The following is a 115,343-nucleotide window of genomic DNA, read 5'->3' as shown; positions in this document are numbered from 1 at the left end:
ATGCTAATAAAATTCTTATCATTTTTCATTTCTCCTTTCTCTTTCGACACCTATACTATAATCAAGATTCAAGTTTTCTTCTAACACACTTTTTTCCGACATGCCGGCAATATAGATGACTTGCCACCTAAGAGGAAAAATTATAATTTTTCTTTATATCACATTTGATATAAGATATATATATCCTACCATAGTAAGGTATAAAATAAATAGGATTCATAAAATACATATGATATAATCAAACAAGGGATAACAGGAGATATTAACATCATGAAAAAGGATAAAATGATTGAATTGATCAATGTTTTAAAAAGTTCATCTGCATGGCTTTCATCTGCCTCTTTATCAAAAATGATAGGTGTTAGTGAAAGGACAATTCGCAATTATATTAATGAAATAAATGAAGAACAGTGCCAGCTGATTGAATCTTCAAAATATGGCTATCGTATCCGTACCGATTTACCAGATACAATCGAAGATAAAACAGAAGAAATTATAGATGCACGTTCCCATCTGGTTTTATCAAAGCTACTATCATCTAAAGAAGGTATTTCTGTATTTGATATCGCAGAAGAACTGCATGTGAGTGAAAGCACCATTATGAATAATGTCTTGCCAAAGATTAAAAAGTTAGTGAAAAATTTCAATATAAAAATTCAAACGCACGATTACCAATTTTATTTAAGCGGCAATGAACAGGATAAAAGAAAACTGGTAGGTCATATTGCGACTAATAATGTATATGGCTATTTTACATCTACAGAAACCTTAAAAAAGCTGTTTCCTTCCTTTGATATCGATCAGGTTTTACATGAACTGTACAACATCTGTCAGGATTGTGAATTGTTGTTGAATAATTATGCTTTAAACAATCTTCTGGTACATATATTGATTATCATTATTCGCTTAGAATCAAAAAATACGTTAAATACATCGGATAACTTAATTGATGCCAATAAATTGATTGAACATTTTGACCAGAAGAATGAAATAATCGAGCTTGCGAACAGAATTGCACAATTCTTTGAAAATACATATAACAGTACCATTCCTGAAAAAGATTTCCAACAGATTCTTATATTAATTGCTTTATCAATAGAACACTATTCATTTGATGATTTAGATTTTAATAAACTTTCTAATTTTATTGATCAACGGTTTTTAGATAATATCATGTTGATTGCGCAGGAAATGATTACCCGTTATGATATTCCAAAGATTGATGATGATTTTCTTCTTCAATTTACTTTGCATATGTATAATGTTTATCAACGTGCTACTTATCATGTAAGTTATCCAAATCCAATTGGTTCTCAAATAAAGAAGGATTATGCGCCAATTTATGATATGGCTGTATTCTTTGCACATAAATTTGCGGTACTTTATCATATAGAAATTAATGAAGATGAGATTGCCTTTATCGCATTCCATATTGGTGCTTATTTAGAACGAAATAAGAGTAGAAAAGATATTGTTTCCTGCATTGTGATTGTGGAAGATTATCATGACTTTGCTAGAAAACTTGTGAATGATTTAGAAGCTAATTTCCATGATGAAATGGTTATTTTAGATGTAATGTCCTATAATCGTTTTGTATTACTTAAACCTAAAAGTGATCTATTATTAACCACTATACAATCAACAATCCAACATCCGCATAAAATTACAATTAATCCCATTCTGACAAAACAGAATATATTTAAAATATGGAATGAAATTGAAGAAATTCAAGAAGTAAAGAAACGTATTTACGCAAAAGTCTTTCTAGAACAGATGCTATATCCAGAGCTGTTTGTGAGAAATGTATATTTGAATAATGTTCAAGAATATATTGAATATTTAGGACAGCTTTGTATTGATCAAAAATTTATACAGCCAAATTTCATTAAAGATGTATTATTGAGAGAATCCGTTTCTAGTACGGCTTTTACAGATTGTCTGGCAATTCCACATGCGATCAATCAATATGCAGAGCACTCTTTCATTTGTGTATTACATAATGATACGCCAATTCCATGGGGCAGGCATCAGGTAAAATTTGTGTTGATGATTGGTATTGCTCAACAGGATATGAAATATTTTAAAGATGCTTTTGACCTGATTATTGATTTGTATTCTTCTGTTGATAAAACCGTACAAATATTAAATACAGACACCTTTGAAGAATTTAAAGAAGTATTTATATCATCTAAAGCATAACAAAAATTGGAAGAATTACTCCTCCAATTTTTTTACATTTTCACAAGTATAGCGTGGCAATCCTTTACTATGTTTCCCATATTCTATTGCCTCTTTAGGGCAACGAGAAATACATGCCATACAGTGGGTACATTGATTTCCCCATACCGGTTTGCCATTTGAAAGCTGAATATTATGGAGAGGACAAACATTTGCACACTTGCCACAAGAAATACAATCATCAAGAACATAGAACTTTTTCGCATGGACAAACAATGGATAAAAGAGCTTATTTATAACACTACTGCTGATTTTGTCATTAAAAGATACATTAGGATGCTTAAAGCTTTGTCCATTTTTGATACAAACCGCAGCCAGATCGATAACCTTTTCTGCACGACCAATTATTTTAGAAGCTTCTTCCTTTGTTGGAGTAGAAAACATCGCTATATAATTCTCTGGCATGATAATTTCCATACAGCCACGATTGTTCATCTTTATATCCTGACAAAGTTTTTCAATATATTTACCAGCATTACCAATACTACCACCACAAGTCATCACAAAATAGATATCCTGATTACCTTGAAGTGGTGTATTCTTTAACCAGTGTTCTACAATACGTGGAATTCTCCATGCATAAGTAGGCACAACGATTACCCATGGCCGTTTGGATTGTAATGGTGAAAAATCGTTATCTTTGATTTTTTCAAATAGATGCAATACTTCATCATTAATCATTTTACCTATTCTTTTCGCAATATATGCACTGTTTCCTGTGCCTGAAAAATATAATATCATAAACACTGCCCTCCTATTTATAATATATGATAATAGATAAGTTATCTTCTTTTAATTCTGCCTCAACCCGCCAATGCATAGCTTCTGCCATATCTTTTACATTCGCAAGTCCTAATCCACTGGATGTATGATGACGTGATGGATCGCCTTTGTAGAAACGATCAAACAGCTTATCTACTTCAAGATTTTCTTCATTTACCTGATTACTAAAACGCATGAAATTCTGTTTTTGAATAATAGAAAAAGAAGTGTTTCCGTATTTTAATACATTATGAATTAGATTCTGAAAGATTCTTGTCACAAATTCTTTATTTGCATGAACCATAAGCTGTTCATTTTCAAATGCAATATATGGCTCTATTTGTTTCTTTTCAAAATCATAATAATAGGACGCAAATACTTTACACAATATTGGATATATTTGTATTTCAGAAGTTTCAATGGTAAATTCATCATCATTTAATTTAGAATGCATAAATAAATCTTCTAACATATTTTTTAAGGATATCAATCGTGCCCGGATAACATCAATATATTTATTTCTTTCTGTTTCCTGTTTACTTTCCTGTAACAGATCTAAATATCCCTGCATGCTGGTTAATGGTGTTCGCATATCATGTGACATACCCGCAATCAAAGTCTGCATTTCTCGTTCCTTTTTCAATGCAATTTCTTCATGCTTAGAGATCTCTTCATATAAGCCATTAATATCTTTACAAAGCTCTTTTATTTCTTGAAAGCTTGTGGATGATGCGATTTCAAAATGACTCATACACTCATTTTTATATGTAATTTGACGATGAATGGTCTGTATATCTTTTTTCAGCAACAAAAAAGAGGTTAAGCTTATGATAAAACAAATGCCTAATATCAGACAAAGTATCCACATATGCTTACCCTCCCATCTTATATATCTGTTTTCTGAAGTACAATTGCACTGCCTATATTATATACTAAAATAAAAGCTATGGACATCATAAATGCATGTGAAACTACAGGCCCAGATACTGGTAATATGGTTGAAAAGAAATAGCTTAATGTATATTCGCTCGCAAATGATATATGTAAAAGATTAAAGATAGAATCTAAGAATGGTTGTAACATACCAGATGCGATAAGAAATAATAACACGATACCAAACGTTTTATTATGAAATATCGTGGATAAGAAAATAATCAATGAAAACAGTGCGCACATAAGTAATAACATCATAGAAAAATCTATAAAAATCTCCTGTGCAGGATTTATCATAAAGTTATCAATAAAACATATGCCAAGTATCCAGCCAATGAGGTAGTTCAATGCCAGAATGATAAATGAAATTACCAATGCTACCATTATTTTTGAAAGAATGACTGCTTTTCTACCACCTTCTAAAACAGCTGTATTTTTAATATAGCCACTGGTGTATTCACTACATACAAATGAAGTAAAATAGATACCTAATACAAGACTTCCAAAGCCAAAACCGAAAGTTTGTACCAACTGATTCAAAGATTTGATGGATGCATCTACCGATATATAAAAACCTGGTTCTTTTGATATACCTTCATCCACAAAGCTTGTGGACTGTTCTGCGGACAACTGCATATAAAAACATGTGATAAACACTAAGATATATATCAATACAGATATCCAAAAGCCTTTACTTTTGATCAATCGTTTAGTTTCTGCTTTTATCATATTCAACATGATCATTCCCTCCGATTCTTTCTAAAAAATAAGATTCTAAGTCCTGTTTCTGATAAAACATGGAAGAAATCGCAATATCATTTTGCGCAAGGATAAGATTCACCTGTGCACTATCAATATCATCAAATATCCATAGTTCATTTTGTTCATGTACCTGATAATGCTGCATACCTAATTTCGTTTCTAATAGTGTCACAGCTTTTTGTATATTATCCACTTTCACAGATAAATAATCCATGCATTTTAGGGCGAGTTCTTCCTTACTGATTTCTTCAATCAGCTTGCCATCACGAATCATGCCATAACGAGTCGCAATTTTACTTAACTCTCCTAAGATATGACTACTGATAATAATCGTCATTTTCTTTGTTTCATTCAGATATTGAATCATCTCTCTGATCTCACGGATTCCTTCTGGATCAAGGCCGTTGATTGGTTCATCTAAAATTAATAAATCAGGATTTCCTAGCAAAGCCATTGCGATTCCTAATCGTTGTTTCATCCCAAGTGAGAATTTTTTTACAGGCTTTTTACTTTTTGAATCGAGTTTCACCAACTTCAACAGTTCATGAATCTTTTGTGTATCATGTAATCCCATGGCAGTTGCTTTGATATCCATATTATCGTAAGCACTCATTCCAGGATATAAACCAGCATTTTCTATCAAAGAACCTATACGTCTTGCGCTCATGCGGTTTCTTTCTTCTCCAAACAGTTTAATTTGACCACTATCAGGTGAAACAAGACCACAGATCATCTTTAACGTTGTGGATTTACCAGCACCGTTTCTTCCAATAAATCCATAAATATCTCCTTTTTTTATTTTCATATTTATATGATCCACTGCGTAAATATGTTTATACGCTTTTGATATATTGGTTAGTTCTACAACATCACTACTCATATCGTTTCCTCCTTCAATTTACATAAGCATTATAAAAAATAAAGTATTAGAAATTATCAAGCAAATATAAAGAAAGTATAAAGAAATAACTGAATATCATCATTCAGCCATTTTAAATCCGATTCCCCATACTGTTTTTATATACTCCTCAGCTACTTGTGTTCTTATTTTTTTACGTATATTACTCATATGTGTATTGATGGTTTTATCATCCCCATAATAGGTATCATTCCAAGCGTATTCATATATTTCTTCCTTTGTGAAAACCCGCTTGGGATTTCTGATCAATAGCTCTAATATTAAATACTCATGCTTTGTCAGATTTAGATATGTATCGTTTATTTTCGCATCATATTGTTCACTATCTAATAGTAACTGTTTATATTGTAAAGCTGTATTTATACTTGTTTTATTGCTTTTTCTAAGCTGTACCTGAATTCTAGCCAATAATTCTTCTAGTTCAAATGGTTTACATAGATAATCATCTGCGCCTGCACCTAATACATTTACCTTACTGTCTAAGCTATCCTTTGCGCTTAATACAATCACTGGTACATTTGAATGCTTACGGATATCCTCTAAAAGTTCTTCACCAGATAATCCTGGCAACATCAGATCTAAGATAATTAAATCATAATCATTTATGGAATAATATAATCTGCCTTCTGTACCTGAATAAGCCTGATCACATTGAAAACCTTGCTTCTGTAGATAATCCTGAATCATTGCGTTGATATCATTATGATCCTCAATAATTAATAAATGCATGTTATCACAATCCTTTACATCACATTATTATACATTCATTCGATATTGATTGCCACCTGATTTTTTCGCCTCATACATTAAAGCGTCTGCCTTTTGAAAGATATCCTGGTAGTTACATGCTTGTGTAATCATTTGAACGCCAATACTTGTCGTAATTGTGATATCATAATTTTCTAATTCGATTGCCTTTACTTTTTTCAGGATGCTCTCTGCTGTTTCTTTTACATATTCTAATGTAAAGATATTCTTCATAAATATACAGAATTCATCACCGCCGATTCTTCCAATATCATCAATTTCTCTAGTTTCTTCTTTTAAAATTTCCACGACTTTCAATAAAAGCTTATCACCGGATAAATGTCCATAATGATCATTTATGTTTTTGAATTTATCTATATCGATCACAAATAACGCCATATATTGATCACTTTGATAATTTTCTACTGCCTGCGTTACATGTTTTTGGAAGGCTGTTTTGTTTAAGAGCTTAGTGAAATCCTCAATTTCTGAATTACGTTGAAGTTCTTCATTCTCTTTTAAGATTGTCTTTTGTTCATTTAAAAGTTCTTCCAATTCTACTTTATTTAATAAACTCTTTTTCAGGTCATTTTGCCATTGTTCATCTTCTTTACACTTGTCCAGATAATATTTATAAAGAGAATCTGGCAGCTTTTCATCCTCATGAAACATAATATTCATTTTGATACGGCAGTCATCTAAACGTGACTGATTTTTATAATCTGGATAATTTTCTAATATACTTTCCATGAATTTAAAAACTTTTTCACACATCTCTTTTTCCTGTAATTCAATTAGAAAAGAAAAAGCATCAAAAAGGTTTTTTAAAATATGTAAATGGTCTAAACTTTCTTGATAAGTAAGATACATTTCATCTACACACTCTTTGATTTTGTCATGATCTTTCTTTTTACATGCGAGAATCAGTTTGTAAAGCATAAAATCATCTTCCACTGTTTTTAAGTGATAATGCTTCAGATAGTAATCTAAATAAGGATACCATTGATCATAGATGTCTTTATTATTAGTTTTAATACTACAGCCAATCATATTCACAATGTTAATCCCATCACTTTCTTTGATGGATGCGATATCTGTCAGATTTCTGGTAGCGGCACTTTTCAATAAAAATTCATATGCTTTTTCATACATTTGCATATTAAAAAACAAAACCCCAATATTATTTTCTATAAAGTAGGTAAAGTTTAATTCTGGATGCTCTAATGCTATATAATAAGCTTTCAACATATATTCTATTGATGATATTTGATCCCCCAGTGCACCATAAAGAATGCCCGCAAGATTATTTAAAATCATTTCATAAAACACATTTTCAGTTTTCTTACAAAGCTGCAGGCCATGTAAAGATTGTGCTAAGGATTTTGTATATTCTCCTATGACATAATAATATTTGGATATATGATAAACGCCAATTACTTCATGATAAACACTTTTCTGTTTTTTTGCTTCTACTTCAAGTTCTAAAGCTACATGATATATACTTTCTTCATCACTTTTTGCTCTAAATGCTTGTATTTTTGAAACATATTCATCAAGTAACACGAACATCACATCTCCTTTACAAGTTTATTTCTAGTATAACACAATTTCTTTGAAACATAGAAAAAAAAGGAGAAACATTTTCGTTTCTCCGAGTGTTTTTAAGCTTTTTCAGGACTGTAACAGATTTTTAATCTTCTTTGGTTTCCTTCGCCTTCGCTAACTGTGGAAATATTTTTCATATTGGATAAGCAGTTATGTATTGCTTTTCTTTCATCAGCTGGCATTGGATCTAATACAGCATCTGTTTTTGTTCTCTGCACTGTTTTTGCGACACGGATAGCTAAAGAAGTAACCTTCTGATATTTTTCTTCTTTATAGCCATTGATATCAATCAATACCCCTACACGGCGTTTAAATTCACTTGATGCCGCAGATTTTAAAACGTTGTTCATAGACTGTAAAGTCTGTCCGTTTTTACCAATTAAAATGGCATTGTTTTCTGCGTCAATGTTCACATGGAAGAATCCATTTTCTTCACTTACCTCTACTGTAGCAGGCATGTTGATACCATTGAAATAATTCATCATGTATTCTTTCATGAATTCTTTGATATCATTGTCACAATATACGCTTGCAGTTACCTTGCTGCCTAAGCCAAGGAAACCACTTGTTTCTTCCAAAATCGTATATGTCAGATCTTCTACATTTACACCTTTATCAGCAGCGGCTTCTTTTAAAAGTTCTTCCAGATTTTTACTGGTATATGTTTTCATAAGAAACCCTCCTAGTCTTTAATGAAGAATTTATGAATAATAATATTCTGGATAACTCTCGCAATAGAGTTTACTAACCAATAGAATGACATACCAAGAGGCCAGTTAATCGCTAGGATTGCGATCATACCAGTACTCATATACATCATCATATTCATAGAACCCATCATACCCTTAGGTGCATTTTTAGGTTCTGCATATTTTTTTTCTTTTACATGGTTCTTTTTCTTTCTGTGTTCCTGCAGCCATTGAGGAAGTTTGAAAGAAATCAACTGGAATAATACCATCAATACAAAGATTACCATTGCGGCATAGTGTCCAGCATTGAATCCCTGAATTGGTGTATTTACCAATGAGATACCAGCAAATTTACCAGTAACAACGCTATAAGCACGCATGGTTGCCTGATACATACCAAGGATAACAGGGAACTGAATGAATGTAATAACGATTGTTCCAAATGGATTAATCTTATATTTACTATAAAGTGCCTGTGTTTCCTGCGCCATCATCAGCTTACTGCGTTCATCATTTTTACCAGCATATTTTGCCTGAATACGATTCAACTCTGGCTGAAGTGTCTGCATACGCTGACTTGCGACCTGAGATTTGATTGAGAATAAGAAGATTAATAACTGAATCAATAATGTAGCGGCGATAATACCAATACCACCATCTGTAAATCCAGCTACTAAGTTAATCAACTGTGCAATTGGGAATACGATCAATCCTTCAAACCAGCCTTCATCCATCATGTCACCAAAAGATGTTGGTTTCAATGTGATTAAATCCGTATCCTTTAAATCTTTATACTCTTTTTTTACTTCTTCATTGTAATCTGTAGATACGATTTTCTTTTCTACGGTTTCTTCTTTTAAAGTAATAATGCTTTTTACATATGTCTTACCAGAACGATCACGTGGAACTGTACATCCAGTTAATGTAATCATCATCAGCATTACTACCAGGAGAAGTTTCTTTTTACTTTTTAAAATACTTTTCATCACTTAGTCTCCTCACTATTTTGTCTACCTTTATATTTTAACTTTTTTAACCAATCTTTCCAAGAGTTTTTTGTTGTTTTGATAACTTTCTTCATGATATTTTGGACGAACAAGTATAATTGTGTCAAAATTCTCATCAAATGTATAGATATCGTGTACCATTTCACGCACTTGACGCTTTATTTTATTTCTAATAACAGCGTTTCCCATTCTTTTACCAACAGAAATACCTACACGTGCATGATCCTCTTTTCTTGGTTTTACATAAATGGAGAATGAAGGGCATGCATAAAACTTTTTATAATTCATAATTTCTGAAAATTCCTGTGTTTTCTTTACACGAAATTCTTTCTTCATGTTTCATCTCTCCTTTCAAAACTTAGAAATCAAAAAAATCGCCTTTAAGGCGACTTTTTATGCTGATAACACTTTTCTACCTTTGCTACGACGACGTGCTAATACTTTACGTCCTCCAACAGTAGCCATTCTGGCTCTGAATCCATGTGTTTTCTGGTGTTTTCTTTTGCTCGGTTGATATGTTCTTTTCATAAGAGCCACCTCCACTTCTTTTCACTTTTTATACAAATTGAGCATTGCTGTTAAATTATACATAAAATCAATAGTAAAGTCAATAAAACATGAAAAGAAAATGAAAATAACCATGTGACATCTATCAGAAATTTATGGAAATCAAATCATCATCATGATAAATGAGAATAAATTATTTCCTGCATGAATCCCTACAGATACAATAATCGTATCACTTCGCTCGTAGGCGTATCCTAAGATCAATCCAATTCCTGCATATAATATAAGGTATACAAAATCATTGATATTACCATTAAAAAGGGAACTAGATACATGAATCAATCCGAAAAATACACTACTGATGACAAGAGCTGCAGACACCCCCATTTTTTCCTTGACAAAAGTATATATACCACCTCTAAAAATGGTTTCTTCTAATACAGGTGCGATCAAACAAGTATAAAAGAACGTATAAAAAGGGGAAATTAAAGAATTTGTTTCAATGATCTGCTGGTTTTGGCTGGTATCTGTCTGCGTCACAAAGCTAATGATGATACTTAAACCAAAGTTTACCACCAGAATAAGTACAATCGCATAAACAATTATCCTTATATACTTCTTAGGCTCTGAGCGAAACTTTTCCACAGAAGGTTTCCAAACAGTTCTTGCGATATAAATACTTGCGGCTGTAACCATCAGATATAAAACCACAAGTACAGGTATACTCATGATTGTTGCATATGGATTTAACATGAGTGTAATCTTTTTAGCGATTTCCGGCACAAATTTAAGAAAAATTACGAAATATATAATCAAAAGCAATAAAACACGCTTGCTATTCATTGTGGGTTTCTTATTATCTTCAAACATTTTAACACCTCCAATGTTCGTATTATAGCATATGTTGTGGAATTCTATCTATCCTATGCGCTGAAATGGTGGAAAAGAACTGGTTTTATACACCAAAATGTTTCCAATTTCGCAAGTTTTCCACCAAAACAGGGTAAATCATGGCGAAAATCCCACTATTTTTTACTTTTCCCCATGTTTTTCTGCTTATCCACATGCTTTCCACATGTGTTTTTTGCCCACTTTTCCACATAATGTGGAAACTGTGGATTGTGCAAATAAGCCTTATTTTATCGGTTATTTTGATGTGGATTATCTTTCCACAATGCTGTGGAAACCAACTTTTTTTCCACTTTTCCACTTTCTACACTTATCCACTGTGGATTTTCCACCAGTTTTCCATGTGGATAAATGTGTAAAAATAAAATACACCCTTAAAATTGCATGTTTTCAACCTATTTTCCTGTGGAAAACTATTTTTTACTTATCTGTCATAGAATTTTTCCACACATTATAGTAAAATAGAACACAAAGGGGTTGTGTGAAATGGCAAATATGGTAAATGAACAGTTAGAAGAAATATGGCAAAGCACCTTGGCACTCATCAAAAGCAGTAATCACTTTGATGATGCGAACTTTAATACCTGGTTCAAAGAGAGTGCCCAATTGTATGATATCGTCGATGATATGGCCACCATTGTCGTTCCTTATAAGATACATAAGCAGGTATTGATGGAGAATATTGATTTTCTTCAGGAAAAACTTTCACAGGTTGTGGAAAAACCAGTATCCATTCAGATATTATTGAAAAATGAAGTCGCACAGATGACACCACAATCCGTTGTAAAGCGAAGAAATGATATCTTATTTGAAGATAAGATCAAAAAGGATTATACATTTGACAGCTTCGTAGTAGGGAAAAACAATCGTGAAGCCCATGCCGCTGCCTTATCTGTATGTTACTATCCTGGAAAATTCAACAATCCACTCTTTATCTTCGGTAATTCCGGATTGGGGAAAACCCATTTACTACATGCGATTGGCAATTATGTAAAAGAAAACAAGCCGGATGAAAAACTATTGTATATTTATAGTGAAGACTTTGTGACATTGTTGATTGAAGCGATGAAAAACAAAAATGTAGAGGAAATAAAAGAAAAGATATGTGAAGTTGATTATCTGTTGATTGATGATATCCAGCGTTTAAAACAGAGTACCTCACAAGAGATCTTCTTTAACCTTTACAATAAGCTGGTAAATGATAATAAACAGATCGTTATCACCAGCGATATTCATCCAACAGAGTTAAAAGGTATTGAAAATCGTTTGATTTCACGTTTCAGCAGTGGCTTATCCGTATCTGTGGGAAGTCCTGAATTTGAAACAGCAAAAGCCATCTTAAAGAAAAAGATGGAGGGCAGGAAAGATGAAATACTGATTGAAGATGAAGTATTAGACTATTTGGCAACAAAATTTAGCAGTGATGTAAGAAAACTGGAAGGAAGCTTAAATGAGTTATTCTTTAAAGCAATATTATATAACCCGGAAACTATAGATTTAAAATTCGCAAAAGAAATCTTTAAAGAGAACCCAAGTATTCCACAAGATGATGCACTAGACGCAAAACGTATCAAAACAGCCGTCTGTGAGTATTATGGCTTAACCAGAACACAGATTGAGTCAAAATCAAGAACGAAAAATATCGCCAACGCAAGACATATCGCTGTATATTTATGTAGAACATTATTAAATATGCCGTTTGTAAAGATTGGATTTGAATTTGGGAACCGTGATCACTCAACAATCATGGCTTCTTATGAGAAAATGGTAAAACTTTTAAAAGATAAAGAAAGCTTTCAAACAGCTGTATTTCAGATTAAAAATAAGCTTGGTGTAAAAGATTAAGAGTTTTCAACACAATTCCACATTTACTACACAGTCAAAATTTGTTAGAATATACGTATGTTATGCGGTATTTTGGAGTTTTCCACATTTTCCACATACTTATTATTATAGTATTATAAAAGAAAAAGAAAGAAGGGAGTCTACCCATGTATTTTAAAGTAGCGAAAAAGAATTTCTATAACGCATTGTCAGTAGCAGCAAGAGCAATTTCAACATTCTCACCATTACCTGCATTCTCTGGTATTAAGATTGACGCAAAAGAAGACTGTCTGGTGTTGACGGGAAGTGATTCTGATGTATCTATTCAAACCAAACTGGTAAAGAGTGAAGATTGTAATTTAGAAATCCGTGATATGGGATCAATCGTTATTGAAGCAAAATATATATTGGAAATCGTTCGTAAGATCAATGCGGATGAAATTGAATTTGAAGTGATTGATGGATGTTCTACCAAGATCAGTGGTAACACTGCAGAATTTAGAATTAACGGTATGCGTGCAAACGAATATCCTGCCATTGATTTCTCTAAACCAAAAGAATGCTTTACAATGGAAGAAGATATTCTTCGACGTATCATTTTACAAACAAGCTTTGCGACAAGTGATAAAGAAACACGCCCTGTATTAACAGGTGTAAACTTTGCATGTGATGGCACAACATTAAACTGTGTTGCGACAGACTCTTATCGTTTAGCGAAGAAAACAATCGAAATTAAAGAGAGCTTAAATTTTAATATTACAGTACCTGCCAAATCTTTACAGGAGGTTGTAAAGACATTGGAAGATGAAGGTGAAGTTGAAATCGCAGTAAATGATAAGAAAGCACAGTTTATTATCAATGATACGATTGTACAGACACGTTTGATTGATGGTGTATATCCAGAAACAAACCGTTTGATTCCATTGACATTTGATTATGAACTAACAATTGATGCGAAAGATTTATTAGATGCTATTGATCGTGCTAGCTTTATCAAAAATGATGGTGTTTCAGTCATTAAATTCTCATTAAGTGAAGATGAATGTGTCTTATCAAGTAAATCTGTAGAGGTTGGATCTTCTACTGAAGTCTTGAATAGCGCAAGCTTTGTGGGAAACAGATTAGAAATCAGCTGTAATGGACGCTATGTATTTGATGCAATCAAAGCATTGAGCGGTTCTTTAGTAAAATTCAGTCTGTGTGGAGAAATGAAACCATTCATTATCCAGTCTGTGGATGATGCTTCTGTATTACAGCTTGTATTGCCTGTACGTACATACGCTTAATATTTATGATGGACTCTCTTATGAGAGTCTTTTTGTTTTTAAGGGCATGATAGATAATGAATATTGCAAAGGAGAAAAATATGTATATACCAGATTATGAAAAGGGGATTTTATCCACAATGAGTGCAATCAGGGCTTATGTTGGATTAGATACCTATCAAAAAATAGATGATGAATTATACGCATGGTTACAAGATCATTGCTTTCAACAAGTTGTGGTGATGTTGATTGATGGTATGGGTGCTTATCAGATTGATCGATATTGTGAAGAAAAGGGCTTTTTAAAGACGTATCAAAAGAAAATTGTTGATACAGTATATCCACCAACCACAGTAGCCGCTACAACCGCCATATTAAACGGAAAACAGCCATGTGTGAATGCATGGTTAGGCTGGCAACAATACTTTTTAGAATGTGATGAAAATATTGTGATGTTTTTTGATGAAGATTTTTATACAGAACAAAAGAAAGAAAAAGGTTATGTTCAAAAACAGCTTCCTGTCACCAATATGATAGAAGAATGTATACAAAAGGGAATTCAGGCGAGTTCTATATATCCAGCATGGAGAGAAAATGGCGCAAAAAATTTTCAAGAACTTTGTGATAAGGTAATTGAAAAAAGTCATGGAAATGATCGATTGGTTTATGCCTATTGGGATCAATATGACAGTACCATGCATACGTATGGCGCTACGCATAAGAAAAGTGTAGAAATGTTACGTAGTTTTGATGACATTCTACAACACACGATGAAAGAATTACCTGAAACAACAGGCCTTATGATCATCGCAGATCATGGGCATATTGATGTTAGAAATGACTTTTTAAATCGTTATCCTGATCTTGTGGAATGTTTTGAGCATCTGCCTGCACTTGAACCTAGAACCATAGCTTTTTATATCAAAAAGGATAAATAAGAAATATTTAAAAAATTATTTTTATCTTATTTTAGTAATGATTTTAAATTATTTACAAAACAGGAAATCATCGATATGAAACTGTTTGGGAAAGAAGTATCACATCCAAGATTTCAAGACTTTTTAGGGGATTTTATCGCATGCGCCATATCTGATTTAAATTTAGATTACGATGATCATGATATCATTTTAGGCTCTCATGCGGGTGCGACGAAGGAAGAAATTCAGATACCGGTTATTTTATATGAAGGTAAGAAAAAAGTGAGAAATTTTTCCAATTAGATGTTTCTTAACTTTTATATAAAAAAATGGAGAATTTTGATTTCTCCATCTTTTTATAAACTATTGAACGCATTAAATATTCAATTTTTTTATTTGCATACTCACTTGGAATTGTTCAGTTTTGGATAATTCATCTTCGTTGCTTATTTTATGAACACTATCTTTTACTATATAATAACCTACCATTTTGTCTTTCTTCTTAAAGACATACAATAATGGAAAGCCTTTAGCAGAAAAGCTGTTACAAAATTTATAGTATTTTTCTAGCATAGCATTTGGATTATCGAATCGAATATTTATTTTCTCAATCATTATTTCTTTATCATAAATTTCTTCTTGATAATTAGGTATATATATGTGTGAGAAAACATAGGTTAATGCTTTTTCTTGTTCATTTTTATTTAATTCAAATAAACTTATAACATCTATCTTAGTTAATACACTTTCGTTTTGTTTCTTTAATTTTTCGTAACCCTTTATCATGCTTTTTTCATTCTCCTTTAATTTCTCACTTTTCTTTTCCAAAGACACGTTTATGTTCACGTTTCCAATAAAGATCATCTAAATATTTATAAAAATCTTCACGAGAATCATCTAGATGTTCAATGATGTGATAAGGATCAATGACTTTATCCGCATGTTCCTTTAAAATTTCTACCGTTAATTTTACTTTTTCATCACTGACACCAAACATACCTGTATTGATACGTAGTAGTTCATCATCTTTGGTATATAGAAATAAGTCTATTTGATAAGCATTGCCACCATTGATTGGTGCTTTTGCGACCATATGAAACCATATTTTTAAAATACGGATATCATCATAGGCTACATATTGGTAACAGCTTTCTACATCGTTTTTCCATGCTGCTTTCAATAGTTGAATATATTTTCGTTTAGTTTCATCAAAATAATAAATCCCTTTTTCATGAAATTCATATAAATCATATGGAAACTTATCTACGACAATAAAATCAGACCAGCTGACGATAAGCGCAAAAATAAATGATAGTAATAAAGTAAACCAGTGATATTGTATATCCATCGTATGCGTTTGTAAGATGTGTGGGATATTTGCGATGAATAATACAATCCATGAGCTAAAAAACCAGATGATAGGAAATGTAATACATTCTATCAAAATAATTTTTTTGCGACTGTGTTTTTGATGATTCCAGGAAGATATCAAAGAACCAGCTTCTTCGTATGGCGTTTTTTCCTTTTTGTGTTGTAAGATTTCTTCATACTTTTCTACTGTATAGGCAATCAAGGGGGCATTGCTGTCTTTGATATCCGCACATAATTTCTCTTTAAGTTCCATGTCATTATGCTGTGCTTTTAATTCAATTAGTTGATGATCCATCAAATCTTGTAAAGATATTTCATTCGCATAATAACGCTTGATTTCCTCTATGGTGATTCCCAGTTCTCGAAACAGTTTAATCTCTTTTAGCTTTTTTACATCATGTTCCGTAAAGTCACGATATTTACTATCTTCTTTTCGCTGTATTTTTATTAAGCCCATTTCTTCGTAAAAACGAATAGAATGAACAGAAATACCAACTTCTTGTTCCACTTGTTTGATTTTCATAGTGTAACACCTCATCTTTCACCTTCAGTTAACACCTTAGAGGTACTCTAGAGTCAACCTTTTTTGTATAAATACTTTATTTTACCTATATAATGGGTGGTTTTATGTATTTTGTCAATCATTGAAATAAATTATATATCGTTTGGTCATGATAAATGTTAAATTACAGGAATAATGGTCATGAAAAATGTTAAAAATATAAAAAGATAGTCATGAAAATTGTTGAAGTGCATAAAAGAATGGGATATACTAAGAAATATCAAGGAGGTACTTATATGGAACGTTTCATTATGGATGAATTGGTGAAATGGAAAACGAAAAAGAAGCGTAAACCATTAATTATTCATGGGGCTAGACAAACAGGGAAAACCTGGATTATGCAAGAATTTGGTAAAAGATATTTTGATACATGTATTTATATAAATTTTGAAAATAATGAACGAATGAAAAATACATTTGAACAAGATTATGATATTAAACGAATATTAACAGCATTGAAAATTGAAGCAAACCAAAGCTTTCAAGCAGAGAACACGTTGCTGATTTTCGATGAGATCCAAGAAGTACCAAAAGCCATGACAGCTTTAAAATATTTTTATGAAAATGCTCCAGAATACAATATCGTAGCTGCTGGTTCTTTGCTAGGAATGTCTTTACATGCAGGCACTTCATTTCCTGTAGGAAAGGTAGAATTCCTACATCTTTATCCTTTGAATTTTAGAGAGTTTTTAACAGCATTAAATGAAGATGCTTTAGCTGATCTTCTGATTCAAAATGATTTTGCATTATTAAACACATTTCGTACAAAGTATATAGAATTATTGAAAAAATATTATTATATCGGTGGAATGCCAGAAGCTATCATGACATTCATAGAAACAGATGATATGAGAGAAGTACGCAAAGTTCAAAATGAATTATTGTTGTATTATGAAAGTGATTTTTCCAAACATGCGTCAGTAGAACAGTATCCCAGAATTCAAATGGTATGGAATAGTATTCCTGCACAATTGGCAAAAGAAAATCGTAAGTTCATCTATGGAATTATTAGAGAAGGGGCAAGAGCAAAAGATTATGAGATAGCAATACAATGGTTGATGGATTATGGATTAGTTCATAAAAGTTATCGTATAAACAAGCCAGGATTACCTTTGATATCCTATATGGATCAATCATCTTTTAAAATGTTTATGTTAGATATCGGGTTGTTGGCGGCAAAAGGTGAATTATCTGCCAAAACATTGTTGGAAGGAAATCGAATATTTGAAGAGTTTAAGGGTGCATTGACGGAGCAGTTTGTCGCACAGGAATTCGTTTCTAATCAACAGAAACTTTATTATTATGCTTCTAACAATTCATCTGGAGAAATTGATTTTATGATTCAAAAAGAAGAACATGTGATACCGATTGAAGTGAAAGCAGAAGAAAATTTAAGAGCACAATCACTAAAAGCTTATTGTAAAAAATATGAACCGGAAATAGCGATACGTGCCTCGATGTCTGCATATCGTAAAGAAGATTGGATGTGCAATGTTCCATTGTTTGATGTGGCTTATTATATAAATTCAATAGATTAATATATTTTACATTTTTTGAGGTATTTTTATAAAAGCAATCAGTGATGGTACTGACTGCTTTTTTTGATAATCATATAAAAAAACATGATTTTCTAAAAATTCATCAACTATGTCTGATATGGATGACACAGGAATGGAACAAGTTGGAAAAAACATGAAAAAAAGGTTGAAAACATAGGATAAAATCAACAAAAACAGCTTGAAATATGATATAATATAGAAGTATGTGAAAGAGGTTTTGTGATGAAAATAAAGATAAACAGTGAGTACATTACATTAGGTCAATTATTGAAGATGACAGACTTTATCCAAAGCGGTGGAGAAGCAAAATTTGCGGTAAAAGAATTACATATTACGGTAAATGGAGAAATGGAAGATCGTCGAGGAAGAAAGCTGAGAAGTGGTGATGTCATCATCATAGAAGACCAAGAATTTACACTTGTATGATGTTGTCACAGTTGAACCTGTATCATTATCGAAATTATGATCAGGTTGATATTTCTTTTTCCAAAGGTATTCAATTACTGACTGGTAAAAATGCTCAGGGAAAAACAAATATACTGGAGGCAATTCTTTATTTGTCTACGACAAGATCTCATCGGACAAAAGATGATCAGGATTTGATTAGAAAAGGCAGTGATGCTTTTTTTATGAAGGGAATGATTTTAAAAGAGAATCGTAAAGAAGATATCCGTATCACGGTCAATGAAAAAGGGAAGAATCTGTTTATTTATGGAAATCCTATCAATAAAGTAAGTGACTTTATCGGAGAATTTAATGCGGTGATGTTTTGTCCGGATGACATGATGCTGTTTAATGCCTCTCCAAGGGTTAGAAGACGCTTTGTGGATATGGAATTGAGTAAGGTAAGTAAAAAGTATACGATTACACTTACAAAGGCTCAAAAGCTCTTAAAAGAGCGAAATTCATATTTAAAACAGGATAGTGTGGATGATACATTCTTGGAAGTAGTGACAGATCAATTGATTGATGCATCTGTCATTGTAATGAAACAGCGGTTTTTTTTCTTGAAAAAACTGCTTGCGAAGTGCCAGACTTTTTATGAAAAGCTGACACAGGATGATACTATGCTGGATATTGAATATATCAGTTGTGTTGAATTTGATGAAAATGAAGAAGAATTAAAGAAACGTTTGAAGCTTCGATATCAAAAATCACTTCAAAGAGATAAATTCATGAAACAGACGACGCATGGGATACATAAAGAAGATTTTATTTTTAAGCTGAATGATCAAGATCTCAATAGTTATGCTTCACAGGGACAAAAACGCAGTGTGCTGCTTGCAATGAAAATTGGTATGGTATACATGATTGAAGAAATCATCCATGAATATCCGGTATTGCTGCTGGACGATGTGTTTTCAGAACTTGATGAAACAAGAAAAATGAAATTACTAACCTTTCTGCCGGAAAGCGTGCAGATATTTATAACAACGACAGATCAGCTGGAATTAAAGGATATTGAATGTAAAAGAGATGTCTGTGTCTATCATGTTGATCATGGTACGATTCAAAGATGTGAAGGAGGAAATGCGCATGGATGAGAATCAGTTGAAAGAGATAGAAGAAATGGAAAATATCAAGGTTGACCATTCCTATACCGCGGATGATATACAGGTATTGGAAGGATTGGAAGCAGTCCGTAAAAGACCTGGTATGTATATTGGTTCTACCAGTGAACGAGGACTTCACCATCTTGTATGGGAAATCGTCGATAACTCTATTGATGAGGCGTTGGCAGGGTTTGCGACAGATATTGAAATCACAATTGAAAAAGATAACATCATTCGTGTTGTCGATAATGGACGTGGTATGCCAACCGGTATCGTTGAAAAAACTGGTATTTCTGGTGTAGAAACCATCTTTACCGTACTACATGCTGGAGGTAAATTCGGTGGTGGTGCCTATAAGGTATCTGGTGGTCTGCATGGTGTAGGTGCCAGTGTCGTGAACGCATTGAGTGAATGGCTGGAAGTTACTGTTTATCAAAATGGAAAGACGCATTTCTTACGTTTTGAGGATGGAGGAAAACCAGCAGCACCATTAAAAATCATTGGTGATAGTGAACGTCATGGTTCTATGGTACGTTTTAAAGCGGATCCTACGATTTTCCAGGAAACACAGGTATATGATTTTGAAACACTAAACGTCAGAATCCGTCAGCTGGCATTCTTAAACAAAGGAATCAAACTGGTATTAACGGATGAAAGAGAAGAAGAACCTAAGCGCATTGAATATAAATACGATGGTGGTATTCAGGAATATGTCGCTTATCTGAATAAAAATAAAGCACCACTACATGAACAAATCGTTTATGTGGAAGGTGTAGAAAATGGAATCTTAGCAGAAATCGCAATGCAGTATAACGATGGCTATATTCCAAATATCTATTCTTTCTGTAATAACATCAATACTGCAGAAGGTGGAACCCATGAAGATGGTTTCCGTCTGGCATTGTCACGTACGGTGAACGCTTATGCCAGAGAAGCAGGTATGATCAAGAAAGATGAAACACTTGCAGGAGAAGATTGTCGTGAAGGATTGACTGCAATCATTTCTGTGAAGCATCCTGATCCTCAGTATGAAGGACAGACCAAAACAAAATTAGGAAACAGTGAAGTCAGAAAAATCGTTTCCAGTATCCTGGGAGAACAATTAGAACGTTTCTTCTTGGAGAATCCGGAAACAGCAAAGATTATCATTGATAAATGTATTCTTGCCAGCAAGGCACGTATGGCTGCGAAAAAAGCCCGTGAATTAACACGTCGTAAGAGTGCGCTTGAAATCAGCAGCCTGCCAGGTAAACTTGCGGACTGTAGTAGTAAAGATGCATCTGAATGTGAAATCTATATTGTCGAAGGGGATTCTGCCGGCGGTAGTGCCAAACAAGGCAGAAACTCCAAATTCCAGGCAATCCTGCCACTTCGTGGTAAGATTCTAAACGTAGAAAAAGCTAGATTACAACGTATCTTTGAAAACAATGAAATTCGTTCCATGGTCACAGCCTTTGGTTGTGGTATTGGTGAAGAAATGGATATCAGTAAGCTTCGTTATCACAAAATCATTATTATGACCGATGCCGATGTCGATGGTGCACATATTTGTACATTGATGTTAACGTTCTTCTATCGTTTCTTACGCCCAATCATTGAGGGTGGATATGTATATATCGCAATGCCTCCATTGTTTAAATTACAAAAGGGCACGAAGGTCGAATATGTATATACAGAATCTGAACGTGATGAAAAACTTGCGGCAATGGGTGATAATGTTGGTATCCAGCGATATAAAGGTTTAGGAGAAATGAATCCTGAGCAGTTATGGGAAACAACTATGGACCCAGCGTTCCGTACATTGAAACAGGTAAATATTGAAGATGCAATTAAAGCAGATGAAGTATTTGAAATGTTGATGGGCGAAGACGTAGAACCTAGACGTCAGTTTATTCAGGAAAATGCAGAATATGCAAATCTGGATATTTAAGGAGGGAATGATTAGATGGATATAAACAAGGATAGATTATTACAGGTTGATATATATGAAACGATGCGTTCCTCCTTTCTGGACTATTCTATGTCCGTTATTGTCGATCGTGCGTTGCCAGATGTACGTGATGGATTAAAACCAGTACATCGTCGTATCTTATATGCGATGAATGATATGGGAATTGTGGCAAGTAAGCCATTTAAGAAATCAGCACGTATTGTCGGTGAAGTTATTGGTAAATATCACCCTCATGGTGATACTGCTGTATATGATGCAATGGTTCGTATGGCACAGGATTTCAGTTATCGTTATATGTTGGTGCAAGGTCATGGTAACTTTGGATCTATGGATGGCGATGGCGCTGCGGCTATGCGTTATACGGAAGCACGTATGAGTAAAATCGCAATGGAAATGATGAAGGATATCAATAAAAATACAGTTGATTTTCGACCTAACTATGATCAGGAAGAAATGGAACCTGTTGTTTTACCTTCACGTTTTCCAAACTTATTAGTAAATGGTGCAGTTGGTATTGCGGTAGGTATGGCAACCAATATTCCACCACATAACCTAAATGAAACCATTGATGCGGCACTTGCGATTATGGATAATCCAGAAATTACAGTGATGGATTTAATGGAAAATTATATTCAGGGACCAGACTTTCCAACAGGTGGTATCATCCTAGGAAGAGCTGGCATTAAACAGGCTTATGAAACAGGTAGAGGAACCGTTGTTGTACGTGCGAAAACGCATGTGGAGGAAATGGATAACGGTAAACACCGTATTGTCGTTACTGAAGTTCCTTATCAGGTAAATAAAGCAAATTTAATTGAAAAAATCGCCAATTTGGTAAGAGATAAACAAATTGAAGGTATCACCTATCTGAACGATGAATCTAACCGTGAAGGTGTGCGTATCGTCATTGAATTAAGAAAAGATGTACAAAGCGATGTTGTATTAAATCAGCTGTTCCGTTTGACTTCTTTACAGACATCTTTTGGATGTAATATGTTGTCACTGGTGCCAAAAGGCAATCAGAGTGCTCCTAAGCAAATGGGCTTAAAAGAGATGTTGCAGCATTATATTGACCATCAGATTGACGTCACCATACGTCGTACGCAGTTTGAATTGAAAAAAGCAGAAGATCGCGCACACATCTTAGAAGGTTTACGTATTGCGTTAGATCATATTGATGAAATTATACATATTATCCGTTCTTCAGCAAATGAAGCTACCGCTCGTACAGAGTTGATGGAACGCTTTGATTTAAGTGAAATTCAGGCCAATGCAATCCTTGAAATGAGGCTTCGCCGATTGACAGGTTTGGAACGTGATAAGATTGAAAATGAATATCAGGAATTATTGATTCAGATTGCGGATTTAAAAGATATCCTGGCAAATCATTCCAGAGTTGTTCAGATTATCCGTGATGAATTAACAGAAGTAAAAAATCGTTTTGGTGATGAACGTCGTACAGAAATCAGTGAAGCTGACTTTGATATGCAGGATGAAGATTTAATTCCTGTTGAAGATGTTGTTATCACGATGACGACAAATGGATACATCAAACGTATGCCAACGGATACTTATCGTACACAAAATCGTGGTGGTCGTGGTGTCAAAGGTATGGCAGTCAATGAAGATGATGTTGTGGATATGTTGATTACAATGTCTACACATGATTATCTATTGATGTTCACAAATATTGGTAAAGTATATCGTATTAAGGGATATCAGATTCCAAATGCTTCAAGAACCGCAAAAGGTTTGCCAGTCGTGAATCTCTTGAACCTAGATAAAGAAGAAAAAGTTTGTACATTAGTACCTGTGAAACGTGAATCAGAATCAGCCTATTTATTCTTTGTCACAAAGAATGGTTTAATCAAACGTACGCCAATGGAAGAATTTGATTCTATACGTCAAAATGGTAAAATTGCTATTTCTTTACGTGATGGTGATGAACTTGTGGGCGTAAAAGAAACAACAGGGGATGATGAAATCATCATTGCTGGTTCTAATGGCAAGGCAGTGCGTTTCAATGAAAATGATACACGTCCTATGGGAAGAACCGCAAGTGGTGTCAAAGGCTTCAATACAGATGGAAGCATCGTTGTTGGTGTAGCAACCAATCGTGATGGTACACATCTATTGGCAGTAAGTGAAAACGGTTATGGTAAACGTACACCAATTAGTGAATATCGTTTGACAACACGTGGCGCAAAAGGTGTTAAGACAATCAATGTCACTGAGAAAACAGGAAATCTGGTTTCTGTACGTGCAGTAAATGGCGATGAAGATGTCATGATTATCACAAATGCTGGTATTATTATCCGTATTTCTGTCGATAATATTGGTGTTTACAGTCGTAATACACAAGGTGTTCTATTGATTCATGTCGGTGATGATGAATCTGTTTCTAAAGTCGCAATCGTTGAGGCAGAAGCAGAGGAAGAAGCAGAAACAACAGAAAATGTTGTAGAAAACAACGAAACTGCTGTGAGCGAACAAGAAGTCATTGACAATGAAAACAAAGAATGATATAAAATAAACAAACGTTGATAAGGATAAGTAATAAATACATTCAGGCATAGAGAGATAACGGTTGGTGTAAGTTATCGCTGAAGATTTATGAAATCAACCTTGGAGTGAACAGGTGAATAAAGTAATCTGTTTCGGTAGCACCGTTATCGCTTTGAGATATTTGATTCTTTGAATCAAATAAAAAAGGGTGGCAACACGAGGTATCGTCCCTTTAGGACAATACCTCTTTTTTATTTATATGGAGGTATAGAATATGTTAGATATGAAGTTTCTACGCGAAAATCCTGAACTTGTGAAAGAAAACATTCGTAAAAAGTTTCAGGACCACAAGATTGAACTGGTTGATAAAGTCATCGAATTAGATAAGGAAAATCGTGCCTTAAAACAAAAAGGTGATGATTTAAGAAACCAGCGTAACAAATTAAGTAAACAAATCGGCGCATTGATGGGTCAGGGTAAAAAAGAAGAAGCTGAACAGGTAAAAGCTCAGGTTCAGGCAATGGCTGATGAAATGAAAACTACAGAAGAAAAGGAAACTGAATTAAGTACTGAAATCAAACAGATCATGATGCAGATTCCTAATATGATTGATCCTAGTGTTCCTATTGGAAAAGATGATAGTGAAAATGTTGAACTTGAAAAATTCGGTGAACCTGTTGTTCCTAATTTTGAAATTCCTTATCACACAGAAATTATGGAAGCCTTCGAAGGCATTGACTTAGACAGTGCTAGAAAAGTTGCTGGTAATGGTTTCTATTATTTAATGGGAGATATCGCAAGACTTCATTCTGCTGTTATCTCTTACGCAAGAGATTTTATGATCAATAGAGGATTTACTTATGTTGTTCCTCCATTTATGATTAGAAGTGATGTTGTAACTGGTGTTATGAGCTTTGCGGAAATGGAAGGTATGATGTATAAAATTGAAGGTGAAGATTTATACTTGATTGGTACTTCTGAACACTCTATGATCGGTAAATTTATTGATACGATCTTAGATGAAAAGAAGCTGCCTTATACGTATACAAGTTATTCTCCATGTTTCCGTAAAGAAAAAGGTGCACACGGTATTGAAGAACGTGGTGTTTACCGTATTCACCAGTTTGAAAAACAGGAAATGATTGTTGTATGTAAACCAGAAGAAAGTGCAGAATGGTTTGTAAAACTGTATATGAATACAGTAGATTTATTCAGAAGCTTAGATATCCCTGTTAGAGCGTTAGAATGCTGTTCAGGTGACCTAGCAGACCTGAAATGTAAATCTGTGGATGTAGAGGCTTGGAGTCCACGTCAGAAAAAATACTTTGAAGTTGGTAGCTGTTCTAATCTAACTGATGCGCAGGCAAGAAGACTTGGTATTCGTGTAAAAGGTGAGAATGGAAAATATTTCGCTCATACATTAAATAATACAGTTGTTGCTCCACCTAGAATGTTAATTGCTTTCTTGGAAAATAACTTAAACGCTGATGGCTCAGTGAATATTCCAGAAGTATTAAGACCATACATGGGTGGCACTGAAAAATTAGTCCCTAAGAAATAAATTATTTAAAGAATCCTAAAGTTTGGATACTCAAACAAAAAGGATTCTTTTTTAGTTTCACGTGAAACATAATTAATATAATCATTTAATGATTAAAAAAACTATTTTATATATCTTAAAAAATGATAAGTGTTTTGATTGAGTTAAATAGCTGATATTTTTCTGAAATTCTTTGGTGCTTTGATTTTATGACAAAATAACGGCTTGAAATAATGCGTATATTAATTTATAAAATACACTATTATTATAATATAAATTAAAATTTAATAATATATAAATGGCATTTGTGATATGCAATGAAATTTACTTTTATGAGTATTTATCTTATTTAATTTAATAGATTCTAGTAAGTAAATGTTTCACGTGAAACAAATTTATTGGGATTAATAAAAAATCATGAAATAGTATTAGCGATTAATTAAGTGTATTATGATTTTGATGAATGAACATACTGTGGATATTCTATTATAAGTAAAATTCTATAAATAACATTATTGATTTTTTAACATGAAGAAAAAGTACAAAAATTTTTTTGATATTAGTCGATAAATTATACTTTTCATAACCATAGAATACAATCATCTTTATAGAATTTTCATATTCTAGTTTATGATAGAAAAAACATTTATCTTTCTATCATATTTCAATTTGAATAAAAAAAGATAATCTAATAATCAAAAGTATACTTATAGAAAAATATGGTATCATTTGAAATGTTATAATTATATAGATCTTTTTATATGAGTAATTTAATTATAAATCAAAATTTTATTATGTTGGAAAATCATCAATTTAATTTTTAAAATTATTGTTAAATATAGAGTTGATCTAAAAAACTTTTATTGATTTAATGAATTGTTCAACTTAATGGAAAAGTTGAACATTTGTGATTTTGAAAACAATAAAAACATCAAAAAAGCATAAAAAAATAAAAAAAACAAGGCTGAAATATTTAATATATTATAATATAAATTTACTGATAAATATTGGATATTTATATAATTAATAATATATTTTGTGTTCTTTTGATTTGCATTGAAATATAAAAAGTAAGACAACTACACATCTCGTTGCAACAAAAAAAACGAAAAATTGTTTCACGTGAAACAATAAAATAGCCAGAATGTATTATCTGTAAAAAGTGGTTGAATTTTACTTAATCTGTGTTATAATATAAAAGCTACTACAATGATACACACTGAATTAGGTCAGGTCGGGAACGAAGCAGCCTTAAGGTGGCTCTGTCATGTGTGGTAGCACTTTTTTATTTTTGAGGTAAAAACTATGAATGAAAAGTATATGAGAGAAGCAATCAAACTTGCAAAAAAAGCTGAAGAAAAAGATGAAGTACCTATTGGCTGTGTCATTGTGAAAAATGATAAAATTATTGCAAGAGGATATAACTTAAGAGAGAGTAAACAACAATCTATTGCTCATGCAGAAATTATGGCAATTCAAAAAGCTTGTAAAAAAGTTGGCAGTTGGCGATTAGAAGATTGTGAATTATATGTTACATTAGAACCATGTTCCATGTGTACTGGCGCTATTTTACAGTCAAGAATAAACAAAGTCATATATGGTGCGAAAGATCCTAAAGGTGGATGCATTGAGAGCTGTATTAAACTATATGAATATAAAGGATTTAACCATTATCCAGAAACAACTGGTGGTATATTAGAAGAAGAATGTGCACAGTTGCTAAAAGATTTTTTCAAAAAGAAACGAGAAAAGAAGAAAAAGCAAATAACCAAGGATTAATAAATATCCTACTATTTGCTTTTTTTTATCATTTTTTCCTCAATAGAATGATATATTTATATTTTAGAAATTTGTTGTTCAATGGAAAATATAATAAGAATACCGCAGATATAAAACTTCTATTATTTTATGAAGAAAGATAATTTCTTCGTATAAGAACATTTTCAATTTAGCTTAAATATTGCTGTATTCCATGGTATAATAATCACTAGAGAAAGCAGGTGAAGTATGGCATATAAAGCACTATATCGTACCTATCGTCCTAATAGTTTTGAAGAAGTTGCAGGACAGGAACATGTTGTAAAAACACTACAACATGCTGTAGAACAAAATAAGATTGCACATGCATATTTATTCTGTGGACCTAGAGGTACTGGAAAAACTTCAATTGCAAAAATTTTTGCTAAAATGGTGAATTGCGAGAGCAAAGATCATAGACCATGTGGGGAATGTGAAAACTGCAAGGCTGTAGTAAATGGTACGCATCCAGATATTATTGAAATAGATGCGGCAAGTAATAACGGTGTTGAAGAAGTAAGAAATCTGATTGAAAAAGTAAAATATGCGCCATTAAAAGGGCGTTATAAAGTATATATTATTGATGAGGTTCATATGATGTCAGCTGGAGCATTTAATGCTTTGCTGAAAACGATAGAAGAACCACCTGCACATGTTATCTTTATACTGGCCACTACGGAGCCACATAAAGTATTACCTACAATCATTTCTAGGTGTCAGCGATTTGATTTTACTAAAGTACCTGATAGTGATATCATAAATCGATTGCATACAATCTTAGAAGCAGAGCATATTACATGTGAGGATGAGGTAATCCGCATTATAGCACAGCTTGCTGATGGGGGATTAAGAGATGCTTTATCAATTCTTGATCAGTGTATTGCATACGCACAGGATAATATTGAAGTACATCATATCAATGAGATATATGGTATTACTACAGTACCTGAAAAACTAGAATTATTAGATCAAATATTCGATAAAAAAGCATTAGAGTTAATGGATAAAATTGATTATCTGATTAATAAAGGAATTGATATCAAAAGATTAACAAACGATTTGATAGAAATATTAAAAGAAACAATTATTTTTGAATACACGAAAGAAGCAAAGCTACTTCATGTATTGAATTCTGATGAAGCTTTAGGTATTATTCAAAAAGTTTCTATAAAGAAACGGTTTGATATGATTAGCTTATTGATGGAAACATATGATAAGTATAGAACTGCTGCAAATGCTAGCTCTTATTTTGAGGTTTGTTTATTGAAAATGCTTGATCTAGCTGCTTCAACTGAACAGGTGGTACAAGTACAGCAGATTCAACAACAGCCTGTAATACAAAAACAACCAGAAAAGGCTGTGGAACAACAAACAAATGTTTCACGTGAAACATTTGTGCCAAAACAGGAAGCACCAAAGCCACAGCTGTTTGTACCAGAAGATGATCCATATGAGGAAGAAGTACAACCAACATTCTTTGAAGAAGAACCTATGCCAATAAAAGCACCAGTACATCACGAGAATAAGAAAGCACAGCCAATAGATGATGAGTATATCTTAGGTTTATTAGCTGGTGCAAATAAACCAGAGAAGGCAAGTGATTTGGAGAACTTTAAACACATTGAAGAATATACAATTAATTTAAAATGGGCAAAGTTTGCAAATTTGATAAAACATGGTAAAATCGTTGGTGCTGGCAGCAACTATATCGTACTTGCTGTTGATAACCAGGCAGAGGCAAATCAAATAAATGAATTAGATAGCAATAATGAGTTATGTGCATTCTTACAGGAGTTATTGAAAAAATCGAAAAAGATTTTCGCAATTTCTGCTGAACAGAATAAGAGGGTTATAGGCGCATTTAAAGAGCGAATGGTAAATGGCACATTACCAGATCCTATTCGTGTTGAAAGTGTCATCGTCAATAACGAAGAAACAAGAGAAAAAACACAAGAAGAAATTGTGTTAGATTTATTTGGAAAAGACAATATAACAGTGATGGAGGAATAAGATTATGAATATGCAAGCATTATTGAAACAGGCACAGAAGATGCAGAAAGATTTAGCAAAAGTAGAAAGTGAATTAAATGAAAAAGAATATGAAGTTACGATGGGTGGTGGAGTTGTAAAAGTTGCAGTTAAAGGTATGCAGGTTGAGTCAATTCAAATAGATGAAACTTTATTAGATAAAGATGGAAAAGAAGATTTAGAAGAAATGTTAAAGGCAGCATTAAATGATGCTTTCAATCAAGCTGTAGAAGATAAAGAAAAGACAATGAATGCAATTACTGGTGGAGTGAAAATGCCAGGAGGCTTCTAATGTATCCTAAACAATTTGAGAAGCTTGTAGAATGTTTAAGAAACCTTCCAGGTGTAGGTTTGAAAACAGCAGAACGATACGCATTCCAAATATTGGAATGGGATGAAGATAAAATAAATGAGTTCATCGATTGCTTAACACACATCAAAGAGGGAAGTTTAAAACATTGTCAGATATGTGGCAATCTTGCGGAAGATGAAAAATGTGAGATATGTAAAGATCATACAAGAGATGATTCTATTATCTGCGTGGTACAGAGTCCTAAAGATGTTATCGCCATGGAAAAGACAAGAGAGTATACAGGTGTTTATCATGTACTTAACGGAGTCATATCTACATCAAAAGGTATATTACCTGATGATATTAATATTGCTTCCTTATTAGATAGAATCAATGAAGATACAAAGGAAATCATCCTTGCGACAAATCCTACAGTGGAAGGAGAAACGACTGCATTATATATATCTAAATTATTAGAAAAATATCCAGTAACAGTTACAAGAATCGCTCATGGTTTGCCAATGGGTGGTCATTTAGATTATGCAGATGAGTTAACATTGATTAAAGCAATTGAAGGTCGTAAAAAAATGTAAGAAATCGTGGAATACACGATTTTTTCTTTGCCAATTCATGATAAAATATAGATAAAGAAAAGGTGGGATACTATGTCATCTATCGCTTATATTACAGATCATCAGATGATTGAATATCATCGGCTTAATGGTAATCGAATCATTAATTTCTGGAAACCCAGCACTATGAAAAAAATCAGTGATTTTAATCCAGGCGATTACTTGTTTTTTCTTGCAAAAGGCACAGAAAAAGGTGAAAAACGAGAAAAAGGTATCTTAGGTTATGGAAAATTAGAAAAGACATATACCTTGACTTTTTCTCAGATGTGGGCTAGGTTTGGCACAAAGAATGGATATCCCACCAAAGAAGCATTAGAAGAAGCAATTATAAAAATCACAAAGACGCATGAACTACCTGAATATCTAAGTTGTTTTCAATTGGAAGAAGTAACATTCTTTCAAGCACCTGTTTATTTAAGTGAAATAGGTATGGAAATTTCCAACAAAATAGAAAGTTATATTTATATTGATAAAACAGATGTTCAAAATACTAGTAAAATCCTTCAGTTAGCAAATGATGTAGGTATAGATATGTGGTCAGCTTTATTTCATAAAGAAACTGAATCGGTATTTATTAAAGACGCACAAATTAATTTTATTCAAAACATATGTCAAAAAGTAAAAACAAATATGTATAGTCGTTATGAAGAAACAAGAATACAAAAATACTGTAAAACGATAATGACGGATCATCAAAAAATGATAAGTAAAACAGAATTTATCGATGTACAAAAAGATATGATATCCATATATATCCCATGTTTAATCAATGTGAGTGATTTTAATATGAAGCTACAATATTGTATCGGACATTATATGTTATATGAAAGTTATATCAAAATGAGCGAATTTGCGGAGGAAATGGAAGTGTTTATAGTATTCAATCGAGAAATTGATGAAAGTACAAGAAAATTATTAAAAATAGGAAATGTTAAATATAAAGAAAAGCTGGCTATTGTATAACCAGCCAATATAGAGAAAGTTGAAGAATTGCAGAAAATACTGCCATAATCTGAAACTTTCTTTTCTTTGTCTTATGATGGAAACATAACATACCCAGGATAGCACCTAAAGTTCCAAAGAAAAACATATAACTTAGTAATGTGAATTCTGAAATACGATATTGGTGATGTTTCGCTTTATATTTATCCCATCCATATATAAAAAATACAAAACAATTCCACACACTATAAATAATTAATAATTCATTCATAGCGCAAATAAAGCTCGTTTGCTTTTTGAAACACAGTTATGATCATACTGAACATTGATGATATCCAAAATATCTTGAAACATCTTTTTGCCATCATGATCTTTTTTATATTCATATTCAATCTCATAATCTTCTTTACCATTATAGTAATTATGATCTAAACAAATTTCCGCAAAACCATTGAAAATCACAGCACGATCAGTTGTCAAAGAAGTCAACTTTACAATCGGCTCATCAATTTTCATATCCTGAAACAATTGTTTGATTTCAGAATCATCAAAGGCAGAGATATCATTGGATGGCACAAGTTTTTCAAACTCTAATAAACCATCTTCTGTATGTTTCTTCAAAGTAAAAATAAACTGACCTTCTTTTTCACGGATACGTATAGAACCATAGTTCTTTCTAATCTGAAGATCCTTTGTATCATAATACGTATTGACTTGACGTATAAACTTGACATCATCATATTGACTTACAAGTTTTTCAAACTGCTCTTTTGTTAATAAAACCTTATATTCTATTTCTAAATTTTCATTCATCTTTTCATCACCCTAGGTTATATGGTACAATATTATCAATGTAAAAGGAAGTGATTTGTGATGAAATATGCAATCGTTTCAAAAGTAGATGAAAAATCTCATATCGTATCTGATAAAATCAGAAAGACATTACAAGGGGCTGGATGGATAGAAGATGAAAAAACTGCAGAATTAATTATCTGTGTTGGAGGCGATGGAACATTATTATATGGTGTTCATCAATTTCTTGATCGAATCAATGATTTAAAATTTATTGGGATCCATACAGGCACTTTAGGGTTCTTCACAGATTATACAGAAAGCGAATTAGATGAGTGCCTTCATGATATGCTTCAAAAAGAACCACATATTTATGAATCAGGTTTATTACGCATGGACTTGGATGATCATGATGAACCGATTTATGCGTTAAATGAGATGCGTATTGAAAACGTCATAAAATCACAATCTGTAGATGTTTATATTGATGATGAGTTTTTTGAAACATGTCGTGGATCAGGAATATGTTTATCAACGCAGGCAGGCTCTACTGCATACAATCGGGGACTTGGTGGGGCAGTGATTGATTGTGGTCTGTCTGTTATGCAGCTGGCAGAAATCACAGCGATACAACATTCAAAACACCGTTCTTTGGGTAGTCCATATATCATGATGGAAAATAGAATTGTAACACTTCGTGCAGATACATTTGATACGGCGATTTTGTGTTATGACCACTTGAATACACCATTAAAAAATACTAAAACCATTGTTTGTCAAATGACAGATAAGAAGGTAAAGTTCGCAAGATATCGTCATTATAGTTATCTAAAACGTTTAAAAAATCTATATTAAAAAAGTCAGATCCATTCGATCTGACTTATTCATATACGTAGTCTGATAATTTCTTTGCTTTACGGCTGGTATTCATAATAATACCGAATACAATCATGTAAGATAACATACTGGAACCACCATAAGATAAGAGTGGTAATGTGATACCGGTAATTGGAAGAAGTCCAATCAGCATGCCAATATTTTGAAATTGCTGATACAACAACAATCCTAGAAATCCGGTAATCATATATTTTTCTATCATGTTCTTCGACAAGGAAGCGATATGACAGATATGTAAATCCAGGAATAAACATAAACCAACGACAAATACAGTTCCTATGAATCCCCAGGTCTGACCAATCACAGCAAATATCAAATCGGTTTGTGCTTCAGGTAAAGTAACATACGCCTGTCCCATGCCATGACCCATTAAACCTGCAGAGCCAATCACCATCTGTGAAAGATATAGCTGATGGCCTTTCCCGTTGATATCCGATTCAGGATTTAGCCAACTGGTTATACGCCCTAATTTATAACCACCTTCACCACCAATCAATTTATTTAAAAGGTCAAAGTGGAAGAAATACATATAGAAGAATAAGGCAAGTACAAATGCAATACATCCAAATATAATCATAATCCATTCACGCTTAATACCAGAACACATGACCATAGCGCCGATGGCAATTACAATAATCAATACAACACCGGTATCTGGCTGTAATAGAATTAAAATCATAGGTGGAAGTGCCCATTTCGCAATTTCAATTATCATATTGAAATCCTGTTCATACGATTCCGTGATTTTTTGTTTGTTATGTTCATCTATAATATTTGCGACGATAATAATTAATACGATTTTTATAAACTCACTTGGCTGAAAGGTCCCAACTCCAGGAAAGATATACCAGGATGTCGCACCATTCGCTGTATGAAAAAAAGGAATATCTCTTAAAGTAAAGTGATAAAATACTTTATCTACCAGCAATAATGCCAGCAACGCTAATAATATCCAGTATCCAATCTTCGCAAAGGAATACAGGGAATCATTTCCTAAATACATCATCGCACCAATTACGATATAACCAAATACATACCACATAATTTGTTTCATTAAGTAACTCATTCCAGCATCAGTACCTAACATACCAAATGCAGAATAAATAGCCGTAAGACTTGTAAACATCATCACAATGATAATGCCCATCAATGTATAATCAAACTTATCGGTGCTCTTTGCACGCGATAATCCCAGCTTCATTGGCATCAACTCCATTTTCTCAAGCGTATTTATTATAACACGTTTTAAAACTGTTATGTGATGGTTACGTGTAAAACTTCTTAAGATTTAGACTGATTTTTCAAAAGGAAAGAAAAGCCTTTGAAAAAGGGAGAAAAAAGATATTTTGATCATGTAAAATAAACAAGCGAAAACCTCACAAAAACAAGTGAAAATTTGATATAATATATAATCGAAGTGGAGTTGATACTATGAGTAAAAAACCTAGCTATACACCGATGATGAAACATTATCTGGAAGTGAAGGAACAACATAAAGACGCAATTATATTTTATCGATTAGGAGATTTTTATGAAATGTTTTTTGATGATGCGAAAACCGCTAGTCAGGAGCTTGATTTGGTTTTAACAGGTAGAAATGCTGGTGTGGAGGAACGTGTGCCAATGTGTGGTATTCCTTATCATGCCGCAAAAGGATACATAGAGCGTTTGATACAAAAGGGATATAAAGTCGCAATTGTAGAACAGCTGGAAGATCCTGCACTTGCCAAGGGACTGGTAAAGCGTGATGTTATCAAAATTGTAACTCCTGGAACCATCATGGATGAAGTAAGTGATGAAAAGAATACAGTATACATTGCTTCACTTCATGATTACCAATTTGGTTTGGCAGTAATTTTATGTGAAATGACAACTGGTGAAATGCGTGCACAGTTAATTGATAAGCAGGTTATGGCAATTCAAAAGGTATTGCTGGGCAATAATGTAAAAGAAGTTGTTGTGGAGGAAAAATTTGATAAAAAGATTATTAAAATGATTGAAGATATCCAGTCAATTACGATATCTTATGAAAATAATATTGAGATCAAAGAAGAATACCAGCACTTATTAAGCAGGGTAGAAGATGCTCGTATCCATCATACATTCGGTATTTTAATGAATTATCTGGAAGAAACACAGAAACGTAATATGGCGCATCTGCAACAGGTGGAAATAGTATATGAAAATGAATTCCTGCAGATGGATTTCTCCACGAAACAAAACCTAGAATTAACCCAGAGTATCCGTAATAACTCCAAATCTTTGACGTTATGGAGCTTCTTAGATAAATGTCGCAGCTCTATGGGTTCTCGTTTATTAAAAAAATGGATAGAATATCCTTTGGTTGATCCAATCGCTATTAATAAACGTCTGGATGCTATTGAATATTTAAACGATAATTTTATCACAAAAGATGAATTGAAAGAACATTTAGGTTATGTATATGATATGGAGCGTTTAAGTGCCCGTGTGGCTTATGGAAACGCCAATGCAAGAGATATTTTGCGTTTAGTGAAAACACTGGAACATGCACCAATGATATTTGATGTATTTAAAGATTGCGCAAGCTATAGTGAATTTAAAGATATTGATCCATGTAGTGAATTATATGATATGATCAATGGCGCTATCGTAGATAATCCACCATTAACATTAAAAGATGGTGGTGTCTTTGTGGATGGATATAATGAAGAACTGGACCGTGTTCGTGAAATTGGAAAACATGGCAAGGACTGGATTCTGGAGCTTGAAAATAAAGAACGTGAACGTACAGGCGTGAAGTCTTTGAAAATAGGATATAATCGTGTATTTGGTTATTATATCGAAGTCACAAAAGCTAATCTTTCTTCTATTAAAGAAGAATTCGGCTATGTTAGAAAACAGACCTTAAGCAATGCAGAACGTTTTGTTACACAGGAATTAAAGGAAAAAGAAGATGCCATCGTTCATGCACAAGAACGAAGTATCCGCTTAGAAACAGAGCTGTTTAATGATCTATTGAATCGAATAAAAGTATATTTACCAAAACTGCATGATTTATCTGCGGCATTGTCTACGATTGATGCCTTATTCTCACTATCTGAAATCAGCAGTGAAAATGGTTATACCAGACCAAAATTCCATCCGGAACATAAAATATATTTAGAAGAAGCACGTCATCCAATTCTTGATAAAATGATGAAAACAACACGCTATGTTTCTAATAATCTGGATATGGATGAGAATCATGATATTTTAATTATCACAGGACCAAACATGGGTGGTAAATCTACATTTATGCGTCAGACTGCATTGCTTGTAATTATGGCACAGATTGGTTGTTTTGTGCCCGCAAGAAAAGCAGATATGCCAATCTTTGATCAAATCTTTACCAGAATTGGCGCAAGTGATGATATCATGAGTGGGCAATCAACATTCATGGTAGAAATGATTGAAGCAAATAATGCCTTGAAAAATGCAACAGAAAATTCATTGATTTTATTTGATGAAATAGGGCGAGGTACTTCTACTTATGATGGTATGGCACTGGCACAGGCAATGATTGAATACATTGAACGCAATATTAAAGCAAAAACGTTATTTTCAACTCATTATCATGAATTGACGGATATGGAAGATAAGAATCCTTCTATCCATAATGTACATGTGGATGTACATGAAGAAGATGAACATGTTACATTCTTATATCGTGTTGTGGATGGAAAAGCCGATAAATCTTATGGTATCAATGTCGCAAGATTAGCGCATTTGCCTTCCTCTGTTTTAGATCGCGCAAAACAAATTCTGGATAATCTGGAAACACAGCCTAACACATTAAAAGATTTAAAAGAACCGGTTGTGATTGAAAAAGAAAATCCAAAACATGTCGAAACAATCGCTAAAATTTCGTCAGTCGATGTTAATAAAATGACACCAATGGAAGCAATGCAATTTTTATATGAATTAAAAAATCAATTAAATTAATATAAGGAGGTGGCCGCATGGGAAAAATCAATCGTCTGGATGAACATTTATCCAATATGATTGCTGCCGGTGAGGTAGTAGAAAGACCAATGGGTATCGTAAAGGAATTAGTAGAAAACTGTATCGATGCACATGCAAAGAATGTTGAAATTCAAATACTGCAGGGTGGTATTGATACCATAACCATTATTGACGATGGGGATGGTATGGATGCCCAGGACGCTACACTGGCTTTTGAGCGACATGCGACCAGCAAGCTGAAAGAAGTCAATGATTTATGGAATATTCATACCATGGGATTTCGTGGAGAAGCACTTCCATCTATCGCTTCTGTTTCACATGTATTACTGCGTACCAATAATGGCATAGACTCTACTGAAGTAGAAATCAATTATGGTAAATTGATGAGCGCAAAGCCATGTGGAACACCACGTGGCACAATGATTGAAGTCAAGAATCTTTTTCAAAAGACGCCTGCTCGTTTCAAACACTTGAAAAGTCCGCAATATGAATTTTCACTGATCAGTGATGTTGTTCAGAAATTCGCATTATCCCATCCGGAAATTGGTTTTAATTTATCCCATGATGGCAGAACGATATTTAAAACACGTGGTAATGGCTCTTTATTAGAAGTGCTTATGCAAATCTATGGTAGGGATACTGCCAAAACAGCTATCCAATTAGATGGCAGTGACAATGATTATAAAATCAGTGGTTATGCTATGCAGCCACAATTTAATCGTGCCACAAAGTATTATATGTTGATGTATATCAATGGTCGTATGATACGTAATTATCACTTACAAAAGGCAATTATGGATGCTTATAGCCATTATCTGCCTAAGGAAAGATATCCAATCGTTGTGATGAATATGGAAATGGATGCCCAGTTAGTGGATGTCAATGTCCATCCCAGCAAATGGGAAATTCGTTTATCTAAGGAAAAGCAACTAGAAAAGCTAGTATATGAAACCATCAGTGAAGCATTGAAAAATCAGTTACAGGTACCTGAAGTCAAGAAGAGTGAATTAAAGAAAGAAAAAGTAGAAATACAAGAATTTGATTTCACATATGAGCGAGAAGAACCAGTGAAGAAGCTTCATGATGATATCAATGATTCTTTTGTTCACCCACAAAATAACCCAGAACCGATCATTGAGGATATCCCACTTCCAGCACCAAAGGAAATAAAAAAGGAAAAACCCGTGATTACATATCCACAAAAATCATATCCGACTGGAGTACGTGAAACATTTGTGAAAGAAAAGGATATCAAATATCAAACATCCAAAAAAGTAGAACCTGTTAAAGAAGAAAAGAAAACTGAACCAATTCAAAAAGAACCAGTTACACCAAAGCCAGAGAAAAAAATAGAAGAAGTCAAAGAGCCGGAAGTAATCGTGGAACCACCAAAGCAGGAAGAAGTAAAGCCTGTATTGGAACCTGTACTTGCGAAAAATCCAAGTCTGCCACAGCTACAGGTCATTGGGCAATTTCACAACTGTTATATTATTGCACAGGGTGAAAAAGGCTTATATATCATTGATCAGCACGCTGCACAGGAACGTTATCATTATGAAATTATACGTAAACAGATTTTGGAGGGTGTGAAGGATACCCAGCCATTATTGTTGCCAATTACCATTGAAAGTTCTATTTCTGCAGTATCCCAAGTTGATACCATCAATGCAATGCTTGAACAGCTTGGTATTCATTTAGATGTATTTGGAAACAATACCTTTATCGTTCGTGAGCTTCCTGTATGGATGAAAGATACAGAAGAAGAAGCATTTATTCGTGATATGATTGATTATTTTGAACAAGATAATGAAACGGGTATTGATAAATTAAGAAAACACGCCATCGCAACCATGGCATGTCACAGCTCTATTCGTTTCCATCGCACACTTACCATGGAGGAAATGAAACAGGTCATCGCAGATTTAGGCAAATGTGAACAGCCATTCCACTGTCCACATGGCAGACCAACTTTGATTTGTTTAAGCGATAATGATTTAATCAAAGAATTTGAAAGAGGGTAGTCAAATGGAAAAGGTTTTAGTAATCGTTGGACCTACTGGCGTAGGCAAAACAGCATTAAGTGTGAAACTTGCACAGTCATTTCAAGGTGAAATCATCAGTGGTGATTCCATGCAGGTATATAAAGAAATGAACATTGGGACTGCCAAGGTAAAACCAGAAGAAACACAAGGCATTCCACATTACTTGATAGATGACTATGCTCTTACACAGGAATATAATGTGAAAGTATTCCAACAAAAAGCCAGAGGATATATGCATCAAATATCAGAAAAAGGAAAGCTGCCCATCATTTGTGGTGGAACGGGATTATATATTAAATCAACATTATATGATTATGAATTTGTAGATCAAGAAGAAAACGATGAATTTATGGATTTCTTACATACCCTTGGAAAAGATCAGTTATGGAGTCTGTTAAAGGTGATTGATCCTAAGGCATGTGAAAACCTTCATCCTAATAATCGCCAGCGTTTATGTCGTGCATTATATATGGCACATACTGGTCAAAAGAAAAGTGAAATCGTAGAATCACAAACACATCAGCCAATCTATGATGCCTATATTATTGGTTTAACAATGGAGCGTGAACAGCTTTATGAAAGAATCAATCGTCGTGTAGATATCATGATGGAGGAAGGTTTATTAGAAGAAATTGAAGGAATTGTGGAACAATATCCGGATTGTTGGAATTTTAATAGCTTTAAAGGCATTGGATATAAAGAATGGAAAGGGTATTTTGATGGAGCTTCCACAAAGGAAGAGTGTATAGAATTAATCAAAAAGAACTCCAGAAACTTTGCGAAACGTCAGTATACCTGGTTTAAAAACCAGATGCAGGTACACTGGTATGATATACAAGATCAAGAATATCCAGAAAATGTCATGCATGATATAGATGAATGGATGCATCATAAATAAAAAAGGAGACAACTATGGAAGAAACGCCGTTACAGCGCATGGAGCTGTTAATACAAAAAGAAGGTATTGAACGATTGAAACAGGCATGTGTCATGGTTGTTGGTGTTGGCGGTGTTGGATCTTATGCTACCGAAGCACTCGCACGTTGTGGGATTGGCACTTTGATTCTGGTTGATGGCGATACTGTCGCAATTAGTAATTTAAATCGTCAAATTCATGCGACCTATGAAACACTACATCAGTCCAAAACAAAGGTCATGAAAGAGCGCATTGAAACATATCGAAAAGATTGTCATATCATCTGTCACGATATCTTCTACAATGCAGATCAAAACGAGCTGTTATTCCAACAGCCAGTAGACTTTGTGGTGGATGCGATTGATACCATGTCCTCTAAATTGGAATTGATAAGATATTGCGTCGAACATAAGATTCCGTTTATCTCAAGTATGGGGATGGCGAATCGTATGGATCCTACGAAAATAGAAATCACGGATTTAATGAAAACCAACTATGATCCTGTCGCAAAAATTATGCGTAATCTGGTTCGTAAAAATAAAATCAAAGGGAAAATACCTGTTTTATTTTCTACCGAACAGCCAATGACACAGGCGGTCATTGTCAATGAAAATGGCGCAACCAGAAAACAAAAAATGCCCCCAGCAAGCTCACCATTTGTGCCAAGTGCAGCGGGACTTGCTGCCGCAAGTTATGCAGTCAGAGTGATTTTAAATCAAAAATAGATAACATATACGGTATCATTTCATTAGAAAATGAGCCGTATTTTTATGTTTTGCCAAAAATAATTTGCTTAACAAGTCTTAAGATACATTGAAATGATGTTTTTACTGTGATATAACCTACATAGAGCAGCCATTATAAATGGTATGAGTACACGTAAGGAGTGGATTTCATGGATATTTTAACATTTATGGGAGAAGTATTTCTGGATACATTAATTGATCATTTCTCAAATAAAAAGGTTTCTAAGAAAACAAGAATTATTTGTGTTCTTATCTTTACGCTTATTTCATTAGCTTATATTGCTTTGTTTACATTAATGACTTATATTGGTATCACCACATGGCATAGTGATAGTGCAACTGTATTAAAAATGTTAGCGTGTAGTTTATTGTTACTATTAGCATTTTTTGCATATGCTTATCAAATCAAAGAAAAAAGAAACGATTTTAAAACGAATATAAAAAAATAAATCATGTGTATTAATCATATAAATTTAAAAAAAGATATAATCGTTTTAAGGGTTTTATAATGCATAAAGGTTTGTGTGTTTTAGTTATGAAAACTAAGCCACAAATCTTTTCTTTTTTGATAGCTGTATGATTTCCATTAAATGTTAAAGATATATCCATTGACAAGCGATACACATTGCGTTATTGTATATATATCAAAAATATTTGATGTGAGGAGGGTGCTTTATGAAGGATTATTCAAAAGACGCAAAGATTTTTAAAGCACTTTGTGATGAAAAAAGATTATATATCTTGGAACTGTTAAAAGGTGGGGAGAAATGTGCTTGTGCATTGATTGAAGATATGAAAATAGGACAGTCCGCATTATCTTATCACATGAAAATATTGTGTGAGTCAGGTATTGTTGTAAGCAGACAAGATGGTAAATGGACACATTATCGCCTTAGCGAAGCTGGTATAAAAGAGGCACAAAATCGATTAACACAATTGACCAAATAAAGATTAAGAAGTCATCTTCTGATGGCTTTTAAAAAGCTAAAACACATCAAAAAAATTTGATATATAAAAAGGAGTGATTGTTTGGAAATCTTAGAAACGATATTGATTTTTATTCAAAATCAAATATTAGGAATGAAATGGTTAAATGAATTCTTAGGCAACATATTGTCAGGATTAGGAATTGATTTGAATACAAGATTAGGTGGAAGTATACAGTTTTTTATTTATGATGTTATAAAAATCACGATTCTATTGTGTGTTCTGATTTTCATCATATCTTATATACAAAGCTATTTTCCACCTGAAAGAAGTAAGAAAATATTAGGGAAATTCCATGGGATATGGGCAAATATCATTTCTGCATTGTTAGGTACCGTTACACCCTTTTGTTCATGTTCATCAATACCATTATTTATTGGTTTTAGTAGTGCAGGCTTGCCTTTAGGTGTAACATTTTCCTTTCTAATATCTTCCCCTATGGTTGATATTGGTAGCCTGTTGTTACTGATGAGTATATTTGGCGCTAAAATTGCATTTGCTTATGTGATAATAGGATTAGTCATTGCGGTAATCGGAGGAACATTGATTGAGAAACTGCATATGGAGAAATATGTAGAAGATTTTATACAAAATGCGAGCCATGTGGATATTGACTCTCCTACACTTACACGAAAAGATCGAATACAATACGCAAAAGATCAAGTGATGGAAACATTTAAGAAAGTATTTCCTTACATCATCATTGGCGTTGGTATTGGTGCACTCATTCATAATTGGATACCGGAAAGCTGGGTAGAAGGCATCTTAGGAAGTAAAAATCCATTTGGCGTTATCCTTGCGACATTGATTGGCGTTCCTATGTATGCGGATATATTTGGGACAATACCAGTTGCGGAGGCATTGCTTGCGAAAGGTGCACAATTAGGCACAATCTTAGCATTTATGATGGCTGCCACAACATTAAGTCTGCCATCTATGATTATGTTAAAAAAGGCAATTAAGCCTAAATTATTGACATTATTTGTAGCTATTTGTGTCATTGGCATCATCATAGTCGGTTATTTATTTAATGTATTTCATGCATTCTTAATTTAAAAACGGAGGTAAAATAGAATGAAATTATTTGGAAAAAAAGAAGAAAAGAAATCTTGCTGCTGTGGAGGTGATTGTACACCTGAAACAATAAAAAAGGCAGAAGAAACAAAATGTGAAAAAGGAATCAAAATCTTAGGTTCTGGATGTGCAAAATGTAATGCGTTAGAAAATGCGACGCGTACAGCGTTATCTGAATTACATATGGATATGGAGATTGATCACATCACAGATTTTGTACAAATTGCCAGTTATGGAGTTATGTCCACACCTGCACTTGTCTTTGATCACAAAGTGGTATCTTATGGAAAGGTGTTAACCGTGGAAGAAGTAAAAAAATTATTAATCAATTCCTATGGGAATAAACAAGTATAAGAAAGCGTATTTTATGATATGAAAACAAAACCAAAAGTCGCTTTTATTTGTGTACATAATTCTTGTAGAAGTCAGATTGCGGAAGCATTAGGAAAGTTTATCGCTTCTGACGTATTTGAAAGTTACTCAGCTGGTACGGAAACAAAGCCACAAATCAATCAAGATGCTGTGCGGTTGATGAAGAAAATGTATGGTATAGATATGGAAAAAAGCCAGTATTCAAAACTGATATCCACATTACCTGATATAGATATTATTATCACAATGGGATGTAATGTACAATGTCCTCACATGCTTTGTCAATACCATGAAGATTGGGGATTAGAAGATCCAACTGGAAAAGATGATGCATGTTTTGAAGATGTGATATCCACTATACATCAGAAAATAGAAGCATTATCAAACAAAATTACGAATGGTCAAATAATCAATAAGAAATAGGTGATAAGAAACGGTTAGTCATTCAGATTAACTGTTTTCTTTTTTTGTGCACCTTTGTTTAAATGTCAAATATTCTAAAAAAAATGTTATAAATCTAAAAAATATATTAAAATGTAAGCGTATAAAACCTATAATTTAGGTGTCGATGATGAGGAATACGTATTCAAAGAAAAGGAGAACTTTATGGAAAAGTTAGAACAGTTTTTACAGAAATTTATCGGACCTATCGCAAAAGCTATGAGTGAAAATGATACGATTCAGTCAGTAGCAGAAGGATTTATGAGAACTGGACCTGTAACATTTGGTGTCTGCATCTTTGTGATTCTAGGAAATCTGCCATTTGATGGCTATTCAGACTGGTTAATAAGTATTGGATTAAAAGAGCATTTTGAAGCTATTTCAAATGCCAGCTTAAACATTCTTGGTTTATATATTTCATTCTGTGTGGCGCACTCTTTTGCGAAAAGAAAAGGAGATAACGCTTTATCTTGTGGAATCCTTTCACTGTTAAGTTATTTGATTATTATCCCTCAAAGTGTTGCTGGGGCAGAAGGGGCAATTGCGGCATTTGATCTGAAATATTTAAGTGGCACAGGTATTCTGGTTGCGTTGATTTTCGCTGTGATTGTAGGACATTTATTCCACTATTTATCAAATAAAGGTATGAAATTCAAAATGCCAGATGGTGTTCCACCTATGGTTAGTGAATCATTTGAACCAATCTTCATCTCTATGATTATTGTTGGATTTGCATTCTTCGTACGTGTTGGCTTTGGATATACACCTTATGGAAACTTTGTAAATTTCTTTGATCAGACCATTGGCGCATTCATTATTAAAATTGGATTATCTTTACCAACGATCTTCCTATTATACTTTGCGGCTAATTTATTATGGTTCTTTGGTATCCATCCAAACACTGTATACAGTGCATTCGTACCTTTACAAATGACATTGATTATGACAAATATTGCTGATTTCCAGGCAGGTAGACCACTAACTTATTTAACGATCACACTGGTATCTATGTTTGCGTCTTTCGGTGGTAATGGTAATACAATCGGACTTTGTTTATCTATGTTCACTGCGAAGAGCGAACGTTATAAAAAGATGTTGAAATTGGCATTCATACCTAACTTATTTAATATCAATGAACCATTAATTTTCGGTATGCCAGTTATGTTGAATCCAGTGTTCTTTATCCCTATGGTATTCTGTAATGTTGTGATGGGACTAATTGGATTATTCGCGACTAAAATCTTTACATTTACCTTTAATCCAGCGATGTCTTTACTTCCTTGGACAACACCATTCTTTGTAAAAGCATTACTTGCTGGTGGCGTTTCTCTATTGGTTATGGTATTGATTCTGCTTGCGGTAAATACAATAATGTACTATCCATTCTTCAAAATTGCGGATAAGAAAGCATGTGAAGAAGAAGCAGCCGCAAGACTTGAAAAAGAAGGTGAATTGGTTGAGTAAATTAAGTAAAGATTTTCTATGGGGAGGTGCCATTGCCGCTAATCAGGCGGAAGGTGCCTACCTTGAAGATGGAAAAGGCTTATCCTTGATGGATATCGCAACTGCTGGAAAAAAAGGAGTATCCCGACACTTCACCAAAGGTGTACAAGAGGATGTATATTATCCAAACCATGAAGGTATTGATTTTTATCACCATTATAAAGAAGATCTTTCTCTGTTTCAGGAAATGGGATTTCGCTGTTTCCGTACTTCTATCGCTTGGACAAGAATTTTTCCAAACGGAGATGAGGAAACACCCAATGAAGCTGGTTTAGCATACTATGATGATTTATTTCAAGATATGCTTGATAAAGGCATGGAGCCAGTGGTTACCATTTCCCACTATGAGATGCCACTTCATCTTGTACAAAAATATGAAGGATGGGCAAATCGTAAATTAATAGATTTCTACTTACGCTTTTGTGAAGTAATCTTCAAACGATACAAAGGCAAAGTAAAATACTGGATGACATTTAATGAAATTAATTCCGTGATTCTTATGCCTGAAATTGCGGGTGTCTTAGATCGTACGAAAGATGACTTCCAGACAAGAAGCTATCAGGCAGCACATCACCAGTTTGTCGCAAGTGCAAAAGCAGTCGCTATGGGACATCAGATTGATCCTGAAAATAAAATTGGATGTATGGTGTTAACACTGGTAAAATATCCATTAACCGCAAAACCAGAGGATGTGATGTTAGCGGAACAAAATATGCGAAAAGGAACCTTTGCGTTCACAGATATTCAAGTGCGTGGGCACTATCCGGCATATGTAAAAAAACATGTAGAACGATTAGGTATCCATGTACAAATAGAGCCAGGTGATTTAGAAGCCATGCAACAAGGATGCGTAGATTATATCGGCTTTTCTTACTATTCATCCTCAGCCGCAACGACCGATCCAAATGTAGAAAAAACAGGTGGCAACATGGTATCCGGTGTGAAAAATCCATATATTCCAACAAGTGAATGGGGATGGCAGATTGATGCATTGGGATTACGTTACATCTTAAATCGTTTCTATGAACGATATGAAATACCTTTATTTATCGTAGAGAATGGTCTGGGAGCCTATGATCAGATAAATGAAGATGGATATATTGAAGATGATTATAGAATTGCTTACTTAAGAGAACATATCAAAGAAATGAAGAACGCAATATTAGAAGATGGTGTGGATATCATTGGTTATACACCATGGGGCTGCATTGATTTGGTATCCGCTGGTACGGGTGAAATGAGTAAGCGTTATGGATTTATTTATGTAGATCGAGATGATGAAGGAAAAGGTACATTAGAGCGAAAGAAAAAGAAATCTTTTGACTGGTATCGGCAGGTAATCGCAAGTGATGGTGAAATTTTATGAGAATCGCAGTATTTGATGTTGGTGGCACATTTATCAAATCATGTTTTATGGTCGATGAAGAAATTACCATGGCTAAAAAAACACCAACACCTTATGACAGCCAGGAAGCTTTCTTAAATATCATAGAAGACAGATTAAAGGAGATGGATGATGTGGAAGGTATCGCTTTCTCCATGCCTGGGGTCATTGATGTAAATCGCAAATATATTTTTGCGGGAGGAAGTTTAACCTACAACAACCATACAGATATTAAAGAATGGGAAAAACGTTTCCAACTTCCGATTGAGATTGAAAATGATGCTCGTTGTGCCGCAATCGCAGAACTTGAGGCTGGCGAAATGTTAGGTATTACACAAGGACTTGTATTAACCTTTGGCACAGGTGTTGGCGGTGGCATCATTGTTAACGGTGACATCTATAAAGGTGGTCACTTAATCGCAGGGGAAGTCAGTGTCATCTATTCAAAAGATAAAGATGCCTATGGCTCTAAGGGATTATTTGGTGCTATTGGCAGTGTAAAAAATCTTGTGAAAGAAATCGCAGATGCGAAAGGAATCGACACACAAAATGGCGAAGAAGTATTTGAATGGATCAAGCATAAAGATGAAATCAGTACACGTATCTTTGAACGATATTGTGATGAAGTCATACAGGAGCTGCATAATATCCAATGTTTATTAGATCCACAACGTATCTGTATTGGTGGGGGTGCTAGTGAAAATCCAGTCTTTATCGAAGGGTTAAAAAAGGCATCAGAAAAATTCTACAGTACCTTCCCATTTAAATTTCCACATGCGGATATTGTCAAATGCAAGTACTGTAATAACGCAAATATATTAGGTGCTTATTTCCATTATAAAAGAAGCCATGCATCATAAGCTGTTCTTATATTGAATCGGGCTGCTTTGTGTGATTTCTTTAAACACTTTATTAAAATGACTTTGATTAGAAAATTGCAGGATCTCAGAAATTTCTGCTAAAGAGTAGGTAGAATTTTTTATCAAAAACTGAGCCTCTGCAATTTTCTTTTCATTAATATAACGTTTCAAAGATTTCCCGGTTACCTTCTTAAATTGAGAAGAAAGATAGCTGGGATTCATGCCAATCTCATCCGCAATATCATCTAATGCCAAAGGTTTATGTAGATTTTCAGATATGTAGTTTTTACATTTTCTTACCCAGTATGGATTTTGAATATGCTGATAACGTTTCACTAGATTAGTGAAATCCGTTATAGAATCTGCGATGATTTTAAATAACTCAGAAGGTGCCATACATTGATCTACTTTCGTGATATACACATCACTCAAGGTATAGGCGTTGGCAATTGGAACACCGACATCAATGACAGCTCTTGTGAATAAGGTAATAGCCGCAACGATTTTATATTTCATAGACTGTACATGATTTTGAGATAGATAACGGTTATCTTTGATCTGCGCAAGTTCATTCATAAAAATACGTGCCTGGGTACTTTTACCTTCCTGGATATATTTTATGATTTTCTTTTCATAGGAGTAGCTGAATTCATGCATAGAAGTTTCACGAATCACGAACAGTTCACTTTGTAGTAAATTTTCCTGTTTTAAAGGATTTACACCAGCCTGTTTAAAATTGTTTTTTAAAACATTTGGATCTAGGGCTTCACCAGTAATGATTTGATAAATGAATAAAAAATATTCACTGGTCTTATTATAAAGATATGGTAGCTTTATAAAATCTTCAATCGTATAAGAGGATTGCACATGACTCATAAACGGATAGTCTGATGGTCGATCCTGTGTGGTAATCTTTTTATGAAAGATGGGACCTATACAAATATAAGCAACATCTTCTACAGCATAATGAAAAAACAGATATACTTCCTGATGATAAAAATGGATAAAAGTTTTGTATGGATTGATCTGGGAGGTTTTTATGATCTGTGCAAAATAGTTCTGTTCCAGACGCAGAAAATTATCTGGAGATGCTAAAATCTGTAGATCTTTTGACAATAAGAAAACGGGCATGTTGATGTTTGCATAAATTGCACGGAGCAAATCCTTTAATTCCTGTTTCGTTTGTATCATCGATATCACCCTTTCATTATCATTTTACAATGCCATAATAAAAAAAGAAATATATTATAAGAAAAGAGGAATGAATAATGTTTAAAAAAGACTTTTTATGGGGTGGCGCAACAGCTGCGAATCAATTTGAAGGTGGCTATCAAGAAGGGGGCAGAGGTCTTGCGACATCAGACACAAAAACCAATGGCTCACTAACAAGAAAAAGAAAACACAGCTTTTTAGATGAACATAATCAAATTGTTTACCTTCATGGCTCTGATTACATTCCAAAAGGCTACAAAGCAGTTTTAGATGATGCGATGTATTATCCAAGTCATCGTGCGGTAGATTTTTATCACCATTATAAAGAAGATATTCAATTGCTTGCGGAAATGGGGTTTAAATGTTTCCGCATGTCTATCAGTTGGACAAGAATATATCCAAAAGGTATTGAGGAACAGCCAAATGAAGAAGGATTAGCATTTTATGATCAGGTATTTGATGAGTGTTTAAAATATGGAATTGAGCCAGTTGTCACCATCAACCATTTTGATATGCCACTATACCTTTCTGAGCAGTATGATGGATGGCTGAGCCGTTCCACAATTGACTGTTTCTTAAATTATTGTCGTACAATATTTGAGCGATACAAAGGAAAAGTTAAATACTGGATGACCTTTAATGAAATCAATTTATTAAGAGGTTATGATACCTTAGGTGTTCATGAAATGGATCAACAGAAATACTATCAGGCAATTCATCATATCTTTATCGCTAGCGCAAAAGCTGTAAAACTGGGACATGAAATTGATGAAAACAACCAAATTGGTATGATGTTAGCACATATTTTAACATATCCTGAAACATGTAATCCATGTGATGTGGAACAGGAAATCTTAGTATCAAGAAACCTGAAATATTTCTTTGCGGATGTACAATGCCGTGGTTATTATCCATCATATATCTTGAAGAAGTTAGAAAATCAATCAATTCATATAAAGAAAGAAGAAGGCGATGATGAAATTCTGAAACAAGGTTGTGTTGATTACATTGGATTCAGCTACTATAATTCTGGTGTCATTACAACACGTTCTGATGCGAAAGAAACATTAGGCAATGGTATCAAGCTTGCGCAAAATCCTTATCTACAAGAAAGTGAGTGGAAATGGCCAATCGATCCAAAAGGCTTACGAATCTCTTTGAATATCTTGTGGGATCGTTATCAAAAACCATTGTTTATCGTAGAGAATGGCTTAGGCGCAGAAGATCATATAGAAGCTGATGGCAGTATCCATGATGATTATCGTATATCTTATCTAAGAGATCATATCATAGAGATGAAAAAAGCAGTGGAAATCGATGGTGTAGATTTGATGGGTTATACACCATGGGGATGCATTGACTTAGTTTCCGCAGGAACAGGGGAAATGAAAAAACGTTATGGCTTTGTATATGTTGATATGGATGATGAAGGAAACGGTTCCTTAACACGAAGTCGTAAAGATTCCTTTGATTGGTATAAAAAAGTAATCGAAAGTAATGGAGAAATTCTGTAATTATAAATATGGTGCGTAAGAAATTAAATACGCATCATATTTTTTATAGATGATGAAAAGTAAGGAAGGCTTGTTCTATTTCTTTGTGGTGGAAGTGATGTATAATAGTGATAGGAAAAGGGAGGCAGTATGATATGAAAGTTATAAAAATCATCATAGCATGTTTACTTACATTATCACTAAGTTCATGTGCTGAAAAACATAAAGAATACGCATTTTATCCAGATATTAAAGAATTAAAAATGCCAAGTGGCATTTACTACAAGGATCATATCTATTGGGAAATGAAGGATAAAACAAATCATGTGGAAGGAGAAAAAGTAGGCACACTAAAATCTGTCGCAAAAGAGAATTATTTTCCTGAGAAGGAATACAGTGGCACATCAGATTTAAAAAGCTATCTGGGAAGTGATTTATATGAAAATCATCAAACGTTATATCTAAAGACAAAAGATACAATTCATGTGTTTAAATACCTGACAGAAATGGAATTATCTGAAGAAGTAAAAGAGCTTGATCAGGAAGAAAATGAAGGAATGCCTGCGCCACATTTTGTATATCAGAATATGATGTATTTTAATGATTATGGGCCCGTGGAAGTTTTAGATTATTTTAAGGAAGTAGGAGAAATCAAAGAAGTATTCCTTGTCGCAAAACAGAATTTCACAGGCAATGGTGCTGTGGGAGATAAGTTATATGCAACAGATTTCCAGAATCGTTTTATGTTATTGAAAAGTGTGAATAGTAATAATTATTATGTGTACGAGAATGGAGCATATCAAGAATAATAACAGTAATATGATAAGAATGCCGCTATATAAATTTACTATATAGCGGTTTTTATTGCTAATATAGGGTAACTAGATTATAATAGGACCAAGAAAGCGGAGGGATTACATGATTTTAGAAGCGAATGGGTTGAAAAAAAGCTTTGATGGCAACGAAGTGCTTCATGGTGTTTCCTTCTCTATTTCTTCTGGAAAAGCCTTAGGGTTATTAGGAAGAAATGGAGCTGGAAAAACAACTACTATACGAATATTGATGGATGTATTCAAAGCAAATGAAGGAAGCATTACAATAGATGGCAAACCATTTAAAGCAAGTGATTATAAAATAGGATATTTACCAGAAGAACGAGGCTTGTATCCCAAGAAACGTGTTGATGAACAATTATTATATTTAGCAGCTTTGCGTGGCTTATCTAAAAATGAGGCAAAAGCAAATTTAAAGAAATGGCTGAAACGTTTAAATATTGAAGAATACGAAAAACGTAAATTAGATACATTATCAAAAGGCAATCAACAAAAAGTACAACTGGCACAGACGTTAATGTGTGATCCAGATATTGTGATATTAGATGAGCCTTTTAGTGGTCTGGACCCTGTAAATTCACAGGTATTAAAAGAAGTCGTTATGGAACTAATACAAAATGGCAAGTTGGTGATTTTCTCATCTCATCAAATGAATTATGTAGAAGAGTTCTGCGAAAGTATCGTAATTTTACATCATGGTGATGTAGTCTTAAGTGGGGAATTAAAACAAATCAAAAAAGAGTTTGGTAAAAATCGTTTGGTTATTTCAACGCTTAATCAAAAGGCTGAAGAGCTTAAAGTACTATGTGATACAAATTTAAGCAATGCTGTAAAATGCAGTGAAATAAAAAATGATGAAGTTATTGTAGAGCTGCATGAAGGTGTTCATAAACAGGATATGTTGCGTATGTTACTAGATCATGATATGGATATTGAAAAGTTTATGATATATGAGCCTTCCTTAACGGATATCTTTGTCGCAAAGGCAGGTGATGAAGCATGAAACAGTTCTTTGAAGTATTTAAGTTTGAATTTGCAGGATTTTTAAAAGGAAAATGGTTTCGGGTTTCTACGATACTAATTTGTGTACTTGTCACAGTTGTCATGTTTGTGCCAAGATTTATCGATATCAATAACAAATCAGATGGAGTATCCACAACTTCAGAAACAATTGGTATTTATGATCCCAATCATGTATTTGAAGAGGATAATCTATTAAAACAAGCATTTCCAGAAGCTAAATTTGTGAAGCAGACAAGTGATGAAGATATGAAAGCAGCCGTAAAAAAAGGTGAGCTTGATTCAGGTATATCTGTTAAAGATGATAAAACATTCGATTATCAGGTATTAGATACCAGTATGAATGATATGACAATGAATATTTTTACTTCCGTTATGGAAGTGCAATACAAAATAAAAATGCTTTCTTCTATGGGACTAAGTGAGGAGCAAATAGCAAATGTTGTCGCAACACCAATAAAGGGAGATACCGTTATTTTAGGAAAAGATGGTCGTAGTAATTATTTCTATACCTATATCATGATTTTTGCGATGTATTTTGTCATCATATTTTATGGGCAAATGACCGCTACCAATGTTGCCAGTGAAAAAGGTAATCGTTCTATGGAAATCTTAATTACTAGCACAAGTACCAATGCACTTATTTTTGGGAAAGTGTTGGCGGGAGCTGTCGCAAGTATTTTGCAGGTAGGTGTCATGCTTGGTGTCAGTATAATGGCTTACCAATATAATGCGGATATTTGGAATCATACACTTGATTTCTTATTCAATATACCAGTGAATGTTTTGTTGTCCTTTGCTTTATTTGGTACACTGGGTTACTTATTCTATACCTTTATTTATGGAGCAATGGGTTCTATGGTTTCAAAAGTAGAGGAAGTATCTTCCGCAGTTTCTCCGATTACAATTATATTTGTTATTGCATTTTTTATAACATTCTTTTCGGTAATGGTAAATCCAGGAACTATTTTATCCACAATAGCATCCTATGTTCCGTTTACATCCTGCATGGCAATGTTTGCCCGTGTAGCAATGGGTAGTGTAGAATTATGGCAGATTATTTTATCGGCAGTTATACTAGCAGTATCTACGGCAGGTGTAGGATTGTTAGGAGCTAAATTATATCGTAATGGAACTTTGTCTTATGGTAACAATTTTAAGATATCTCAAATATTTAAAAATCTAAAACACAAAGACTAGGAATATTATATAGAAGCACAATATTATTATAAAACTGTGATGAATTTCACAGTTTTTCTTTTCAAGATTTTTTTATATAAGATACAAGTGTAATAAATAAGACAACGATAGCGCCACAGAACAATATCGTGCATAAACATTTATTTAAAGGTAAATACTTACCTAAAAGAAATACAATGATGCCAATTACAAGAGATACATCCTGATAGGTGATTATGAATTCAGTGGTTATTTTGCTTGTTTGATTCTGTTTATATTCTGTAAAGAACATTATTGCGACAATCATCATTGCACCTAATAATATCGAAAGAAGTAATATTTGAGAGAAATTGCCAAAAGATTTGTGTAACATGATCAGTTGTAAAACAGCTAACAACAGGAATGCTAGTGCACATGTTATTTTGTTTTTTTGTACGTCATAAGATTTCCTTTCTTTTTAAGCTTCTAGTCTTAATAGTAACAGAATTGATTTTAGAATCAAGAAATATTTATAAAAAAAGTTAAATTCATGAAATAATAGATTAGAAAATGTTATAATAGTGCTATATAAAAACATAGGAGGAGCGTAAAATGGCGTATAATTTTTATATTAAGAGAATTGATTCAAGAAAGGGAAAAGCAATCACTTTAGAGGAAATAGAACATATTTTAACAAAAATGTCTCATGAGTACACTATTGATCAAACAGGAATTATCACGACTAAAACACCTGATGGATTTGAGATGAGTATCAATATAGGACCATATCTAATTTATGAAGGAGTGAATTCAAATCGAAAGATTTGTATTTATTTTAATCAAAAAGAACCTTGGTTCAATGTAGAAAGCGAAATGGATTTATTGCCAATCATTGATCTAGCCGAAAAACTAAATGCTGTTGTGGAAGGTGATGAAGGTGAAGTATATACGAAAGAAATGATTTTGAAAGGTAGGTAATCCCTATAAAAAAATTAAAATAATTATCGTCTGTCTACTTACCATTATGATCTCAGCATGTAGTTCCAATCCTAAAGAATATGCATTTGATTTAGCATTTGAGGAATTAAAATTCCCAAGTGGTATTTATTATAAAGACCATATTTATTGGGAAATGGCACGAAAGGTGGATAAGGAAGAAGGAGAAAAAATTAGTACTTTAAAATCAGTGGCAAAAGAAAACTTCTTTCCTAGTAGCGAGCTTATGGGTACCTATGATTTAGAAAATTGTATTGATCAAGGGATTTATCAAAAAGATGATACTTTGTATTTGAAAACAATAGAGGGTGTTCGTGTTTATCAATATATCACAAAAATGATATTAAATGATGAAGTAAAAGAATTTAAAGTAGAAGAAGGTGTTGACGGTGGTATGGCTGCACCACATTTTGTATATCAGGATATGCGGTACTTTACATATTATGGGCAACCAGTAGATAATTTTGATTCTTTCAAAGAAGTTGGATAAACTAAGGAAAAATATGCTGTCGCAAATAAAAACTTAAAACCAGTGAAATTGGTAGACGTGCCTTATATCAATTAACTTCTATAAATTCTTATAGAACAAGTCATATATGCTATTTATCAGAAAAATGATTTGTTTAGATTATCAAGTAAATAAGGAGATTTTGAAATGCAAGATTATAAAAGTTCAGGTAAATGCTTGTTAGATGAGGATATGAATGAAATCAATTTTAAAGAAAAATTAGAAGAAATACTAAATGAAATAAAAGCTGGAAAAAGGAAAACCATATCATTAGCTGAAGCAAGAAAAATCTATGGAAACAGAAAATGGTACTAGTATGCATGGTGTATTCTTTTAGATAAATGCAAATAGAAAAATAAAAATCCCGCTATACTAAGTGATTGCATAACGGGATTTTTTTTCTATATAAAGTTTAATCGCTTATCTTCCACAAATCGTTTTCTACTTGGGTTTCCTTCACAACGATAGATTTTCTTATTTTTAATATCATAAATACAAGACCAAACAGTATCAGCATTTGTTCTTCGATCATACTGGCACATGAAACCATATTTCCCGGACAATATATCTTTGATCAGCTCAAAAGAGTAAGTATCTGTTTTCGATAAAGCATGTTGTGCTGTTTCATATCGTTCATGACTTCGCCAATCATCTATATTTTTTGGTTGATATTTTTGCATTTCATCTGATGTAAAATAATTGGCAGTTGCGACAAATGGATTTCTTTGTTTTTTAGGATATATTTCTATTACTTTTTCAGGATTGCATTCTATAATTACCATTTCACCAGTGGCATCCATCATAGTAATCGTCTGTGCAGAACCTATGGGAACTTTTTTGATAAATGTGATTGCTTCTTTTACACTCTTACAATGTTCTAAGATATAACGAACAAGCATACCTGCATGAAGTCCTGGTTTTCTTACACTTGGTGTCGGGCATATAAAAGTTAGACCTACAGCTAATCCATAAGCATTCATGCCATCTTCCATTTGGGTAAATGCAGTCGTATTCCCAATGAAAGGAATAAATCCATCGTAACAATAATAACAACTATCATATTGCTTTTCTAAGCTTACCAGAAAATCACTGTTCCTGCCAAATAACATATGTTCATCATCCTTGCACGCCATACAGGTACAATGATTATCCATTGTGAAACAATACATACCTAACAAGAAAGTATAAAAAATATCTTTTGAAATATGCGCACCATCACAGATTCCATTGATTTCTTCCAATATTTCTGGATAGTATTTTTGATAAATTGGAATACAATCATTCACAAAAGCCTTTCTCTTTTCATCATAGGCAAAGCTTATATTCTTTTCTAAATCTATTTTATTTTTGTATAACAAAGCTCCCCATCGATGCCCTGCATCATAATGGTTCTTCATAAATCTTGAATGATACATCTCTTATTTCCTCCTGTTTTATGAAGTGAGCTCAACTTCAATTAAAGAATAACAGAATAAAAATTTATATACAAGGCTTTCTACTAATGTAACAAAACTGAGGAAATATAATATGAAATGAAAGAAATTATTGGTCTAATTTATTATTTCAAATGAAAAAGGAAATAGGGAAATTATTTCCCGGAAAATAATCAGATCAAAAAGAGTTGTTTGTGCCTTAAAAGAATGTTATCATGAATATAGCTATATATTGATAATATAACTAAATATCATAAGAAACAGGAGGATAAGAAAAATGAAAAATTCTAAGATAGGATGGTACTTATTATGTCTATCTGTAGGCGGTATATTAGGAATTGCAACGTGGAATTTGATTGGTTAAATCTATAATACATAAGAAAACCAGGAACCTATATAGGAATTCCTGGTTTTGTTTATCTAATTAAAACTGCCATCCATTAAATTTAAAGGCTGTATCTGATACATTTTCTGGATCATATTCCTCTAGAATCTTAGCGTAGCGTTCTTTATAATCGTTATCAATTTTAGCCTGTGGGATAACCTTACTAGCTTCATTTAAGAAGTGGAAGGAATCTCTTCCCATTGCCTGTCCACGCTGTGTATGTTTATCAAGTGCATAATCAGGAATTTCAGGCAATTTACCCATAGCGAAGCTTTTGATACAGATATTTTTCAATAGGTCACTAGAACGATCTTTCTCAGATGAACACATATAACGAATTGCATGAATGAAATAAATCGTACGATCATTGTCCGCATAATCAAAATTCAATCTCATTTGTGATAACGCATTGACTACAACAGCAGCCATTGGATTACCCATTCCAATATCTTCTACAGAAATGGTAAGTAAACGTCGCCACAATTTTTCTTCCAGCTGAGGAGATGAGATATATAACTCATAAGCGAACATACAAGCTTGTTCCTCTAAGCCTCTACGAATAGATTTTTGTAATGCAGAAATTACTTCATCACAAGCATAACCATTACGTGTTGTGATTTTTGACCATGGGTCATACATTTGTTTTGCCATTATTCAAAGCCCTCCAATTCTTCTTCAACTTCTTCTGCTTCTTTTGCTAATTCCATCTTTTCATATACTTTAAAGAATGGATAGTAAATTGCCACACTTAATGCAATTAATACAAACATAAAGATTACATTTTTAAAATCTGAACCAGACATCCAAGCCTGTACAAAGAATGGAATAAAGCTTGGATCTGCGACATAACCTCTTGCGATGACACCTAATTCTTGTGCGTAATAGCCCAAAACAACACAAATACTAGGAATCAAAATATATGGAATACCTAAGATGGGATTAAATACCATAGGTACACCGAATGTAATTGGCTCATTGATGGAACAAACACCTGGCACAACAGAGATACGTGCAAGTGATCTAAATTTAGCACTCTTGCTTTTCCACATCAGGATAATCAATCCAAGGGTACCACCAGCACCACCTAACATTGCATAACGGAATAACTGTAGATTCATAGAAGTAACAGCGCTAGCACCTGCAGCAATTGCTTCTGCATTGGCAGCTGTACCATTTAATCCAATCATAAATACAATAGGGAATACAACAGTTGTTCCATTGATACCTAAGAACCATAAGATATTTGAGAACATGATAATCAATGCATATACCCATACATTGTTACCAACATTGATGGCTGGTGTTAAAATACTCATAATCATTTCTGGCAGCGTTTTGCCCGTAGCGCTGATCAACATCAGATTAATACCATAGATAATGATGATATTTACCAGTAATGGAAGTAAGGAATTTACGAAGTTTCCAACCATGCTTGGTACACTGTCAGGGAACTTGATTTTTATTCCTTTGGTTTCTATAAAACGTGTAATTTCGACTGTCACAAAACTTAAAATTAATGCGACAAATAAACCGTTACTATCTAAGTAATTGGTTGTGATACCATTCACACCTTCTACAGTGGTTGGCACAACTTCTGAACATACTAGTAGGAAGATAGACATGTTCATGATACCGCAGATTGCGGCATTCATCTTGTAGCTTTTTGCTAGAGAATATGCAACAGCAAATGCAGTCATTAGACCTAACAGACCAAATGTCATGTTGTAAGGTGCTAATATCTGAGAGTTGTAAGTCGTTGCCCATTCTTTCCAGTTAATCAAAAAACGAATTAATACGTTGGTTGTGTTTAAATCCACAGTATCCATATTGATTGGTGGATTTGCGATAATCATGAAGATAGATCCAATAACAAGTAATGGAAGTGTCATCATCATACCGTTTGCTAAAGCCTGTAAGTGTCGTTGATTACCAAGCTTTGCGCCAATTGGAGATAAATATTTCTCCAGGAAACCAGTGATTGCTTTCATAAGAAAACCCCTTTCTCTCACAACATAAATTTTAACAAAATTTTTTAATGTTGCCTATGCTAAAACGTTTATTTTAGGGATTTTGGAAATATTTACTGTTTTTATGGACAAATTGGCGAAAATTTCAAATTTATATATAGTAAACAAAAAGGTAGTTGCCTTTTATGCAGGATTCTACCTTCTCCTTACATTATTTTCTCAACCAATCTACCATATCAATAATTTGTACACCTTCATATTGATATGGTTCATGTCGTGTTCTTGCTATCAGTACTTTTGGATAAGCATCACGGATATCTAAAAGAGCAGAAACCTCACGTGTAAAGGTTTTTTCATCAGAAATATTATCACTTACCTGAATGTAAATCTGTTCATCTTTTTTCTTTACAACAAAATCAATTTCTTTTTTGTACAATTTTCCAACATAATAATTTTTTCAAAAAGTGGGATTAACTTGTCTTTATGATAACATATATCCATATCAAAATCAGTATCTATTCCCATTTTTTAAATATTTTTCAGAAAGTGGGAATAGCAAATAAACATCTTTTTTCATTATCTTTTCGTTACTGCTACTTTATTAGAAAATTATATGTTTCTAAAATTTTTATAACATCCTCCATGTTTATCGTGATATGATGTTTTTCGATAAACAAACCGAATTTACCATTTATGGTTTTATGATATCCTTTTTCAGATGATGCTTATAATACAACAAATAATCATACAATTCATGATAAGGGCGTTCTTTGATACATAACATATGTATATGATGGATACAAACACCTTCCATATAAAAGTCTTTTTCTATATCATATATTGAAAGGAAGTCCTCTTTGATACCTTTGTGAAAGAATGGAATAATGGCAATATCATCCTGAAATAATTTAATGATATGTATTTGATCGCAAAACTGTGTCAGATTCATATCAAAACAATTGCGCTTTTTCATCTCATCATATAGGCATTGTGTCAGTTGATCATAGGTGATGGAAGATATCTTTTTTATTTCATATTTTTTGGAGAACAAGCTTTTACGATTTTTATTCTGAAAGTCGCTAATAGAAGATTTAATCTTTTCAATATCTTTAGAATGCAGCATGCCGGATATCTGGATATAGGGCTTTTCTGTTTTCAAGTAATTAAACGATATATAAAAATCCTCATCATTTGACATCTTTTCCATATCTAATTCAGTCAATATTTGATTAATCTCAATATTGGGCAATGCTTTTTCAATCGTATATTTACCATAATAGGCTTGTTCGATACTACAATTCACAACCAAACCAACATGTAGTTTATTCGCAATGTTCAACTCTTTGAAATAAGGAATCAGTAACATGGCAAGTCTTGTATATTCTGTTTCAAATAAATGTAAATCATGAAGTTCTTTATGGTCAAAGAAAATCTTTACAACACTTAAAAAGACAGGAAGATAATCAAATTTTACCTGATTACTATTATAATTTAAAACACGCATATCATACTCTTTTCGACGTAAAGCGGTTTCTAACAGGATACAAAATGGTTTATACAAGGTTTTATCAATTGGCTGATGATAGGTGTTTTGTAACTCTTTTAGAAAAATATCAGCAATATGTTTTGTTTGATTTGTAATGGTATAGTTTTGGATAAATGCATTATTCCATTGTTTTGCGCCACTTTCCATAACCTTATCCAAAAATGCAAGCTCATCTTGATGAAAATGAATATGAAAAGTATCCTCCATAAGTTTTTTGATATCGTTATCTATCATCATAGTTTCATTAGTTTGCTGAATAGAATGATGTAGACGGATACGTTTAATCATGATACCTAAATATATACAAAAATGATGAATGGCATTGTTAGTAAATTGTTGACCAAGTTTTTGTTCATATAAATGAAGGATATTCAAAAATATTTCTTCATGATCTTCTAAAAAATAAGGCTCTATTGTTTGTACCATCGCAGTTGGGGCTACTTGATAAAAATAATATAAAACGAATAAACGAATATTTTCTTCTTTTCCTGTAATCATTAAATGTGATTTCTTTTCCAATGTCAGATGAAATGTCTGTAGCATACTTTCCCATCGCAGGATGTCAGTTTTTAATTGTGCACGATTACTATATAATTCCTCCGCAAGAGAATCCATAGTAAAAGGCTGGGAAGAAAAAAGTAAAGCAATCATTCCACGATAAAAGCGTTCCAGTTCAGGTCGTATTTCTAAAATTTTTGTATCGAGAAAAAAATGAAGATAAGCTTCTTCACTCTTGTATAAAGATAAATGAACGCCACTGCCTTGTTTCGTCTGGATACTTGTTTCAAAATTATTATCTTTTAAGAATGTATTGATATCCTTAATATCATTGCGCAGTGTTTTTTCAGAACAGTTTAACAGAACTGCAAGGGAGTCAATCGTTTGAAAGCTTCCTTCCTTCAACATGATCTGCAACAAGGTATTTTGACGTAGATTCATATGATATCACCCCAAAAAATATGTACGTCTATCTAGTAGGATTTTACCATAATTCCGGTAATTATACTACTTAACAAAAGAACAAAAAACACTAAAATATATCAGTGGATGAGGAAATCATCAATAAAAGTCATATCGATTATAGGAGGTAGTTATGAATACAGAGGTTTCAAAGAAAAGTAAATTTATATATTTACCATTACTTGTATTAATGTTTACACAAATTGGTACATCAGGGGATAATGCTGTTTTGAGTGTTGCGACTAATGCATTAATGTCCGCTTTACATGCGAATATGAATGATATACAGTTGGCGAATATGGTATATTCCTTATGCGCAGGTGCATTTATGATCGCAGGAGGTATGCTGGGTATCATCATTGGATGGAAAAAGAATTTCCGTATCGGTGTGGTACTAGCAATTCTTGGCGAATTTATGCTGGCCTTGTCTTCAAATGTATTTATGTTTATTTGGGGAGGAAGATTTTTAGTTGGATTGGGCGCAAGTTTTATGATTCCATCTGTCTTAGGTTTAATTCCCGGAATTTATGAAGGAAATGATCGTGTATTTGCATTTGGCGCAATTGGTGCAGCAACTGGTATCGCCGCATGTGTTGGTCCTATTGTGGCAGGTGTTTTGTTAGATAAATTTGGATTTCGTATCGCTTTTGGCGCATTGGCTGTTTATTTCATTTTAATTCTGGCAGGATCTTTCTACATTCCAGATGTAAAAAAATCAGAAAAGAAATTAAAACTGGATCTTGTTGGTATCGTAGGTACTGCTATTGGATTGTTTATCTTCTTAATTGGTATTTCCAAAGTATCTGTATGGGGACTTATCACACCAATTCATGCACCATTTACCATCTTTGGTATCTCACCAGCAATTCCATGTATCATATTCGGATTGGTTATTCTTGGCATTATGGTTGTGATTGAAAAAAGAGTAGAAGAAGCCAATGGCTGCGCATTATTACCACAATCATTTATCAAATCTGCACAAGTACGTGCAGGACTTGTCGCAAGTGCTATGGTGTTCTTATATCTTGGCGCAACAGTTATGCTGATTAATCCATATTTACAACTTGTTGGTGGATTTAATGCAGTAATGACTGGTGTTGCGATGATTAGTGTTGGTTTACCAATGTTTCTGTTCTCTATGGGAATTCCAAAGTTTTTCCCTAATGCACATCCAAAGAAAATCTTACAGATTGGATATATCTTATTAGCTGTATCTGTTATTCCAATGGCATTCTCTTTACAGGAAACCGGAGTATCTTATCTAATGTATGTAGGACTTGCAATTGCAGGTGCTGGTCAGGGTATGGTAAGTGCGCAGGCAAGCAATGTTGTTGCTGTCGCAGTTAATGAAAGAGATGCACAGCAATCAGGTGGAATTCAGGCTACCGCAAGAAATGTAGGGCAGGCAATAGGTGTTGCTTTACTTGGTATGGTAATGATATTTACCATTACATCTGATATTAGTGGACAGGTAAGTCATGATGATAAAATCAGTAATCAAGTCGCAGTTGCGGAAGAAAATAAGACCTATTCATTCTTGAGTGATCAAAACTTTGAAAAAACGATTTCTGATATTCAAATGAGTGAAGTAGAAAAACAGGAAAGTATGCATATCAATGCAGAAGCCAGAATCCATTCTACAAGTAAAGCATTATATGTATTAGGATTTATCGCAGTGTTATGTTTATTCACAACACCTGGTATAAAAAAAGTTAAATAAAGTGTAAAACACTTAGGAGGCAAGGATATGGAAAAACAAGTATTATTCTACAATGGTGACATTTTAACAATGGCAGATGAAGTGTGTGATGCAGTATTGATTGAAAATGGAACCATCAAAGCATTAGGCAGTTTGGATGCATTGAAAAAGGAAGCAAATGCTACATGTGAATATTATGATTTAAAAGGGCAGTGTTTAATGCCATCCTTTATTGATGCACATTCCCACTTGCTACAATTCGCAAATACATTAAAATTTGTGCCATTAAGCGGTGTAAAAAGTATAAAAGAAATCCAAGAACGCTTTGCATTATATATCAAAGAAAACAATAAAAACGATCATGAATGGTTAATGGGATTTGGATATGATCACAATGCTTTAGCTGAGCATCGTCATCCAACACGTCTGGAGCTTGATGAAATTTCAACCACAAACCCAATCATTATTGCACATGCATCTTTCCATCTTGGTGTATTAAACAGTGCTGCATTAAAAGAATACAACTTAACTGATGAAGTAAAAGATCCTGAAGGTGGCAGCTATGGACGTGATGAAGAAGGTCATTTGAATGGATATATGGAAGAAATTGCATTTATGCGAGGACCTGCAGAACGTGTTATGGGACTAGATCATATTGATGATTACGCATACAAAGCACAACAGATTTACGCAAGCTATGGTATCACAACCGCACAAGAAGGCTTTGCACATGGCGATGAAGTTGCTATTTATGAAAACCTTGGAAAACAGGATAAAATGTTATTGGATGTTGTGGCCTATGTAGATATCGTTAATGATAAAGAGGTCGTACGTTCAAGAACAGATTTGACAGACTATAAAAATCATTTTAGAATTGGCGGATATAAATTATTCTTAGATGGTTCTCCTCAAGGGAAAACCGCATGGATGAGCAAGCCTTACGAAAACAGTGGCGATTATTGTGGATACCCTACATATGAAGATAAAGATGTAGATACATATATCCAAACCGCATTGGATGATCATAAACAGTTATTGGTTCATTGTAATGGAGATGCGGCTTCTCAACAGATGTTAGATGCCTTCCATCACAGCAGACAAAAACAAACAGATACACGACCTGTTATGGTACACTGTCAGACCCTTCGCCCTGATCAATTACCTCAGTTAACACAAATTGGTGTATTACCATCCTTCTTTGTGGCTCATGTTTATTATTGGGGCGATACACATCTGGTAAACTTCGGACAAGAACGTGCAGAAAACATCTCTTGTACAAAGAGTGCCTTAGACGAAGGCTTATCCATGACGTTCCATCAAGATACACCGGTTATTATGCCAAATATGCTAGAAAGTGTATGGGTAGCAGTAAATCGTATCACAAAGAATGGTGTCACACTTGGTACACATCAGTGCATATCTGTGAAGGAAGCTTTAAAAGCAGTAACCATCAATGCTGCATATCAGTATTTTGAGGAAGATAGAAAGGGTAGTATTGAAGTTGGTAAACTGGCAGATCTTGTGATTCTGGATAAGAATCCTTTGAAAGTAGATAAGATGGATATTAAAGATATTCAAGTATTGAAAACATTCAAAGAAGGTACTGTTATATTTGAAAAATAAGCAAACACGAAACAAGGAAGCAAAAGTTCCTTGTTTTTTTATTATGATGGACTTGGTAGGAAACAACAAGATATTAATTTGATTACAAAAAAGTGAGCAAAATGATAGGTGATATTCATCAAAAACAAAATTTAATTTTAATAGATACCCAGTGATTGTTATAGGGTATTTTTTATAAGATACTCATTATATTCCACTTATGATATAAAGACCCACTATCATTGACTAACATGGATTACACGTTAAAGTGTAATTATAAAAGATATGTCATTTGGATGAGAAAGAAGATGATGATAATGGTTATTTGTAAAGCTTTAGTTTAGTACTGTGAAACATTTATATAAGTAATTGGTATTAAGGTTTCATCAGTAATAAACAAACGCAAATTTATATAATCATTAGGACTTACAATTTTAGTAGTGATTTCAGTTTTTTCAGTATGGTAAAACAGGTGAATTTAAAATTAAGAAAGGAAGTTAAGCTATTATGAATACTAGTCAAAAAAGATTTATGATAATGATTACTATGATATTATTCATGACAAGTGCTTGTTCAAAATCAGTATCATGGAAAGATAACTATATCCAAACACACACAAAATCACCAAGTAAAATTGTAGAAAATTCAGATAAAATTTATGAAAAAAATGAATCAGGATATTATGATTTTACAAATTTAAGCATAGATGAAGATAAATTAAATGATATTTCTATAGATGATTTAAATAATCATACAGTTTTTGATACTTTGACGAAATGGCCAGATAGCTTACCTGAGGGTTTTCATCCAACAAAACTTTTAAATGATGGAAAAGTGGCAAAGCTCGGTTTAACAAAGTTGCACGATAATGATATTGATGGTAGTGGAGTGGGTATCGCAGTTATTGGTGATACGTTACTAACGGATCATGAAGAAATTAAGGATAACTTATCGTTTTATGTTTCTATGAGCAAATATCCCTGATGAGGCTTCTTTAACAGGTGTCATGATGGCTTCCATTGCAGCAGGGAAAAATGTTGGCGTAGCACCTAAATCAAAATTGTATTATATAAATGATAGTATTTATAACTTTGAAACGAAAGAAAATGACTGCCATAATGTTGCACAGGATATCATTAAGCTAATTGAAATGAACAAAGATTTAAAAAATAAAATCAGAGTAATCTCATTATCTGAAGGATATTTTGAAAAAGATTATCCTGCGAAAGCAAAGACTAAAAATGCAGATGAATTAACGGATGCAATCAAGAAAGCAAAAGAAGAAGGTATTGAAGTATTGTGCCAAAATCCTATGAATCCAGTCATGGAATTTACTGGTTTATATAAAACGCCTTATTCAGATGTAAATGATATCCATAGTTATTATCTAAATGAATATGATGATTCAAAGATTTACGTTCCTACGAATGATATAACAGTGGCCTCATTGTATGGGAATAAGGATTATATGTATTATATCCAAGGTGGGCAAGATACAGTTGTTCCTTATGTATCAGGGTTATATGCATTAGCGTGTCAGGTAAATCCTTCTATCGATTTCAATGATTTTTTAGACTCCGCAAAGAAAACAGCATATAAATTGAATGTAAAAGACGATAACAATAAGTCATACAAAATTATGATCATTCAGCCTGAAAAGCTAATAGATGATATCAAAGCAAAATAACTAAGCAAATTAGTAAGTCAATTCTTTAACATGTATAACGTTTGATTAACAAAACAAATATACTTATTATGATTTCTTAAACAAACATTATGAAAAGGCAACTATGTGTTCGATAGTTGCCTTTGTTTTAATCTGAACTTTTCAATGAACAATATTCTAAGTACCGTAAAAATAATAATTCTATGGCATTGAAATACTGAGCACTACAGGTAAAACGTCGATCGTAGTAACCTGTATCAAAATAACTGGTTCTGATACCAATAAATTCATCACAATATTTCGATAACAAGTTGCCATTATTCATTGCTATACCAATAGATTTCGTATGCATTTTACGAATAACTTTCGCAAGGGTTACCGCTGTTTCATTATCTCCGGACAAGGAAATAATAAAGAAAAGATCATCTCGAGTGCTACGATTTAAAATGGTATCCAACTCATTATCGCCTTCAATTAAATGCATAATTTTCTTACAATACGCAAATTCTCTTTTTAATTCCTGCGCCACATGGTGTTGAAATTCACCAGTTGTATATATAAAGATACGATTGGCTTCATCAATATATTGTAGGATTTGATCAAAATCTGCGGTTTCCATATAATCAATTGTTTCTTTCATTTCATTCGCACATGTAGGCAAGACTTTATGATCAAACGTTGAAACTTTGTTTAGACTCCATTTTAGATATACCTTTAATTCGCTATATCCATCTAGTCCCAGCTTTTTCGCAAAACGAATAATACTGGTATGTGATACGTTACAAGCATGCGCCAGTTCCTGAATGGACATCTTATGACATTCCCTTTTATGATGATAGATATATTGCCAAATATATAAATCATTCTCATTTAGCTGTTCATAATGTTCCTCAATCAATTCTTCCAGTGTCATGATGATTCATCCTTTCCATATAATCCATATATTTCACAATAATGAAATCCACTAGAATAAAATAGCTTACCAAACCTTCGTATCGAGGACCCATCGGATTGATTAAATTTGGTATCTCCACATATAACGATTCACTAGCCAAATGTGCAAGACTATTATCTTTGTTAGCTGTGATAGAAATGATGGGAACACTCTTAGTTTTCAATTTCTTTGCGAACTCCAGCATAGATGCATTTTCACCAGAATAAGATATCATAATTATTACATCATTATGGTCAATGACTTCTGAATAGATATAAGATTCATTCGCACTTGTGATATTGAAAAATAATTTATCTACATATAAAAAAGTACGTTTGATTTCCATTGCGACATTGTTTTGAATACTCCCTGTACCATATACATAAGCATTTTTTGCGTTGGCAATTAATTCAAGAACATTGGTAAAATCTTTCTCTTTTATTTCATCCATGTAATCTTTATATATGTTATAGACATATTCTAAACCAATATGATTTTCATTTGTATTCGCATTATCGATGCGTAAATGCACCTTTAATTCTGAATAACCATTTAATCCAATACGTTTCGCAAAACGTAGTATTGTAGAACGAGAAACATGACAGCGAAGTGCTAAATCATCAATGGATAAATGTTCACATAGTTCTCTGTTTTCTTTTATAAATTTCCAAATCTCATGATCATTTTCATTTAAATGCGTATAATTTGCATTGATCATATCTTCTAAACGCATAGCATTCATCCCTTTCTCATGTATAATTATATCATATAAAATAGTGATGGATAAATAGAATTATTTATTTATATAAATTATGAAAAAAGAGATTTCTAAAGTAAAAATATTATTAGAAATCTCTATAAGCATAAATGCGTATTTATCTATTTTTTTGTAAGCTATTCTTTTACACCTATATATATGACTAAAACAAGTTCAATGAAGATGAGTATCATTAACCCTATTTGGATATCACCAGCTAATATATAGTTTAAATTTTTAAAAAACCTAAAATATGGCAATATCGCAGATATAATGCACGTTATCAAAGTACTGTAAAGTACTATTTTTTTAAATTTCATGGCTTACATCACTCCTAGGTATATTGTTTCATTTAAGATAATTATATTAAAGAAGATTATAATGTGTATCTCCTTTATATATATAATATACCACAGTCATAATGATATCTTTGTTTCTTTGAACGAAATCATATTATTTTTGAACGAATAATTGTATATTATTATAAATGGATATTAAAGCCTAAAAATAGACGCTTTTTTAATTTTATATACAAAACATAATCTTAGTGTTATCCTTTTCATATAAGGAGTGATTTTATCATGAGAAATATCGCGATCATAGATAGTAATAAAGATTTTCGTGAGCTTATAAGAAAAACGATTGATTCATTTCCTAGCTTGAGCAATGTAGATTATCGTATATACGCTTATAATTGCGCAGATGAATTTCTTAAATACTTGAATCAGATTCATATGGATATTATATTATTAGATATTGAAATGTCAGGTACAAATGGGTTAGAAACAGCGGAAATTTTACGTGATAAAAAAAATCAAGCAATCATCATTTTTATCACATCTAATATCGATGACATGAACGATGCTTTTGGTTTGAATGTGTATGGATTTATTGATAAACATGAATTTATGACATCTTTTCCAAGTGTGTTTTTAAACTGTAATGAATACTTAGAACGAAATATATATTTACTATTTAAGACGAATACAGGTAATTTAAAGGTTAGAAAAAATGATATTATATACGCATCTTTTGAAAAAAGAAAAGTTGCACTTTATACAAAAAAGGAAAAAATATATGTAAATCTTGTATCATTAACAAAGTTCTTCGATTTGGTTAAAAGTTGTGGGAATTTTATATATATTAATCGAAGTACCGTTATTAATCTTCATTATTTAACGAGTATATCAAATTATGAAGCAAACCTTTCTGGAATATTATATCCTATATTAATTAGTAAAGAAAAATATAAAGAAGTTACTATTCGATTTATGAATACTTTGCCTTATAATAATTATTAACGAAGTCTATTTTCATACGATGAAAGTAGAAAACTCATTAAGGCTGTTCAAATTGTTTTTCTACCAGAGAATCGATCAAATTTAGTTTTAGAAATATCGGATGCAACAGCTTCATAAAAATACCTAAGGTAGGACCGAATATCAACATACCCAATACTGTCCCAATCCCTAAAGATAAAGGGATAGGAAATACTATGGTTAACAGGATAACACCAGCTATACTTATGATATCCGCAAGCTGACGCACTTTGTGAAATTCAATTGGAAAGATACGTGATAGCACCATGCAAAAACCTTCTAATGCCATGGTCACTTTATTGATCAGCATTACCATGGATACCCCAAGTGCACATATCATATTCGCTAAAAGATATAAAAGAATCCCTTGCCATATAGATGTAACTTCAAAGGTAAATACTGTACTAGCCGCAAAATTAACAATAACGCCAAGTACCATGCAGAAGGGAACTTGCAGCAGGTGTTGAAAGGTGAAGTTTTTCCTTAACAGTATCAGCTGTCCAATCACACACATACAATTAAAGATGATACCAGCTGTACCTACTTCGATACCAATGATATCGGAAAAAGATTTTGCGAATGCATCCCATGCCCCCATGCCAACGTTTGCTTTGATTGTTAAGGCACATCCGAATCCGACAATCATAAAGCCAAACATGATAACAATATATTTTTTCATTTTTTATCCTCTTTCTAATAAAAGAAAGGCTGTCAACTGACAACCTTTTCATGTGATGGTAATCAGGCATATCACATGGTGATTACACGATTTTCATCATCTTACTTATATGTTAGTAATTCACTTGTCCCCTTATGCATTTCTTTGTTGGTATGATAGCTTACCAGTTGATGATTTTTAGGATCTACAACAATCAACATCGTTGTGTCTTTGTAACCTTTTTCTTTTACCAGTGTTGCATCATAAGTAACAAGCAGATCTCCTTTGTGCACATAATCCCCTTTTTTCACATGAGCACAAAAGCCTTCCCCCATAAGTTCTACGGTATCAAGACCAATGTGAAGCAATAACTCCATACCATCTTCATTGATGATACCTAACGCATGTAGACTATGCTCCATGACCATGGATATTTCACCATCGCAAGGCGAATAGATTTCACCGGATGAAGGGATAATGGCAATCCCATCTCCCATCATCTTTGTGGCGAATACATCATCAGGTACATCTTCAATTGGAATACTTTGACCATTTGCGAAAGCGTACAGTGTTTTTACTTTCTTTTTAAAGAGTCCCATATTATTTTAATTCAGGCCAGAAGTCTTTGTTTGCTTCAATTAAATCATCTAGGATCAGTTTCGCAACTCTTGCGCTAGGTACGATCTTAGATAATGTAAGTGCCTGCCATAATTTCTGGTAGCTTCCTGTAATCCAAGCATCTACAACTAATTTTTCGACAGAAACCTGCTGTTCCATCAAACCTTTCTGGAATTGAGGGATAGCACCCTGTACGATTCTTTCGTATCCGTTTTTACCAACGATACATGGAATTTCAACCATTGCGGTACGATCAAAGTTTTCAATAGCACCTTCATTAGGTACGATCAATAACATCTTTTCTTTTGTATTCTTAGCGATTGCACAAGCTAAGTCAACGATATATTCAGCGTGAGCATCTGGCTCAAAACCACAACCAACAGCTGTACCTTTTGCGATAATTTCACGACAAGCATCGAAGATGTGTTTTTCACGGTGTTCCATTACTTCGTTAGCACGTGTGTGGTTTGGATCTGTGTGTTCTACTACATAATCTGGGTATAAGTAGTATTTTAAGTAAGTATTAGGGATAGTATCTGGATCAAGTGCATATACATCTTTTGCTTTTGCAAATGTTTCAATCCAGCTTGGTTCTACGTGCTGATTTGTTTTAGATAAAGCATCTGCGAAACCGTTTTCTGCCATGTGTTTTTTGATTGCTGGCATTAAATCGTTTCCATATTTATCTTCGATTTTGTACCACCATCCAAAGTGGTTCAAGCCATAGTAACCAACTGACATTTCTTTACGAGATGATAATCCAACCATAGTAGCCATTTTTTCTTCCAAATCGATAGGCATATCACAGATATTTAAAATCTTAGAATTAGGACGTAATCTACGTGTTGCTTCTGCTACGATTGCTGCTGGATTTGAGTAGTTTAACATCCAAGCATCTGGTGAATATTTTTCCATGTAGTCAAGGATTTCGATAACCCCACCAATAGAACGCATACCATAGGCGATTCCACCAGGACCACAAGTTTCCTGACCAACAACGCCATATTTCATTGGAATTTTTTCATCTTTTTCACGCATTGCATATAATCCAACACGGATGTGGCACATAACGAAGTCAACATCTGTAAATGCTGTTTCTGGATCTGTTGTATAGTTGAATTCTACTTCAGGAGCATTTTCGTGCATATAGATTTCACAAGCTTTTGCGACGATTTCCTGACGTTCTTTGTTGTTGTCATAGAAGCAGATCTTTCTGATTGGGAAACGCTCCATGTGATCTAATAATAATAAACAGATTCCTGGTGTGAAGGTACTTCCTCCACCTGCGATAGTAATTGAATATTTCTTTTCCATTTCCTTTTCCTCCTATTTTACATTAAACGAATGGTTGCGAATAAACATACAGAACTTAGAGCTACGATTAGAAAGCTGCCTTCTCCATACAGGAATGAGTTTTTCAATGTCAATTCATGCATGGATTTTTTTAATGGAACTTGATAATAGTTCACAGCTTTATAGAACAAGAAGGCAAGCATCAGAAAGTAGAACAGATTCATTGTTAAAGCCTGGGCAATTAACAGTGCTGCCATATTGATTACTGCGAAACTGAAGTTTTGTTCTTTCAGCTTCTTCTCCATCAAATGAAGTAGATATGCAATATATGGATTCAACATAGATATCAGAAATAAAATGGTAATGTTTGCTTCTTTGGCAATGACTTCCTGAAACCCTACGCCCAGCATCATTCCCCTTAAGGTTACATATACGTAACAGATGATTGGTGTGATTGCCAGAAAGACTTTCACAATGTTGAAGTAACGATCCATTTTCTTTTCTGCGGTTGTCTGTTTTACTGTTCTGATTTTCTTTGCCATCATGATCCCTGCTTTCTTTTATAGTAAATGCTCAAAGTCATCTCTTACTTGAGGTACAGACAGGCCGACAATAACCTGAATGTTTTTCTTTGTTGCTTTGATTCCATGTGTTCCAATGGATTTGAAGTATTTATCATTTTGTACTAGATTTTCATCTTTTACATTGACACGTAAGCGGGTAACACAGTTTGTGACATCCACAATGTTATCTTTACCACCAAGGGCTTCCAGAATCTTTTCTGCTAATGTATCACCATGTGATGCTGTTTCTGAAGAGCCTTCGATAGAACCGCCATTTTGTTTTTCACGATATTCTTTTTTACTGTGGAATTTGATTTCTTCATCATCTTCACGTCCTGGTGTTTTGAAATCGAATTTTAAGATCAGGAAGCGGAATACGACGAAGTAGATACCTGTAAAGATCAGACCTACAACAAGTAATGTTAAGTATGTTGACCAGTGACTTGCCATCAATGGAATGAAGTTTAAGGCAGACATTTCAATCAAACCACCAGCCAGTACACCAACAACGCCACAGATATAAGCGACGGTTGCCAATGTTGCGGCTAATAAGGCATGTACAACGAATAATGCTGGTGCGATAAACAAGAAGGTAAATTCAATTGGTTCTGTAACACCACAGAAGATTGCGGTTAATGTGATAGGAACCAACAGACCTGCAATTTGTTTTTTCTTGCTGTCTTTTGCAGTTACATAGAATGCTAAGGCAATACCTGGACATCCAAAGATTTTTGATAGACCAGTTAATGTTGGCCAAGCATATGGTGCTAATTCTTTTAGAGAACCAGAATTTGCGGCTAACTCAGGAAGCTGTGTTGCCCATGCAGAATATACACCACCAGCGATTACGGCTGAATCATAATAGAATGGGAAGTACAATAAGTGATGTAATCCAAATGGAATCAAGATACGTTCCATGAAGATGAATACCCATACACCAAGCGCACCTGCATCAGAGATGAATCCCTGGAATGCTCTCATTCCACTTTGTACCATTGGCCATAACCATGCAGATAATAATGCAACTGGTACTAATGCGAAGAATCCTACGATAACTACGAAGCTTGAACCACTGAATGTTCCCATCCATTCAGGAAGTTTTGTATCGAAGAATTTGTTGTGTAGCATGATAACGATACCTGAAATCATCAATGCACCGATCATACCCATGTCTAATGTTTTGATGTTGGCTACCATTGTCAAACCGCTGGTACCACCAACTTCTGTAGCGAAGTCTACACCAAAGTTTGCTCCCCATTGACTAAGAATGGTACTTAAGAAATATTGGAATGTTAAGTAAAGCACCAATGCTTCCATACAACAGCGTGCGTGCTGTTTCTTAGCCAGACCAATTGGTAAGCCAACAACGAAGATCAGTGGTAATTGGTTAAATACTGTCCAACCACCTTGCAGCAGGATGTTCCATACCTGATACCATAAACCATTTGGATCAGCGAGGCCTCCCATAATTGCTTCAGTCGTGAACAATGTCGATATACCTATAACGATACCGGCAAATGCAAACAGTAGAACAGGCGTGAACATTGCTCCACCGAAGCGTTGAATTTTTTGCATCATATCAATTTCCTCCTCCTTGATATCTCTTGCACCGTTATCTTAACTCGTCAAGAAAGCGATTACAACACTTTAGCTATCATTAGGGAGTAGGTAAGATTGGTTAGGATTTATAACGTAACCCGTGAATTTTCACGGCATGCGAAAAAGCCTTTAAACACGGCGTATTTGAGGGCTTTATGATATTTCATGTGAGAAAATGAAATTTAAATATGACACTTTGTGTTCAGATATTTAAAAAAACAGCTGGAATACAGCTGTGAATACCTAATATCTATATTTATTTGTATGAATTAAGGGTTACTTTACTTTTGATAGAACATTCATGATTGAAATTGATGTGATCTTATAGGTTTACGCGCGCGCACCATAACGCGCGCGAATAAAATTTTATGATTTATTTCACCGCGCGAAAAACCGCGCGCATGATTGGATTATAAGAGTTTTGTATTTTGTCATATTTCCTTCCATAAACCGATAATTGGCCATTTTCATTTAACTTTTTTGATTATCTATATGCGTGATTTTTTGATATATTTTATAAATAGAACTAAATCTTTCTTTTATTTATATTAAAATATCTTAATTTTATTTGAACTTTTATTATGTTTTCGCGCGCTTTTCGCGTTTTTTTCGCGCGCGTTATAAAATACGCGCGGCATATCTGGTAAATATTCTAAATATGCATATCTAAAAATAAAAAGATCAGAAAATTCTGATCAATATACAAAATACTATTATGTATTAGGTGTAATAAGAAACTGTTGTAACATAAAATCTAAATCTTTTTTTGACTGTTGTAATAAATCATAACCATAATCATGTAGACACCAGTCAAGTATCGTTCCTCGTCCAATGCGTAATAATACACTGGTGATTTCATCGGCATCCATATCATTTTTTATAATATTTTGTTCTTGCGCTTTTTTTACATAAGATAGCACTCCTTGATAATAGGGGCGTGTTTTCTGTGTAATATAATTATTAGATATAGATAGTTGAGAAATATATAATTCCTTCGCAAATCCTGATCCATTATCAAAAACATATTTGGTCAAGCTTAGAATAATATAACGAATCATTTTGATAGGATCAGTTTCTGTAACATGTTTTAATTCTTCTTCTAATTCTTCATCAAAGCTCATAAAACCCTGTGTAATTAAATCTTCTTTCGATTGATAATGATGATAAAACGCACCTGTTGATACATCACTTTTCTCACAAAGTTTTCTTATGGTTAAGGCAGGATATCCTTCATCACGTATTAACTGATAGGCTGTATATAATAATTTACGTTTTGTTGAAATTGCCTGTTCTGCTCGTTTTCCCATATGACTGCCTTCTTTCTATTCGATAAAAACATCTTTATTATAACGGATTTGTTTTACTTAAGAAAGTCTTTTCTTTTCGTGATACGTAAATGAAGGAAAAACTAAGATGTATAGGAAACTATGCTGAAAACGATTACAAAAGGTGTTGACAAATAGGGAAAGCAATGATATATTGAATTTAACATAACAATGTTCGGCGAACGATGTTATTCAATTAGGAGGTATAAAATGAATAAGAAGTATGCACCACTTTTTGAACCAGCTTATATTGGTAAGCTGAAAATCAAAAATAAAATGGCTATGGCACCGATGGGACCAATTGGTTACGCTGATCCACATTATGCGTATAATCAACGATTACAAGATTATTATGTTGAACGTGCGAAAGGTGGTATTGGGTTAATCATTACCGGAGTAACCACAGTAAATGTTGATGTAGAAGGTATTGAAGCACCTGGGATGCCTTGTGTAACCAAATGTCCTAAAGCATTTGTCCACAATGCAAGTCAAATGAATGAAAGAATTCATGCTTATGGTACAAAGATTTTCCTACAGATGACAGCAAACGCTGGTAGAAGTACAATGCCTGGTATGGTAAAAAACATGATTGCGCCATCTGCGCAAGGCAATCGATTTGATCCAAGTGTACAACATCGTGAAATGAAGAAAGAAGAAATTGCACAATATACAAAGGACTTTGTGAAAGGCGCTATGATTGCGAAACGTGCAGGTTTTGATGGGGTAGAAATCCATGCAGTACATGAAGGATATTTGCTAGATCAGTTTGCGATTGCTATTTATAATCATAGAGAAGATGAATATGGAGGAAGCCTGGAAAATAGATTACGATTTGCTACAGATATTGTGAAGGGTATCAAGAAAGCTTGTGGTCAGGATTTCCCAGTATCGTTACGTTTTAGTTTAAAGAGTTGTATGAAAGCATTACGTCAGGGAGGTTTGCCTGGAGAAGAATATGAAGAAGCAGGTCGTGATATCGAAGAAGGTGTAGCTGCCGCAAAAATTTTAGTAGCTGCAGGATATGATGCTTTGAATGTTGATGCTGGAACATATGATTCTTGGTATTGGAATCATCCACCAATGTATTTTGAAGAAGAAGGAATGTATCGTCCTTTTGGTGAAATATTGAAGAAAGAAGTGAATGTTCCAATCATTCTTGCAGGTAGAATGGAAAATCCAGATATTGCTGTTGAAGCACTGGGAAAATCTTGTGATATTGTTGAATATGGACGTCAATTATTGGCTGATCCTGATTATCCAGAAAAACTTAGAATGGATCGGCTTAAGGAAGTTCGTCCATGTCTAGGATGTCATGAAGGATGTCTTGGAAGAATTTCTAAAGGACCTATTTCATGTGCTGTTAATCCTGCTTGTGGTAGAGAAAGCATCTATGGCATAACACCAGCTATGAAAAAGAAACAAGTATTAATCATTGGTGGTGGTGTAGCTGGTTGTGAAAGTGCAAGAGTTGCTGCTTTAAGAGGACACAAGGTTACATTGGTTGAAAAAAGTGACCGTCTTGGAGGTAATTTAATACCTGGTGGAATGCCTAGCTTTAAGCATTATGACCATGATTTAGTAACATGGTATGAACATCAGTTAAAATTATTAAATGTAGATGTACAATTAAATAAAGAGCTAAGTGTTGAACAAATTCGTAACAGTGATAACGATGTTATCATTACAGCTACAGGTTCTAAACCAATTGTTTTACGTCAGGAAAAGTTAAAAAAAGCAGTTGTTGCAGATGATGTTTTGATGGGGCGAGTTCATGTAGGCGATCAGGTTGTTATCATTGGTGGTGGACTTGTCGGGTGTGAAACAGGATTATGGCTTGCTCAAAAAGGTAAACAAGTCACAATTATAGAAATGCAGAAAGAAATTCTTGGAGGACCTCATGGTATGCCATTTATGAATTATTCTATGCTTACTGATTTGATGAAATATCATCATATGCAAGTATTGACCAATACAATGGTAGAGGAAGTAAAAGATGACTCTGTTACAGTGGTTCAAAATGGCATAGCATCTACATTATCTGCAGATACAGTGATTTCAGCTGTGGGATATAAATCAGAAAATACGTTATATGAAGCAATACGTGATTTAAACAAACCAGTATACAATATAGGCGATTCTAATCAGGTACATAATATTATGTATGCAATTTGGAATGCTTATGAAATTGTACGTAATATTTAAGGAGAATCATCAATATGAAAAAATATGAACATTTAATTATTCCAGATATTCAATGGGTGGATAGTCTGCCTGATCATGAAGGGTCCGTAGGAGGAAAAGGATTCCCTGTGCTCATGAATGGCGACTTAGTTCCTGAAGCAAATGCCTGGGTATGTCCAACAATGTTTCAGATTACAAAACGTCAATCAGATATCGTTGCAAGTGGTAAAGCACCAAAAGCAAATATGCATATCCATGAAGCTGATGAAATGTATTTGATATTAGGAGATAAAGGTGCCGTCACATATCGTATTACACTAGGTAACGATATTTACTTATTGGATTCTCCATGTTGTGTATATATTCCTGCACAATTACCACATGCTATAGAACCTGTGAAATATACAGAAGGATGTTATGGTGGTTCTTGTCAAATATATCTAAATCGTGATTATATTACAAAACCAGTTCCAGAAAATCCTTTACAGATGGAACATACGGAACAATTGATTGTTAGAGATATCCAATGGGTTAAGAATTTACCAGATCATGAAGGTTCTGTGGGAGATAAAGGTTTTCCGATTTTAATGAATGGAGATTTAGTACCACAGGCAAACGCCTGGTTATGTCCAACAATGTTTTTAGCAACTAAACGTCAGGTAGAGATAGTCGAAAAGAATACAGGACCAAAAGCAAATCCACATATTCATGACGATGATGAAATGTATCTGATTTTAGGGGATAAGGATAAAGTAGAATTTGAAATTGGATTAGGCGAAGATTTATATCGATTAACTTCCCCATGTTGTGTTTATATACCAGCGGGCGTTCCTCATTCTATTCGAGCAACGAAGTTCACAGAAGGATGCTATGGCGGATCATGTCAGATATATTTAAATCGTGATTATGTCACAAAACCAGTTCCAGAAAAATAGTATAAAAAGAATATTTCCATTATGATATAGAAAAAATAAGAGATTTCAAAAATGATGATTATTCATTTAAGAAACCTCTTTTTTATATTAATCTTGAATCGCAATCCAAACTTCTACAGAACCATCTTCCTTATAATGTTCAATATCTGGTGCGTTTGATTTCATCTTTCCAGTAATATATCCCTTGTTTAAAGGTTTATATTTATATTTTGGCAGCCATTTCGTGATTACCTGTGCTTCTGTTTTTCCAATAGTATCAATGGTACATGGAAATATTGCCCATGTCATTGTGGGTACTTCATACATGGTAAATGTTTGATCAATCATTACATCACTAGATACCGCAATCATATAATCAAACTTACGAGCATCAGATGCATCTGTATTATAGATATTCATACCAAACAAACCAAATGGCTCTTGATTAGATAATGGTAATAAAGCGGTATGTTTTTCATTCATTTTAAAATCGGACCAAAATGATGGGATTGCTGTTCTTGCTTCTTTCTTTTGATTTGTTGTATGTAGCGTATATCCAATGACACGAAATGATGCTTTTTTCTCAATACGAAATGGGGTAGTTGTCTGTTTCATTAGGATCTCCTTTATATTATTTTAATTATCCATATACTACCATGTTTTAAAAAATGGTTCCTCTTTTATTTGGTACAGCTTAAAGAGAAAAGTATAAAAAAATACCTATTACCATGGATAAAAATTTTTAAAGAAATCAATTGAGTAAGCGAAAATAATTATGAATATGTGGTACAATAAGGAAAGGTATAAGAACAGCAATATATATAATATATCGAAATAAGTGCGATAGGAGAGTGTGTATAATGATGAATAATAGTTATTGGAATCCAGATAATGAAGATTTTAAAATATCATGTAATGGTAAAATTTATGTGGACAAATCCATGTTAATTGATTATACAAATTCAATTTTACATACACCAGAGAGATTTATTTGTGTATCAAGACCAAGAAGATTTGGAAAATCAACGGATGCCAATATGTTAGTCGCATATTATTCAAAAGGTTGTGATTCAAAAGCCTTATTTGATCATTTAAAAATTGCACATAGGGATAGTTATAAAAAACATTTAAATAAACATCATGTTATATATTTAAATATGCAAAGCTTTGTTAGTAATCAAGAAAACATACAAGAAATGATTAAGTTTCTAACAAGTCAAGTCATATTAGAATTAAAAACTGAAATTTCAGACGTACAATTTCAAGATGAAACAAAATTGCGTCTTTGTTTAGAAGATATCTATCGTTACAAAGGTGAGAAATTTGTTTTTATTATAGATGAATGGGATTGTATATTTAGAGAATTCCCAAATGATTTGAATTCACAAAAAGTATATCTTGATTTTTTAAGAGATTTATTAAAAGATAAGAAATATGTATCACTTGCCTATATGACAGGAATATTGCCAATAAAAAAATATGGAACACATAGTGCCTTAAATATGTTTAAGGAAATATCTATGATCAATCCTACACCAATGGAAAAGTTTATGGGATTTACAAAAGAAGAAGTGAAAAAGCTATGTGAAGAATATCAGATAGATTTTGATGAAATGAAGGCATGGTATGATGGCTATCATTTAAATAAAGAAGTATCTATATTATCACCACGTTCTGTTGTATTTTCATTAATGGACCGTAAGTTTAAAAATTATTGGGCATCTACTGAAACTTATGAATCACTGAAAGTATATATTGATATGAATTTTGATGGGTTAAGAGATGATATCATCAAACTATTGGCAAGAAAAAGAGTTATCATTAATCCAAGTAAATTCCAAAATGATATGACAACATTTCAATCAAAAGATGATGTGTTCACACTACTTGTACACTTGGGATATTTAGGATATGATGAGGAAACAAGTGAGGTATATATTCCTAATAATGAAGTTGTAGAATCTTTTGTCAATTCAATAGAAGATTCCAATTGGGGACCAGTAAGTGAATCATTAAGGAATTCCATGAATCTGATACAGGCAACCTATGCTTGTGATGGGGAACAAGTCGCAGAATATATAGAAAAAGCGCATTTAGAAACCAGTATCTTACAATACAATAATGAGAATGCGTTGGCATATACAATCTATTTAGCATATATCATGGCACGAAATGATTATACGATGGTAAGAGAATTCCCTAGTGGAAAAGGGTTTGCGGACGTTGTATTTATTCCACGATATGATAAACCTGCGATGATTATTGAACTAAAATATGATCAAGACGTGGATAGCGCGATTAAACAGATTAAAGAAAAGAAATATTTCTTTGGCTTAGAAAAGTATTTAGATAATTTGTTGTTGGTAGGTATCAATTATGACAAGAACACAAAGAAACATACATGTACAATAGAGAAATTTAGATATGAAAAACATTAAGATTTTGCTATAAAATAAGAAAAGAAAGCGTGGTGTTATTTATGGGAATATATTTAAATCCAGATAATCAAGATTTTTATATGTCATATAATGATGATATCTATGTGGATAAATCAATGTTAATAGAATATACAAATTCAAGATTAAATAAAGCAAGTCGTTTTATATGTGTATCGAGACCAAGAAGATTTGGAAAATCTACAGATGCGAATATGCTAGTTGCATATTATTCTAGGGGTTGTGATTCACATGAATTATTTAATGCTTTGAAGGTTTCAAAGTTACCTGATTATGAAAAACATTTAAATCAACATCATGTAATACATCTGAATATGCAGGAATTTTTAAGTGATGCAAATTCAATAACTGAAATGATAGATATCATAAATAAAGAAGTGATGAATGAACTATTAAAGGAGTATGATGTTGACGTATTAAGACCTAGTTTGAAGAATTATTTAAATAAAATTTATAATGATTATAAAGAGTCCTTTATTTTCATCATAGATGAGTGGGACTGTATATTTAGAGAATATACTGAAGATAAAGATGCACAAAAAATATATCTTGATTTTTTAAGAGATTTATTAAAAGATAAGAAATATGTATCACTTGCCTATATGACAGGAATATTGCCAATCAAAAAATACGGAACACATAGTGCCTTAAATATGTTTAAAGAAATATCTATGGTTAGTCCTGATCCTATTGAAAAATTTATGGGGTTTACAGAAGAAGAAGTGAAAAAGTTATGTGAAGAATATCAGATAGATTTTGATGAAATGAAAGCATGGTATGATGGCTATCATTTAAATAAAGAAGTATCTATATTATCACCACGTTCTGTCGTATTTTCATTAATGGATCGTAAGTTTAAAAATTATTGGGCATCTACTGAAACCTATGAATCTTTGAAAGTATATATTGATATGAATTTTGATGGATTAAAGGATGATATCATTAAGCTATTAGCTAGAAAAAGAGTCATCATCAATGCGAGTAAATTTCAAAATGATATGACAACATTCCAATCAAAAGATGATGTGTTCACACTACTTGTACACTTGGGATATTTAGGATATGATGAGGAAACAAGTGAGGTATATATTCCTAATAATGAAGTTGTAGAATCTTTTGTCAATTCAATAGAAGATTCCAATTGGGGACCAGTAAGTGAATCATTAAGGAATTCCATGAATCTGATACAGGCAACCTATGCTTGTGATGGGGAACAAGTCGCAGAATATATAGAAAAAGCACATTTAGAAACCAGTATCTTACAATATAATGATGAGAATGCGTTGGCATATACAATCTATTTAGCATATATCATGGCAAGAAATGATTATACAATGGTAAGAGAATTTCCAGGTGGAAAAGGGTTTGCGGATGTCGTGTTCATTCCAAGATATGATAAACCTGCGATGATCATTGAACTTAAATATGATAAAGACGTGGATACTGCGATTAAACAGATTAAAGATAAGAAATATTTCTTTGGCTTAGAAAAGTATTTAGATAATTTGTTGTTGGTAGGTATCAATTATGATAAGGAAACAAAGAAACATACATGTATGATAGAAAAATATTCTAATCAAAAGAATTAAAATTTTTTCATCAGCCTAGCTTATACTATATAAACTAAGGAAAAAGGTTGTCAATCAACAACCTTTTTAGTATTCATGATATCTTGCTTTGTAAATTTAAACTTAATTTGTTCACCATAAAGTTTTTCTATGATATCTAATTGCTCATCAAAATTCCTGCAAAATGTTTTAGATTTTACTTCGTGAATTAATGTAAATATATCCTCATCTAAAGGAATTTACGCACGCATATATAATATATATAATAAAAATACTTGGAAATATTACGATACCATATCAATTTTTTGATAGATACCTTTTAATACAGATTCTCCAAGGATGTGACCACTCATTTTATGAAATAATTCATTTAAATAGAAGCCGTTTTGTAAATCAAGTAATTGATCCAATGCATAAACATGAAGTTCATACATATGAGATTTATCTGGTGGTGTCATGCCTCCATAAAAACTGGCTTGTTCTATGGAAAGTTCATTTCCTTGTATACTAATCCAGCTATTTGCACCTTGTATAAAATCTGAGGCTGTTAGGCTTTCATTTTCGTATACTTCTTTGCGTGTAAGATTCGCGCCTATCCAATGAATCCAGGTAAATCCAGTAACTGGATAAGCATCTTTATCTTCCAGTACAAAGGCATATGAAACTGTTTCATGGGGTGCATCTTCAATTCTGAATGGAAGCGAATAGCAAGGAATATGATGAGAATCAAAACATGTTCCATACATACCAAATTCTGAACGTATGATGCCGTTTTCAATTCCTTTACTTGTGACTTTCATATCATTACCTCCTCGTTTATGTAAGAAGTATAACAGGAAAGGTTTTCGTCGTAAATTACCCACTTTTTTGTGGGTATCTAGTCTGGAATAATATGCTTTTTCAATAATTCTTCTGCTTTGCCATTTTTTTCAAGATATGTGATACCTATATGTTGCATAATACGCAATGCCTCTATGATTTCTTTTCCCATAGGATCACTTAAATAATATTCCACATGAAGAGGATATCCGGAATACGTCTGTTTCTCTACAAAGCCATATTCCATTAACTCTTTTAAGTGTTGCAATAACATTTTCTGTGTAATACCTTGTATATCCTGTTCAAGCTTTGAAAGTGATGTTTTTCCTAAGCGAAGCCGCCATAAGATAATTGGTTTCCATTTGCCTTTAATCATATCATGTACTAACTCAAGTGGGCAGGTATAGTCTTCTCTCATTTTCATTGTGATTTAGCTCTCCTTATATTATTTGATAATTATAAATCTTTTCGCAATATGAATTAACCCTAAAATTTAGGGTTAAATAGATGAATCTTACCCTAATTATTAGGGTATTACCTATGGTGATATGTTTTAGTATAGAAAACAAGAAGACTTTATATTCGCCTTCTTGTTTTCTTCATTTATTTATTGTAATTTCGTTTTCCAAAAATAACACTGCCAAGACGTACCATATTGCTGCCATGTCTTAAGGCAATATGATAATCATCACTCATACCCATAGATAAATATTTAAATTTATCTTCACCATATTCATTTTGTAATTTTATGAATAAAGCATGCATTCTTTCAAAACAACCTTCAATTTTATCTTCATCATCTGTTAAAGGGCCAACACACATTAAACCCTGAACATCTAAATGTTCCAAACGCATGCACTGCTTCACAAAGCTAGGTGCTTCTTCCAACAATACACCCGTTTTTCCTGGATCACGGCTGATATTTACTTCAATCAGTACTGGCATGACTTTATTAATCTTTGCACATTGTTTTTCAATTTCTTGAGCAAGACGATAACTGTCTAAACTTTGAATCATACTTGCTAAAGGAACAACATCTTTTACTTTATTTCTTTGAAGATGTCCAATCATATGCCATGTATAATCAGGATTATATTTATCTTTCATTTCCTGTACTTTATTTTCGCCAAAGATACAGCAGCCTAATTTATGTGCCTCGTCGATTTCTTCCTTCGTATGCATTTTACTAACTGCAACCAAAGTAACATTTTCAGGCAATTCATTTTGTATTTCTTTTAGTTTATCTTTGTTCATGATATACACCTCATTTACCTTAGATATTATAACACGAATTGTATAAAGGAGTATGGTTATTTGTAGAACAGTTTAGGTCAGTTTACAAGGAACTACACGCAGACCACGAAACGGGGGCTGCTGACAACAAATAAAGGTTGAGTATCAAGCACCGGGAAAGTGCGAGATATTCAGCCTGTTTTGTTGTCCGGGGTTTCCAAAGGGGCTTGCCCCTTGGCACACGACTTTGCTTGCAAAGTGTAGTGTGTTATACGCTCTGTCGGCGTTGCCGTAAAAATGCCATTGCCGCCGGGGAGGGCAAGGGCATTTGAAGCGGCAGGAAAACGGGGCTGTGATTGCGTGGCGTGGAGCCGCAACCGCAGGACTGGTTTCATCAGCAGACAGGGCGTATATGAAAGCCCCCGTCCCTCGTCCCACGCCAGACTTCGGGACAAAATGTCCCGAACTTGTGGACACACTCTCGAAAAAGCAGCCAGATTTTTCTCTCAAAATTGAAATGGGCGGGAAGCCATTTTAAGGGCTTTCCCGCCTTGATTGCCTATTAGCAAAGGCGGACGGGACTGTCAACGGCGGCGCATTTATGCGCCGTTCATCTTGACCGTTGACTGGATCGGCTGACTTTGCTATTTCAGCAACAGTTGAAATTATACAGTTAATAGATTGACACTAAAACGGCGCTCTCTTGTGCTGCCATTTTTTCATAAAACTTTTTCAAATTTTCAAATGAATTTCTTAAATCATCTTTAATTTCATCTGCTTCATCTTCGTATCCCCAAATATTGGGGTAAATATCATTTTGGGAAAACGCACTCATATCAAATTTATCAAGATATGTTTCAAAATCAATTTCTTGCAACGCCCTGGCTATTTCTTTCACCCTATCAGCTTTCGTTCCAGATATAAAGTCTTCTTCAGATATATTGAACTGTCCTACAATCGCTTCACTGATTAAATCATCTTCAATCGGTTCGCTGGCAGATTTCCCCGTCAGTAAAAAATGAAGTGCGTCCCACATTTTATCTATATCACAAATTTCTATGTCCTCACTTTCTTGTAATTCTTCCACATCATCAAGGCACATGATTTTTTCTAATTCAATGTCAGTGGTTGGTTGATAATTTGCAATCATTCCCATTTGCATTTCCTCCATATTTCGATTTGTTCTTTTGCTTTATCTTCCCACAAAAAGAAAGAAAATCCCACAAGCAATAATTACAACGCCCAGAACGCCCATAAAGACACGATACCCGCCCTGTCCGAATATGTCATAGATAAAGCGTCCGGGGCCGTTTGGTCTTTCTCCATCCGGGCTTGTGACCCACCGCCAGTTAAAAATTGCTCCCAACAGTGTCAGCCCACCGCCCGCAATCACCACATACTGCCAGTGGTCTTTTAAGTATGCAACGACATTCTCCATGTACTACCCCCTTTTTCCTCGCTGTGGGTTCGGATTTTTCAGCAAGTCGGACTTCTCCGAAATCTTTTTAAGCCATTTCTTTTCTTCCTCGGACAGCTTCTTATAATTCAGCCGAAGCCGTTTGCAGATAAACGCCAGCGACGCTTGCTCCGGGTCGCTGTCCTCTCTGGCAACTTCATCGGCGGCCTGCAACAATCCTTTCAGCGGGTTATCCTCCGGGACGCTGAAAAAATCGTCCCTGTGGGCTTCCCGCAGGTCAAGAGCTATGCTGTTTATGTCCTGCTGTATCACATAGCGGCAAAAGCTGTCGTCGTCAATATGGGCGGCGACAAGCTGTCTTAACTGCGGGTCGGTCAAGCCGGGATTGTATTGTTTCATAATGGTTGCGCTCATGGTGTCCACTATGGCGTTTACGGTCTGCACCTGCTTCACCGCCACGCCGTTCACATAGATTTCAAGGTCAGCCATGAGCCGGGGAAAATCCGGGTGCGCCGCCAGTTCACATAAAAGGGAATTGTCCACCCGCCCGCTTTTCAGCAGTTCAATCATATCGTCACTCAAACGCAGGTCTGCAAGATCGGCGTTTGGGTGATTTTTTGTTTCGGACAACCCCAGCAGATAATCGGAGGTCACGCCGTAAAACTTCGCCAGCTTGATAAGGGCATAGTGGCTGATGTCCTTGAAGTCCTCCGCTTCATAGCTTCCCAGCGCAGACTTGGAGAGGTGCGTCTGCTCCGCAAGTTGTTCCAACGTCAGCCCACGCTCCACACGCAGGTCTTTCAATCGTTCTTGTATGGATAATTCCATGCTCTCCCTCCTCATCTGCCCGATAAATAAGCGATAATAAAAGCTATTTATTGTTGAAGCCTTTTCTTTATTGAGAGTTTATCCTCTTTCCATGCTTCATACAATTCCTCGTTTTCTTCCCACAATTCTTTTAATTCGGAATTATCAGAAAGAACAGCGTCAATGGCTTTTACAGCTTTATGTTTGAGTGGAGAGAAATCAAAGCACTTTTGCAATCTCGTCCATTCAAAATAATCATCACCATCACACCTATATTGAGTATCATTTATAACACTGTCAATAAATGCGGCTGATACCAAAGCATAATGCGCTTCGTCGTAACCGACATATTCTGCCTGTATAACCTCATCAAAGTATCTTTCAATATCAGCGATTATATTTGATGATGCTTTAAGGTCGTCCAAAGCGTCATATGCAGTATCATCATCAAAAACGCCATAATTCCATGCGCCCATATATTTTCCTCCTATATTTTTTCCCTTATTTCGATTCGCTGTTTGGATATTTTTATTGTACCACAATTCCGAGAGCGTGGAAATAGGGAGTTTTCCGGGCTGATTTCCGACTTTATGGATATACGGGACGGACGGTCATTTAGGTGTAGACTTAGGTTAGTTCATCGGTGAACAGCACCTTGAAAACAGGATGACCGTCCGAAAAGGAATATCCCGGCAGGGGAAGCACCGCAACGAGCCAGCTTCGGGACAAAATGTCCCGAAGTCCGGGGAGCGTGCCAACGCCGGAACACGCCGCAGGAATGGGGCAGGAAGCCTTTTCGGGGAGAACGGCAGCAAGGAAACGGAGGAACGCATGAAAGAAAATTTATACAAGCGATTGCCGTCCTTGGAGCGCAGGCCGGACGGTTCCCTCTACCGCATGACACCGGCGCAGAGGAAACAGGCAAACAGCCTAATCCGCTGGGAGTGCTGCAACTGTGAGGGCGGGGACTGTATCGCTCTTGACGACGGGGACGGTCATACCTGCCCGCAGATGATTTCTTTCTCGGTCTGCTGTAAGTGGTTCCGCTGGTCGGTCTTGCCGCTGGTCGGAACACTGGAAGCGGAAATTTTCCGGGATAAGGACTTGAAACGCTGTGAGGTCTGCGGCGGCGTGTTCGTCCCAAAGTCCAACCGGGGGAAATACTGCCCGGACTGTGCCGCCAGAGTTCACAGGCGGCAGAAAGCGGAAAGTGAACGGAAAAGGAGGTCGAGTGTGGACAATTAGGCAGGAAAAAAGCCTTGATTTATAAGGATTCCAGAGGGCAGAACCGGGGCAGGTCATATAAAATATCGTCTGCCCCCGGAAATGCCGTTCTAACTGTCCACAAAGCACACTATGACAAACACGATTTATATTCATCAACCGGAGAAATCGGTCAGCTTCACCCGGCTCCCGAATTTTCTCTTTGAAGCCCCTACATTTACGCCCCTGTCCAATGAAGCGAAGATACTGTACGCCTTTATCTTGCGCCGGACGGAGTTATCCCGCAAGAACGGCTGGGCGGACGAGTACGGGCGCATTTACCTGTATTATCCAATCTGCGAGGTGGTCGCCCTGCTCCACTGTGGGCGGCAAAAGGCGGTCAACACCTTGCGGGAATTACAGTATGCGGGGCTTGTGGAGATACAGAAACAGGGCTGTGGAAAACCAAACCGTATCTACCCAAAATCCTATGAAGCGGTTTCAAACACTGACTTCAAGAAATCCGGTTCCGGTACGCCGGAGGGCTGAAAACCGTACTCATGGAGTACGATAATCAATCCTCTTGAAGTACGAAAACTGGACGGTATATAGAAATACAGAGATTAAAACGATTTATTTATATCAATTCCATTCCAATCCTATCAGAGATATTTCCGGCGGGATTTTCCTTTGGAAAAGTCCCGGATAGGAAAGGGATGGGGAAAGGAGTTTATGGCACAGCACGCAATTTTGCGATTTGAGAAGCATAAGGGCAACCCGGCAAGGCCGCTGGAAGCCCACCACGAAAGACAGAAAGACCAGTACGCCAGCAATCCCGACATTGACGCCAGCCGGAGCAAGTACAATTTTCACATCGTCAAGCCGGAGGGCAGATACTACCATTTCATTCAGAGCCGCATTGAACAGGCGGGGTGCAGGACACGCAAAGACAGCACCCGGTTTGTGGATACGCTCATAACCGCCAGCCCGGAGTTTTTCAAGGGCAAGTCCCCAAAAGAGATACAAGCCTTTTTCCAGAGGGCGGCGGATTTCCTCATTGACCGGGTAGGCCGGGAAAATATCGTGTCGGCGGTGGTACACATGGACGAGAAAACACCCCACCTGCATTTGACTTTTGTTCCGCTGACAAAGGACAACCGCCTGTGCGCCAAAGAAATCATAGGCAACCGGGCGAATTTGACGAAGTGGCAGGACGATTTTCACGCCTACATGGTGGAGAAATATCCCGACTTGGAGCGTGGAGAGAGCGCCAGCAAGACAGGCCGGAAGCATATCCCTACCCGGCTTTTCAAACAGGCCGTTTCCCTCTCCAAACAGGCGAGGGCGATTGAAGCCACGCTGGACGGTATCAATCCGATCAACGCCGGAAAAAAGAAAGAGGAAGCCCTTGCCATGCTGAAAAAGTGGTTTCCGCAAATGGAGAACTTCTCCGGGCAGTTGAAGAAATATAAGGTCACAATCAATGACCTGCTGGAAGAAAATCAAAAGCTGGAAGCGAGAGCCAGAGCCAGCGAAAGCGGCAAAATGAAAGACCGCATGGAACGGGCGAAGCTGGAAAGCGAATTGCAGAATATCCAAAGGCTGGTTGACCGTATCCCGTCGGACGTACTGGCGGAGGTAAAGCGGCAACAGCGATACACAAAGGAAAGGTGATTGAATATAAGCAAAATTTCACGCCGCCCCTGTGCGGCATTGTACCTTGAAAATTGAATATGGGAGGTTCTATGGAGCATATCAGATACAAGAAAGAAACAGAGGTCGTAACTTTTCAGGGAAAGGAAATCACGCTGGAAAATCTCTCCCCGGTGTTCACGCCGGAGCAGGAAGCGGCGAAACGCCGGGAGTTGGAACAGCAGCTTTATGAAGTGTTCCGCAAGTATGCCGATAAACGGCAGAATGAGGGCGCCGGGGCGTAAGGTTTTCCAAAGCCACCGTTGATTTGCGGGGCTGCTGGCGGTATAATAATAGTGTCAGCAGCTCCGTTTCTTTTTTAAGAAAAGGAGCGACAATATGAACAACAGAATAGACGCAATCTATGCAAGACAATCGGTGGACAAAAAAGACAGTATTTCCATTGAAAGCCAGATTGAATTTTGCAAATATGAATTGAAAGGCGGTAACTGCAAGGAATACACAGACAAAGGGTACAGCGGCAAAAACACAGACCGTCCAAAGTTTCAAGAATTGGTGCGGGACATCAAGCGAGGCTTGATTGCAAAGGTCATTGTTTACAAACTTGACCGTATCAGCCGTTCCATTCTGGACTTTGCAAACATGATGGAACTGTTCCAGCAGTACAACGTGGAGTTTGTTTCCTCTACGGAGAAGTTTGACACCTCCACTCCTATGGGGCGGGCTATGCTGAATATCTGTATCGTGTTCGCCCAGCTTGAACGGGAAACGATACAGAAGCGGGTGACGGACGCTTATTACTCCCGCAGTCAGCGGGGCTTCAAAATGGGCGGTAAGGCTCCCTATGGCTTCCACACAGAGCCTATCAAAATGGACGGTATCAACACAAAGAAGCTGGTGGTAAACCCGGAGGAAGCGGCGAATATCCGGCTCATGTTCGAGATGTACGCCGAGCCGACGACTTCATACGGGGACATTACCCGGCACTTTGCCGAACAGGGGATTTTGTTCAACGGCAAAAAACTGATACGTCCCACGCTGGCGCAGATGTTACGCAATCCCGTCTATGTGCAGGCAGACCTCGACGTGTACGAGTTTTTCAAAAGCCAGGGGACAGTCATTGTCAATGACGCCGCCGACTTTACGGGCATGAACGGGTGCTATCTGTACCAGGGGCGGGACGTAAAGCCGGACAAGGCGCAAAATCTCAAAGACCAAATGCTGGTGCTGGCTCCGCATGAGGGGATTGTCCCCTCGGACGTATGGCTGACCTGCCGCAAGAAGCTGATGAACAACATGAAAATCCAGTCTGCCCGGAAAGCCACTCATACATGGCTGGCAGGAAAAATCAAATGCGGGAATTGCGGGTATGCTCTTATGAGTATCTTTAATCCGTCCGGCAAGCAATATCTCCGTTGCACAAAGCGGCTGGATAACAAGAGTTGCCCCGGCTGTGGGAAAATCATCACTTCGGAACTGGAAGCGGTCACTTATCAGCAGATGGTGAAAAAGCTGGACAGCTACAAGACACTGACGGGCAGGAAGAAAGCGGCAAAGGCAAACCCGAAAATCGCCGCTCTGCAAGTGGAGCTTGCTCATGTGGACAGCGAGATTGAAAAGCTGGTAGACAGTCTGACGGGCGCAAACAATGTTCTGCTCTCCTATGTGAATGTGAAGATAGCCGAACTGGACGGACGCAAGCAGGAACTACTGGCGCAGATAGCGGAGTTGACGGTGGAAGCCATAAGCCCGGAACAGGTCAGCCAGATTTCCGGCTACCTCGACACTTGGGAGAATGTAGCCTTTGACGACAAGCGGCGGGTGGTGGACTTAATGCTCACTACCATAGCCGCTACAAGCGATAGCTTGAATATCACATGGAAAATCTGACGGGCGGCACACCTCCCGTCAGATACCTACCCTGTGTAGTCCCTTGTAAACTGTACTTTCGTAATATTAGGAAAATGATGTATAAATATTTTGTACATACCTCTTAATTAGATATGTATCCTTTATAGTCTTTATATATATTAATATATAAAAATATGATATATAATGTATATTTATCAAATAATTAATAAAAATCATTGCATCTGCTTTCCAACGCGTTATAATATAAGAAAATGAAGGAGGTAATAATATGGGGACATATGCAAAAGCGATGGTAGCATTAGAAATTGTTGTGAAAAAAAAGCAAGACAGATATTTTCCAATTGAAACACCAACAGATGAAATAATTGAGAAAATGGGTGAAATGATTAATCTAGAGTTGTATAACATTTATGAAAGTAAAAATGAAGTAGATTTTATCTTGAAGGAAGATATATTCCGGAAAAATATTAAAGCTTTTGTTTTGGAACAGGTAGAAATCTTTAATTCAGATGCCAAAAAAGTACAAGTAAAAGATATGGATGAGATGTTAACTGCAATAGAATCTGGAGAAGTGCTTTTAGAGAAAATTAATGAATATAGATATCAATTTAATGATATTGATCTTGGCATCGTAGATTGGGGATGGCCAAAGTATCGATATATAAGTGGACTTATCACTCAATGGAAAGGATTCTATTATCTGTATGAGGGAAAGGCGATTTTAGAAGATGATCGTTTTCTATCTACATATTTACACAAACTGATTCGTATGTGTTCAGATAATCCATTAAAAGATACTGTTGTCATCGATTTTGATTAAATTTGATAGGAGGAGATAAAGCATGGGAAAATATGCAAAAGCAGTCATTGCTACAGAGATTGTTGTAAAAAAGGAAAGGCGTTTCTTCAATCACAATAGGGATACAACTGATGAAGTATTGAAAGAATTAGAAAAAATAATTGATCCTGATTTATATGACGTGGAGGAAAATGACGATTATGTAGTATTAAAGCTACAATTAAAGGTGCTAAGACAGAATATTAAATCTTTTGTTCTTGAGCAGTTTGAATTAATCGGCAAAAAAACAAAAATAAAAGAAAGTGCAGAAAAAATTCTAACTTTATTCGAACAAGATGCATTTAAAATAGAAAACCTTGATGATTATATCTATGAACATGAGAATGAGTATGTAGGATTTAATTATTTTGATGGTAGTGGTTTTAATCGCAGGTATTTAAGCGATTTGACCTTATCTTTTGAAGGAATAATGTATTTATATGAAGGAAAGGTTTCCATGGAAGATTTTAGTGATTTTTCTACATATTTGCACCATTTAATTCGAGCATATTCTAAAAATCCATTAAAGGATACGGTTATATTAGATTTTGATTGAAAATAGGTTATACCTTCATGTTGAATCAAGAGTGTACGAAATCTCTTGATTCTTTTTTTGAGGAAATCAAGGATAATAGCGTATAATAAAGTAAAAAAGAGGAGGCCTTTCTTTTATGAAGTATGAAGTAATTAACAAAAATAATGCTTTGACATATGTAAGTGATGAAGATATAAGGCAAGCATTCGATTCTAAAGAGCCATTCAAAAGAGAAATAGTCAGAGCAATGGGACTCACAAATAATGAAGATTATTTACCATATTTGTATCAGGCACTTTATGATGAAAGTTTTATAATTCGTTTGGATGCAGCACAAAGTATTTTTATGATCAATGCAGAAAAAGGCTTGTCAGAATTAAAGAAAAGAAATGAAGCAATTGATGATTCTGAATTAGAAACAGAACCAAGTGAAAAAGCAAACTTGCTTGCTAGAATTATGAGAATTGAAAAAGGTGTAGAGGGTATCAAGGAATATATATTGTCAGATGATGGGTATGATATTGTGAAATATTGTTGTATTACTTATTATGGTTGTGGATATCGTTATCATGAAGAAGATGTAGAATTATTATGGTTTGTGATGGATTGCTTTTTGAATAAGGAAAAGAAATGGATGAAAGATTTGTCTTATCAAGAATATCGAGAGTTCATATATTTTGGATTAGAGAGTATTTGGCTTGCGGGTAGGGAAAGCGATATTTTAAATAAAGTAAGTGAGGAGCTTAATCAAAAAATATATCATATGATCACAAGAGTGATGAATCAAAAACCGACAACGGATATGAAAGAATTAATTGCGGAAATTTCTAAGTATATGAAAGAACCATATGCAATGAAGATTTTAGCACTACTAAAACATCATGTAAGTGGGGATGCGAAGCGGGAATATAAAAAATCATTAAAGAAATGGAATATCACAGAAGAAGAATTGTAAAAAGGTATGGAAACATTAGTTCTCATACCTTTTCTGTACGCTATATTTTATTTGGTTTGTGATTTTTCCTTTTCTGCTTTATATTCTTGATATCGGATATAAAATATTTCACATAAAATAAAGAACGCTGTTGTAGATTCAAATTTTCTGCCATGTTCCCCAGGAAGCTTTAAATTCGTTGTTGAAAAATAAACGTTCTCATCACTTAAACTAGCAAGGGTATTATGTTTTGATTTGGTGATAGAAATGATAGGAATATCCTTTAATTTCATCTTCCTTGCAAATTCTATTGTTAAATCACTTTCGCCATTTAAGGAAATCATGATCATGACATCCCCTTGGTTAAAGTTATATAAGATATCATCAATATCGGTTTTTCCATCGAAATAATAGAAGTAATCACCACCATTGAAAAACATACGATATAACTCTTTTGCGGCATTCAGTTGTACAGCACCTGAGCCATAAAGAAAAACGCGCTTAGCATGATAGATAATTTCAAAAACAGACTCCATATTTCTTTCTTTCAACTCTTGAATACTCTGGATATAACCATTACAAAGCATATCTAAATTGGAATTGTTTAGATTTGATTGTGAAGATGGCTGCATTTTTAAATACGTTTTCAGTTCACTAAAGCCACTTAATGATAGTTTTTTCGCAAATCTTATGATACTTGTTTTTGAAACATTACACTGTTTACTTAATTCTTCAATTGTCATTTCGCTGCATTTCATTCGGTGTTTACTTAGATATTCCCATATGTATAAATCATTAGGGTTTAAATCTGTGTGATATTTATTTACAAGTTCATCTAAATTCATAAATCTATCATTTTTGTCATTTAGAAAACCCCTTTCTTTTTGCAGGATAATTGTAACATAATTTTTAGGACTTAGAAATCTTATTCCAAAAACATACAAAAAAACAGAAAAAAATCCTTTTGAATTAAATTCCAGTTTCTGTGAAATATCACGAAAAAAGGCCACAGGACCTAAGACTGTGTGAAACATTGAATAAGCAGGGAAAGTGTTGTTATATATAGGAGTCGAGAAAAAGAGATGAAATAGGAGGAATTTATATGAGAAGAAAATCATCTATTTGTATTGCGGGTGGAGGAAGTACTTTTACTCCAGGTATCGTATTAATGTTATTAGAAAACCAGGACCGCTTTCCAATTAAAAGAATCACACTTTATGACAATAATGCAGAGCGTCAGGAAAAACTGGCAAAAGCTTGTGCAATCATGATGAAAGAGAAAGCTCCAGAAATTGAATTTAATTATACAACAGATCCAGAAACAGCCTTTACAGGTATTGATTTTGTTATGGCACACATCCGTGTTGGATTATATGCCATGAGAGAACTTGATGAAAAGATTCCATTGAAATATGGCGTTGTCGGACAGGAAACTTGTGGACCTGGTGGAATTGCTTATGGAATGCGTTCTATTGGACCAGTAATTGAAATCGCAGATTATATGGAAAAATATTCTCCAGATGCATGGTTATTAAACTATTCTAATCCAGCTGCCATCGTAGCAGAAGCAACTCGTCGTTTACGCCCTGGTAAACGTATCATCAATATTTGTGATATGCCAGTAGGTCTTGAAACAACAATGGCAACAATTTTAGGTTTACAATCACGTAAAGAAATGGAAATCCGTTATTATGGATTGAACCACTTTGGATGGTGGACAAGTATCAAAGATAAAGATGGCAATGATTTAATGCCAAAATTGAAAGAACATATTTCTCAATATGGCTATGCTGTCAATACAGAAGATTTCCAGCACAAAGATGCAAGCTGGCAGGAAACATATACAAAGGCAAAAGATGTGTTTGCATTAGATCCTAATACTCTGCCTTCTACTTATTTGAAATATTATTTATATCCAGATTATGTAGTAAAACATTCTGATCCTAACTATACACGTGCAAATGAGGTCATGGATGGACGTGAAAAAACAGTATTTGGTCAGGCTGCAAAAATTATAGAAAATGGTACGATGAAAGGCAATGAATTTGCTGTTGGTGTTCATGCAAGCTTTATCGTTGACTTAGCTTGTGCAATTGCATTTAATACAAAAGAAAGAATGTTGTTGATTGTTGAAAATAATGGTGCAATTGAAAACTTTGATCCAACAGCGATGGTAGAAATTCCATGTATCGTAGGAAAAGATGGACCAGAACCATTAGCAATGGGAAAAATTCCTACATTCCAAAGAGGTTTAATGACAGAACAGGCATGTGTTGAAAAACTGGTTGTGGAAGCATGGATAGAAGGAAGCTATCAGAAATTATGGCAGGCCATTACATTATCTAAAACAGTACCTAGTGCATCTGTAGCTAAACAGATTTTAGATGATTTAATTGAAGCAAACAAAGATTACTGGCCAACATTGAAATAGTGAAAAAGATAGGAAAAGTCAGAAATGCCTTTTCCTTTTTTTGTATATTCTTAAAAACAAGAATAAAAATATTAATTAATTTTTTAAAATTCTAAAAATACAAGAAAAACTGTTATAATAAAAAGTGGCGTTATATATGGAGATGAAAATATGAAGCTTGATGAGTTGGTGAATCAGTATTATGATGATTTAAACATGAATGATTTACACATATGGGGCTATATTGCCAATCATAAAAGAGAATGTGCAGCAATGACGATTGAAGAAGTGGCAGAGAAGTGCAATGTTTCTAGAACAGGAATTTTACGGTTTGCGAAAAAAATATCTCTACAGGGATTCAGTGAATTGAAATTCTATTTAAGAATGGAAAATGTTGAAGAAAATGAATTAACGGATGAAAAGATTGATTCTATATCCCAAAGCTATATCAAAGGCATTCAAAGTTTTACAGAACAAAATTTAGATAAAGTCTGCGATGAGATTTATTATGCGAAAAGAATCTTTGCATATGGCAGTGGCGTGATTCAACAATCTGCGGTCAGAGAATTAAAACGCTTGATGTTTAAGCTGAATGTTATTGTTTATATGATCAATGGGACTGCAGAAATTGGATTTTTATTGAATAATTTAAGAGAAGGGGATGTTGTTTTTCTTTTCTCATTGGGTGGGGAAAGTGCCCAGATATGCAAGTTTGGGAAACAATTAAAAGAGAAAGATTGTAAAATTGTTACAATTACAAGAATGCAACATAATACATTAGCTGAATTAGCGGATGTCGCAGTATATTTTTCATCTATGTCAAAACCGATTATGATTGAAAACCATAGATTTGAACCGGTAACCATGTTTTTCTTTGTAGTAGAAATGTTGTTTTTAAGATATGCAATGTATCAACATAACAAGTCAATAGAAGAAAGTAAATGAAAAGTGGAAGAAATTCCACTTTTTGTGAAAAAGAACGAAGAATGTATATCAATACGAAAATAATCCAGAACAAGGAAACATAGATTCCTTCATGATATAATGCAGCCATGAAGGAGAGGTAAAGGATATGTTTTCAATATTTAAAAAGAAGAGTAAAGGTTTTACAATCAAAGCGCCAATTGATGGTGTATGTAAGGATTTGAGTGAAGTACCTGATGAAGTGTTTTCAGAAAAGATGATGGGGGATGGAGTTGCGATTGAACCAACAGGGGATGTATTATGTGCTCCAATCGATGGCACAATTACAATGTTGATTGATTCACACCATGCATTTGGAATGACGAGTCCTGAAGGAATCGAAGTTCTGGTGCATTGTGGCTTGGAAACAGTAAACTTGAAAGGACAAGGTTTTGAGGTATTAAAGAATGTCAATGAAAAAGTAAAAGCTGGAGAACCAATTATCAAAGTAGATCGCTCATTTATGGAAAAAGAAAATATCCCATTGATTACACCTGTTATCGTATTAAATCCATTAGATAAGAAAATTGTTACTTATCATGTTGGAGAACAGGTAAAGGTAAAGGATAGCGATATTCTTGAACTTGCGTAATATAAAATTAATTGCCTGTGATGTGGATGGAACTTTATTTAACAGCAAAGGAAAAATAGGTAATGAAACAAAGAAGATATTGATGAAACTCCAACAACAAGGAGTGAAGATTGCGATTTGTAGTGGGAGAGCACCTTTTGAATTAAAGAGCATTGTGGATGAATTAGAATTAAAACGCTATGATGGTTATCTGTTGCATGGCAATGGTGCTGGCATTTATCATGTAAAGAAGGATGTAAATATTCAGTTTCCACAAGTACCTCCAGATGCCATATCAGAAATTATTAAGATTGCGCATGCGATGCATTTGTTTGTGATCGTATCTCAAAAAGGCAACTATGCATGTAGTTATACACTACCTTTGGCAATCAAAAGGGAAATCGCGAAACGTCTTTATCGACCAATGCGTGCATCTAAAGTGGTAAGATTGCGTCAATTTGCTTATATGGCAAGAAATGCAAATATGGTTGAGCACTTAGAGAATCATATTCATAATGCCGCCAATAAACTATGTATCAGAGGTAATCCTAAGATTTTGCACAGGGCAGAAGATGCCATTCGTAAAAAGTATCCTGAAAAATTTAATTATTTTTACCTTAGTGAAGGTTCTTTGGAAATCACAGATATCCATGTAAGTAAGGCACAGGCATTGTTATCACTTTGTGATCAATTGGATATCCATTTGGACCAGGTCATTGCTTTTGGCGATAGTAACAATGATGATGAGATGTTATCCATTATACCTTATGGGGTGGCAATGGAAAATGCCTTTCCATCAACGAAATCAGCGGCATCTTATATCACAAAGTCCAATGATGAGGAAGGAATTGCGGTATTTTTACATAACTTTTTTAACCAGTAAACACTGGTTTTTCTTTTTTTTTAAGTACTGGATAATATTCCAAAAATTGTGAAAAATTTCTACAAATGGACATCAAAACAGAAGATGTTTGAAATATTGTAAACGATTACACATGTGGTATGATGTATTACGTCAAGAGAACAAAGTGATTTGACAAAAAGAAAAGGAGACATGAATTTATGATGCAAAAGATTCAAAGATTCGGAGGGGCAATGTTTACACCCGTACTATTATTTGCCTTCTCAGGAATCATGGTTGGTTTATGTACCGTATTCCAATCAGAGATGATTATCGGCAGTATTGCTGCTCCAGAAACTGGATGGTATCAGTTCTGGTATGTAATTAAGGAAGGAGCATGGACACTATTTAGACAAGTACCGTTATTGTTCGTGATTGCTTTACCAATCGGGTTAGCGAAAAAACAAAATGCACGTGCTTGTATGGAAGCATTTGTTCTTTACTTAACATTCAACTATATGTTAGCAGCCATGTTGACAAACTGGGGATCCAGCTTTGGTGTTGATTTCAGTATTGAAGCAGCAAGTGGAACTGGTTTAGCATCCATCGCAAGTATCAAAACATTAGATACAGGTATGATTGGTGCTTTGGCAATCGCAGGTATTGTTGTATTCTTACATAATCGTTATTTCGATACAGAGCTGCCTGAATGGTTAGGGGTATTCAAAGGATCATCATTTATCTGCTTAATCGGATTCTTCGTAATGATTCCAGTCGCATTCTTATTTATGGCAATCTGGCCAAGAGTACAGAGCTTAATCGCAGGTATGCAGAGCTTCTTTATTTCAAGTGGCGCGTTAGGAATCTGGGTATACACATTCTGTGAACGTATCTTGATTCCAACTGGATTACATCACTTCATCTATATGCCAATGGCTTATGAATCAATTGTAGTTGAGGGCGGATTCAAAGCAGCTTGGGCATTAGGTTTACCAGAATTTGCGAAATCTACAGAAAGCTTATCAACATTATTCCCTGCTGGTGGATTTGCACTGTATGGACACTCAAAAGTATTCGCACCTATTGGAATTGGGGCTGCATTCTATGTAACTGCAAAACCAAACAAGAAAAAAGAAGTCTTAGGTTTGATGCTTCCAGTCGCATTAACAGCTGCATTTGCTGGTATCACAGAACCTATTGAATTTACATTCTTATTTATCGCACCAGTATTATTCTTTGTACATGCATTACTTGCCGCAACACTTGCCATGGTGGAATTTATGGCTGGTGTATCTGGAGAATTCTCTAGTGGTTTGATTAACTGGGCAGCTTTAAACTGGTTACCATTAGGGGCAACACATGGCATGACATATGTGATTCAGGTAGTCATTGGTCTAGTATTTAGTGGTATTTGGTTTATCGTATTCCGTTTCATGATTTTGAAAATGAATCTTGCGACACCAGGACGTGAAGATGATGATGAAGAAGTAAAATTAGTATCTAAGAAAGAATATAAAGCCGCAAAAGCTGCAGGAGCAGTTCCAGGCAGTGATGAAGACACAAGTAATGATCCAAAAGAAGATGTAAAAGTAGAAGGTGGCAATGCCGCAAAAGCCGCTGCATTCTTAGAAGCACTGGGCGGTAAAGATAACATTCAGGATGTCACAAACTGTGCAACACGTTTACGTGTAACAGTAAAAGATGATAGTATCGTCGCACCACTTGCAGTATTCAAAAAAGCAGGTGCTCATGGTTTGGTACACAAGGGGAAAGCTTTACAGGTAATTGTAGGTTTAAGTGTTCCAAGTGTACGAGAAGAATTTGAAAATTTATTAAAATAGAAAAGAGGTTTATACCTATGAAAAAAAGTTCAATCGTGATTGCAGGAGGAGGGTCTACCTTCACTCCTGGAATCGTTATGATGTTACTAGAACACGCAGATGAATTTCCAATTCGTCAGATCAAGTTTTATGATAATAATGAAGAACGTCAGGATAAAGTCGCAAAAGCTTGTGAAATTATTATTCGTGAACGTGATCCAGAAATTAACTTTATCGCAACATGTGATCCAAAAGAAGCATTTACAGATGTAGATTTCTGTATGGCACATATTCGTGTAGGTCTATATGCGATGCGTGAAAAAGATGAAAAGATACCTTTGAAATATGGTGTAGTAGGACAGGAAACTTGTGGTCCTGGTGGAATCGCTTATGGTATGCGTTCTATCGGTGGTGTTATTGAAATCCTTGACTACATGGAAAAATATTCACCAAATGCTTGGATGTTAAATTATTCTAATCCAGCAGCAATCGTGGCAGAAGCGACACGTCGTTTACGTCCTAATTCTAAGATTATCAATATCTGTGATATGCCAATCGGTATTGAAACACGTATGGCAAAAGCCATTGGTTTAGAATCACGTAAAGATATGGAAGTACGTTATTATGGATTAAATCATTTTGGCTGGTGGACAAGTATCAAAGATAAAGAAGGAAACGATTTAATGCCACAAATCAAAGAGCATGTAAAACAATATGGATATGCTTCAAAAGATGGTGTAGATCCACAACATCCGGGCAGCAGTTGGGATGACACAATGAAAAAAGCAAAAGATGTATATGCATTAGATCCTGAAACACTACCGAATACTTATTTGAAATATTACCTATACCCAGATTATGTAGTGAAAGAATCAAATCCAAATTATACACGTGCAAATGAAGTAATGGATGGTAGAGAAAAAGAGATTTTTGGGGAATGTGAACGTATCGTACAAGCAGGTAGCGCAAAGGACACAACACTAAGTATTAATGGACATGCATCTTATATTGTAGACTTGGCGAAAGCATTGACTTATAATACAAAAGAACGTATGCTATTGATTGTAGAAAATAATGGTGCAATCGAAAACTTTGATCCAACTGCAATGGTAGAGATTCCATGTATTGTTGGAAAAGATGGCTATGAACCTATGGCAATGGGCAAGATTCCTACATTCCAAAGAGGTTTAATGAGCGAACAGGTTTGTGTGGAAAAACTGGTAGTAGAAGCATGGATAGAAGGAAGCTATCAAAAACTTTGGCAGGCACTTACTTTATCAAAAACCGTTCCAAGTGCAGCTGTCGCAAAACAAATTCTAGATGATTTAATCGAAGCAAATAAAGCATATTGGCCTGAATTAAAATAGGCAAAGAAAAAGTGAAGGGTTGAAGAAGATATGAAAACAAATACAATAAGATTAACACAGAAGAAACCAAAAAAAGCAGTAAGAATCGCACAGAAGAAACAAACCAAAATTGAAAGACTATCTAAAATCATGTTGATTGGGACTGTTCTTTGTTGTATGGCACCATTTCTATATGTGATGTCTATGCAAATGAAGGCTTCAAGTAGTGGAATCACAATGATGAATCTTATCGAAACAAATCCACTTGTGAATCTGAATATGATTGCCGCATTCCTAAATCCATTCGTGGGGTATATGCTGTTTCTTACGAGAAAACGTTTATTGGCATATGAAAACTATGAGAGCGTTTATTTAAACCTTGCGATTTTAATGGTTGCGCAGATATGTTCTATGAATATTCTTTACCTGTGCTTGTTCGCCTATGTATTATATAAAGCGATGGATGTTTATGAAAAACCATTTAAATCTGCATTTCAGGCTATGAGTAAATCTTTTGTTGGTAAAGAACTGGGTGGAAGTATCTTAATCTTCTGTTTCTTCTTACTGATCACTCTTTTAACACTTCGCTTAAACTTTCTTGCATAAATGATTGTTTGAGGAGTTTATGGAAAGCGTATTCTATAGACTCCTCTTTTTGATAAGAAAGGAGAGCCTTTCATGGATTTTTCAAATATTTTTCTTCAGATGTTTATTTTATTTTCTCTCATGATTGTTGGATATTTATGTAATCATTATCATATCCTTGGAAAAGCAGAAAATAAAATGTTATCGAAGCTTGTGATGACAGTAGGTGTTCCTGGTTTGATTATCGCCTCTGTCAAAAATGGCTGTCCTTTTGATGATCGTATGGAACTATTTTATGTTTTACTTGTTGTATCTGGTGTGAATATGCTGTTACCACCTATTTCGATTGTTATTAATAAAATTTTACATGTACAGGAGGATAGCTCACTTTATAAATTTATGTTTATATTTCCAAATGCAGGATTTATTGGATTTCCTGTCATATCCGCAATATTTGGAGAAGGTGCATTGATCTATGCAGCTTTATTTCAGCTGCCTCACAACGTATTAATGTATACCTATGGAATATCTCTTGTGAATGGCGGACATCGAGCAAAAACAAGTCTGAAGGACTTTATCAATCCCTGTATTGTGGCAGCCTTAATTGCCTGTGTTATATGTTTATGTGATATCAAAGAGCCACAAATGATATGGCAAAGCTGTACATATTTAGGAAATATCACAACGCCTTTGGGCATGTTGATTATCGGCTCATCCCTTGCGGATGTGGATATGAAGCATGTACTTGATGATTTAAAGGTGATACCGTTTATATTCTTAAAATTATTACTATTCCCATTAATTGTATATGGAATTATGCATATGTTTGTCACAAATGAGATTCTGGTTTATGTTGTGACAATTACACTAGCGATGCCTGTGGCAACTAATGCTGTGATTATGACAAATGTGTATGATGGCAATGTGCAGTTATCAAGTAAAACAGTATTCCTTACTACGGTATGTTCCATCTTATCCATACCTTTACTTTGTATGATACTTACTGGGTTTTAAATGAATAAATTATAAAATTTAAAATGGAGAGTGAATAAAATGAAAAAATATAATATTGTAATAGTTGGTGGAGGAAGTACCTTTACACCAGGCTTTTTAAAAAGCTTCTGTAGAATGCAGAAAGAGTTCCCATTAAATAAACTGGTATTATTTGATATTGATGGAGAACGTCAAAAACCAATCGGAGAATTTGGAAAACTGTTGTTTCAGGATAATGCACCTGAGGTAGAATTCTCTTATACGACAGATATCAAAGAAGCATATACAGATATGGATTTTGTATTCATGCAAATGCGTGTAGGAAAATATGCAATGCGTGAACTAGATGAAAAAATACCTTTGCGTATGGGATTGATTGGTCAAGAAACAGTAGGTGCAGGTGGTTTTGCATATGGCCTTCGTTCCACAAAAGAAATGATTAAAGCGGTATATGATATTCGTAAATATGCACCAGAAGCATGGATTTTAAACTATTCCAATCCAGCAGCGATTGTCGCAGAAGCTTTACGCAGAGAATTCCCTGATGATAAGCGAATCTTGAATATCTGTGATCAGCCTGAAAATATTGTACGTTCTGCCAGCCGTTCTTTAGGATGTGACTTCCACTTGTTAGATCCTGTATACTTTGGTTTAAATCACTATGGTTGGTTTACACATTTATATAATGTAGAAACAGGTGAAGATTTATTACCAAAATTAAGAGAAATTATTCATGAACGTGGCTTTTTACCACAGGATGCTGAACAGCGTGATCAATCCTGGTTAGATACATATGGCTATGTACAACAAATGATGGAAGATTTCCCTGAATTCCTGCCAAACTCTTATGATCAATACTATCTATATCCATATTATAAACTGGAACACTTAAATCCAGAATATACACGTACAGATGAAGTAAGAAATGGTCGTGAAAAACGTGTATTTGAAGAATGTAATAAGATTATTGAAGCGGGCACAACAAAAGGACTTGTGGATATTCATGAAGATGCACATGCGGAATTTATGATTGATGTCGCAATGGATATCGCATATAATCGCAATAACCGTCATATTATCATTACAGAAAATAATGGTTTAATCGCAAACATGCAGGATGATGCTATGGTTGAAGTTGCGGCAGAATTAGGCGCAAATGGTCCAAGACCAATGGGTGTTGGCAATATTCCAACCTTCTATAAAGGCTTGCTGGAACAGCAGGTGGCTTATGAGAAATTGACAGTGGATGCATATTTTGAACATTCTTATCAAAAAGCTTTACAGGCATTAACATTAAATCGTTTGATTAATGATGCGAAAAAAGCCAGAGAAGTATTAGATAAATTAATAGAAGCCAATGGTGATTATTTCCCTGAATTAAAATAAGATCAATAAGCACACATTCTCGTGTGCTTATTGACTTTCTATTGTAATCTGCCCTAAAATGAAAGTATATAGGGAGAAGGGATACACATGTTAGAAAAAATGAATAAAACGAAACTATTGGCGGATTCTGTCGCAGATCAAATCAACGATTTAATCAAAGACAGGCAATTGCATCCTGGAGATAAATTACCAAGTGAGATGGAATTAATGGAGGCTTTAAATATAGGCAGAGGCACGGTACGTGAAGCGGTTAAAATATTAGTTTCCAGAAACGTTTTAGTAATTAAGCGGGGGATTGGTACATTTGTAAGCGAACATACAGGGCAAATCGATGATCCATTGGGATTTAATTATGTTGAAGATAAAGAAAAGTTATTTTTAGATACTTTAGAGTTACGCTCATGGATAGAACCCAATATGGCAAAGTGTGCTGCCAAAACAGCAAGTGATGAACAAATCAGTGAATTAAAAAAGCTTTGTGATGTAATAGAAGCACAGTTAAAAGAAAATAAGGATCATACACAGGCAGATATTAAATTTCATACACTGATCGCAAACTGTACAGATAATCTGGTAATATCTATTTTGATTCCAATTATCAGTGTTGGTGTAACAACATCTATTTCTTTAACACAATCAATATTAAAAGAAGAAACCATTCATACGCATCGAGAGATTGTAAATTGTATTGCGGCACATGATGAACAAGGAGCTTATAATGCAATGAAAAAACACATTGATGAGAATCAAAGATGCGCAAAAAAGATGATTCAAAAATGATAAAAAAGTGAGAAATTTCACAGAAAGTGGAATATCTTACTTTTTTTCTTTGTGCTATTGTGTCTATAAGAAAAGCGATTACAATATAGACATAAGACGTCATATGTCTTGCGGAGGATGGATATGAAAAGTCAGGAAATAAGAAAGATAGCACCAGAAATGGATCCCTTAAGAATAGGAATGGGATGGAGTATTGATGATTTATCTAAAACACAAATCATGGTAGAAAGTACCTTTGGAGATTCCCATCCAGGCAGTGCTCATTTATTTACACTCGTAGAGAAAGCATGTGAAGGAATCAAAAAGGCCAATGGTAAGGGTGCCAGATACTTTACAACAGATATCTGTGATGGACAGTCCCAAGGACACGATGGGATTAATTATTCTTTAGCTTCACGTGATTTAATTGCGGCAATGATTGAAACACATGCGCAGGCTACACCATTTGATGGTGCAGTGTATATCGCTTCATGTGATAAAGGAATGCCTGCCCATTTGATGGCAGCCGGAAGAAATAATATCCCTTGTATATTTGTGACAGGAGGTGTGATGGAAGCTGGTCCTCATCTATTAACGCTTGAACAAATCGGTGCCTATAGTGCAATGGCACAGCGTGGAGAAATTAGCGAAGAAGAATTTCTATATTATAAACACCATGCCTGCCCAAGTTGTGGGGCATGTAGTTTTATGGGAACTGCCTCTACGATGCAGATTATGGCGGAAGCATTGGGCTTGATGTTACCAGGCAGCGCCTTGATGCCTGCGACTTGCGAAGATTTAAAAGATGTAGCAGAAAAAGCAGGGAAACAAGCAGTCTGGCTTGCGGAACATGATATAAAGCCTAGTGATATCGTTACATGGAAATCATTTGAAAACGCCATTAAAGTACATGCGGCAATATCTGGTTCTACCAATAGCCTGTTGCATTTACCGGCAATCGCAAAAGAATTTGGTATTGAATTAGATAGTGATGCCTTTGATCGACTTCACAGAGGTGCACATTATTTACTAAATATTCGACCAGCAGGGAAATGGCCTGCCCAATATTTCTACTATGCAGGAGGCGTACCTGCCGTGATGGAAGAAATCAAAGATCAATTACATTTGGATGTCATGACAGTCACAGGAAAAACACTTGGTGAAAACTTAGAAGAATTAAAACAGAATGGCTATTATGAACGATGTGCTTCCTTGTTAGAAAAAACAGGTGTAAAAAAAGAAGACGTGATTTATCCATATGATCATCCAATCGGAGAGAATGGAACCATTGCCGTATTGAAAGGAAATCTTGCACCACTTGGCTCTGTCATGAAACATTCTGTCGTGCCAAAACCTATGCAGGAAACAATATTAAAAGCTCGTGTATTTGATTGTGAAGAAGATGCCATTGATGCCATTATAAAGAAAAAAATCCAACCTGGAGATGCCGTATTTATCAGATATGAAGGTCCAAAAGGCAGTGGTATGCCAGAGATGTTTTATACTACCGAAGCGATTGCCTCTGATCCAGAATTAAGTGCATCCATCGCATTGATCACAGATGGAAGATTTTCAGGGGCATCGAAAGGTCCTGCCATTGGACATGTATCACCAGAAGCACAAGAAGGTGGACCAATCGCACTTGTAGAAGATGGTGATTTAATTCAAATCAGTGTAAAAGAACGTAAACTAGCCATTGTTGGTATTCATGGTGAGATGATGAGTGATAAAGAAATTGATGAAATACTTGCACAGCGTAAACAAAACTGGAAGCCAAAGAAAGCAAAATATGAAAAAGGAATTCTATCAATTTATACACAATTAGCAAGTTCTCCAATGAATGGTGGAGGAATGGAATGGAGAAAAGAGAATGAATAATACAGCATTAATGAAAAGAATATACGAATTAGGAATTGTACCAGTGATTGCATTAGATGATGTAGAAGCTGCATCAGGATTAGCAAAGGCTTTATGTAAAGGCGGTCTTGCGATTGCGGAGGTTACCTACCGTACAGCATGTGCTCATGATGCCATGATAGAAATGAAAAAAGCATGCCCGGATATGATTGTTGGGGCTGGTACAGTTCTGACAAAGGAACAAGTAGATTCCGCATTAGATGCCGGTGCGCAGTTTATTGTAAGTCCTGGCTTGAATCCAGCGATTGTTTCTTACTGTTTAGAAAAACAGGTGCCTATTTTACCTGGCTGTGCAACGCCTAGTGATTTAGAAAAGGCAATAGAACTGGGTCTATCTATCGTAAAATTCTTTCCTGCAGAGGCAAATGGCGGTATCAAAGCGATTAAGGCTATGTCTGCGCCATATAAAGATTTACGCTTTATGCCAACAGGGGGTGTGAATGAAAATAACTTATCCGCATATTTATCCTTTGATAAAATCATTGCTTGTGGTGGTACATGGATGGTACCAAAAGAGCTGATTAAAACAAAAGATTTTGATCAGATAGAACATTTAACAAGAACTGCAGTAAAGAAAATGTTAAATTTGAAATTAGCACATGTAGGTATTAATGCAGAAGATCAAAGTGATCTATGTGCAGATATATTAAATAAATTCAGTTATGAAGCATCAGATGATCGTGAAAAATCCATCTTCGTTGGAGATGTTGAGCTTATGAAGAAACCAGCTTATGGAAAAATAGGGCATTTGGCATATTCGACCAGCAATGTGGAGCGTGCGGTTTTTTATCTAAAACAGGCAGGATTTACATTTGATGAGAACAGTGCGGTTTATGATGCAAATGGGCATTTGACATTTATTTACGCAAATGAAGAAGTGCATGGCTTTGCGCTTCATCTGGTAAAGGAGAAAAATTAATATGAAAGTTATTACATTTGGAGAAATCATGTTGCGATTAGCACCACATGGCTATTATCGTTTTTCACAAGCAAACGACTTTGAGGCAACCTTTGGTGGTGGAGAAGCCAATGTCGCAGTATCACTTGCCAATTATGGCTTGGATACAGCTTTTGTCACAAAACTGCCAATGCATGATATAGGACAGTGTGCTGTGAATGATCTAAGAAAATATGGTGTCGATACTTCTATGATTGTACGTGGTGGTGATCGTGTTGGTATCTATTATTTGGAGAAAGGTGCCAGTCAACGTGCATCACAGGTCATTTATGATCGTGCACATTCTGCCATCGCAGAAGCAATACCAGAAGATTTCAACTGGGCAAAGATTTTTGAAGGTGTGGACTGGTTCCATTTTACAGGAATCACACCTGCATTAAGTGATGATGTTGCCGCTATTACATTAGAAGCATGCAAAGCCGCAAAAGCAAAAGGTGTTATGATTTCTTGTGATCTAAACTTCCGTAAGAAATTATGGACAAGTGAAAAAGCAGGACAAGTCATGGGAGCACTAATGAACTATGTCGATGTATGTATCGCCAATGAAGAAGATGCTGAAAAAGTATTTGGTATCAAAGCAAGCAATACAGATATCACAAGTGGACAATTAAACCATGAAGGATATATTGATGTCGCAAAACAATTAACGAAACGCTTTGGATGTAAAGCAGTGGCCATCACTTTACGTGAAAGCATTTCTGCATCCGACAACAACTGGGCAGCGATGCTATATACAAATGATGAAGCCTATTTCTCAAAGAAATACCCTGTACACATCGTTGATCGTGTCGGTGGTGGAGATTCCTTTGGCGCAGGTTTGATCTATGCGATGCTTATGAAGAAAAAGCCACAGGATACGATCGAATTTGCGGTAGCGGCAAGCTGTTTAAAACACAGTATTGAAGGAGATTATAATCGAGTCAGTGTAAAAGAAGTAGAAAATCTAGCCAATGGCGATGGCTCAGGCAGAGTACAACGATAATTCAATCATATGGGATGTTTATACATTCCATATTTTTTATATTAAGCATTCCTCACTTCCGCTTCCTTCTAAGATATCATGCCTGAAAAGCATGATTGTAAATAGAAATGAAGTATTAGATTTATTGAGAACTTCGCATTACAATATCATTGTAAAGTAATAGGAGGATAACGATGGAATATATCACATTAGGAAACTCAGATTTACAGGTATCAAGAATATGTCTAGGCTGTATGGGATTTGGCGATGCACAACAAGGCATGCACACATGGACACTTCCATATGAGGATAGTAAACAGATTATCCAGCATACATTAGAATCTGGAATCAATTTCTTTGATACAGCAATGGCATATCAAAATGGCACAAGTGAAATCTATCTGGGAAAAGCAATCAAAGAACTCGCAAAACGGGAAGATGTAATCATTGCGACAAAGTTCACACCAAGAACACAGGAGGAAATCAACCAACATATTTCTGGACAACAACACGTAGAAAACTGTTTAAATGCAAGCTTGGAACGCTTAGGCATGGATTATGTAGATTTATATATCTATCATATGTGGGATTACCATACACCGATTGAAGAAATCATGGAAGGACTACATCGTGTGATTCAACAGGGAAAAGTAAGATATATCGGTATTTCTAATTGTTACGCATATCAACTGGCGAAGGCGAATATGATTGCCAGAGCAAATGGCTGGGAAGAATTTATTTCTATTCAGGGGCATTATAATCTGATATTTAGAGAAGAAGAAAGAGAAATGGTACCTTATTGTAAAGAAGAAAATATCGCATTAACACCATACAGTGCATTAGCTTCTGGTCGTTTGGCAAAGAAAGCAGGAGAACAATCAAAACGGTTGGTTGAAGATCAATTTGCGAAAGGCAAATATGATGCAAGTGCAGATATAGATTTAGAAATTATCAAAAGAGTAGAAGAATTAGCGATAAAAAGGAATGTATCCATGAGTGAAATATCTATCGCATGGCTACTCACAAAAACAACATCTCCAGTTGTTGGCGCAACGAAATTGCATCATATTGATGGCGCTGTAAAGGCAGTTGATCTGAAGTTGTCAGAAGATGAAATCAACTATCTGGAAGAATTATATAAACCACATCCACTTGTTGGTGTGATGGCACAAAATAAATAGGAAGAATTGATACTTCCTTTTATTTGCGCAAATTTATAGAAAAAGGAAGGTAATTTATGTTCACAAATCAAGATTTAAAGAAAATGATACTCCCCTTGTTTATGGAACAGCTGCTGGTTATGCTGGTTGGTCTTGCGGATACATTTATCATAAGTTTTGCGGGAGAAGCCGCTGTTTCCGGGGTATCCTTGGTCAATATGTTTAATACAGTATTCATTTATCTTTTCACGGCACTGGCATCAGGGGGAGCTGTTGTCATTAGTCAATATATCGGAAGAAAAGACAGTACACATGCGGGCATGTCCGCAAGTCAGCTATTGATGTTTTCCACTCTTTTCTCCATTGTAATATCCTTGTGTATTCTGATAAATGCACGTTCCATATTAAGTTTATTATTTGGAAATGTTGAGCCTGCTGTAATGGCATCCTGCATGACATATTTACGTATCTCTATTTACTCTTATCCAGCACTTGCCGTATATAATGCTGGTGCTGCTGTATATCGCAGTTTTGGGAAAACGAAAACAACCATGTATATTTCTATTGGTTCTAATATCATTAATGTTATTGGAAACTGTATTGGGGTATTTGTTTTACATGCCGGTGTTGCCGGTGTCGCATACCCTTCTTTACTGGCAAGAATCTTTTCTGCCGTTGTGATTACCATAATGTGTTTTGATAAAAAGAATATGGTATATTATCAAGTCAAATGGATCATCAGCTGGCATCAAGATTTATTGAAGAGAATATTAAGTATTGCGATTCCAAATGGTATCGAAAGTGGGATCTTCCAACTTGTGAAAGTGGCATTAAGCAGTATTGTGGCATTATTTGGGACCTATCAAATTGCCGCCAATGGTGTTGCACAAAGTATCTGGTCACTTGCTGCACTTACAGGAATCAGTATGAGTCCGGTATTTATCACAGTCATTGGAAGAGTGATGGGTGATCATGATATTGTACAGGCTGAGATGTATTTCAAAAAGCTGTTGAAGATTACCTTTATAATATCAATCATATGGAATGCTTTGATTTTGCTCGCTATGCCACTGATCCTGCACTTCTATGCATTAGCTGAAGAAACAAAACAGCTGGTGTTCTTATTGGTATTGATTCACAATGTATGTAATGCATTTGTATTCCCATTCTCTGGGCCATTAAGTGATGGATTAAGAGCAACTGGTGATGTGAAATTTACGATGATTGTATCCATTTGTTCAACAATATTTGGTAGATTTATTTTCTCATATATTCTAGGTATTGTATGTAATCTGGGTGTGATTGGTATTGCTTTTGCAATGTGTTTAGACTGGGTAATCAGAGGTTGTTTATTCTATTATCGTTTCCGTTCTAAAAAATGGCAGAGTTTTCGTGTGATATCATAAATATTTCATATGAGGGGAAATATTGCAGTTTATTTCAATTGAATTAGTTGTGATTTTATATAGATAACGACTAACCAAGAATCTATTTCTTAATTAGTCGTTTTTATTTATTCATTATGCTGTAATTTAAATATTGTCTTTTGCGCTTCAATTTCAGCTCTTAATTCTTCATCCGTAGGCAAATATAGTTTATACTTACTTGCAAATAACTGTTCATTTCCTTTTAAAACTGAATAACGAGCAATATCTTCATCTGTATCTGAACATAAAATAATACCAATAGTAGGGTTATCTCCTTCTGTACGCTTTAATTCATCATACATTCTTACATACATATCCATTTGTCCTACATCTTGATGTGTTACTTTTTCTGTTTTCAAATCAATTAGCACAAAACATTTTAAATAGTAATTATAGAAAACTAAGTCAATAAAATAATCTTGTTTTTCTGTATGAATATGTTGTTGCCTGGAGATAAATGCATATCCTTTTCCAAGTTCCATTAAGAATTTTTGAAGATTACTAATAATACTTGATTCAAGCTGTGTTTCAGTAAATGATGTATCAGTTGATAAAGACAAGAATTCTGCAATCACTGGATTTTTAATAAATTCTAACTTATCATATTTACTATTACCTGTAAGTTGTTTCATTTCTTCGATTACTGGTTCTTTTACTTGAGATTTTAATAAACGATAATAATATTGTGATGAAATATTACGTTGCAAGGTTCTAACACTCCAAGTTTGTTCAATTGCTTCATTCTCATACCAGTTACGTGCTTTATCATCTTTTACTTGTATTAGAGTACGATAATGAGTCCAGCTGAGCAATGGAACAGATTTTCCACTCACTGAGTGGAAAATGTTTGGATACATTTTATAGAAAGAATAAAAACTGTAAAGATTTGTTTTTGTATATCCTTTACCATACTCATTTGTAAGTTCTTTTGATAATTTTCTTATAAGTGTTGTTCCATATTCAGCACGATCTTCATCCTTTAGTTCTTCTTCAGCTATTCTATATCCAATTAACCAGTTTCGATAAACTAAAGCCGTATTAATTGCTTGATATGCCTGTTTTTGTGATAAATCAATAATATTCTTTAAATCAGAAACAATATCATCTGTTTTCTCAACTTCAATAAGTTGAGTGACGTACTCCCACCACTTATGCAAAGCATAGAAGTGGGGCTTCTTGTTCGATGAAACTATCGTTTCAAGCATTCGCAAGCTATCCCCGCTCGTCCTTCGGTTCTTTTTATTATCTTTCATCAGATACTTTCTAGTATCCGTTTTCCTTCTTCTCTTAGGTTCTTTGCTGCATTCTCATCTCGGTCTGCTTCATATCCACATTTTGGACAAATATATTGACGTTCTTTTAATTCCATCTTTTGTTTTGATCCACATTGATGACATATTTGTGTACTTGCATACCATTTATCTACCTTGACTAAGACTTTCCCTTGTTCTTCTAGCTTATATTCCAGCATCTTACGAAACATTCCAAATCCATTGTCTAATAGGTTCTTTGCTAAATGAAGTGCCTGACTCAATGCTTTCATATCAATATCTTCTACTGCAACATAATCGTAAGAATTGGCTATCTTCCTACTTTCTTTGTGTAGAAAATCTTTTCTTTGATTAGCGATATGTAAATGTAATTTTGCAATCTTTGCTTTTTGCTTGATGTAATTATTACTTCCTTTTTTCATCTTTGATAGTTTTCTATTTTCTCTTGCCAGCTTTCTTTCACTGACACGATAATAATGTGGATATCCACAATGATTTCCTTCACTATTTACATACAGTTCTTTTTGAGAATAATCTAAGCCAATACCTTTGATTATCGGGCATTTGCTTATTTCTATTTCTTCTTCAAATAAGATAGATACATAGTATTTGTCTGCTTGTCTGAATACAGTTACTGATTTTAAACTGCCTTGTGGGAGCCTATGAAGCTTTATTTTGACTTCGCCTAGTTTGGGAAGCTTGATGTACATCCTGTGATTTTGATCTGATTCAGTGATCCTGATGTTATTATTTACACGATTCGTCGTATAGCTTGCTCTGCACTTATGCTTACATTTGAACTTAGGAAATCCAATTTTAGGTTCATCAGAAAACTTTTTGAATGCTGTTTCTAAATTTATCTGTGCATTGGTAAGTGCCATAGAGTCTGCATCTTTTAAGAATGGATATTCTGATTTATATGGTGCTGGTGTCAAACGGATAGACTTTTTGTTTGTTTCATAGTACTTTATTTTATCTTCAAGCAGCTTGTTGTAGATAAAACGTGCACATCCGATATTCTGTTCAATCTTTTGTGCTTGTTGCTGTGTAGGAGTAATAGCATATTGATATCCTTTTCTCATCTTAATCATCATGTTGTTCACCAGGCTTTCCTTGTGTCTTGATATATTGCTTGATGATTTCAAGAGGCGCATCCCCTACACTGATCAAACAATAGCTTTGACTCCATAACTGCTGTTTCCAAAGCTTTTCGCGGATCTGAGGAAACTCTTTTTTTAGCAAGCGTGAACTGGCACTTTTATAAGCATTGATGAATTTACAAAGCTCTGAATTTGGGTGAGAAGAAAAAAGGATGTGGACATGATCGACATCATGATTCCATTCTTCTAATGTGATATTGTAGTTTGAAGCGATATGAATAAAAATCTCCATCGCTCGATGACTGATCATATCGTCAAAGACATCTCTACGATACTTAGTTGTGAAGATCAAACGATAATGAAGAAAAAAGACTGAATGCATATTACTATCTAATTGCACTATAATCACCGCCCTTAATTATAATCGACTGACCATACTGCTACCAGCTAATTGATGAGGATATTATAACACAGAATAGTTGTAATAGCTATAGAAAAAAAGAAAAAATAATAATAAAAAATTACATATTGCTGCATTCATCCCACCACTTACTTATCGCCGTTGAAGTGGGGGACTTCTGCCTGCTTTTGGTTAAAATCTAGTAAATTATTCATTATTCTCATCCTTTCTTCTTTTTATTGTCTAATTTTTACTTCGTATTTTATTGAATTAATTTGTTCTGTAGGAACTTTGAAAATAAGCTAGCTAAATTACTAAACATATTTTACTATAACATCGTCTTTATTGAAAGCACTATTGTGAAAGGTTGGTGATCTGTTATGAATAGAGATGAAGCAATCACTAGAATTACCAAATACATCAAGTATAGAAGTAATTCATCTCATACACTCTACCAATATTTATTCTGTTTAAACCATTTTTGACTATATTGATGTTGATGATATTTCTGCTTTAATTCCAGAACATGCTATAGATTATAAAACTATTAAAGTCATTGTTTTAAGGAATCAGGCTTTAGTCATAAAAAAGTGAAAGTTAAGGATCTATTGTTTATTTTAACAATTCATGATACGATGTAATCGCTAACAATTGGTTGCAATTCAGAACGTTATATACTAATGAAGG

111 protein-coding genes, 1 other RNA gene and 1 other annotated feature (1 of these 113 only partly in view) are annotated in these 115,343 nt (G+C 34.5%); of the genes, 69 read left to right on the top strand and 43 right to left on the bottom strand.

The genetic code is table 11. The annotated features are described in order from the left end of the window. Positions 1–22, bottom strand: the start of a protein-coding gene (locus DW114_RS04660; RefSeq protein WP_117452625.1) for a PTS sugar transporter subunit IIB. It extends 287 nt beyond the left edge of the window; 22 of the gene's 309 nt are visible here — the first part of the coding sequence; its start codon is at positions 20–22; the stop codon falls past the left edge of the window. 248 nt (positions 23–270) lie between these two features. Here DW114_RS04660 and DW114_RS04655 point away from each other — a divergent pair, with 248 nt between their 5' ends. Then, the gene (locus DW114_RS04655; RefSeq protein ID WP_117452624.1) at positions 271–2,199 is read left to right on the top strand and encodes a BglG family transcription antiterminator; all 1,929 of its coding nucleotides are present in this window, start codon (positions 271–273) and stop codon (positions 2,197–2,199) included. Between the two features lie 15 nt (positions 2,200–2,214). Here DW114_RS04655 and DW114_RS04650 read toward each other — a convergent pair whose 3' ends face one another. The 11 genes from DW114_RS04650 to DW114_RS04600 form a co-directional block, all read right to left on the bottom strand. After that, the gene (locus DW114_RS04650; RefSeq protein WP_117452623.1) at positions 2,215–2,979 is read right to left on the bottom strand and encodes an EFR1 family ferrodoxin; all 765 of its coding nucleotides are present in this window, start codon (positions 2,977–2,979) and stop codon (positions 2,215–2,217) included. Between the two features lie 13 nt (positions 2,980–2,992). Next, entirely contained in the window at positions 2,993–3,868 is an 876-nt protein-coding gene (locus DW114_RS04645; protein WP_233511350.1) for a sensor histidine kinase, read from the bottom strand. 17 nt (positions 3,869–3,885) lie between these two features. After that, positions 3,886–4,671 carry an ABC transporter permease subunit gene (locus DW114_RS04640; RefSeq protein WP_158552187.1) on the bottom strand — a complete coding sequence of 262 codons (786 nt, stop codon included), beginning with the start codon at positions 4,669–4,671 and terminating at the stop codon, positions 3,886–3,888. Further along, entirely contained in the window at positions 4,643–5,575 is a 933-nt protein-coding gene (locus DW114_RS04635) for an ATP-binding cassette domain-containing protein (RefSeq protein WP_117452621.1), read from the bottom strand. Before DW114_RS04635 ends, DW114_RS04640 begins: the two co-directional genes overlap by 29 nt. A 99-nt stretch (positions 5,576–5,674) precedes the next feature. Then, the gene (locus DW114_RS04630) at positions 5,675–6,343 is read right to left on the bottom strand and encodes a response regulator transcription factor (RefSeq protein ID WP_117452620.1); all 669 of its coding nucleotides are present in this window, start codon (positions 6,341–6,343) and stop codon (positions 5,675–5,677) included. A gap of 27 nt (positions 6,344–6,370) precedes the next feature. Beyond that, positions 6,371–7,930: a GGDEF domain-containing protein gene (locus DW114_RS04625; protein WP_117452619.1), complete on the bottom strand. Its 1,560-nt coding sequence runs from the start codon at positions 7,928–7,930 to the stop codon at positions 6,371–6,373. A 92-nt stretch (positions 7,931–8,022) separates the two neighbouring features. Beyond that, positions 8,023–8,637: a protein jag gene (locus DW114_RS04620; protein WP_117452618.1), complete on the bottom strand. Its 615-nt coding sequence runs from the start codon at positions 8,635–8,637 to the stop codon at positions 8,023–8,025. Positions 8,638–8,648: 11 nt separating this feature from the next. Then, positions 8,649–9,641 (bottom strand): YidC/Oxa1 family membrane protein insertase, encoded by a 993-nt coding sequence (locus DW114_RS04615; protein ID WP_117452617.1) that lies wholly within the window; start codon positions 9,639–9,641, stop codon positions 8,649–8,651. Positions 9,642–9,671: 30 nt separating this feature from the next. Further along, a complete protein-coding gene (gene rnpA, locus DW114_RS04610) occupies positions 9,672–9,998 on the bottom strand; it encodes a ribonuclease P protein component (protein ID WP_117452616.1) in 327 nt (108 codons plus the stop codon). 57 nt (positions 9,999–10,055) lie between these two features. Continuing rightward, on the bottom strand, positions 10,056–10,190 hold the full coding sequence (gene rpmH, locus DW114_RS04605) for a 50S ribosomal protein L34 (protein ID WP_008977969.1): 135 nt from the start codon (positions 10,188–10,190) through the stop codon (positions 10,056–10,058). A gap of 141 nt (positions 10,191–10,331) precedes the next feature. Continuing rightward, complete coding sequence (locus DW114_RS04600; protein WP_117452615.1) at positions 10,332–11,039, bottom strand: CPBP family intramembrane glutamic endopeptidase; 708 nt, start codon at positions 11,037–11,039, stop codon at positions 10,332–10,334. Between the two features lie 525 nt (positions 11,040–11,564). On the opposite strand from DW114_RS04600, the gene dnaA reads away from it, so the two are divergent. The 4 genes from dnaA (at position 11,565) to DW114_RS04575 (ending at position 15,387) form a co-directional block, all read left to right on the top strand. Beyond that, positions 11,565–12,923, top strand: a complete 1,359-nt coding sequence (dnaA, locus tag DW114_RS04590; RefSeq protein ID WP_117452613.1) for a chromosomal replication initiator protein DnaA — start codon at positions 11,565–11,567, stop codon at positions 12,921–12,923. Positions 12,924–13,069: 146 nt separating this feature from the next. After that, positions 13,070–14,188 (top strand): DNA polymerase III subunit beta, encoded by a 1,119-nt coding sequence (dnaN, locus tag DW114_RS04585; RefSeq protein ID WP_117452612.1) that lies wholly within the window; start codon positions 13,070–13,072, stop codon positions 14,186–14,188. Positions 14,189–14,268: 80 nt separating this feature from the next. After that, the gene (locus DW114_RS04580) at positions 14,269–15,105 is read left to right on the top strand and encodes an alkaline phosphatase family protein (RefSeq protein ID WP_158552186.1); all 837 of its coding nucleotides are present in this window, start codon (positions 14,269–14,271) and stop codon (positions 15,103–15,105) included. 75 nt (positions 15,106–15,180) lie between these two features. After that, entirely contained in the window at positions 15,181–15,387 is a 207-nt protein-coding gene (locus tag DW114_RS04575; protein WP_117452610.1) for a hypothetical protein, read from the top strand. A gap of 72 nt (positions 15,388–15,459) precedes the next feature. Here the strand turns inward: DW114_RS04575 and DW114_RS04570 are convergent, their stop codons facing one another. Both DW114_RS04570 and DW114_RS04565 read right to left on the bottom strand, forming a co-directional pair. Next, positions 15,460–15,870 carry a hypothetical protein gene (locus tag DW114_RS04570; RefSeq protein ID WP_117452609.1) on the bottom strand — a complete coding sequence of 137 codons (411 nt, stop codon included), beginning with the start codon at positions 15,868–15,870 and terminating at the stop codon, positions 15,460–15,462. A gap of 25 nt (positions 15,871–15,895) precedes the next feature. Continuing rightward, the gene (locus tag DW114_RS04565; RefSeq protein WP_158552185.1) at positions 15,896–16,978 is read right to left on the bottom strand and encodes a MerR family transcriptional regulator; all 1,083 of its coding nucleotides are present in this window, start codon (positions 16,976–16,978) and stop codon (positions 15,896–15,898) included. Positions 16,979–17,253: 275 nt separating this feature from the next. On the opposite strand from DW114_RS04565, the gene DW114_RS04560 reads away from it, so the two are divergent. The 12 genes from DW114_RS04560 to DW114_RS04505 all read left to right on the top strand — a co-directional run bounded on the left by DW114_RS04560 (position 17,254) and on the right by DW114_RS04505 (position 31,837). Next, positions 17,254–18,555, top strand: a complete 1,302-nt coding sequence (locus DW114_RS04560) for an ATP-binding protein (protein ID WP_117452607.1) — start codon at positions 17,254–17,256, stop codon at positions 18,553–18,555. Between the two features lie 243 nt (positions 18,556–18,798). Continuing rightward, positions 18,799–19,002, top strand: a complete 204-nt coding sequence (gene yaaA / locus DW114_RS04555; RefSeq protein ID WP_117452606.1) for a S4 domain-containing protein YaaA — start codon at positions 18,799–18,801, stop codon at positions 19,000–19,002. Continuing rightward, a complete protein-coding gene (gene recF, locus DW114_RS04550) occupies positions 18,999–20,120 on the top strand; it encodes a DNA replication/repair protein RecF (protein WP_117452605.1) in 1,122 nt (373 codons plus the stop codon). Before yaaA ends, recF begins: the two co-directional genes overlap by 4 nt. Beyond that, positions 20,113–22,059, top strand: coding sequence for a DNA topoisomerase (ATP-hydrolyzing) subunit B (gyrB, locus tag DW114_RS04545; RefSeq protein WP_117452604.1), 1,947 nt, complete (start codon positions 20,113–20,115; stop codon positions 22,057–22,059). Before recF ends, gyrB begins: the two co-directional genes overlap by 8 nt. 15 nt (positions 22,060–22,074) lie before the next feature. Continuing rightward, entirely contained in the window at positions 22,075–24,603 is a 2,529-nt protein-coding gene (gene gyrA, locus DW114_RS04540; protein WP_117452603.1) for a DNA gyrase subunit A, read from the top strand. Positions 24,604–24,611: 8 nt separating this feature from the next. Further along, positions 24,612–24,820 (top strand) — a binding site (T-box leader). A gap of 39 nt (positions 24,821–24,859) precedes the next feature. Further along, complete coding sequence (gene serS / locus DW114_RS04535) at positions 24,860–26,146, top strand: serine--tRNA ligase (protein WP_117452602.1); 1,287 nt, start codon at positions 24,860–24,862, stop codon at positions 26,144–26,146. Between the two features lie 1,172 nt (positions 26,147–27,318). After that, positions 27,319–27,416: signal recognition particle sRNA small type (gene ffs, locus DW114_RS04530), an RNA gene on the top strand. Between the two features lie 14 nt (positions 27,417–27,430). Next, on the top strand, positions 27,431–27,904 hold the full coding sequence (tadA, locus tag DW114_RS04525; protein WP_117452698.1) for a tRNA adenosine(34) deaminase TadA: 474 nt from the start codon (positions 27,431–27,433) through the stop codon (positions 27,902–27,904). Positions 27,905–28,132: 228 nt separating this feature from the next. Further along, positions 28,133–29,932 (top strand): DNA polymerase III subunit gamma/tau, encoded by a 1,800-nt coding sequence (gene dnaX / locus DW114_RS04520; protein ID WP_117452601.1) that lies wholly within the window; start codon positions 28,133–28,135, stop codon positions 29,930–29,932. A 4-nt stretch (positions 29,933–29,936) separates the two neighbouring features. Continuing rightward, complete coding sequence (locus tag DW114_RS04515) at positions 29,937–30,242, top strand: YbaB/EbfC family nucleoid-associated protein (RefSeq protein ID WP_117452600.1); 306 nt, start codon at positions 29,937–29,939, stop codon at positions 30,240–30,242. Further along, positions 30,242–30,835 carry a recombination mediator RecR gene (gene recR / locus DW114_RS04510; RefSeq protein WP_117452599.1) on the top strand — a complete coding sequence of 198 codons (594 nt, stop codon included), beginning with the start codon at positions 30,242–30,244 and terminating at the stop codon, positions 30,833–30,835. Before DW114_RS04515 ends, recR begins: the two co-directional genes overlap by 1 nt. Positions 30,836–30,907: 72 nt before the next feature. Then, positions 30,908–31,837 (top strand): hypothetical protein, encoded by a 930-nt coding sequence (locus DW114_RS04505; RefSeq protein WP_117452598.1) that lies wholly within the window; start codon positions 30,908–30,910, stop codon positions 31,835–31,837. On the opposite strand, the gene DW114_RS04500 is transcribed toward DW114_RS04505, so the two are convergent. Together DW114_RS04500 and DW114_RS04495 are read right to left on the bottom strand one after the other, a co-directional pair. Then, entirely contained in the window at positions 31,827–32,087 is a 261-nt protein-coding gene (locus DW114_RS04500; RefSeq protein WP_117452597.1) for a DUF1294 domain-containing protein, read from the bottom strand. The two genes, DW114_RS04505 and DW114_RS04500, sit on opposite strands and share 11 nt — an antisense overlap. Continuing rightward, a complete protein-coding gene (locus DW114_RS04495) occupies positions 32,084–32,629 on the bottom strand; it encodes a CYTH domain-containing protein (RefSeq protein ID WP_117452596.1) in 546 nt (181 codons plus the stop codon). Before DW114_RS04495 ends, DW114_RS04500 begins: the two co-directional genes overlap by 4 nt. A gap of 60 nt (positions 32,630–32,689) precedes the next feature. On the opposite strand from DW114_RS04495, the gene DW114_RS04490 reads away from it, so the two are divergent. Further along, on the top strand, positions 32,690–33,463 hold the full coding sequence (locus DW114_RS04490; RefSeq protein ID WP_117452595.1) for an NAD kinase: 774 nt from the start codon (positions 32,690–32,692) through the stop codon (positions 33,461–33,463). Positions 33,464–33,488: 25 nt separating this feature from the next. Here DW114_RS04490 and DW114_RS04485 read toward each other — a convergent pair whose 3' ends face one another. Next, positions 33,489–34,706 carry an FtsW/RodA/SpoVE family cell cycle protein gene (locus tag DW114_RS04485; RefSeq protein WP_117452594.1) on the bottom strand — a complete coding sequence of 406 codons (1,218 nt, stop codon included), beginning with the start codon at positions 34,704–34,706 and terminating at the stop codon, positions 33,489–33,491. A 230-nt stretch (positions 34,707–34,936) separates the two neighbouring features. Between DW114_RS04485 and mutS the strand changes: the two genes are divergently transcribed. The 12 genes from mutS (at position 34,937) to DW114_RS04425 (ending at position 47,814) form a co-directional block, all read left to right on the top strand. Then, positions 34,937–37,468, top strand: a complete 2,532-nt coding sequence (mutS, locus tag DW114_RS04480; protein ID WP_117452593.1) for a DNA mismatch repair protein MutS — start codon at positions 34,937–34,939, stop codon at positions 37,466–37,468. 17 nt (positions 37,469–37,485) lie between these two features. Next, on the top strand, positions 37,486–39,510 hold the full coding sequence (gene mutL, locus DW114_RS04475; RefSeq protein WP_117452592.1) for a DNA mismatch repair endonuclease MutL: 2,025 nt from the start codon (positions 37,486–37,488) through the stop codon (positions 39,508–39,510). Between the two features lie 4 nt (positions 39,511–39,514). After that, complete coding sequence (gene miaA / locus DW114_RS04470) at positions 39,515–40,429, top strand: tRNA (adenosine(37)-N6)-dimethylallyltransferase MiaA (RefSeq protein WP_117452591.1); 915 nt, start codon at positions 39,515–39,517, stop codon at positions 40,427–40,429. Positions 40,430–40,443: 14 nt separating this feature from the next. Then, positions 40,444–41,172, top strand: coding sequence for a tRNA threonylcarbamoyladenosine dehydratase (locus tag DW114_RS04465; protein WP_117452590.1), 729 nt, complete (start codon positions 40,444–40,446; stop codon positions 41,170–41,172). Positions 41,173–41,342: 170 nt separating this feature from the next. After that, positions 41,343–41,642, top strand: coding sequence for a hypothetical protein (locus DW114_RS04460; protein ID WP_117452589.1), 300 nt, complete (start codon positions 41,343–41,345; stop codon positions 41,640–41,642). 226 nt (positions 41,643–41,868) lie between these two features. Next, complete coding sequence (locus tag DW114_RS04455; RefSeq protein ID WP_117452588.1) at positions 41,869–42,141, top strand: ArsR/SmtB family transcription factor; 273 nt, start codon at positions 41,869–41,871, stop codon at positions 42,139–42,141. A gap of 81 nt (positions 42,142–42,222) precedes the next feature. After that, a complete protein-coding gene (locus DW114_RS04450) occupies positions 42,223–43,236 on the top strand; it encodes a permease (protein ID WP_117452587.1) in 1,014 nt (337 codons plus the stop codon). Positions 43,237–43,254: 18 nt separating this feature from the next. Further along, on the top strand, positions 43,255–43,608 hold the full coding sequence (locus DW114_RS04445) for a thioredoxin family protein (protein ID WP_117452586.1): 354 nt from the start codon (positions 43,255–43,257) through the stop codon (positions 43,606–43,608). Between the two features lie 18 nt (positions 43,609–43,626). Beyond that, a complete protein-coding gene (locus DW114_RS04440; protein ID WP_117452585.1) occupies positions 43,627–44,049 on the top strand; it encodes an arsenate reductase ArsC in 423 nt (140 codons plus the stop codon). 183 nt (positions 44,050–44,232) lie between these two features. Then, positions 44,233–45,531, top strand: coding sequence for a PTS sugar transporter subunit IIC (locus DW114_RS04435; RefSeq protein ID WP_117452584.1), 1,299 nt, complete (start codon positions 44,233–44,235; stop codon positions 45,529–45,531). Next, on the top strand, positions 45,524–46,936 hold the full coding sequence (locus tag DW114_RS04430) for a 6-phospho-beta-glucosidase (RefSeq protein ID WP_117452583.1): 1,413 nt from the start codon (positions 45,524–45,526) through the stop codon (positions 46,934–46,936). Before DW114_RS04435 ends, DW114_RS04430 begins: the two co-directional genes overlap by 8 nt. Next, positions 46,933–47,814: an ROK family protein gene (locus tag DW114_RS04425; protein WP_117452582.1), complete on the top strand. Its 882-nt coding sequence runs from the start codon at positions 46,933–46,935 to the stop codon at positions 47,812–47,814. Before DW114_RS04430 ends, DW114_RS04425 begins: the two co-directional genes overlap by 4 nt. On the opposite strand, the gene DW114_RS04420 is transcribed toward DW114_RS04425, so the two are convergent. Next, positions 47,809–49,005 carry a helix-turn-helix transcriptional regulator gene (locus tag DW114_RS04420; protein WP_117452581.1) on the bottom strand — a complete coding sequence of 399 codons (1,197 nt, stop codon included), beginning with the start codon at positions 49,003–49,005 and terminating at the stop codon, positions 47,809–47,811. The two genes, DW114_RS04425 and DW114_RS04420, sit on opposite strands and share 6 nt — an antisense overlap. Positions 49,006–49,082: 77 nt before the next feature. Between DW114_RS04420 and DW114_RS04415 the strand changes: the two genes are divergently transcribed. The 7 genes from DW114_RS04415 (at position 49,083) to DW114_RS21230 (ending at position 55,349) form a co-directional block, all read left to right on the top strand. Continuing rightward, the gene (locus DW114_RS04415) at positions 49,083–50,540 is read left to right on the top strand and encodes a glycoside hydrolase family 1 protein (protein WP_117452580.1); all 1,458 of its coding nucleotides are present in this window, start codon (positions 49,083–49,085) and stop codon (positions 50,538–50,540) included. A gap of 134 nt (positions 50,541–50,674) precedes the next feature. Further along, positions 50,675–51,328, top strand: coding sequence for a hypothetical protein (locus tag DW114_RS04410; protein WP_117452579.1), 654 nt, complete (start codon positions 50,675–50,677; stop codon positions 51,326–51,328). 109 nt (positions 51,329–51,437) lie between these two features. After that, positions 51,438–52,355, top strand: a complete 918-nt coding sequence (locus tag DW114_RS04405; RefSeq protein ID WP_117452578.1) for an ABC transporter ATP-binding protein — start codon at positions 51,438–51,440, stop codon at positions 52,353–52,355. Then, positions 52,352–53,572, top strand: a complete 1,221-nt coding sequence (locus tag DW114_RS04400) for an ABC transporter permease (RefSeq protein ID WP_117452577.1) — start codon at positions 52,352–52,354, stop codon at positions 53,570–53,572. The genes DW114_RS04405 and DW114_RS04400 overlap by 4 nt, the downstream gene beginning before the upstream one ends. A gap of 570 nt (positions 53,573–54,142) precedes the next feature. After that, the gene (locus DW114_RS04390) at positions 54,143–54,508 is read left to right on the top strand and encodes a hypothetical protein (RefSeq protein ID WP_117452575.1); all 366 of its coding nucleotides are present in this window, start codon (positions 54,143–54,145) and stop codon (positions 54,506–54,508) included. 46 nt (positions 54,509–54,554) lie between these two features. Then, entirely contained in the window at positions 54,555–55,016 is a 462-nt protein-coding gene (locus DW114_RS04385) for a hypothetical protein (protein ID WP_117452574.1), read from the top strand. 165 nt (positions 55,017–55,181) lie between these two features. Continuing rightward, on the top strand, positions 55,182–55,349 hold the full coding sequence (locus DW114_RS21230; protein ID WP_158552184.1) for a hypothetical protein: 168 nt from the start codon (positions 55,182–55,184) through the stop codon (positions 55,347–55,349). 86 nt (positions 55,350–55,435) lie between these two features. On the opposite strand, the gene DW114_RS04380 is transcribed toward DW114_RS21230, so the two are convergent. The 5 genes from DW114_RS04380 to DW114_RS04360 all read right to left on the bottom strand — a co-directional run bounded on the left by DW114_RS04380 (position 55,436) and on the right by DW114_RS04360 (position 61,304). Next, entirely contained in the window at positions 55,436–56,449 is a 1,014-nt protein-coding gene (locus DW114_RS04380) for a C45 family autoproteolytic acyltransferase/hydolase (protein WP_117452573.1), read from the bottom strand. Positions 56,450–56,891: 442 nt separating this feature from the next. Next, positions 56,892–57,503: a hypothetical protein gene (locus DW114_RS04375; RefSeq protein ID WP_117452572.1), complete on the bottom strand. Its 612-nt coding sequence runs from the start codon at positions 57,501–57,503 to the stop codon at positions 56,892–56,894. Next, on the bottom strand, positions 57,503–58,840 hold the full coding sequence (locus DW114_RS04370) for a PTS sugar transporter subunit IIC (RefSeq protein WP_117452571.1): 1,338 nt from the start codon (positions 58,838–58,840) through the stop codon (positions 57,503–57,505). Before DW114_RS04370 ends, DW114_RS04375 begins: the two co-directional genes overlap by 1 nt. A gap of 190 nt (positions 58,841–59,030) precedes the next feature. Beyond that, positions 59,031–59,255, bottom strand: coding sequence for an ATP-binding protein (locus DW114_RS04365; RefSeq protein WP_199483522.1), 225 nt, complete (start codon positions 59,253–59,255; stop codon positions 59,031–59,033). Between the two features lie 255 nt (positions 59,256–59,510). Then, positions 59,511–61,304, bottom strand: coding sequence for a BglG family transcription antiterminator (locus DW114_RS04360; protein WP_117452570.1), 1,794 nt, complete (start codon positions 61,302–61,304; stop codon positions 59,511–59,513). Positions 61,305–61,458: 154 nt separating this feature from the next. On the opposite strand from DW114_RS04360, the gene DW114_RS04355 reads away from it, so the two are divergent. From DW114_RS04355 to DW114_RS04340, 4 genes are all read left to right on the top strand, one after another. After that, the gene (locus DW114_RS04355) at positions 61,459–63,045 is read left to right on the top strand and encodes an MFS transporter (protein WP_117452569.1); all 1,587 of its coding nucleotides are present in this window, start codon (positions 61,459–61,461) and stop codon (positions 63,043–63,045) included. A 27-nt stretch (positions 63,046–63,072) separates the two neighbouring features. Continuing rightward, a complete protein-coding gene (locus tag DW114_RS04350) occupies positions 63,073–64,647 on the top strand; it encodes an amidohydrolase (protein WP_117452568.1) in 1,575 nt (524 codons plus the stop codon). A gap of 486 nt (positions 64,648–65,133) precedes the next feature. Beyond that, on the top strand, positions 65,134–65,610 hold the full coding sequence (locus DW114_RS04345; RefSeq protein ID WP_117452567.1) for a hypothetical protein: 477 nt from the start codon (positions 65,134–65,136) through the stop codon (positions 65,608–65,610). 25 nt (positions 65,611–65,635) lie between these two features. Next, on the top strand, positions 65,636–66,313 hold the full coding sequence (locus DW114_RS04340) for a hypothetical protein (RefSeq protein ID WP_117452566.1): 678 nt from the start codon (positions 65,636–65,638) through the stop codon (positions 66,311–66,313). A 127-nt stretch (positions 66,314–66,440) separates the two neighbouring features. Here the strand turns inward: DW114_RS04340 and DW114_RS04335 are convergent, their stop codons facing one another. After that, positions 66,441–67,205 carry a MurR/RpiR family transcriptional regulator gene (locus DW114_RS04335; RefSeq protein ID WP_117452565.1) on the bottom strand — a complete coding sequence of 255 codons (765 nt, stop codon included), beginning with the start codon at positions 67,203–67,205 and terminating at the stop codon, positions 66,441–66,443. Then, positions 67,183–67,959, bottom strand: a complete 777-nt coding sequence (locus DW114_RS04330; protein ID WP_117452697.1) for a MurR/RpiR family transcriptional regulator — start codon at positions 67,957–67,959, stop codon at positions 67,183–67,185. Before DW114_RS04330 ends, DW114_RS04335 begins: the two co-directional genes overlap by 23 nt. 605 nt (positions 67,960–68,564) lie before the next feature. Here DW114_RS04330 and DW114_RS04320 point away from each other — a divergent pair. Then, positions 68,565–69,284 carry a LytR/AlgR family response regulator transcription factor gene (locus DW114_RS04320; RefSeq protein WP_117452563.1) on the top strand — a complete coding sequence of 240 codons (720 nt, stop codon included), beginning with the start codon at positions 68,565–68,567 and terminating at the stop codon, positions 69,282–69,284. Between the two features lie 37 nt (positions 69,285–69,321). Here DW114_RS04320 and DW114_RS04315 read toward each other — a convergent pair whose 3' ends face one another. The 6 genes from DW114_RS04315 to DW114_RS04290 form a co-directional block, all read right to left on the bottom strand. Then, positions 69,322–69,981, bottom strand: coding sequence for a YczE/YyaS/YitT family protein (locus DW114_RS04315; RefSeq protein ID WP_117452562.1), 660 nt, complete (start codon positions 69,979–69,981; stop codon positions 69,322–69,324). A 101-nt stretch (positions 69,982–70,082) separates the two neighbouring features. Then, a complete protein-coding gene (locus DW114_RS04310) occupies positions 70,083–70,559 on the bottom strand; it encodes a PTS sugar transporter subunit IIA (protein WP_117452561.1) in 477 nt (158 codons plus the stop codon). Between the two features lies 1 nt (position 70,560). Continuing rightward, the gene (locus tag DW114_RS04305; RefSeq protein WP_117452560.1) at positions 70,561–71,892 is read right to left on the bottom strand and encodes a 6-phospho-alpha-glucosidase; all 1,332 of its coding nucleotides are present in this window, start codon (positions 71,890–71,892) and stop codon (positions 70,561–70,563) included. Between the two features lie 17 nt (positions 71,893–71,909). Continuing rightward, positions 71,910–72,413, bottom strand: a complete 504-nt coding sequence (locus DW114_RS04300) for a hypothetical protein (protein WP_117452559.1) — start codon at positions 72,411–72,413, stop codon at positions 71,910–71,912. Between the two features lie 18 nt (positions 72,414–72,431). After that, positions 72,432–74,012, bottom strand: coding sequence for an alpha-glucoside-specific PTS transporter subunit IIBC (locus DW114_RS04295; RefSeq protein ID WP_117452558.1), 1,581 nt, complete (start codon positions 74,010–74,012; stop codon positions 72,432–72,434). Between the two features lie 734 nt (positions 74,013–74,746). Beyond that, positions 74,747–75,340 (bottom strand): TetR/AcrR family transcriptional regulator, encoded by a 594-nt coding sequence (locus tag DW114_RS04290; protein ID WP_117452557.1) that lies wholly within the window; start codon positions 75,338–75,340, stop codon positions 74,747–74,749. A 228-nt stretch (positions 75,341–75,568) separates the two neighbouring features. On the opposite strand from DW114_RS04290, the gene DW114_RS04285 reads away from it, so the two are divergent. Beyond that, entirely contained in the window at positions 75,569–77,560 is a 1,992-nt protein-coding gene (locus tag DW114_RS04285) for an FAD-dependent oxidoreductase (protein ID WP_117452556.1), read from the top strand. Between the two features lie 14 nt (positions 77,561–77,574). Next, positions 77,575–78,474 (top strand): cupin domain-containing protein, encoded by a 900-nt coding sequence (locus tag DW114_RS04280; RefSeq protein ID WP_117452555.1) that lies wholly within the window; start codon positions 77,575–77,577, stop codon positions 78,472–78,474. Positions 78,475–78,561: 87 nt separating this feature from the next. Here DW114_RS04280 and DW114_RS04275 read toward each other — a convergent pair whose 3' ends face one another. Further along, positions 78,562–79,068 carry a GyrI-like domain-containing protein gene (locus tag DW114_RS04275; RefSeq protein ID WP_117452554.1) on the bottom strand — a complete coding sequence of 169 codons (507 nt, stop codon included), beginning with the start codon at positions 79,066–79,068 and terminating at the stop codon, positions 78,562–78,564. A 245-nt stretch (positions 79,069–79,313) separates the two neighbouring features. Here DW114_RS04275 and DW114_RS04270 point away from each other — a divergent pair, with 245 nt between their 5' ends. Together DW114_RS04270 and DW114_RS04265 are read left to right on the top strand one after the other, a co-directional pair. Then, a complete protein-coding gene (locus tag DW114_RS04270; protein WP_233509580.1) occupies positions 79,314–80,891 on the top strand; it encodes an AAA family ATPase in 1,578 nt (525 codons plus the stop codon). 41 nt (positions 80,892–80,932) lie between these two features. Beyond that, the gene (locus DW114_RS04265; RefSeq protein ID WP_117452553.1) at positions 80,933–82,498 is read left to right on the top strand and encodes an AAA family ATPase; all 1,566 of its coding nucleotides are present in this window, start codon (positions 80,933–80,935) and stop codon (positions 82,496–82,498) included. Positions 82,499–82,761: 263 nt separating this feature from the next. On the opposite strand, the gene DW114_RS04260 is transcribed toward DW114_RS04265, so the two are convergent. From DW114_RS04260 to DW114_RS04225, 7 genes are all read right to left on the bottom strand, one after another. Next, a complete protein-coding gene (locus tag DW114_RS04260; RefSeq protein ID WP_117452552.1) occupies positions 82,762–83,277 on the bottom strand; it encodes a YbhB/YbcL family Raf kinase inhibitor-like protein in 516 nt (171 codons plus the stop codon). A gap of 77 nt (positions 83,278–83,354) precedes the next feature. Further along, a complete protein-coding gene (locus DW114_RS04255) occupies positions 83,355–83,720 on the bottom strand; it encodes a winged helix-turn-helix transcriptional regulator (RefSeq protein ID WP_117452551.1) in 366 nt (121 codons plus the stop codon). Positions 83,721–83,899: 179 nt separating this feature from the next. Continuing rightward, on the bottom strand, positions 83,900–84,550 hold the full coding sequence (locus tag DW114_RS04250) for a YggS family pyridoxal phosphate-dependent enzyme (protein ID WP_117452550.1): 651 nt from the start codon (positions 84,548–84,550) through the stop codon (positions 83,900–83,902). Between the two features lie 652 nt (positions 84,551–85,202). Further along, positions 85,203–85,685 (bottom strand): YfbM family protein, encoded by a 483-nt coding sequence (locus DW114_RS04240; RefSeq protein ID WP_117452549.1) that lies wholly within the window; start codon positions 85,683–85,685, stop codon positions 85,203–85,205. A gap of 36 nt (positions 85,686–85,721) precedes the next feature. Continuing rightward, positions 85,722–85,967, bottom strand: a complete 246-nt coding sequence (locus tag DW114_RS04235; RefSeq protein WP_002596447.1) for an immunity 17 family protein — start codon at positions 85,965–85,967, stop codon at positions 85,722–85,724. A 3-nt stretch (positions 85,968–85,970) separates the two neighbouring features. Further along, entirely contained in the window at positions 85,971–86,774 is an 804-nt protein-coding gene (locus DW114_RS04230; protein ID WP_117452548.1) for a helix-turn-helix domain-containing protein, read from the bottom strand. Between the two features lie 47 nt (positions 86,775–86,821). Further along, a complete protein-coding gene (locus tag DW114_RS04225; RefSeq protein ID WP_117452547.1) occupies positions 86,822–87,229 on the bottom strand; it encodes a DUF4259 domain-containing protein in 408 nt (135 codons plus the stop codon). 355 nt (positions 87,230–87,584) lie between these two features. Here DW114_RS04225 and DW114_RS04220 point away from each other — a divergent pair, with 355 nt between their 5' ends. The 8 genes from DW114_RS04220 to DW114_RS04175 all read left to right on the top strand — a co-directional run bounded on the left by DW114_RS04220 (position 87,585) and on the right by DW114_RS04175 (position 93,809). Further along, positions 87,585–87,998, top strand: a complete 414-nt coding sequence (locus DW114_RS04220; protein ID WP_117452546.1) for a cysteine-rich VLP domain-containing protein — start codon at positions 87,585–87,587, stop codon at positions 87,996–87,998. 111 nt (positions 87,999–88,109) lie between these two features. Beyond that, the gene (locus tag DW114_RS04215) at positions 88,110–88,505 is read left to right on the top strand and encodes a replication initiator protein A (protein ID WP_002596451.1); all 396 of its coding nucleotides are present in this window, start codon (positions 88,110–88,112) and stop codon (positions 88,503–88,505) included. 183 nt (positions 88,506–88,688) lie between these two features. Beyond that, a complete protein-coding gene (gene mobV / locus DW114_RS04205) occupies positions 88,689–89,630 on the top strand; it encodes a MobV family relaxase (RefSeq protein ID WP_117452545.1) in 942 nt (313 codons plus the stop codon). Between the two features lie 71 nt (positions 89,631–89,701). Then, a complete protein-coding gene (locus DW114_RS04200; RefSeq protein ID WP_117452544.1) occupies positions 89,702–89,893 on the top strand; it encodes a hypothetical protein in 192 nt (63 codons plus the stop codon). 94 nt (positions 89,894–89,987) lie between these two features. Beyond that, positions 89,988–91,499: a recombinase family protein gene (locus DW114_RS04195; protein ID WP_117452543.1), complete on the top strand. Its 1,512-nt coding sequence runs from the start codon at positions 89,988–89,990 to the stop codon at positions 91,497–91,499. A gap of 250 nt (positions 91,500–91,749) precedes the next feature. Further along, positions 91,750–92,301 (top strand): hypothetical protein, encoded by a 552-nt coding sequence (locus DW114_RS04185; RefSeq protein ID WP_117452542.1) that lies wholly within the window; start codon positions 91,750–91,752, stop codon positions 92,299–92,301. A 22-nt stretch (positions 92,302–92,323) separates the two neighbouring features. Then, positions 92,324–92,875 carry a hypothetical protein gene (locus DW114_RS04180; protein WP_117452541.1) on the top strand — a complete coding sequence of 184 codons (552 nt, stop codon included), beginning with the start codon at positions 92,324–92,326 and terminating at the stop codon, positions 92,873–92,875. A gap of 115 nt (positions 92,876–92,990) precedes the next feature. Further along, positions 92,991–93,809, top strand: a complete 819-nt coding sequence (locus DW114_RS04175; RefSeq protein ID WP_117452540.1) for a HEAT repeat domain-containing protein — start codon at positions 92,991–92,993, stop codon at positions 93,807–93,809. Positions 93,810–93,856: 47 nt separating this feature from the next. Here DW114_RS04175 and DW114_RS21175 read toward each other — a convergent pair whose 3' ends face one another. Continuing rightward, entirely contained in the window at positions 93,857–94,633 is a 777-nt protein-coding gene (locus DW114_RS21175) for a MurR/RpiR family transcriptional regulator (RefSeq protein WP_158552183.1), read from the bottom strand. A 257-nt stretch (positions 94,634–94,890) separates the two neighbouring features. Here DW114_RS21175 and DW114_RS04165 point away from each other — a divergent pair, with 257 nt between their 5' ends. The 15 genes from DW114_RS04165 to DW114_RS04095 all read left to right on the top strand — a co-directional run bounded on the left by DW114_RS04165 (position 94,891) and on the right by DW114_RS04095 (position 111,864). Beyond that, positions 94,891–96,219 (top strand): 6-phospho-alpha-glucosidase, encoded by a 1,329-nt coding sequence (locus DW114_RS04165; protein ID WP_117452539.1) that lies wholly within the window; start codon positions 94,891–94,893, stop codon positions 96,217–96,219. A gap of 150 nt (positions 96,220–96,369) precedes the next feature. Further along, the gene (locus DW114_RS04160; RefSeq protein ID WP_117452538.1) at positions 96,370–97,143 is read left to right on the top strand and encodes a MurR/RpiR family transcriptional regulator; all 774 of its coding nucleotides are present in this window, start codon (positions 96,370–96,372) and stop codon (positions 97,141–97,143) included. Positions 97,144–97,270: 127 nt separating this feature from the next. Continuing rightward, positions 97,271–97,753 carry a PTS sugar transporter subunit IIA gene (locus DW114_RS04155; protein WP_117452537.1) on the top strand — a complete coding sequence of 161 codons (483 nt, stop codon included), beginning with the start codon at positions 97,271–97,273 and terminating at the stop codon, positions 97,751–97,753. Further along, a complete protein-coding gene (locus DW114_RS04150; protein WP_158552182.1) occupies positions 97,740–98,615 on the top strand; it encodes an HAD family hydrolase in 876 nt (291 codons plus the stop codon). The genes DW114_RS04155 and DW114_RS04150 overlap by 14 nt, the downstream gene beginning before the upstream one ends. A gap of 179 nt (positions 98,616–98,794) precedes the next feature. Continuing rightward, on the top strand, positions 98,795–100,414 hold the full coding sequence (locus tag DW114_RS04145) for an alpha-glucoside-specific PTS transporter subunit IIBC (RefSeq protein ID WP_117452535.1): 1,620 nt from the start codon (positions 98,795–98,797) through the stop codon (positions 100,412–100,414). Positions 100,415–100,431: 17 nt separating this feature from the next. Next, positions 100,432–101,760, top strand: coding sequence for a 6-phospho-alpha-glucosidase (locus DW114_RS04140; protein ID WP_117452534.1), 1,329 nt, complete (start codon positions 100,432–100,434; stop codon positions 101,758–101,760). A gap of 30 nt (positions 101,761–101,790) precedes the next feature. Beyond that, complete coding sequence (locus tag DW114_RS04135; protein ID WP_117452533.1) at positions 101,791–102,345, top strand: hypothetical protein; 555 nt, start codon at positions 101,791–101,793, stop codon at positions 102,343–102,345. 72 nt (positions 102,346–102,417) lie between these two features. Then, positions 102,418–103,338, top strand: a complete 921-nt coding sequence (locus DW114_RS04130) for an AEC family transporter (protein ID WP_117452532.1) — start codon at positions 102,418–102,420, stop codon at positions 103,336–103,338. 39 nt (positions 103,339–103,377) lie between these two features. After that, positions 103,378–104,703 carry a 6-phospho-alpha-glucosidase gene (locus DW114_RS04125; protein WP_117452531.1) on the top strand — a complete coding sequence of 442 codons (1,326 nt, stop codon included), beginning with the start codon at positions 103,378–103,380 and terminating at the stop codon, positions 104,701–104,703. A gap of 87 nt (positions 104,704–104,790) precedes the next feature. Then, positions 104,791–105,483 carry a FadR/GntR family transcriptional regulator gene (locus DW114_RS04120; RefSeq protein ID WP_117452530.1) on the top strand — a complete coding sequence of 231 codons (693 nt, stop codon included), beginning with the start codon at positions 104,791–104,793 and terminating at the stop codon, positions 105,481–105,483. Between the two features lie 123 nt (positions 105,484–105,606). Continuing rightward, on the top strand, positions 105,607–107,340 hold the full coding sequence (gene ilvD / locus DW114_RS04115) for a dihydroxy-acid dehydratase (protein WP_117452529.1): 1,734 nt from the start codon (positions 105,607–105,609) through the stop codon (positions 107,338–107,340). Further along, a complete protein-coding gene (locus DW114_RS04110) occupies positions 107,333–108,298 on the top strand; it encodes a bifunctional 4-hydroxy-2-oxoglutarate aldolase/2-dehydro-3-deoxy-phosphogluconate aldolase (RefSeq protein ID WP_117452528.1) in 966 nt (321 codons plus the stop codon). The genes ilvD and DW114_RS04110 overlap by 8 nt, the downstream gene beginning before the upstream one ends. A gap of 1 nt (position 108,299) precedes the next feature. Continuing rightward, the gene (locus DW114_RS04105) at positions 108,300–109,319 is read left to right on the top strand and encodes a PfkB family carbohydrate kinase (RefSeq protein WP_199483520.1); all 1,020 of its coding nucleotides are present in this window, start codon (positions 108,300–108,302) and stop codon (positions 109,317–109,319) included. 173 nt (positions 109,320–109,492) lie between these two features. Next, complete coding sequence (locus DW114_RS04100) at positions 109,493–110,479, top strand: aldo/keto reductase (RefSeq protein ID WP_117452526.1); 987 nt, start codon at positions 109,493–109,495, stop codon at positions 110,477–110,479. A 56-nt stretch (positions 110,480–110,535) separates the two neighbouring features. Then, on the top strand, positions 110,536–111,864 hold the full coding sequence (locus tag DW114_RS04095; RefSeq protein WP_117452525.1) for an MATE family efflux transporter: 1,329 nt from the start codon (positions 110,536–110,538) through the stop codon (positions 111,862–111,864). Between the two features lie 107 nt (positions 111,865–111,971). Here DW114_RS04095 and DW114_RS04090 read toward each other — a convergent pair whose 3' ends face one another. The 3 genes from DW114_RS04090 to tnpA are packed head-to-tail and all read right to left on the bottom strand — an operon-like array spanning position 111,972 to position 114,656. Next, complete coding sequence (locus DW114_RS04090; protein ID WP_233511347.1) at positions 111,972–113,090, bottom strand: PDDEXK nuclease domain-containing protein; 1,119 nt, start codon at positions 113,088–113,090, stop codon at positions 111,972–111,974. A gap of 47 nt (positions 113,091–113,137) precedes the next feature. Continuing rightward, positions 113,138–114,250, bottom strand: coding sequence for an RNA-guided endonuclease InsQ/TnpB family protein (locus DW114_RS04085; protein ID WP_233511346.1), 1,113 nt, complete (start codon positions 114,248–114,250; stop codon positions 113,138–113,140). Further along, positions 114,240–114,656 carry an IS200/IS605 family transposase gene (tnpA, locus tag DW114_RS04080; protein WP_117452524.1) on the bottom strand — a complete coding sequence of 139 codons (417 nt, stop codon included), beginning with the start codon at positions 114,654–114,656 and terminating at the stop codon, positions 114,240–114,242. The genes DW114_RS04085 and tnpA overlap by 11 nt, the downstream gene beginning before the upstream one ends. Positions 114,657–115,343: the final 687 nt, after the last annotated feature.

It is taken from the genome of Absiella sp. AM09-50, assembly GCF_003433845.1.
GTDB lineage: Bacteria > Bacillota_I > Bacilli_A > Erysipelotrichales > Erysipelotrichaceae > Hoskinsella > Hoskinsella hominis.
This window is presented reverse-complemented; position numbering and strand designations above follow the sequence as displayed.

What these genes read in the sequence shown, in the direction of transcription:
- DW114_RS04350 (WP_117452568.1), top strand. Translation starts at nt 63,073, where the DNA reads ATGGAAAAACAAGTATTATTCTACAATGGTGACATTTTAACAATGGCA.
- DW114_RS04250 (WP_117452550.1), bottom strand. Translation starts at nt 84,550, where the DNA reads ATGAACAAAGATAAACTAAAAGAAATACAAAATGAATTGCCTGAAAAT.
- DW114_RS04125 (WP_117452531.1), top strand. Translation starts at nt 103,378, where the DNA reads ATGAAAAAATATAATATTGTAATAGTTGGTGGAGGAAGTACCTTTACA.
- DW114_RS04620 (WP_117452618.1), bottom strand. Translation starts at nt 8,637, where the DNA reads ATGAAAACATATACCAGTAAAAATCTGGAAGAACTTTTAAAAGAAGCC.
- DW114_RS04500 (WP_117452597.1), bottom strand. Translation starts at nt 32,087, where the DNA reads ATGAATGAATTATTAATTATTTATAGTGTGTGGAATTGTTTTGTATTT.
- DW114_RS04380 (WP_117452573.1), bottom strand. Translation starts at nt 56,449, where the DNA reads ATGTATCATTCAAGATTTATGAAGAACCATTATGATGCAGGGCATCGA.
- DW114_RS04415 (WP_117452580.1), top strand. Translation starts at nt 49,083, where the DNA reads ATGTTTAAAAAAGACTTTTTATGGGGTGGCGCAACAGCTGCGAATCAA.
- DW114_RS04490 (WP_117452595.1), top strand. Translation starts at nt 32,690, where the DNA reads ATGAAATATGCAATCGTTTCAAAAGTAGATGAAAAATCTCATATCGTA.
- DW114_RS04360 (WP_117452570.1), bottom strand. Translation starts at nt 61,304, where the DNA reads ATGAATCTACGTCAAAATACCTTGTTGCAGATCATGTTGAAGGAAGGA.
- DW114_RS04625 (WP_117452619.1), bottom strand. Translation starts at nt 7,930, where the DNA reads ATGTTCGTGTTACTTGATGAATATGTTTCAAAAATACAAGCATTTAGA.
- DW114_RS04635 (WP_117452621.1), bottom strand. Translation starts at nt 5,575, where the DNA reads ATGAGTAGTGATGTTGTAGAACTAACCAATATATCAAAAGCGTATAAA.
- DW114_RS04575 (WP_117452610.1), top strand. Translation starts at nt 15,181, where the DNA reads ATGAAACTGTTTGGGAAAGAAGTATCACATCCAAGATTTCAAGACTTT.
- dnaA (WP_117452613.1), top strand. Translation starts at nt 11,565, where the DNA reads ATGGCAAATATGGTAAATGAACAGTTAGAAGAAATATGGCAAAGCACC.
- miaA (WP_117452591.1), top strand. Translation starts at nt 39,515, where the DNA reads ATGGAAAAGGTTTTAGTAATCGTTGGACCTACTGGCGTAGGCAAAACA.
- DW114_RS04410 (WP_117452579.1), top strand. Translation starts at nt 50,675, where the DNA reads ATGAAAGTTATAAAAATCATCATAGCATGTTTACTTACATTATCACTA.
- DW114_RS04355 (WP_117452569.1), top strand. Translation starts at nt 61,459, where the DNA reads ATGAATACAGAGGTTTCAAAGAAAAGTAAATTTATATATTTACCATTA.
- DW114_RS04320 (WP_117452563.1), top strand. Translation starts at nt 68,565, where the DNA reads ATGAGAAATATCGCGATCATAGATAGTAATAAAGATTTTCGTGAGCTT.
- DW114_RS04340 (WP_117452566.1), top strand. Translation starts at nt 65,636, where the DNA reads ATGGCTTCCATTGCAGCAGGGAAAAATGTTGGCGTAGCACCTAAATCA.
- DW114_RS04515 (WP_117452600.1), top strand. Translation starts at nt 29,937, where the DNA reads ATGAATATGCAAGCATTATTGAAACAGGCACAGAAGATGCAGAAAGAT.
- serS (WP_117452602.1), top strand. Translation starts at nt 24,860, where the DNA reads ATGTTAGATATGAAGTTTCTACGCGAAAATCCTGAACTTGTGAAAGAA.
- DW114_RS04375 (WP_117452572.1), bottom strand. Translation starts at nt 57,503, where the DNA reads ATGGCAAAACAAATGTATGACCCATGGTCAAAAATCACAACACGTAAT.
- DW114_RS04440 (WP_117452585.1), top strand. Translation starts at nt 43,627, where the DNA reads ATGAAAACAAAACCAAAAGTCGCTTTTATTTGTGTACATAATTCTTGT.
- recF (WP_117452605.1), top strand. Translation starts at nt 18,999, where the DNA reads ATGATGTTGTCACAGTTGAACCTGTATCATTATCGAAATTATGATCAG.
- DW114_RS04295 (WP_117452558.1), bottom strand. Translation starts at nt 74,012, where the DNA reads ATGATGCAAAAAATTCAACGCTTCGGTGGAGCAATGTTCACGCCTGTT.
- DW114_RS04155 (WP_117452537.1), top strand. Translation starts at nt 97,271, where the DNA reads ATGTTTTCAATATTTAAAAAGAAGAGTAAAGGTTTTACAATCAAAGCG.
- DW114_RS04580 (WP_158552186.1), top strand. Translation starts at nt 14,269, where the DNA reads ATGTATATACCAGATTATGAAAAGGGGATTTTATCCACAATGAGTGCA.
- DW114_RS04330 (WP_117452697.1), bottom strand. Translation starts at nt 67,959, where the DNA reads ATGCGTTTAGAAGATATGATCAATGCAAATTATACGCATTTAAATGAA.
- DW114_RS04405 (WP_117452578.1), top strand. Translation starts at nt 51,438, where the DNA reads ATGATTTTAGAAGCGAATGGGTTGAAAAAAAGCTTTGATGGCAACGAA.
- DW114_RS04305 (WP_117452560.1), bottom strand. Translation starts at nt 71,892, where the DNA reads ATGGAAAAGAAATATTCAATTACTATCGCAGGTGGAGGAAGTACCTTC.
- DW114_RS04240 (WP_117452549.1), bottom strand. Translation starts at nt 85,685, where the DNA reads ATGGGAATGATTGCAAATTATCAACCAACCACTGACATTGAATTAGAA.
- DW114_RS04460 (WP_117452589.1), top strand. Translation starts at nt 41,343, where the DNA reads ATGGATATTTTAACATTTATGGGAGAAGTATTTCTGGATACATTAATT.
- DW114_RS04135 (WP_117452533.1), top strand. Translation starts at nt 101,791, where the DNA reads ATGAAAACAAATACAATAAGATTAACACAGAAGAAACCAAAAAAAGCA.
- ilvD (WP_117452529.1), top strand. Translation starts at nt 105,607, where the DNA reads ATGAAAAGTCAGGAAATAAGAAAGATAGCACCAGAAATGGATCCCTTA.
- DW114_RS04140 (WP_117452534.1), top strand. Translation starts at nt 100,432, where the DNA reads ATGAAAAAAAGTTCAATCGTGATTGCAGGAGGAGGGTCTACCTTCACT.
- mobV (WP_117452545.1), top strand. Translation starts at nt 88,689, where the DNA reads ATGGCACAGCACGCAATTTTGCGATTTGAGAAGCATAAGGGCAACCCG.
- DW114_RS04230 (WP_117452548.1), bottom strand. Translation starts at nt 86,774, where the DNA reads ATGGAATTATCCATACAAGAACGATTGAAAGACCTGCGTGTGGAGCGT.
- mutS (WP_117452593.1), top strand. Translation starts at nt 34,937, where the DNA reads ATGAGTAAAAAACCTAGCTATACACCGATGATGAAACATTATCTGGAA.
- DW114_RS04640 (WP_158552187.1), bottom strand. Translation starts at nt 4,671, where the DNA reads ATGTTGAATATGATAAAAGCAGAAACTAAACGATTGATCAAAAGTAAA.
- DW114_RS04505 (WP_117452598.1), top strand. Translation starts at nt 30,908, where the DNA reads ATGTCATCTATCGCTTATATTACAGATCATCAGATGATTGAATATCAT.
- DW114_RS04270 (WP_233509580.1), top strand. Translation starts at nt 79,314, where the DNA reads ATGATGAATAATAGTTATTGGAATCCAGATAATGAAGATTTTAAAATA.
- DW114_RS04180 (WP_117452541.1), top strand. Translation starts at nt 92,324, where the DNA reads ATGGGAAAATATGCAAAAGCAGTCATTGCTACAGAGATTGTTGTAAAA.
- DW114_RS04195 (WP_117452543.1), top strand. Translation starts at nt 89,988, where the DNA reads ATGAACAACAGAATAGACGCAATCTATGCAAGACAATCGGTGGACAAA.
- mutL (WP_117452592.1), top strand. Translation starts at nt 37,486, where the DNA reads ATGGGAAAAATCAATCGTCTGGATGAACATTTATCCAATATGATTGCT.
- DW114_RS04645 (WP_233511350.1), bottom strand. Translation starts at nt 3,868, where the DNA reads ATGTGGATACTTTGTCTGATATTAGGCATTTGTTTTATCATAAGCTTA.
- DW114_RS04335 (WP_117452565.1), bottom strand. Translation starts at nt 67,205, where the DNA reads ATGACACTGGAAGAATTGATTGAGGAACATTATGAACAGCTAAATGAG.
- gyrA (WP_117452603.1), top strand. Translation starts at nt 22,075, where the DNA reads ATGGATATAAACAAGGATAGATTATTACAGGTTGATATATATGAAACG.
- DW114_RS04425 (WP_117452582.1), top strand. Translation starts at nt 46,933, where the DNA reads ATGAGAATCGCAGTATTTGATGTTGGTGGCACATTTATCAAATCATGT.
- DW114_RS21175 (WP_158552183.1), bottom strand. Translation starts at nt 94,633, where the DNA reads ATGAATTTAGATGAACTTGTAAATAAATATCACACAGATTTAAACCCT.
- DW114_RS04130 (WP_117452532.1), top strand. Translation starts at nt 102,418, where the DNA reads ATGGATTTTTCAAATATTTTTCTTCAGATGTTTATTTTATTTTCTCTC.
- DW114_RS04200 (WP_117452544.1), top strand. Translation starts at nt 89,702, where the DNA reads ATGGAGCATATCAGATACAAGAAAGAAACAGAGGTCGTAACTTTTCAG.
- DW114_RS04260 (WP_117452552.1), bottom strand. Translation starts at nt 83,277, where the DNA reads ATGAAAGTCACAAGTAAAGGAATTGAAAACGGCATCATACGTTCAGAA.
- DW114_RS04630 (WP_117452620.1), bottom strand. Translation starts at nt 6,343, where the DNA reads ATGCATTTATTAATTATTGAGGATCATAATGATATCAACGCAATGATT.
- DW114_RS04345 (WP_117452567.1), top strand. Translation starts at nt 65,134, where the DNA reads ATGAATACTAGTCAAAAAAGATTTATGATAATGATTACTATGATATTA.
- DW114_RS04225 (WP_117452547.1), bottom strand. Translation starts at nt 87,229, where the DNA reads ATGGGCGCATGGAATTATGGCGTTTTTGATGATGATACTGCATATGAC.
- DW114_RS04385 (WP_117452574.1), top strand. Translation starts at nt 54,555, where the DNA reads ATGATCTCAGCATGTAGTTCCAATCCTAAAGAATATGCATTTGATTTA.
- DW114_RS04110 (WP_117452528.1), top strand. Translation starts at nt 107,333, where the DNA reads ATGAATAATACAGCATTAATGAAAAGAATATACGAATTAGGAATTGTA.
- DW114_RS04275 (WP_117452554.1), bottom strand. Translation starts at nt 79,068, where the DNA reads ATGAAACAGACAACTACCCCATTTCGTATTGAGAAAAAAGCATCATTT.
- DW114_RS04265 (WP_117452553.1), top strand. Translation starts at nt 80,933, where the DNA reads ATGGGAATATATTTAAATCCAGATAATCAAGATTTTTATATGTCATAT.
- DW114_RS04650 (WP_117452623.1), bottom strand. Translation starts at nt 2,979, where the DNA reads ATGATATTATATTTTTCAGGCACAGGAAACAGTGCATATATTGCGAAA.
- dnaX (WP_117452601.1), top strand. Translation starts at nt 28,133, where the DNA reads ATGGCATATAAAGCACTATATCGTACCTATCGTCCTAATAGTTTTGAA.
- DW114_RS04105 (WP_199483520.1), top strand. Translation starts at nt 108,300, where the DNA reads ATGAAAGTTATTACATTTGGAGAAATCATGTTGCGATTAGCACCACAT.
- DW114_RS04565 (WP_158552185.1), bottom strand. Translation starts at nt 16,978, where the DNA reads ATGAAAATCAAACAAGTGGAACAAGAAGTTGGTATTTCTGTTCATTCT.
- DW114_RS04600 (WP_117452615.1), bottom strand. Translation starts at nt 11,039, where the DNA reads ATGTTTGAAGATAATAAGAAACCCACAATGAATAGCAAGCGTGTTTTA.
- DW114_RS04420 (WP_117452581.1), bottom strand. Translation starts at nt 49,005, where the DNA reads ATGATACAAACGAAACAGGAATTAAAGGATTTGCTCCGTGCAATTTAT.
- DW114_RS04560 (WP_117452607.1), top strand. Translation starts at nt 17,254, where the DNA reads ATGGAACGTTTCATTATGGATGAATTGGTGAAATGGAAAACGAAAAAG.
- DW114_RS04145 (WP_117452535.1), top strand. Translation starts at nt 98,795, where the DNA reads ATGATGCAAAAGATTCAAAGATTCGGAGGGGCAATGTTTACACCCGTA.
- yaaA (WP_117452606.1), top strand. Translation starts at nt 18,799, where the DNA reads ATGAAAATAAAGATAAACAGTGAGTACATTACATTAGGTCAATTATTG.
- DW114_RS04390 (WP_117452575.1), top strand. Translation starts at nt 54,143, where the DNA reads ATGGCGTATAATTTTTATATTAAGAGAATTGATTCAAGAAAGGGAAAA.
- DW114_RS04160 (WP_117452538.1), top strand. Translation starts at nt 96,370, where the DNA reads ATGAAGCTTGATGAGTTGGTGAATCAGTATTATGATGATTTAAACATG.
- DW114_RS04570 (WP_117452609.1), bottom strand. Translation starts at nt 15,870, where the DNA reads ATGATAAAGGGTTACGAAAAATTAAAGAAACAAAACGAAAGTGTATTA.
- DW114_RS04100 (WP_117452526.1), top strand. Translation starts at nt 109,493, where the DNA reads ATGGAATATATCACATTAGGAAACTCAGATTTACAGGTATCAAGAATA.
- DW114_RS04215 (WP_002596451.1), top strand. Translation starts at nt 88,110, where the DNA reads ATGACAAACACGATTTATATTCATCAACCGGAGAAATCGGTCAGCTTC.
- DW114_RS04290 (WP_117452557.1), bottom strand. Translation starts at nt 75,340, where the DNA reads ATGGGAAAACGAGCAGAACAGGCAATTTCAACAAAACGTAAATTATTA.
- DW114_RS04090 (WP_233511347.1), bottom strand. Translation starts at nt 113,090, where the DNA reads ATGCTTGAAACGATAGTTTCATCGAACAAGAAGCCCCACTTCTATGCT.
- DW114_RS04255 (WP_117452551.1), bottom strand. Translation starts at nt 83,720, where the DNA reads ATGAAAATGAGAGAAGACTATACCTGCCCACTTGAGTTAGTACATGAT.
- DW114_RS04435 (WP_117452584.1), top strand. Translation starts at nt 44,233, where the DNA reads ATGGAAAAGTTAGAACAGTTTTTACAGAAATTTATCGGACCTATCGCA.
- dnaN (WP_117452612.1), top strand. Translation starts at nt 13,070, where the DNA reads ATGTATTTTAAAGTAGCGAAAAAGAATTTCTATAACGCATTGTCAGTA.
- DW114_RS04495 (WP_117452596.1), bottom strand. Translation starts at nt 32,629, where the DNA reads ATGAATGAAAATTTAGAAATAGAATATAAGGTTTTATTAACAAAAGAG.
- DW114_RS21230 (WP_158552184.1), top strand. Translation starts at nt 55,182, where the DNA reads ATGCAAGATTATAAAAGTTCAGGTAAATGCTTGTTAGATGAGGATATG.
- DW114_RS04465 (WP_117452590.1), top strand. Translation starts at nt 40,444, where the DNA reads ATGGAAGAAACGCCGTTACAGCGCATGGAGCTGTTAATACAAAAAGAA.
- DW114_RS04175 (WP_117452540.1), top strand. Translation starts at nt 92,991, where the DNA reads ATGAAGTATGAAGTAATTAACAAAAATAATGCTTTGACATATGTAAGT.
- DW114_RS04455 (WP_117452588.1), top strand. Translation starts at nt 41,869, where the DNA reads ATGAAGGATTATTCAAAAGACGCAAAGATTTTTAAAGCACTTTGTGAT.
- DW114_RS04400 (WP_117452577.1), top strand. Translation starts at nt 52,352, where the DNA reads ATGAAACAGTTCTTTGAAGTATTTAAGTTTGAATTTGCAGGATTTTTA.
- DW114_RS04280 (WP_117452555.1), top strand. Translation starts at nt 77,575, where the DNA reads ATGAAAAAATATGAACATTTAATTATTCCAGATATTCAATGGGTGGAT.
- DW114_RS04310 (WP_117452561.1), bottom strand. Translation starts at nt 70,559, where the DNA reads ATGGGACTCTTTAAAAAGAAAGTAAAAACACTGTACGCTTTCGCAAAT.
- DW114_RS04655 (WP_117452624.1), top strand. Translation starts at nt 271, where the DNA reads ATGAAAAAGGATAAAATGATTGAATTGATCAATGTTTTAAAAAGTTCA.
- DW114_RS04285 (WP_117452556.1), top strand. Translation starts at nt 75,569, where the DNA reads ATGAATAAGAAGTATGCACCACTTTTTGAACCAGCTTATATTGGTAAG.
- DW114_RS04185 (WP_117452542.1), top strand. Translation starts at nt 91,750, where the DNA reads ATGGGGACATATGCAAAAGCGATGGTAGCATTAGAAATTGTTGTGAAA.
- DW114_RS04615 (WP_117452617.1), bottom strand. Translation starts at nt 9,641, where the DNA reads ATGAAAAGTATTTTAAAAAGTAAAAAGAAACTTCTCCTGGTAGTAATG.
- gyrB (WP_117452604.1), top strand. Translation starts at nt 20,113, where the DNA reads ATGGATGAGAATCAGTTGAAAGAGATAGAAGAAATGGAAAATATCAAG.
- DW114_RS04445 (WP_117452586.1), top strand. Translation starts at nt 43,255, where the DNA reads ATGAAATTATTTGGAAAAAAAGAAGAAAAGAAATCTTGCTGCTGTGGA.
- DW114_RS04095 (WP_117452525.1), top strand. Translation starts at nt 110,536, where the DNA reads ATGTTCACAAATCAAGATTTAAAGAAAATGATACTCCCCTTGTTTATG.
- DW114_RS04370 (WP_117452571.1), bottom strand. Translation starts at nt 58,840, where the DNA reads ATGAAAGCAATCACTGGTTTCCTGGAGAAATATTTATCTCCAATTGGC.
- tadA (WP_117452698.1), top strand. Translation starts at nt 27,431, where the DNA reads ATGAATGAAAAGTATATGAGAGAAGCAATCAAACTTGCAAAAAAAGCT.
- DW114_RS04165 (WP_117452539.1), top strand. Translation starts at nt 94,891, where the DNA reads ATGAGAAGAAAATCATCTATTTGTATTGCGGGTGGAGGAAGTACTTTT.
- DW114_RS04235 (WP_002596447.1), bottom strand. Translation starts at nt 85,967, where the DNA reads ATGGAGAATGTCGTTGCATACTTAAAAGACCACTGGCAGTATGTGGTG.
- recR (WP_117452599.1), top strand. Translation starts at nt 30,242, where the DNA reads ATGTATCCTAAACAATTTGAGAAGCTTGTAGAATGTTTAAGAAACCTT.
- rnpA (WP_117452616.1), bottom strand. Translation starts at nt 9,998, where the DNA reads ATGAAGAAAGAATTTCGTGTAAAGAAAACACAGGAATTTTCAGAAATT.
- DW114_RS04300 (WP_117452559.1), bottom strand. Translation starts at nt 72,413, where the DNA reads ATGGCAAAGAAAATCAGAACAGTAAAACAGACAACCGCAGAAAAGAAA.
- DW114_RS04085 (WP_233511346.1), bottom strand. Translation starts at nt 114,250, where the DNA reads ATGATGATTAAGATGAGAAAAGGATATCAATATGCTATTACTCCTACA.
- DW114_RS04220 (WP_117452546.1), top strand. Translation starts at nt 87,585, where the DNA reads ATGAAAGAAAATTTATACAAGCGATTGCCGTCCTTGGAGCGCAGGCCG.
- DW114_RS04315 (WP_117452562.1), bottom strand. Translation starts at nt 69,981, where the DNA reads ATGAAAAAATATATTGTTATCATGTTTGGCTTTATGATTGTCGGATTC.
- DW114_RS04120 (WP_117452530.1), top strand. Translation starts at nt 104,791, where the DNA reads ATGTTAGAAAAAATGAATAAAACGAAACTATTGGCGGATTCTGTCGCA.
- DW114_RS04485 (WP_117452594.1), bottom strand. Translation starts at nt 34,706, where the DNA reads ATGAAGCTGGGATTATCGCGTGCAAAGAGCACCGATAAGTTTGATTAT.
- rpmH (WP_008977969.1), bottom strand. Translation starts at nt 10,190, where the DNA reads ATGAAAAGAACATATCAACCGAGCAAAAGAAAACACCAGAAAACACAT.